This is a genomic window from Micromonospora sp. CPCC 205554 (assembly GCF_036902745.1).
In the GTDB taxonomy this organism is placed as follows: domain Bacteria; phylum Actinomycetota; class Actinomycetes; order Mycobacteriales; family Micromonosporaceae; genus Micromonospora; species Micromonospora tulbaghiae.
Map to the genome: position 1 here is coordinate 57,323 of NZ_JBAKHP010000010.1, position 113,034 is coordinate 170,356.

Here is a 113,034-nt window from a genome sequence, read left to right on the forward strand (position 1 = left end):
GGCCGGGTCAGCCGGCCGCGACCGGCACCGACCTCCAGCAGCAGGTCGTCCGGGCCGGACCGGACCGCGCGGACCATCCGCGCGACGGCGGCCGGGTCGGCGAGGAAGTTCTGGGACAGTACGCGACGGGACCGGTCGCGTGCGGTGGTTCGGCGGGGCGCCACGGGTTCGTCCTGTCTGTCGCCGGACGGCGACGGGTACGGACCGCTGCGCGGGTGTCGCCCCGCCGTCGAGGCGGCGTGGGGCGGATCGAGCGGGCGGTCCGAGCGGATCGGGACTCGGACGACCCTGGACAGTGGCCGGGACGCGGCGCATGCCGGAGACCGCCACCTCGGCGAGGTGGCGTGGTCGAACCACGGGTACCGCCACCTCGGCGAGGTGGCGCGACCGGCGCCCTTCGGGGCGGGTCGGGAACCGGGGGTCGGGTCAGACGCGGGCGGCGTACCGGCCGGCCAGGGCCGGGCGCCGGAACCGCGGACGGGCGTCCAGGAGGAGCCCACACGCGGCCGGCGCGGCGGCCACGCGGATCAGGGCATGCGTGAACATGCCGCCACGCTAACGACCGGGCCCGGCCCGGGCGACCGGTTTTCTACAGGTCGACGGTGCGTCCCTGCGCCCGGGCGGTCTGCGCGGCGTCCAGCACCGCGACCACCTCGCGGCCGAACCGCACGTCGCACCGGTGGTCGCGGGTGCCGGCGTCGACCTCCTCCAGAAGCTGGTCGAGCGCGGCGCCGAACGCCTGGAGCGCGCTGCCGTCGCCGGGCGGCACGGTCTCGGTGCCGTTCTCGCCGAAGAAGACGAAGTCCCGGGTGACCGCCTCGGACGGCGCGTCCAGGGTGAGCGAGAGCGAACTGGTCGCGCCGCCGTCGTGAGTGAGCAGCAGGTGCACCAGGCCGCTCGGACCGTCCATCGCGGCGACCCGGGTGACCCGGCCGAGCACCGGCAGGATCAGCGACAACGCGTGCGGCCCGATGTCCCAGAGCGCGCCGCGTTCCCGCCGCCAGGTCGAGTCGCCGTACGGGTTCCCGGGCTGGAAGATCGACGCGAACATGGTGGCGCGGGCGTGCTGCCAGCCGCCGGCCGCCGCGGTCGAGGCGAGGAAGCCGGTGACGTTCGGGTGGAAGCGCTGGGTGAAGAAGACCACCGACGCCACCCCGGACGCCTGCGCCGCGGCGACCACCCGGTCGGCGTCGGCGAGGTCGAGCGCCAGCGGCTTGTCCAGCAGCAGGTGCCGCCCGGCCGTGGCGGCCCGGACGGCGATGTCGGCCTGCACGTCCGGCGGGAGCGCCACGGCGACCGCGTCGCAGGCGTCGATCAGCGCGTCGACGTCGGTGAAGGCCGGTACGCCGTGCCGGGTGGCCAGCTCCTCAGCCTTCGCCGGGTTGCGCCCCCACACGCCGGCGAGCCGGGCCCGCGGGTGCGCCTCGATGGCCGCGGCGTGCGTCTCCGCCGCCCAGTAACCCGTGCCGAACAACCCGAACCGCACCCCGACCCCCCTGCCGTCGACGTCCGCCACCGGCGTACGCCGGGACCGTGATCCACGCTAGTCCCCCGGCCCGTCCGGCGCGCCCCGACCCGGCGGGCGAGCCGCTACTACACCGGTTAGTAGGCTGTGCCGGTGAACGACACCGTGTCGACGACCAGCGCGGCGGCCGCCTCCCCGGTGGACGGGCCGCTCGCCACGGTCGCGATCGTGATCTCGCTGGCGGTCGCCGTATGGGCCCTGGTGGCGGCGGTACGCCACCGGCCGCCGGACCGGATCCAGTTCATCGGCCTGGCCGTGCTGGAGGTGGCGCTGCTCGCGCTCACCGTGACGGCGCTCGTCGCGCTCGGCGGCGGGGACCGGCCGGGCGAGCCGGGCGCGTTCTTCGGCTACCTGGCGACGCTCGTCTGCCTGCCGCCGCTGGCCTGGGTGCTGGCCCGGATGGAGCCGACCCGCTGGGGCTCGGGCATCGTCTGCGCGATCTGCCTGGTCACGCCCGTGGTGGCGGTACGCCTCCAGCAGACCTGGGAGGCCCTCGGTGGCTGAGACCACGACCGAGCAACGCGCCACCAACCGCGGGCCGGGCCGGTTGCTGATCGCCGTCTACATCCTCTTCGCCATCGCCGCGACCTCGCGGGCCGGGTTGCAGATCGCCACCAAGTTCGACGAGGCACCGGTGGCGTACCTGCTCTCCGCGCTCGCCGCGCTGATCTACATCGTGGCGGCGGTCGGGCTGGCCCGGGCCGGGCACGCCGGCCGCCGGATCGCGCTCGCCTGCTGCACCGTCGAACTCGCCGGGGTGCTCGGGGTGGGCGTGCTGAGCATCGCCGACAAGGAGCTGTTCCCGGACGAGACGGTCTGGTCCGACTTCGGCAGCGGCTACGGCTACGTGCCGCTGGTGCTGCCGGTGCTCGGCCTGTTCTGGCTCTGGCGCACCCGGCGCGACCCCGCCTGAGCGAGCCCGCGCCGGGTGGGGCCGGTCAGTCCTTCGGACCGCCCGCGACGTAGATGACCTGGCCGGAGACGAAGGACGCGCCCTCGCTGGCCAGGAACGAGATGGTGTGCGCGACGTCCTCCGGGCGGCCGGGACGGCGTACCGGGATCTCGGCGGCGGCGTGCTTCTGCAGGTCGTCGAAGTCGACCTTCATCCGCGCCGCGGTCGCCGCGGTCATGTCGGTGACGATGAAGCCCGGCGCGACCGCGTTGACAGTCACGCCGAACGGCCCCAGCTCGATCGCCAGCGTCTTGGTGAAGCCCTGGAGGCCGGCCTTGGCGGCCGAGTAGTTCGCCTGGCCCCGGTTGCCGAGGGCGGAGGTGCTGGACAGGTTGACGATCCGGCCCCACTTCGCCTCGACCATGTGCTTCTGTGCGGCCTGGCTGAACAGGAACGCCCCGCGCAGGTGCACGCCCATGACCGTGTCCCAGTCGCCGTCGGTCATCTTGAACAGCAGGTTGTCGCGCAGCACACCCGCGTTGTTGACCAGCACGGTCGGCGCGCCCAGTTCGGCGGCGATCCGTTCCACGGCGGCCTCGACCTGGGCCCGGTCGGACACGTCGGCGCCGACGCCGAGCGCCCGGCCGCCGGCCGAGCCGATGGCGTCCACCGCCTCCTTGGTGGCGGACTCGTCGATGTCGACCACGGCGACGGCCATGCCGTCGGCCGCCAGCCGGCGGGCGGTCGCCGCCCCGATGCCGCGCGCGGCTCCGGTCACGATGGCGACGCGGGGCTCCTCCGACATGCTTACCTCCCGGTAACTTGTGGCTCGATCGAAGGAGCTTAACCCGCCGGTACGCCGCCCCCTACCGCTCGTGGCCCCGGCAGAGCCGGATCCACCGGTAGCCGTACCCGCCGAGCTTGAGCCGGTCGAGCTTGCCCACGTCCTCGTAGTTGCGGTCGCTCAGCACGTCGATCGGCAGGTCCGCCTCCGGCGCCAGCGTGCTCAGGTCGACCTCGACGTCCTCAGTGCCGAGGTTGTGCAGGAACACCATCGTCCCGGTACGCCCGTCGGCGCGGTGCGCGAGCACGCCCGGCGGCATCGGCACGTCGATGTGGGTGGTGCTGCCCGACCCGGTCTCCGGCGCCTCCCGCAGCGTCCGGATCATCCGCTCGAACCAGCCGAGCAGCGAACGCGGGTCCTTGCGCTGGGCGGTGACGTTGACGTTCTGGTAGCCGTACTCGCCCTTGTCGATCACCGGACGGACCAGCTTCTCCGGCTCCGCCGTGGAGAAGCCGGCGTTGTCCTGGTAGGACCACTGCATCGGGGTACGGATCGCGTCGCGCCCGTCCAGCGACAGGTCCTCCCCCATGCCGATCTCCTCGCCGTAGCGCAGCACCGGCGTGCCGCGCAGCGAGAACTGCAACGAGTACGCCAGCTCGATGTGCCGGCGGTCGTTGCCGAGCATGGGCGCGAGCCGCCGGCGGATGCCCCGGCCGTAGAGCTGCATGTTCTCGTCCGGACCGAACTTCGCCAGCACGTCGTTGCGCTGGTCGGCGGTGAGCCGGGACAGGTCGATCTCGTCGTGGTTGCGCAGGAACGTGGCCCACTGGCCGCCGGTGGGCAGCTTCGGGGTGTCGCGCAACGCCTCGATGATCACTTCCGGGTCCTCCCGGGCCAGAGCGAGCATCAGCCGGCCGTTGAGCATGAAGTCGAACAGCATGTGGATCCGGTTGCCCGAGCCGCTGCCGTCGCCGAAGTAGACCGGCAGCTCGTCCGGCTCGACGTTCGCCTCGGCCAGCAGGACCGAGTCGCCGCGCCGCCACTGCACGTGCTGGCGCAGGTCGGTGAGGAAGTCGAAGTCCTTCGGTGAGTTCGGGTTGCCCGGCTCGGTGCGCTCGATGATGAACGGCACCGCGTCCATCCGGAAACCGGAGACGCCGAGCTGGAGCCAGAACGAGGTGATCTTCTTGATCTCCGCCCGGACCCGCGGGTTCTCGATGTTCAGGTCCGGCTGGAACTTGTAGAAGCGGTGGTAGTACCACGCCTTGGCGGTCCGGTCGTAGGTCCAGGTCTCGTGCTGTTCCCCCGGGAAGACCATGCCCTGGTGGCGGTCGTCCGGCTCGTGCTCGGCCCAGACGTACCAGTCCCGGTACGGCGAGTCGGGCGACGACCGGGCGGACTGGAACCACGGGTGCTGGTCCGAGGTGTGGTTGACCACCAGGTCGATGATCACCCGGATGCCCCGGTTGCTCGCCTGGTGCAGCAGTTCGGCGAAGTCGCCGAGCGTGCCCAGCCGCGGGTCCACGTTGTAGAAGTCGGTCGCGTCGTACCCGTCGTCCTCGTTCGGCGAGGGGTGGATCGGGTTCAGCCACAGGCAGGTCACGCCGAGGCGGGCCAGGTAGTCGAGCCGGCCGATCAGCCCCTGGAAGTCACCCACCCCGTCGCCGTCGGAGTCCGCGTACGTGTCGACGTCGAGGCAGTAGACGACCGCCTCCTGATACCACCTGTCACCCATGCGGCTACTACTTCTCCGAACGCGCGCGGCGGCAAACCCGGTACGGTGCCGGAATGGAGGAGGAGGCGTACGACTGGTTCGCCGGCACCTGGCTGAACCCGCCCGAGCGGGCCGAGCCGGTCGGCGGCGGCCTGCTGGTCGAGCCGCGCGGCGGCAGCGACTTCTGGCGGCGCACCAGCTACGGCTTCGTGCACGACGACGGCTCGGCGCTGCTCGCTCCGTTTCCGGTGGGCAGCGCCGTGGAGGTGTCGTTCCGGCTCGACTACTCGGTCCAGTTCGACCAGGCCGGCGTGCTGGTGCGGGTGGACGAGCGGCGGTGGACCAAGGCCGGGGTCGAGGTGAGCGACGGTTCGCCGCAGGTGGGCGCCGTGGTCACCGACGAGTTCTCCGACTGGTCGGTGGCGCCGGTGCCGGACTGGTCGGGCCGGGAGGTGACGGTCCGGGTGAGCCGGGCCGGCGACGCGCTGACCGTGCGGGCCCGGTGCGAGGGCGAGCCGTGGCGGCTGGTCCGCGTCGCCCCGCTCGATCCGGCGGCGGCGGCTTCGGCCGGGCCGTACTGCTGTTCGCCCAGCCGGGGCGGCCTGCTGGTCCGCTTCACCGGCTGGCGGCGGGGTCCGGCGGACGCCGCGCTGCACCCGGAGGGCTGAGTCACAGGTGTGGCGGCCGCCGGTCCGGGTAACACCTTCGGATCTCCGGCTCTCGCGTGGAAGGACCGCCATGGCCCTGGCCCAGGACGTCGACCCGAACCAGTTCACCGGGCTGACCGGCTGGGTGGCGAGCGTGATCGACTCGTTCGGCGCGGTCGGTGTGGCGCTGCTGGTGGCGCTGGAGAGCATCATCCCGCCCATCCCGAGCGAGATCGTGCTGGCGATGGCCGGCTACCTGTCCGCCGAGGGCCGGTTCAACGTGGTGCTGATCGTGGTCGCCGCGACTGTCGGCTCGCTGCTCGGCGCGCTGGTGCTCTACTGGCTCGGCGCGGCGCTCGGCGAGGACCGGCTCAAGCGCTGGCTGGACCACATCCCGCTGGTCGACCTGGAGGACCTGGAGAAGGCCGACCGGTGGTTCGAGCGGCACGGCCGGTGGGCGGTGCTGATCGGCCGGGTGGTGCCGGTGGTGCGCAGCCTGGTCTCCATCCCGGCCGGCGCCAACCGGATGCCGCTCGGTGAGTTCATCCTGCTCACCACGCTCGGCAGCGGGGTCTGGAACGCCCTGATCGTCGGCGCCGGGTTCACCCTCGGGTCGCGGTGGGAGGACGTCGACAAGTACAGCCAGTGGTTCAACTACGCGATCTTCGCCGTCTTCGGTTTCATGATCGTGAGCTGGGCGGTGAAGAAGGTGCGCCGGCGGCGCGCCCGGCAGTCGGTGACCACCGGGCGCTGACCGCCGCGCGGGCTCAGAAGCCCGCGGTGATGCCGGTGAACTCCCAGGTGTTCTGCGCGATGCCGGAGCAGTTGGCGACCACGCCGCCGCCCGGGCAGGGCCGGTCCCGGTTGACCGACCAGAACGTGAACCGGGCCAGGCCGCGGGCCTTGGCCCAGTCGCGGATCTGCGTCCAGGTGGCCGGTGAGGTCAGTTCCTGCTGGTCGGAGAGGCCGTTCATGCCGGACAGGCCCATGTGCGCGTACGCGGTGGCGTCGGACCAGCCGAACGCGTTCTTCAGCGCGGTCTTCAGGCCCTCGGCCGCGTTCACGGTGTTCTGGTACATGTTCGCGCCGCCGCCGAAGTCGAACGGCATGATCGTGAACACGTCGATCCCGGCGCCCTTGGCCGCGGCCTGGTTGATCAGCCGAGTGCCGTAGTACGACGGCCCGGTGGTCGAGGTGCCGAACGTGATGATCGTCTTGATGCCCGGGTTGTTCTGCTTGACGATCTTCAGGGCGTCCAGGATGCGGTCCTGCACCACCTCGTTCTCGAACTCGTCGCTGTTCTCGATGTCGATGTCGATCGCCTTCAGCCCGTACGCGTTGATGACCTGCTGGTACGCGCCGGCCAGCGCGGCGGCGGTCGAGCAGTTCGGGCCGAGCTTGTTGCCGCTCCAGCCGCCGAAGGACGGGATGACGTCGCCACCGGCCGCCTTGATCGCGGCGATGGTGGCGGCGTGCGTGCCACCGGTCAGCGGGCCGGTGCCGTCCCAGGCCGGGGTGCAGCCGCCGCCGGAGAGCACGAACGCGATGGTGAACCACTTGATCCCGGTCGCGCCCATCACGGTGGACGGCGCGGGCGGGTCGCCCCAGCCCGGGTAGAGGTAGGGGGCGGCGGCCATCGCGCCACCGCCGCCGGTGCAGCCGCTGGTGGTGGCCGCGACCGCCGCCGACTTCGCCGACTCGCCGGTGCCGTTGTACGCGGTCACGGTGTAGCTGTGTCCGCTGCACGCGGCCAGCCCGGAGACGGTGGCCGAGGTGCCGGTGACGGTGGCCCTGACCGTGCTGCCCTCGTACACCCGGTAGCCGGTGACGGTGCCGGAGACCGCGTTCCAGGCGAGCGAGACCGACGACGCGGTGGTGCCGGTGACCCGCAGCCCGCCCGGCGTGGCCGGTGCGCCCGGGTTGCCGGGGTTGCCGCCGCCGGTGCAGGAGGCGCCGTTGACCGTGCAGTTCACCGGGTCGCCGGTGCCGCTGACGACGAAGCCGAAGCTGGTGCTGGCGCCCGGGGCGAGCGCGCCGTTCCAGGACTGGTTGACGGCGGTGACGTGCTGGCCGGAGGTGGTCAGCCGGGCGTCCCAGAACGAGCCGAGTGTGCTGCCGGCCGGCAGGTCGAACTGGACGTTCCACGAGGAGATCGCGGCGGAGCTGTCGTTGGTGACGGTGAACCGTGCCTCGTACCCGCTGCTCCAGCTGGAGGTGCGGACGAAGGCGGCGGTGGCGGCGGAGGCGGGCGGCGCGGCGAGCAGGGCACCGGCGACCACGGCTGTGGTCAGCGCGGCGGCGAGCGTCGCCAGGCGGGGGCGGAGTCTCACGGCGTCCTCCAGGGGACGGGCGGGGGCGGAGAGGAATTCACAACCGTCGACGTGCGCCTATTATTAGGAGTGTTAACTGTTTCTGTCCAGCACCGGTGCGGCCCGAACCCCGGAGGGGTCCGGGCCGCGTCTCGACCGGGCTCAGCGGCGGAAGGTGAACCAGTTGACGTTGACGAAGTCGGACGGCTGGCCGCTGCTGAACGTCAGGTAGACGGTGTGCCGGCCGGTCACCGCGCCGACGTTGCCCGGCACCGAGCGCCAGGTCTGCCAGCCGCCGGTGTTGCCGACCGCGAAACTGCCGATCGGCGGCGCGGTCGGGCTGTCCACCCGGACCTCCACCAGCCCGCTCACCCCGGACGCCGCGCCGGAGGCGACCCGGGCCACGAAGTCGCGCGGGGGCGTCGAGCCGAAGTCGACGTTGTCGTAGCGGGCCCAGTCGCCGTTGGCGAGCCAGCCGATGTCCTGGCCGCCCTCGGCACACGTCTCCACCTGCACGCCGTTCTGCGCGTTGAACGACTCGGCCTGGATCGTCGCGTACGCGTCCCGCACCCCGCCCGGCGGCGGCGTGGTCGGCGTGGGCGACGGGTTGCTCCCGCCACCCCGGGTGTAGACGGCCACGTAGTCGACGAGCATGGACCGGCCGGGCACGGTCGAGGCGGTCGGCGTCGCCGAGCCGGCCACGCCGTCCGGGAATCCGCCGCCCATCGCCACGTTGAGCAGCAGGAAGTAGCCGGCGTGGTTGGTCATCTGACTCCAGTACGGCTCACCGACCTGGTTCTGCCCGACGGTGTGGAAGAGCTGGCCGTCGACGTACCAGCGCAGCTGCTGCGGGCTGACCGAGGCGTCCCACTCGAACCGGTAGGTGTGGAAGGCCGACTGGCAGGTGCTGCCCGGGCAGGCCCGGGACGCGCCGATGCCGTTGAACTCCCCGCACGGGCCGCCCGGCGCGACGCCGCAGTGCAGCACACCCCAGACCGAGTTGATCCCGTTGACGTTCTCCATCACGTCGAACTCGCCGATGCCCGGCCAGTTCTGGTAGTTGCCCCGGTACGGCGAACCGAGCGCCCAGAACGCCGGCCAGTAGCCGGAGGCCGCCGCGCCGGTCACGTTCGGCATCTGGATCCGGCCCTCCAGGGCCAGCACGCCGCCCGACGGCGCCTTGAAGTTCGAACGCACCGTCTCGATCCGGGCCGAGGTCCAGCGACCGGCCGAGTCACGCAGCGGCGTGATGCGCAGGTTGCCCGAGCCGTCGTGAGCCAGGTTGGCGGTGCTGGACGTGTAGGTCTGGATCTCGCCGGTGCCCCAGTTGGCCGGGCCGCCCGGGTAGCTGGTGCCGGTGTCGATGATCCAGTTGGCGGACGAGGGCAGCGTGCCGGCCGAGCCGGTGAAGTCGTCGCTCCACACCAGGCTCCAGCCGGACGGCGTCGGGGGCACCGCCGCCTGGGCGGTCATCGAGACGCCCGCGAGGGCTGTGGTGAGCGCGAGGACGCCGGCGGCCAGGGCGAGCCGGCGGCGCGGTCGGGGCACGGTGACGGAGGCGGCCGGGGCCGCCGGGATCGGGTTCATTCGGGGTGCCTCTCTGCGGGGACGGGACCGGGAGAGCGCTCTCTGAGAGCGATTTCTACGCGCCCGCCCCCGCACTTGTCAACGCTTGTCGATGGCTGCCGCCGGTTGCGGCCGGCGCAGCACCACCTGCTCCAGCGCCGTCCACGCCGTGGTGGTGACCAGATAGAGCACCGCCGCCAGCGGCACCACGAGCGCGACGAGCACGGTGCCGTACGGCAGCAGGGGAAGCAGCCGCCCGAGCACCGCCGCGCCCGCACCCTCGGCCGGCGTCCCCGCCACGGTGCCGGTGGCGGCCGCTGCCCGGCGCATCCGCCGCGACGACCACCAGGCCAGCGCGAGCAGCGCGGCCAGCAGCACGCCGAACACCAGCGGCACCGGGCCGGCCAGGCCGTCGCCGAGGTGCCACCCCAGCGGTACGCCCGCGAGCCGCTCGCCCAGCAGCTCCGGCGCGCCGTCACCGGTGGCGAACACGCGGTACATGACCAGGAAGAACGGTGCCTGCAACAGGGCCGGCAGGCAGCCCGCGACCGGGCTGGCCCCGGCGTTGCGGTAGAGCGCGAACAGCTCGCTCTGGAGACGGGCCGGATCGTCGGCGTACCGGCGCTGGAGTTCCCGTACCTCGGGGGCGAGCGCGGTGCGGCGCCGCTCCCCGCGGACCTGGGCCACCGTCAGTGGCGAGATCAGCAGCCGGACGCCGACCGTGAACAGGACGATGGCGGCGGCCGTCGCGGCGCCGCCGGTGAGCCGGGCGAGCACGTCGGCGAGCCAGGTGACGACTGTGGCCGCGGCCGAGGCCGCGGAGTGCAACGGTGCGAAGGCGAGCATGGGTGGACCCCTCGACGGCGATTCCGGGTGTCCCGGGCGGCGACGTGCCGCGCGGCGGGACGGATGACGACGGAATCGGCCGCGAAGCCTGGAACGGAGGCCCGCCGACGCGGGCCGGGAGGTGGCTACGCGGCCGAGGGGTGCAGGCCGGGTGCGCGGGGGCGCGGACGCCCCGGCGCGTCCGGGTCGACCTGCCGGGGCACCCCGCGACGGCGGGCGCGGGCACGCAGAGCGGCGGCGAACCGGGTGCCGGGCGGCGTGGGCAGGGCGCGGACCCGCAGCGCGAGCAGGGTGGCGAACAGCAGCGCGGCCACGACCGCCGCACCGGCGAGCAGCCCGGCCGGCCGGTCGGCGAACAGGGCGAGGGCGTACGCCCACGCCCCCGTCAGCACCGCCAGCATCCCGGCCACGCGCCCACCCTAGCCCGCTGTGTCACGCCCGGGCCCTCACGCGCCCGCGCCGGTCCGGCGCTCGGCGGACCTGCGCCGGTCCAGCGCTCGGCGGTCCGGGTCCGGACGACCCGAACGGGCGAACCGGCGCCGACACGCCGCCCGGCGCGTTTCCGGGCACGGACACGGTGGGTAACAGTTCCTCGACCACGCGGCACGGTGCCGCGAGCGGTCCGGAGGAGACGGTGGTGACGATGAGTGGCTCAGTGGCGGAGCGGGAGCGGAGCGCCGCACCGGGCGGAACCGACCTGCTGACGGTCGGCGTCGAGGAGGAGTTCCTGCTCGCCGACCCGCACACCGGGACCGCCGTACCCGCCGTCGACCTCGTGATGGAGCAGGTGCCGGCCGAGCTGCGGGGTCAGGTGGAACGCGAGTTCCAGACCAGCCAGATCGAGATCGGCAGCCCGCCCGGGCTGGACCTGTCCTCGATCCGGCACTCCCTGTCGATGCTGCGCGCCGAACTGGCCGGCGCGGCCGAGCGGGCGGGCGTACGACTGCTCGCGATCGGCACCGGACCGGTCGACGGGCCGGTGCCGCCGGTGGTGGACAAGCCGCGCTTCGACCGGATGATCGAACGGTTCCGGCTGCTGGTGCCCGGTCCCGGCAACAACGGCATGCACGTGCACGTCGGCATCCCCGACCCGGACACCGGCGTGCAGGTGCTCAACCACGTCCGGCCGTGGCTGCCGATCCTGCAGGCGGTCACCGCGAACTCCCCGTTCTCCCGGGGCGAGGACACCGGGTACGCGAGCTGGCGCTCGGTGGAGTGGGAACGCTGGCCGTCGGTCGCGCCCACCCCGTTCCTGGAGTCGCACGAGCACTACGAGCGGCTGATCCGGCAGCTCATCGCCAGCGGCGTGATGCTGGACGAGGGGATGCTCTACTGGTACGCCCGGCTCTCCGCCAAGTACCCCACGGTGGAGATCCGCATCGGCGACGTCTGCCCCTCCGTGGACGACGCGGTGCTGGTGGCGGCGCTGGTCCGCGCGCTCGTCGCCACCGCGCTCACCGACATCGCCGCCGGCCGTCCGGCCGTCAACACCGACCACCACCTGCTGGTGGCGGCGCACTGGCGGGCGGCGCACGACGGGCTGGAGGGCGAGGGCGTCGACCTCACCGACGGTGAGCTGCGCCCGGCCTGGGAGCTGCTGGACCGGCTGGTGGACCGGCTGCGCCCGGAACTGGAGCGGCACGGCGACCTGGAGCGGGTGACCGACCTGCTGGGCGGGCTGCGCCGGCACGGCAGCGGCGCGGCGCGGCAGCGGGCGGTGTTCGCGCGTACCGGCAGCCTCGTCGACGTGGTCGCGGACGTGGCGCGGCAGACCCGTGGCTGAGCGGCCACGCGGCCGTGGCCCGGCGTGACAGGATGGGCGACGTGGCCGAGCGCATGATCGTCATCGGCGGCGACGCCGCCGGCATGTCGGCGGCGTCGCAGGCGCGGCGCCGCCGCCGCGACCGGTCCGACCTGGAGATCGTCGCGTTCGAGCGGGGGAACTTCACCTCCTACTCGGCCTGCGGCATCCCCTACTGGGTGAGCGGCCTGGTGGAGGACCGGGACGAGTTGATCAGTCGTGACCCGCGGACCTTCCGCGACGAGTTCGGCATCGAGGTCCGCACCCGGCACGAGGTCACCGCCATCGACCTGGACCGCCGCGAGGTGATCGCGCGGGACCTGGACGGCGGCGGCGAGGTCCGCGCCGGTTTCGACACCCTGGTGTACGCCACCGGCGCGTCCCCGGTGCAGCCGGAGTGGGCGCGCGACGACGTGTCGGGCGTGTTCGGCGTGCAGACGCTGGACGACGGCGCCGCGCTGATCGGCTGGCTGGAACGCGAGCCCCGGCCCCGGCACGCGGTGGTGGTCGGCGGCGGCTACGTCGGTGTCGAGATGGCCGAGGCGCTGGTGCAGCGCGGGCTCAAGGTCCAGTTGGTGGAGCAGGCCGACCAGCCGATGTCGACGGTGGATCCGGACATGGGCGAGCTGGTGGCCGAGGCGATGCGCGGCACCGGCATCGGCGTCCGTACCGGCCTCACCGTCACCGGACTGGCGGAACGGGACGGCCGGATCTCCGCGGTGGTCACCGACGAGGGGCCGATTCCGGCCGACGTCGTGGTGCTCGGCCTCGGGGTACGCCCCAACACCGCGCTCGCCGAGGCCGCCGGCCTGCCGATCGGCCCCTCCGGCGCGGTCCGGACCGACCGCCGGATGCGGGTGCCGGGCGTGCCCGGTGTCTGGGCGGCGGGCGACTGCGTGGAGTCCCTGCACCGGGTCAGCGGCATGCCGGTGCACATCCCGCTCGGCACGCACGCCAACAAGCAGGGCCGGGTGGCGGGCATCAACATCGGCGGCGGGTACGCCACCTTCCCCGGCGTCATCGGCACCGCCGTCACCAAGGTCTGCGAGCTGGAGGTGGGCCGCACCGGGCTGCGCGAACGGGACGCGCGGGAGGCCGGCTTCGAGTTCGTCACCGTGCTGGCCCAGTCGACGAACCGGGCCGGCTACTACCCCGGCTCCCGGCCGATGACCGTCAAGCTGATCGCCGAGCGGCCCAGCGGACGGTTGCTCGGGGCGCAGATCGTCGGCTGGTCCGAGGCGGCCAAGCGGGTCGACGCGCTGGCCGTGGCGCTGTGGAACGGCATGACCGTGGACGAGATGACAGCGCTCGACCTGGGCTACGCGCCGCCGTACGCCCCGGTCTGGGATCCGGTGCTCATCGCCGCCCGCAAGGCGGTCGACGCGCTCGCCGCGGGCGGCAGATGAGAAGTGTCGGTGGCCAGTGGACGGTGGAGCGCACAAGTTCTACGAGGTGGTGGTCGACGACACCGCGGCCGGTGCAGTTCCCCAAGGGCATCCGCGAGCCGGGTGCGCGCTACCTGGTCACCGAGGTCCGTGAGTCCGGCCGGGGCGGCTTCTACCGGGCGTACGGGGACATCCGCCGGCTGGGCTGACGAGACATCGGCCGGGCCGGGCCTGCGCATCGTCGCCGCACCGGTCAGGATGTCCCGATGCGGTGCGACATTCCCGAAGGGCTGCGCTGGGTCGAGCGGACCGAGGCCGGCCGGGCCTGGCTCGCGGAGCTGCCCGGCCGGCTGGCCCACTGCGTCACGCGGTGGGAGCTGACGGTCGGCCCGCCGTTCGCGTACGCGTTCGCCTCGCTGGCGCTGCCCGCGACGCTTCCGGACGGCACCCGGGCGGTGCTGAAGCTCCAGTACCCGGACGACGACAGCGTCCACGAGGCCACCGCGCTGGCGCACTGGGACGGGCGGGGCGCGATCCGGCTGCTCGCCCACGACGCCGATCGGCGCGCGCTGCTCGTCGAGCGGTGCGACCCCGGCACGCCGCTGTACTCCCTGACGGCCGACGCGGCGCTCGACGTCGCGGTCGGCCTGCTGCCGGGGCTCGCGGTCCCGGCCGGTGCGCCGTTCACGCCGCTGGCCGAGGAGGCCGCCGGCTGGGCGGAGCGGATGCCGGGCAACTGGCGGCGGGCCGGCCGCCCGTACGAGCGGCGCCTGCTCGACGCCGCGCTCGGGCTGCTCGCCGACCTGGCACCGAGCCAGGGCGAACAGGTGCTCGTCAACCAGGATCTGCACGCCGGCAACATCCTGGCGGCCGGGCGCGAGCCGTGGTTGGTGATCGACCCGAAGCCGCTGGTCGGCGAGCGGGAGTTCGCTGTGGTGCCGCTCGTGCGCGGCGCGGAGCTGGGTCACTCCCCGGCGGCGGTCCGGCACCGGCTCGACCGGCTCAGCACCGAGCTGGGCCTGGACCGGGAGCGGGTACGCGGCTGGGCGATCGGGCAGACGGTGGCCTGGAGCATCGGCGGCGACCAGGTCTTCCCCGGCAACGTCGAGGCGGCCCGCTGGCTGCTCGACGAGATGTGACTCAGCCGGCCTGGCAGGTGGGGCACCAGTAGAGGTTGCGCCCGGCCAGCGTGCCCCGGCTGACCGCGGTGCCGCAGACGTGGCAGGGCGCGCCGGGGCGGCCGTAGACGTACACCTCGCCGCCGTGCCGGTCCACCCGGGGCGCACGGCCGGTCACCTCCGGCAGGTCGGTGTCGCGCACGGTGTCGATCCGGCCCCGCTCGACCGCGCGGGTCATCAGCATCACCAGGTCCGCCCAGAGTTCGGCCCAGCCGGCCGGCGTCACCTCCCGCCCCGGCAGCAGCGGCGGCAGCCCGGCCCGGAACAGCGCCTCGGTCACGAAGATCAGGCCGGTGCCGGCCACCACCGACTGGTCGAGCAGCAGCGCGGCCAGCGGGGTGGGGCTGCGGCGGATCCGCGCGTACGCCCGGTCCGGGTCGGCGTCGGCGCGCAGCGGATCGGGCCCGAGCCGGTCGCGCAGCGCCGCCACCTCGGGCGGCGTCAGCAGCTCGCAGGCGGTCGGGCCGCGCAACTCCAGCCAGTGCCGGTCGCTGTGCAGCCGCAGCCGCACCTGCCCGACCGGGGCCGGCGGCTCCCCCGGCCCGTCGGCGAACTTTCCGTACAGACCCAGGTGTACGTGCAACGTCAGCTCGCCCGCGTAATGGTGCAGCAGGTGCTTGCCGTACGCCTCGGTGCCGTCCAGGACCGTGCCGCTCAGGCGGGCCGCGCCCTCGGCGAAGCGCCCCTGCGGGCTGTCGGCGTGCACCTTGTCGCCCGCGAACAGCTCGGCGTGCCGGGCGGCGAGGCGGTGGATGCTGTGTCCCTCTGGCACAACGGCCAAGCGTAGCCAGCAGACCGTGCCGTCGGCGACGTCGGGCCCTGGGACGACGTTGAATCGACGGTCGTCGACTGAAAGACTGGCGTCGGTAGCGCTCGGGAGCCAGTGCGAGCCGCTCGATCTCGCCGGAGGGACAAGCGCGGGGTGATGCGCCACCCCGGCGCCGGGCAGTCACCTCCGGTGCTCCGCCCTGCCGCTGCGGCGGCCACATCGCGGTCCACCACTCCGGCGCCGACCGCCCCCGGCGCCCTCAGCTCGGGAGAGACAGATGCTCCGTACGCTCGGCGCGGCACTGGCCGCCGCGCTCGCCGTCACCGGCCTGGCCGCCTCGGTCGGCGCCGACCGTTCACCCGCCACCACGACGACGACGCCCGCCACGGCGGCGACGCCGACCCCGACGCCCACGTTCGCGTGCCCGCCGGCGCTGCCGGTCACCGGTCAAGTGACCGGGGCCACCACGACCAGCGTCACCATCACCTACTGGATGGTGCTCAGCCCGCCGTGCGGCTACGACCCGCCGCTCCTCATCAGCCTCTTCACCAGCCGCGAGGACGCCACCGGGTGGCGGGATCCGGTGGCCGAGGCCGTCACCGGACCGGAACGGTCGGGGACGGTGACCATCGGCGGCCTGGCCCCGGGCACCGAGTACTGGTTCCGGTTCGGCGACACCAAGGGCACGCGGGATCCGTACGTGATCGGCGGACCGGCGCGCACGCTGTCGCTCTGCTCCGCGACCGCCACGATCGACAGCAGATGGGGCGGCGGCTTCGTCGCCACGGTGACGGTGCGCAACGGCGGCACCGAGCCGGTCCCGGGCTGGCTCGTCTCGTGGCGCTGGTCCGGTGACGAGCGCATCCAGTCGGTCTGGGGCGGGGTGGCCGAGGGCACCGGCCAGGACGTCGCGGTCCGCAACGCCTCCTGGAACGGGACGCTGGCGCCGGGCGCTTCGGCGACGTTCGGCCTGCTCGTGGCGGCGAGCGCGACGACCGCCACCATCACGCCGGAGTGCGGCAGGTGACCGGCGTACGGCGAACGGCGCGGCAGGGCGGTCGCCGTCTCCTGGCGGTGTGGTCGGCGCTCGCGGTGGCCCTGGCGGCGACCGTGGTGGGGCCGGCTGCGGGTGCGCTGGCGGCGCCGGTGACGGTCACCAACGGCACCCAGTTCACCGACACCACCGGCGCCGTGGTGCACGCCCACGGCGGCGGCGTGCTCAAGGTCGGCGACCACTACTACTGGTTCGGCGAGAACCGCAACCCGGACAACACGTTCCGGGCGGTCTCCGTCTACCGCTCCACGGACCTGCGCACCTGGGAGTTCCGCAACAACGTGCTCACCCAGTCGTCGGCGGCCGAACTGCGGGTCGCCAACATCGAGCGGCCGAAGGTCGTCTACAACGCCGCCACCGGCCGGTTCGTGATGTGGATGCACAAGGAGAACGGGTCCGACTACAACGAGGCGCGGGCGGCTGTCGCCTCCTCGGCCACTGTGGACGGCGACTACACCTACCACGGCAGCTTCCGGCCGCTCGGGCAGCACATGTCCCGCGACATCACGCTCTACAACGACAACGGCACCGCGTACATGATCTCGGCCGCCGACGACAACTACGACCTGCACATCTACCGGCTCACCTCGGACTACCTGAACGTCGCCGCGCTGGTGGGCAACTTCTGGGACGGCGCGCACCGCGAGGCGCCGGCGATGTTCAAGCGGGGCCCCACGTACTTCCTGCTGACCTCGGGGGCGACGGGCTGGAGCCCGAACCAGGCCCGGTACGCCACCGCGCCGAGCATCTCGGGACCGTGGAGCGGCTGGACCGACGTGGGCAACGGCACCACGTTCAACTCGCAGCCGGCGTTCGTGCTGCCGATCCAGGGCACCTCCGGCACCGGCTACCTCTATCTGGGTGACAGGTGGGCGGGCGCCTGGGGCGGCCCGGCGAACGACTCCCAGTACGTGTGGCTGCCGATCAGCTTCCCGACCACCACCAGCATGAGCCTGACCTGGTACCCGTCGGTCACCATCGACGCGGCGGCGGGCACGGTCACCGGCAACTCGCCCACGTACCACCGCGTCACGGCCCGGCACAGCGGCCGGGTGCTCGACGTGATCAACGGCTCCACGGCCAACAACGCCGAGGTCAAACAGTGGGGATGGAACGGCGGCGGCAACCAGCGGTGGGAGTTCCAGGACGCCGGCGGCGGCTGGTTCCGCCTCGTCAACGCGGCGAGCGGCAAGTGTCTCGACGTCGCGAACGCGTCCACCGCCGACGGCGCCAACATCATCCAGTACACCTGCGGCAGCGGCACCAACCAGCAGTGGCAGTGGGCCGCGCGCGACGGCTGGTTCCAGCTGCGGGCCCGGCACAGCGGCAAGTGCCTGGACGTGGTGAACGCCGGCACCGGCGACGGCGCGGACGTCCAGCAGTACGCCTGCGGTGCGGGCACCAACCAGCAGTGGTCACGCACGGTGTCCTGACCGGCGGCGATCTCCGCACGCTCCGGTGCCGGTCGCCGGAGCGTGCGGGGCGGACCGGTGGTGTCGGTTTCGGCACACCTGGGTACTTCCTGCATGTCATGCGCGGCCTCCGCGCCTGGATCAGGAGGTGCCACAGTGAAGATCCTGTCCCGCCGGAACTCTCCGGCGACCAGTAGCGATACCAACGGCGACGGTGTCGTCGACGAACGCGACCGGACCGCCGAGCAGCCGACCGGCCGCCCCGTGGTCACCGACCGCGACGAGGAGCGGACCACGTACCGCAGCGCCGCCACCGCGACCGACGACGAGCGCGCCCGGGACGCGGGGGCCGACCGGGACGCCCGCGACCCCGGCGCGGTGACGGCGAAGGACGGCCGGACGGCGGCCACGACGGCCGACGGCCGGACCGTGGCCGCCGGCGACGAGCGGGACGCGGAGGCCCGGCGACGGGCTGCGGACCGGGGTGCGGCGGCGCGCGCGGTCACCGGCCGGCGGGTCGACGCGGACACGCGAACCGCTCCGGTGACCGACGCGCGGACCGTCGGCGCGACGCCCGCCGCCGAGCGCACCGTAGACCTGGACCGCGACGGCCGTCCGGACCGCACCGGCCTCGACCGGGACGGCCGCACGGACCTGGACCGGGACGGCCGGCCCGACGGTACGGATGCAGACCGCGACGGCCGGGTGGACCGGCCGGAGCCGTACACGACCAAGCGTCCCCGGGCCAGCCTGCTCGCCACGCTCGGCTTGATCGTCTCGGTGGTCGGGGCGCTGTTCGTGCTCTCCGGCACGCTCGCCGGGTACGGCATCGGCGTCGGCGCGGCCGGTGCCGTGCTGGCCGTGCTGGGCCTGATCGCCACCCGTCGCCGGCACGTGGCGGGCAAGACCGACGCGCTCATCGGCATCGCGGTCGGCCTGGCCGCCGTGGTGCTCGGCATCGTGGCGATGACCGGCCAGTTCGACTGGCCGACCACGGACGGCGACTGGGTGGGCCGCTTCCGCGAGTGGCTTGACTCACAGTTTGGCAACTGGTTCTGACGGGCACTGTCCCGATCGCCGACGCAGGGCGTCGGCAGCCTGATCAGCTCCGGTGGTTCACCGGCCGGGCAACACCTCTTTCGGGGGCGGCGGTTCGCCGCCCCCGAAGTGTGTCCGGCGTCGACGCAATGATCGCCCGCCGCTGACCTGTTCAACGCAACGATTCGCTGCTCAACGCAACTTCTCGCGGTGGATGTCGTCCACCCGGGCCGCATAACGTTGGACCACGGCGCCAGCCCGTGGGCCGACCGTGGCCGGGCGCGCCCGATACTGGGAGCACGACATGACGATGGACGCCATCCGCCAGCGCTTTCTGATGTGCCGGCCGACGTACTTCGCCGTCGACTACGCGATCAACCCGTGGATGGACCCCACCGCCCCGGTCGACGCCGACCTGGCGATCCGGCAGTGGGAGCAGCTTCGGCGCACGTACCTCGACCTGGGCCACGAGGTCGACCTGATCGAGCCGGTCGCCGGCCTGCCGGACATGGTCTTCGCCGCGAACGGCGGCACCGTGATCGACGGCAAGGCCATGGCGGTGCAGTTCCGCGACCCGCAGCGCGCCGACGAGGCGCCCGCGTACCGGGCCTGGTTTGAGGGCGCCGGCTTCGAGATGTACGACCCGAAGCACGTCAACGAGGGCGAGGGCGACGTCCTGCTGGCCGGTGACCACCTGCTCGCCGGCACCGGGTTCCGCACCGCGCACGCGTCGCACGCGCAGCTCCAGGAGGTCTTCGGCTACCCGGTGATCACCATGCAGCTGGTGGACCCCCGCTTCTACCACCTGGACACCGCGCTGACGGTGCTCGACGAACGCACCGTGGCGTACCTGCCGGAGGCGTTCTCCCCCGGCAGCCGGGCGGTGCTGCGCCGGCTGTTCCCGGACGCGATCCACGCCACCATGGCCGACGCCGAGGTGCTGGGCCTGAACGCGGTGAGCGACGGCCGGCACGTGGTGCTGCCGGCGCAGGCCACCGACCTGGCCGCGAAGCTGCGCGACCGGGGCTACGAGACCATCGGGATCGACCTGTCCGAGCTGCGCAAGGCCGGCGGCGGACCGAAGTGCTGCACGTTGCGACTCCGTCAGGGAAAGGCGAGCAAGTGATCATCGACGACATGCTGCGGACTCCGTCCGCGGTCCGGGACGCGGAGCGTCACACGGCGCACAACTACCACCCGCTGCCCGTGGTGATCTCGTCGGCCGAGGGTGCCTGGCTGACCGACGTGGACGGCCGCCGCTACCTGGACTGCCTGGCGGGATACTCGGCGCTGAACTTCGGCCACCGGCACCCGAAGCTGATCGAGGCCGCGCACGCGCAGCTCGACCGGCTCACGCTGACCAGCCGCGCGTTCATCCACGACCAGTTCGCCGACTTCTGCCGCGAGCTGGCCGCGCTGTGCGGCAAGGACCTGGTGCTGCCGATGAACACCGGCGCCGAGGCGGTCGAGACCGGCATCAAGGTCGCCCGCAAGTGGGGCTACCAGGTCAAGGGCGTCACGCCGGGCCAGGCCAACATCGTGGTGGCGGAGGGCAACTTCCACGGCCGTACGACCACGATCGTCAGCTTCTCCACCGACGAGGACGCACGCGCCGACTTCGGGCCGTACACCCCGGGTTTCACTGTGGTCCCCTACGGCGACCTGGACGCGCTGACCGCGGCGATCGACGAGAACACGGTGGCCGTGCTGCTGGAGCCGATCCAGGGTGAGCAGGGCGTCGTGGTGCCGCCGGAGGGCTACCTGCCGGGCGTGCGCCGGGTCTGCACCGAGCGCAACGTGCTGTTCGTCGCCGACGAGATCCAGTCGGGCCTGGGGCGTACCGGCGCGACGTTCGCCTGCGAGCACGAGGGCGTCGAGCCGGACATGTACCTGCTGGGCAAGGCGCTCGGCGGCGGCATCGTGCCGGTGTCGGCGGTGGCCGCGAACCGTGACGTGCTGGGTGTGCTCCAGCCGGGCCAGCACGGCTCGACGTTCGGCGGCAACCCGCTGGCCTGCGCGGTCGCGACCGAGGTGGTCCGGCTGCTCGCCACCGGCGAGTTCCAGCGCCGCTCGGCCGAGCTGGGCGAGCGGCTGCACGCCGGGCTGCGCGGCCTGATCGGCAAGGGCCTGGTGGCGGTACGCGGTCGCGGGCTGTGGGCCGGGCTGGACATCGACCCGGCGCTGATGACCGGCCGGCAGGCGTGCGAGCGGCTGATGGAGCGGGGTGTGCTCGCCAAGGACACGCACGGCTCGACCATCCGGCTCGCCCCGCCGCTGGTGATCACCGAAGAGGAGATCGACCACGCGGTGGCGCAGCTCGCCGCCGTGCTGGCCGGCTGAGGCCGTACCTCCGTACGCGAGAAGGCGCCGGGACCGTCGCGGTCCCGGCGCCTTCGCACGTGCGGTCACTGACGCGGCAGCCGCATCGCCATGGTCGGCGCCTCGGCCATCACCGAGTTCGGCGTGTACTTCGCGTCGCTGCTCATGTCGTCGGCGCGGCCCACCTGCACGCCCGGGTACAGCTCGATCAGGTCACCCTCGGCGAGCACCCGGGACTGCTGCGGCGCCAGCGCGAGCCGCTCGTGCTCCGCCATCGAGCCACCGGGGCGTACGCCGGAGCCGTTGGTGCTGGTGTCGGTGACCACCACCTCGCCCACCCGCAGCTCCAGACGGATGTGGCTGCGGCTGATCCAGCGCCGGGCCTCGTCGTTGAGCCACTGGCCGAGCGTCACACCGCCCGGCCCGTCCGGTGCCCGGCCGACCGCCACCGGCTCGGTCTCGGTGAGCGCGAACCGCTTGCGGACCAGCCCGCCGATGCGCACGGCGAGCACAGCGGTACGCGGACGCGGGCCGGCGTCGGAGAGCCGTGCGCCGTGCCGGGGGCAGGTCGGCGCGCCGGTACGCAGCGTGGGCGGCGGCTGCTCGGCCGGCACCCGGTCCACGGCGGCCAGGTCGGCGAACGCGCCGCCGCCCCCGCCGCCACCGAACAGCGCGCAGCCCGGCTCGGGGCAGCGCCACTTCCGGGAGAGCACCTTGACCCCGGCCGGCGATCGGCTGCCGGTGGCCGGGTCCTGGCCGCCGCCGACGTGCGCGATGAAGACCGGCCCGCCGGCGCCGGGCACCGGGGCGAGCACCCGGCCCGCCTGCCCGATCCACGGGTACCGCCCGACGAGCCCGTCCAGCCGCGCCCGGGTGAGCACCGGAAGGCCGAGCAGGTCGGCCACCTCCAGCATCCGGTCACCGGGCTGGTCGAGCACCTCCACCAGGCCGTCGTCGGCCCACCGGCGCACCACCATCCGCTCGTTGGAGGTCAGGTCGGCGTCGGACAGCAGCGCCCGGTGCACGATCGCGTAGACCGGGACGCTGTCCTCGCCGATCTGCCGGGACAGCGCGTCGATCACCATGCCGAGCCGCAGCAGGCTGGCCGGACGGCCGCCGTCCAGGTTCTGCCAGCGGATGACCTCGGCCAGGTCGACCACGGCCCGGGCCAGCGACGGGTCGGTGCACACCCGGCCCTCGATGGCGTCGAGCACCTTGCTGATCTCGAATCTCATGCCGCAGCTCCGCACGATGTCGTCCCGTGACGCGGCCGGGTCGTCGGACCCGCCGCGCCGCGCGCCACCACCGTGGCGCGCCCTCCACCATGCGACGACCCTACCGGCCACCCCCACCGGCGGCCTCGCGGCGCACTCCGGAAAAGGGGCGCACGCCACCGGGCGGGTGCCGTTACATTGATCGTCCGGCCCCCGGTGGGGGCCTTTCTTGCGGAGGAACATCACTGATGACGAAACGACGGCTGGCGACCACGGGGGTCGCGCTCGTCGCGCTGCTCGGCCTCGGTCTGACCGGGTGCGGCGACCGGACCGGAGCGGATGCGCCAGCCGAACGGGCCGCCGCTACGGGTTCCGCGAGCCCAGCGACGACGCCGCGTGACGAACTGACCGCCGCCATCGAGAAGCTCAACGAGCAGACGCTGCGGGTCAAGCTGGACTCGGCCATGCTCAGCGCGCACGGTGTGACCGATCCGCGGGCCCGCACCATGCAGACCACCCTGACGATGGCCGCGTTCGGTGAGGTGCGCATGCTGGTCATCGGTGCCGACACCTGGGTCAAGTTCGACGGCGAGCTGGGCGAGCAGCTCGGCGGTTCCCGGAAGTGGCTGCGCATGGACACCGGCAACGGCGTGATGCCGGTGGACGACCCGGGCGGGGTGAAGAAGCTGCTCGCAGCAGTGGTCGACGTCCGCCGGTCAGGTGACCGGTCGTACGCCGGGACGCTCGACTACACGCGCAGCGGCGCCAACGGGAAGGCACTCATGGCGGCGGGCGACAAGGCGAAGGCCCTGCCGTTCACCGCAACGGTGGACGAGCAGGGACGCCTCAGCACCTTCACCATGGACATGACGCCCATCGACGCGTCGCTCGGCCAGATGTCGGTCACCTACTCCGAGTTCGGCACGCCGGTGCGGCTGAGCCCGCCCGCGCCCAGCGCGGCGGAGGAGGCGCCGGCGGAGATCGCCGCGGCCTTCTCGGGCACCCGGTCCTGACCTGACGCCGGGCGGAGGCGCCCCCACTCGCCCCCGCCCGGCTCAGGCCGCGCGCAGCGGGCGGCCCACGTCGTGCAGGTGCGCCAGAGCCTGCCGGTACGACTCGAACAGCCCGGTCTCCGCGTACGGGACGCCCTGCTCGGCGCAGTACGCCATGACGAGCGGCCGGGCCCGGCGGAGGTTGGCGCGCGGCATGTTCGGGAACAGGTGGTGCTCGATCTGGTAGTTGAGCCCGCCCAGCGCCAGGTCGACGAACCGGCCGCCGCGGACGTTGCGCGAGGTCAGCACCTGCTTGCGCAGGTAGTCCAGCTCGTCGTCGGCGGTCGGCATCGGCATGCCCTTGTGGTTCGGGGCGAACGAGCAGCCCATGTAGAGCCCCCACAGCCCCTGGTGCACGGCGACGAACAGCAGCGCCTTGGCCGGGGACATGACCGCGAACAGCAGCCCGAGGTAGCCGGCGGCGTGCGCGGCGAGCAGCAGCGCCTCCGCCGCCCGGTGCCGCATCGGCACCCGCCACCGCCCGTCCGGCTCCCGGCCGACGAGTGCCTGCACGCTCGCCACGTGCAGCGCCAGCCCTTCCAGCAGGAGCAGCGGGAAGAACAGCCACGCCTGGCGCCGGGCCATCCACCGGCTCAGGCCGCGCGTGGCCGTCGCCTGCTCGTACGTCCACACCAGCGCGCCCGCGCCGACGTCCGGATCCTCGTCGGTGTGGTTCGGGTTGGCGTGGTGCCGGTTGTGCTTGTCCACCCACCAGCCGTAGCTGAGCCCGACCGCGAGGTTGCCGGCGACCAGTCCGGCCGCCTCGCTCGGCCCGCGCCGGCGGAACATCTGCCGGTGCCCGGCGTCGTGGCCGAGGAACGCCACCTGCGTGGTGGCCACCGCCATCACCACCGCCAGCGGCACCTGCCACCACGAGTCACCGACGAGCGCCACCACCGCCCAGCCGGCCAGGAACGCGCCGAGCGTGAGCGCGATCCGCAGCGCGTACCGGCCGGGCCGCCGCTCGAACAGTCCCGCCTCGGCGATCCGGCGGGACAGCCGCGCGTAGTCGCTGCCCCGCCGTGCCGCGGGTTCTGTCGCCGTGGAAGTAGTCATGTCGCCCCCGATGCCGCGAGCCACGCTCCGTACGCGACTCTCCGTCACCGATTCTGGCGATGATCGTCGCCGTGGGTAATCCCGCAGACCCCCGGCTCCGGGGTGGTGCTGTCCCTACCCCTCCGGGCCGGAGCGGCGCAAACGATCTTCGTCACATCGCCGCGAACCCTCTCGCCGATGGGCGCACCCTCTCTGACCAGCTTATCTGTACATAAAGATGAGGGCCATTCATCCGAACGGCCGAGGGGCAGGCCGCATAGTCATCGACAGACGGGAGACAGCGCGGTGCGTGGATTGACGGACAAGGTGGTGCTGGTGACGGGCGGCGGCTTCAGCCCGGACCAGGTGGGCTCCGGACTCGGCATGTCCATGTGCGTCGAACTGGCCGCCGAGGGCGCGAAGGTCGTCGTCTCCGACCTCTCCCTGGAGCGCGCCGAGGCGACAGTCGCGCGCGTCAAGGAAGCCGGCGGCGACGCGGTGGCGGTGGCGGCCGACGTCACCGACGAGGACTCGGTGCGCGCCATGGTGAGCGCCGCCCTCGACGCGTACGGTCGCATCGACGTGCTGGTGAACAACGCGGGCGTGTTCGGCGCGTACGTGCCGCTGCTGGAGATCGAGAACAGCCAGTGGGACCGCGTCATGGAGGTCGACCTGAAGGGCGTCTTCCTCGCCACGAAGGCCACGCTGCCGCACATGCTGGAGCGCGGCCAGGGTGTCGTGATCAACGTGTCGTCGGCGTCCGGCGTGGTCGCCAGCGAGGTCGGCGCGGAGTACACCACCGCCAAGCACGGCGTCATCGGGCTCACCAAGCAGATCGCCTACGACTACGGGCACCAGGGCATCCGCGCGGTCGGCATCGGCCCGGGCGTGATCAAGACCGCCGCCTTCGAGGGTGCGGAGATCACCAGCGACTTCCCGTTCTACGACCTGACCATGCAGGCGCCCGCCGGCCGGTACGGCGAGCCGCACGAGATCGCCCGCGCGGTCTGCTTCCTCGCCAGCGACGACGCGTCCTTCATCCACGGCCACACCATCCCGGTCGACGGTGGTTCGCCGATCAGGTGAGACGTACCGGTGTCATCCGGGCCCGGTCGCGGAAGCCGGGTGGCGTCTCGTTCAGACGCCACCCGGCTTCCGCGCAATCATTCAGGCTTCGACGACACCAGGACGCGATCGCGTACGAGTCGGATCCGCAGATCCTCCCGAACACCCAACCTCGCAGCCACCTCGCCCGGTTCGAGGTGCGCCAGCAGGAATACGAAGTGAAGGGGGAACGGCGGACGGCTTCGCGGGAGACCGTCCGCGTCGAGCGAGAGGTTGGCCCGCTCGCCGGCTTCGCACAACAGCGCGATGAACAGGGGGAAGAAGTCCTTGCCCACCAGTTCGTCGGCACCGTCGACGACAACCACCACCGGCCGCTTCCCGTGCCAAGCACCGTGGAGATCATCGAGACAGTCCACGAGGGCGTACCAGTTGTGACCGAAGTAGGAAGGAAACTCCAACTTCTCCGCGAACTCGCGGAACAGGCCGGCCTCGTCAACCATGTTCCCCGGGTCCAGCCGTCGGACGACACCGTCGGGCATCAGCGCTTCGAGTTGGTGACGGACCTCGCGATCGTCGGCTCGCGCGAGCACCACCCACGGTTCCACCGGTGAGGCGAAATCACCGAACGCCGCTGAGTTGATCACGGGTATTCTCCGACGTAGTAGAAGGAGCCGTAGTGATCCGGGGTGTAGTAGGCCGGCCCTGAGCCCGACTTCGGCGTCAGCAGACGCTCACCACCACGGATTGGCCTACCGCAACCCGCGAAGGAACAGGTCGGCAGGTCAGCCGTCGGATTGACATCCCACTCCCGGTACGCACCGCCGGGAAGGTCGTTCGCCTTGTTGCCCCAGCTCCCGTTACCTTCATATCCCGGCACCTTGCCGATACCGCCGGTTCTGTTCTTGACCTTCTCCAGCATGTCGGCCGCCTTCGCAGGAGCGGGTCCTTCGAGGATCCCCGGCCCGGAAGGGCTGCCCGACGACCCCCCGTGCTTACCACACAACGGCCCGGTGTTGTGCACCAGCACCGGGATGATTCCGGCCAGCACATAGTACGTGTGGATGTCGTCGACGGTGAGGTTGTAGACGGCGGTGACCTGCGTCCAGTGCCGCGTCCGTACCACCGTCAGGGTTCCGCCGTCGGGCGTCGCCACCTGGTCACCGGCCACGAGTTGCCCGGCGTCGATCCACCGGCCCTCGTCGTCCACCCAGAACGGGTGACCGTCGATCGCCTTCGTGGTGCCGTCCGCGAGCAGCACCAGCGTGCCGGCTACGAAGCTGTTGGAGAAACAGTCCCGTGCGGCGGTGGACGCCCCACCGCCCTGTGAGGCCCGGCTGCCCGGCGAGGCCCCGCTGGCCTTGCCGGCGCGTGCCGCGCCGGCACCCCGGCCGGCGCCCTTTCCGGCGAGCGAGTCGGTTCAGCGCCCCCCGTGGGTGCCGGAAGGAATCTAACAACCTTCGATGTCGCGGAGCAATAATTGCCGTCGATCAATTTTGACGCGACGAAGCCCTCTCACCACTGTGGGTGAGAGGGCTTCGTCGCGCGGGTCAGCCGAGCCGGGCGACCGCGTCGCGCAGCCGGACCAGGTCGCGCCGGCGCCGCTCGTAGGTGGCGGCCAGCCCGATCAGCAGCAGCCCGCCCACTCCCAGGAAGGCCCAGCGGGGCAGCAGGTCCCAGCCCCGGACCAGTTCGTACAGCGCCAGCGGCACCAGCGTGGCCGCGCCCAGCACCACCGGCGCCTGCCAGCGCCGGGTCGCCCCGCCGAGCACGACGGCGAGCGCCGCCGCGCCGAGCGCCAGCCGCCGCCAGGGCTGCGGCTCACCGGAGAACAGCACCGACACGAGGCTCGGCAGGAACGCCGCGCCGAGTCCCGGGCCGAGCGCCAGCCAGCTGGTCAGCCCGGGCCGGCGCCGCAGCGCCAGCAGCCCGGCGCCCAGGGCGAGCGCCGCCGCCGGCAGTGTGTACGCCTCCAGCACGACGACGCCGCCCGCGGCGAGCAGCAGCCACCCGCCGACCAGCTCGCTGCCGGCGGCCACCGCGGCCAGCACGCGACGCCCGCCCGGCGACTCGCCCCGGCGCGGCACCCGGACCGCGACGGCCGCGCCCCAGAGCACGCAGACCGCCGCCGCGTGCCGCAACGAGCCGCCGGCGAGCAGCAGCGCGAGCAGCGCCACGGCCTGCGCCGCCCCCTCCAGCGCCCACACGCCCGGCCGCCCGGATCGGCCCGCGCGCAGCAGCGGCGCCGCGTGCAGCGTCACGGCCGCGACGCCCAGGGCGGCGAACGCCGCGGTACGCAGCGGCAGCCCGGCCGCGAGCGGAGCGGTGACCGCGAACCCGGTCGCCGCCGTGACGGCGCCCAGCCACCCCGCGATCCGGACCACCACCGGCCGCCCGGCCGCGCCGGTGACGGCACCGGTCACCACCAGCGCCCCGAGCGCCGCGAGCGTCCCTGCCCGGGTGGCGAGCAGGCCACCGAACCCGGGTACGGCCAGCACCGCACCCAGCGGCACGAGCACCACCGGCCGCGCACCGGTGAGCGCGGCGACCAGCAGCGCGCCCAGCCCGAGGCCGAACGCCACAGCCGGCACCACCGGCCACGGCGTACCGGCGGCCGCCGCCAGTACCGGCAGCGCCACCGCGCCGAACGGCAGCGCGGCGAGCCACCACGTGACGCGGCGATCCGTCGCGGCGTACGCTCCGGCGGCGGCGCCCAGGAGCAGCAGCACCAGCCCGGCGCGGGCGGTCCCGGCGGAGGCTTCCACGGCAGCCGGCACCCCGGACCAGGGCCGCACCGGCAGGTCCACCAGCACCGTCAGCACCGCCGGTGCGACCGCGAGCAGCGCCAGGACGGCCAGCCCGACGCCGACCGCGGGCAGCGCGACCGCCGGCCGGGAACCGGCCCCGGCGGCGAGCGCCAGCAGCACCCCCACCGCGGCGTACACCGCCACCGGTTCCCCGCCCGGCGCGACGAGCGGCCCGAGGCCGACCCCGGCGAGCGCAACGGCGAGCCCCGTCGAGGCGTACCCGCTCAGGTCGCTCCACCGGCGACGGACGGCGAGGACGGCGACCACCGGCACCACGACGGCGGCGGCCGCACCCCGCAGCTGCCACCAGGCCGGAGCGCCGAGGCCGAGCAGCGCGACCGCCACGCCCGCCGGTACGGCGAGCAGCGCCACCGCGAGCGCGACGCCGCCGACGACCGACTGCGCGCCCTGTCCGCGCCGGCCCAGCGTGGCGAGCGCCGCGCCGAGCCCCACCGTGACGGCGAGCACGGCGACGGCACCGGCCGGGGCGGCGCAGCCGACCAGCAGCGCGTGCCCGAGCAGCACCGCCCCGGCCGACGCGGTGACCGGCACGACGACCCGTCCACCGCGCGGCCGGGCCACCGCCGCCAGCAGCAGCGCGGTGGCCGTCGCGAGGTCCACGACCAGCACCAGCGGCCACGGCGTCACCGTCACGGCCGGCACCGCGAGGGCGACCAGCCCGGCGGCCGCCACGCCGGCGAGTGGCCGGACGGCCCGTGGCGTCAGCAGCGCGACCGCCCCGGCGGTCAGCAGCAGGGCCACCGGAAGCTGCCAGCCCCAGGACGGAACCGGCACGTCCCGGCCGCCCTGCCAGGCCGGGAAGCCGGCACTCGCGGTGGCCGCGCCGACCACGCCGGTGAGCACGACCGCGACCTGGCCCAGCGCGGCGGCCACCGCGAGCGCGCCCACGAGCGGGCCGGTCCGGACCGGCGCCGGCAGCGCCCGGACCGCACCGGCGAGCGCCGCCACCACGAGACCGGCGGCGAGCAGCAACAGCCCCGGGCGCAGTTCGCCGACCGGCCGGATCAGCGCGAGGGCGAGCACCGGCACCAGCAGCCCGGTGGTCGTCGCGCGCCAGAGGCGGCCACCGGCGGCGAGCGCGCCGGCGACCACTGCCAGCGCCACCACCAGCAGCGGGCCACCGGCCAGCAGCGGCACGCCCGCCGCGTGGCCGACCGCCAGCGGCACCAGCGCGCAGCCGGCCGCCAGGACCAGCGCCACGCCGTGCCCGGTCCAGCCCAGCACCCGCCCGGCCACCAGCGCCGTGCGGCTGCCGGAGGTACGGCGGCGCAGCACGACCACCACCGCGAGGTCGCCGAGCGCCACGGCGGTCAGCACCAGCGCCCAGCCGGCGGCGGTGGGCCGGAACGCGGACGCGGCCAGCGGCAGCACCGGCTGCGCGAGCAGCCACGCCGCGAACCAGGGTGCGGTGAGGCGGCTGACCAGTGCGTACCCGGCCGCCACCGCCGCGCCAGCGCCCGCGACGAGTGCCGCGTACCGGCTGCCGGGCAGGCCGGTCACCCCGAACAGGTCCACCGACCAGGCGGCGTACCCGTCCAGGACCACCAGCAGCAACGCCACCGAGGCGAGCGTCTCGGCGGTGCCGCGCAGCCCGCGCGCCCGGGCGACGAGCGGCGCGACCAGAGCGAGCGCGGTGACTGCGAGCAGGACCAGTGCCCGGCCGGTCACCCCGAACGTGGCCCACGCGACGGCGGTGAACACCACGGCGGCCGTGCCGAGCAGCAGTCCACCGAGGACGAACAGCAGGCCCTGGACCGCGCGGGTGGAGGTTTCCGCGCCGCCGGGGCGTACCGCGGGGGTGGGTGGAACCGGACGCGGCGGCATCGGCGCCGGGAGCGGCGCGGGACCGGCGGGGCGCGGCGCGGGGATCTCCTGGCGGATCCGGGCGGCCAGCGCCGCCCGTCGCTGCCGGGCCGTGACCAGCCGGCCGGACAGATCCTGGTACGCGTGCCGGGCCGCCTCGACGCGCGGCGTCAGCTCGGTGATCTCCCGGTCCAGCCGGACCACCTCGGCGGCGGGCGGGTAGGGCGGACGGCCGCAGGCGCGGCATCCGGCGACGAGGTCGGCCGGGGCGCCGCAACCGGGGCAGGGGTAGCCGGTGTTCTCCACCTCGCCAGCTTCGTCAGCGGCGGGGCGGGCGGACAGAGTAGGAGTACCTAGGGCCGGGTCTGCTCGTGTACCCAGGTCGTGTAGGCGGGGTTGCCGCTGTCCTCCCGGCTGACCAGGATCTCCGGCACCTCGTACGGGTGGTTGGCGCGGAGCTGGTCGACCAGGGCGTCCACCCGGTCCGGCGCGGTCTTGAACCGCACCTGCCACTCGGCGGTGGTCTGGATCGCCGACTGCCACCAGTAGGTGCTGTCCACCGGGCCGCCGACCTGGGCGCAGGCCGCCAGCCGACCGGCGACGGCCGCGGCCGCCAGCACGTCCGCGACCCCGCGGGCGTCCACCACAGTCGTCACCACGCAGATCTGGTCCACCAGGGCACCCTACGCGGCGGACCTGGCACCGCGCTGAACACGCGCGGCGATTCCACTCAGCCGTCGGCCGCGCCGTTGCGGTTGGCCGCGACCCAGGTGTCGATGCGGGCCCACCAGTCGAACAGCCAGTCGATGCGCTCCTGCTCGCCGGCCGGGATCTCCTCCGGCGGCACCGACCAGAACCGCATCACGATCCGCTTGTCCATCGGCAGCTCGCGCCACACGTCCGCGACGGTGAGCATCTGGTCCAGACCGGTGTGCGCCACGAAGATCACCCCGGCGTCCGGCGCGGCGTCGAGCGCGGCGAGCAGCCCGCCCGGCTGCGGGGCGAGCACGTGCTGCATCCGTTCGGCTCGCCGCGCCATCCGTTCCAGGCCGAGCGACCGCAGCCGGTCGATCGCGCGCAGCCGCCGCGACGGGGTGAAGTTGCCGCCCTCCGGAAAGATCACGAAGGCGTCGTCGTCGTCCAGGCCGGTCGCCAGGTGCGCGATCTGCCGCACCACCGACTCCCGCCCGTCCGGCCCGGCCGCGATGAACCGGCTGGGCAACCGGTTGAGCAGCACGTCGATGGCCGGATCCCACTGGAGGGTCTCCTTGAGCACGATCCGGGGTTCCCGGTTGAACCAGTTCACCAGCGCGTGGATGAGGATGAACGAGTCGCCCGGCCCGGCGTGCCGGCAGACGACCAGTTCGGGGCGGCCCGGCAGGGCGGTGTCCGGGTCGGTGCCGACCACGTCGATGCTCAGCCGCAGCGTCCACCGGGCCTGCCAGAACATGATCCGCAGGAACCAGCCGGCCAGCACGTAGTGGGCCCGCTGGAAGGCCGGCGCGCGCTTGTAGACGCCGAAGCCCGAGGCGAGCCAGAGCAGGAACAGCGCGAGCAGCGCGGCGGCGTCCCAGACCAGGTAGACGGTGCCGATCCAGAGCAGCCGCAGCGGGCGCAGCCGTCCCGGCACCAGCGGTGACGCGGCGAGCGCCAGCAGCGCCCAGCCGGGCAGCGTGGTCACCACGAAGAAGGCCAGCAGCACCACACCGGGGGCGAGCACCAGCCGGCGTAACCAGCGGGGTGGCAGCGGCATTCAGCGCTCCAGCGCGGTGTCCAGGTATCGGCGGGAGGCAGTGTACGCCCGGCTGATCCGCCGTCCCACCGCCGCCGTGTCCCGGTACGCCCACGGGCTGTCGTCGCGCGGCTCCAGCCCGCCGGTGGGCAGCACGTGCACCTCGACGTCCTCGGGCAGTGCCGCCATCTCGCGGGCGAACCGGTGCCGGCGGGCGATCTCGAACGCCACCTGGGCGATCTCCCAGGGGCGGCGCGGCGGGCTCAGCTCGCGTTCGATCCGGCCCACCTGGAGCACGAAGATCTGCTTCGCGCCGAGCGCCACCGCCTCGCCGACCGGGATCGAGTTGACCACCCCGCCGTCGATGTAGTGCTGGCCGTCGATCTGGGTCGGGGGCAGCAGCCCGGGCACCGAGGCGGAGGCGAGCACCGCCGGCACCAGCGGTCCGGTGTGGAACCAGTGCTCGGCGGCGCGCTCGATGTTCGCGGCGCAGCAGCGGAACGGCACGGCCAGGTCGGCGAAGGTGGTCTCCTCGCCCAGCGCGCTCTCCAGCAGGCGGTACAGCGGGCGGGGCGAGTGCAGGTGGGTACGGGCGGCGAACCGGCGCAGCTGCCGGGCGACCGAGTCGCCGTACACCTCGCTGGCCTCGGGCGACGCCCAGAGGCGGACCAGCCGGTCGGTGACCGCCTCGGTCGGGTCGGCGGCGACCAGGGCGCCGTTGACCGCGCCGATCGACGTGCCCAGCACCAGGTCGGGTTTGATCCGGGCGCGGAACAGGGCACGCAGCATGCCCACCTCGACCGCGCCGAGCACTCCCCCGCCGCCGAGCACGAACGCCACCGGACCTGCTGCCATGCCGTTCATCCTGGCACGCGGCCCACACCCGGCCGGGCGGGCCGTCCCCGCTGGTCCCGGCCGTCACCGGGAGGCGTCGCTGATGCGCGCCGCGCAATCGGCTCCGCGGGGACTGTTGACAGGTAAGACACATTCACGCAACCTGATAGCGCTCCCGAGCCCAGGCAGGTGCGAGCTGATGGCGACACTCCAGGCCGGCCGTCTGCTGGCCCGGCGGTACCGGCTCATCGACCGGATCGGTGCCGGTGGCATGTCGGTGATCTGGCGTGCCCGCGACGAGGTGCTCGACCGGGTGGTGGCGGTGAAGGTGCTCGCCCCCTCGCTCGCCGCCGACGCGCGGTTCCGCGACATGGTGCGCGAGGAGGCCCGCTCGGCCGCCCAGCTCGACCATCCGCACGTCACCGCCGTGCACGACTACGGCGAGACGGTGGCCCCGGACGGCTCGATCACCTCGTTCGTGGTGATGGAGCTGCTCAGCGGCGAGGAGCTCGAACACCTGCTGACCCAGGGGCCGCTGCCCTGGCCGGCGGCGGTGGAGACGGGTGCGCAGGTGGCCGAGGCGCTGGCCGCGGCACACCGGCTCGGCATCGTGCACCGCGACGTGACCCCGGCCAACGTGATGATGACCGGCACCGGCGCGAAGGTGCTCGACTTCGGCATCGCCACCCGGATCGGCACGCCGGACGACGACGAGGACGGCGGCACGTTCGGCACCCCGGCGTACGTGGCCCCGGAACGGCTCGACGGCGCGCCCGCCCAGCCGGCCACCGACGTGTACTCGCTCGGCGTGCTGCTGTTCGAGACGCTGACCGGGCAGCCGCCGTACCCGGCGGAGACCTGGGAGCAGCTGAGCGCGGCGCTGGCGGACAGCCCGGAGCCCACACTGGACGACGTGCCGGGGCTGCCCGGCCCGGTCGCGGAGATCTGCCTGCGCTGCCTGGCCCGCGACCCGCGTCGCCGGCCCACCGCGCGCCGGGTCGCCGCCGTGCTGCGCGACCAGATGCTGCCCGCCGACCCGCAGGCGGCCACCATGCTGGCGCCGACCGTGACGCTGCCCGCGCTGACGTCCCCGCCGCCGGCGGGCCCGGTCGATCCGGCCCCCGCGTCGGCCCCGGCCGCGCAGCCGGTTCAGGAGCCGGGGCAGGACACCGCCGCGCAGCCGGTTCCGGCCGCCGCGCCCGGCCGGCGCCGGACCCTCACGCTGGCGGCCGTCGGCGTGACAGTGGTCGCCGCGGCGGCGCTGCTGGTACCCGCGCTGACACCGGACCGGCCCGCCGGCCCCCGGGTGCTGCCGACCGCCGGGCCGGTACAGCCGTCGCCCGCCGAACCGCCGCTGACCGAGGCGCCGCCCACCACGCCGCCGGCCGCGCCGACGACTCCGCCGCCGACCGGCGGCGCCCGCCCGCCGGCCGCCGGGCAGGCCGACGCCGCCGAACGGGTGGACGGGCTGATCGAGGCCGGGCTGACCGAGGGCCAGATCCGCGAGGACGTCGGAGTGGACCTGCGCAACCTGCTGCGCAACGCGGTCGCCGCGAACGGCGAGACCGAGGTGATCACCGCCGTGGACCGGCTCCGCGGCAAGATCGACGAGCGTCGCCGCGAGGGCAGCATCAGCCCCGGGTACGCGCGGCGACTCGACGCCGCCGCCGCGGAACTCGTGGCCGGGCAGACCTGACGGGTCAGCCGGCGACGGCGGGCGCGACCGCCCGCGGTGCCCGTGCGGGTGCCCGCGCGGCCAGGAAGCCCCGGTAGACCGCCTCGTAGTCGGCGGCCATCCGCTCCACCGAGAAGTTCTCCGCCACATGCGTCACGCAGTCCGCCGGGTCCAGGTCCGCCGCCGCCCGCAACGCCGCCGGCAGCTCGCCCGGGTGGTCGCAGACGAAACCGGTGACCCCGTCACGGACCAGCTCCGGCACCGCGCCCCGACCCAGCGCCACCACCGGCGTACCCGTCGCCATCGCCTCCACCATCACCATGCCGAACGGCTCCGCCCACTGGATCGGCATGATCAGGCAGCGGGCGTCCAGCAGCAGCCGCAGCGCGGTCGCCCGGTCGGCGTTCACCACGGGCGTCACGTCGTCGCCGAGCAGCGGCCGGACCACCTGCTCCAGGTAGCGGCGCTCGGCCGGCTCGTTGCACTTGCCCGCGAGCGTGAGCGGCAGCCCGGCCGCCCGGCAGGCCGCGATCGCCACGTCCGGGCCCTTGTCCGGGCTGAACCGGGCCAGCCAGAGCACCGGTCCCGCGCCCGGGCTGCGCTTGCGCGGGATGTCCCGCAGCGGCATCGCGTTGTGCACGGTGCCGGCCCAGGGCAGCCCGGGATTGGCCCGGCGCTGGGCGTGCGAGATCGCGACCAGCCCCACCCCGCGGTCGGTGTTGCCGAGCACGGTGCCGTACTCGCCGACCGGGTTGCCGTGGACGGTGGCCACAGTGGGTACCCGGCGACGGCCGGCCACCATCGGACCGATCGTGGTGTGGTCGTGGATGAGGTCGAAGTCGGCCGGGTCGACCAGGCGGTCCACGTGGGCCAGGTGCGCCAGTTCGGGCAGCGACTCACCCATCCGTTCGTACTGGAGGTCGTCGCAGGTGGAGACGAAGTCGGCGGCGGTGCCGTGCTCGGTGCCGGCGCCGAAGAGCGTGACGCGGTGCCCCCGGTCGACGAGCGCGTCGACGAGGCCCGCCACCACCGTCTCCAGCCCGCCGTAGCCGGGCGGCGGCACGGTCAGCCACGGCGGCACCACCATCGCGATCCGCAACGGACCGCCGGCCCACGCGCGCTCCAAGGACTGCTGGTTCACGGCCACGAGTCCTCCCCGTCGGTCCCCGGCGTACCCCGCTGGGCGCGGGTTCCCGGCCCGGCCCGCGGTAAACGACAGCCGGTCAGCCGGCCACCACGATCCCGACGTGCACCTCCCGTACGCCGGGAAGCGCCCAGGCGGCCCGTTCCGCGTCCTCCCGCTGCCACCACGCGCTCACCACACCGTCGAGCACCACCGTGTCGCCGTCGACCCGGGCGTCGATCCGCTCGGTTCCGGTACGCCGCAGCAGCAGGCGGCGCAGGTCGAGCCGCTTCTGCTCGTCGCTCGGCGGGGTCGGTGGGCGCACCTCGACCAGGTTCGTCACCCCGCGTACGCCGCGCAGCCGGCGCAGCTCCCGTTCGGCGGTACGGCGCTGGAAGCCGAACTCGACCTCGCCGCGCAGCATCACCCAGCCGTCGGCCACCGTCACGTCCAGCCGCTCGGCGGGCACGAAGCTGTCCCACTCCAGCGCCCGGCTCGCCGCGATCGCGATGTCGGCGTCGGTACGCAGGTCCGTGGCGGGCAGGTCGACCGCCAGGTCACTGGCGACCGCCCGGACGCCGCGTACCCGGTGCGCGCAGCGCTCGACGGCCCACCGCCGGGCGTAGCTGTCCACCTGCCCGGTGAGGGTGACGACGCCCCGCGAGACCGTCACGCCGACCTCGGTGGCCCGGGTCTGCGCGTCCCAGTCCAGTTCGGCGAGGACGTCGCGCTGGATCTGCTGGTCGGTCACGGCGGACGTGGTGGTCATGCCCCGAGCCTGCCGCCGGTACGGGTGAGGTGCGCTCACCCGTACCGGGTGAGAAACGAGGAGGGGCGGCGGGTCCTCGGGACTATGACGTCTCGGCGAGCGTCACGGTTGCGTTCTCGGTGGATCCGTTTCGCTTGTACTGCACCTCGACCCGGTCACCGACCTTGCCGGCCTGCACGGCGCCGACCAGGTCGTTCGAGTCGTTGATCACCTTGTCGCCGAACTTGGTGATCACGTCGCCGCGCTGGAGCCCGGCCTTCTCGGCGGGGCTGCCGGGCGTGACGGCGGCGACCAGCGCCCCGCCGTCCTCGGCGCCGTTCACGCTCACCCCGAGCGAGGGGTGGCTGATCTTCTCGCCGCGCTGGAGCTTCTCGGCCACGTCCTTGGCCTTGTTGCTCGGGATGGCGAAACCCACGCCGATGTTTCCGGTGCTGCCCTGCCCGGCGGTGGCGATGGCGGTGTTGATGCCGATGACCTCGCCCCGGGTGTTGACGAGCGCGCCGCCGGAGTTGCCCGGGTTGATCGGGGCGTCGGTCTGGAGCAGGCCGGAGATCGAGCTGGCGCCCTGCTGCGGGTTCTGCTGGCCGCCCTCCCCCGCCTGGATGGTGCGGTCGCGGGCGCTCAGGATGCCGGCGGTGACCGAGCCCTGGAGGCCGAGCGGGCTGCCCAGGGCGAGCACCTGGTCACCGACCTGCATGGCGTCGCTGTCGCCGAACTTGGCCGCCTTCAGGTCGCTCACGCCACTGGCCTGGACCACCGCGAGGTCCGTCTTCGGGTCGGTGCCGACGATCTTCGCGGACGCGCTCTTGCCGTCGGCGAAGACCACCCGCACGGTGTCGCCACCGGCGCCGGCGACGACGTGGTTGTTGGTGAGCACGTACCCGTCGGCGCTGAGGATCACCCCGGAGCCCTCACCGCTGTTCGTCATGATCGTGACGATGCTGTCCTGGACCGAGGCCGCGATCTTGGGCAGGTCGGCGCTGTTGATCACCGGGGCGGCGGAGTAGGTGCGGGTGGGGCCGCCCTCGTCGAAGGCGAGGGCGAGCGCGCCACCGGCCGCGCCGGAGCCGAGCATCAGGACCAGTGCCAGCGCGCCCGCGCCGACGAACTTCCCGGCCCGGCTGGGGCGGGCCGGCTGCTGCGGGCCCCACTGCGGCATCGGCTGCCCGGGCTGGTACGACTGGTAACCCTGCTGCGTCTGGTACGGCTGCGCCTGGTACGACGGCACCGGCCCACCCTGCTGCGTGGCCGGGTAGCCGCCGGCGGCCTGCTGGTTCCAGCCGCCCTGCTGGTGCTGCTGCTGCCCGTACCAGGGGTGGGGCTGCTGCGGCTGCCCGGAGGCCGGGTACGGCGGCGCGGACGGCATCGCCGGCTGCGGCGGGTACGGCCCGGCGGGCGCGGTGTTCCCGGCGCTCTCCGCCGGGTTCGTGTGCCCGGCGGGCGTGCTGGTTCCGGCGGCCGGGGAGTCGGCCGGAACCGACGCCGCGGCCGGGGTGGTGGAGGAGTCCGACGTCCCGCTCTCGACGCGGGGCAGCTCGGCGGTGTGGTGCGACGGCTCGGCGTCGGCGGGGGCCGGCGACCGCTGCGGATCGGTCTCGTGGTCGGTCATGTCACCAGCTTTCCCTGTGGCACTGTCACCAGCCTGGAATCCGCCTGGAAGTTTTCTGAACGTCACTCGCCCGGCTCGGGCGCCTCGGGCAACAGCGGCAGCTTCACCCGGAACGTCGCCCCGCCGCCCGGCGTCTCCGCCACCTCGACCGTGCCGTGGTGCGCGGCGACGAGCGCGGCCACGATGGCCAGGCCGAGGCCGGTGCTGATCGGCCCGCCGGCCCGGCGGGTACGCGCGGCATCCACCCGGTAGAACCGCTCGAAGACCCGCTCGGCCTGCTCCGGCGTGAGCCCGGGGCCGGTGTCCGCCACCTCCACCACGGCGAGGTTGCCCGCCTCCGCCCGCAGCCGCAGCGTCACCGAGGCCTCCGGCGGGGTGTGGGTGAGCGCGTTCGTCATCAGGTTGCCGATCACCTGGCGCAGCCGGGCGTCGTCGCCGAGCACCACCAGGGGGCCGGCGCCCGGCTCCCGCTCCAGCTCGATCCGCCGGTTCGGGTCGACCACCCGGGCCGCCTCCACCGCGTCGGACGCCAGCACCGGCAGCTCGACCGGGCTCAACGCGATCGGCCGTTCCCGGTCCATCCGGGCCAGCAGCAGCAGGTCCTCCACCAGCAGCCCCATCCGGGACGCCTCGTCCTCGATGCGGCGCAGCAGGTCGGCGGTCTGCTCCGGCGCCCGCGCCGCGCCCTGCCGGTACAGCTCGGCGAAGCCCCTGATGGTGGTCAGGGGCGTGCGCAGCTCGTGCGAGGCGTCGGCGATGAACTGCCGCATCCGCTCCTCGGACCGGCGGGCCCGCGCCTCCGACGCCTGCGCGTACGCGGCCGCGTCCCGCGCGCCCATCTCGGCGCTGCGCGCCGCCGCCTCGGAGGCGGCCCGCGCGGTGAACGCGGCCTCGATCTGCGCCAGCATGGCGTTCAGCGCCCGGGACAGGCGGCCCAGCTCCGAGGTCGGGCACGACCGCCCCTCCTCCGGGTCGGGCACCCGCCGGGTCAGATCACCCCCGGCGATGGCCGCCGCCGTACGCTCTATCTCCACCAGCGGCTTCAGGCTGGTACGGACGATCCCGGCGCCCACGGACGCCAGCGAGATCAGCACCGCGCCCCCGACCAGGAGGTCTATCCACACCAGCCGCCCGACTGCGGAGTCGACGCCGGTGAGGTGCTGCCCGAGCGCGATGATCCGCCCGTCGGGCAGGGCGGTGTAGAGCATCCGCCACCGGCTGCGGCCGTCCTCGGAGCGCACGGTGAACGGGTCGCCCACCCGCTCCTGATAGCCCGCGTAGTCGGTGGGGAAGCGGGGCAGTTCCTCTTTGCGCAGGCCCTCGTAGCGCGTCGGCTCTTCCGGCAACTCACCGGGCGCCATGACGGACGCCACGTAGTCCGACGGAATGGTGATCTTGATCGGGCCGCCGCCGGCCTTGTCGAACGTGTTGGCCACCGTGTACGCGCCACCGCGGAGCTGGTCGTCCGCCTGCCCGATCAGATAGTTGCGCAGCAGGAACGCCGTCAGGCCGCTGATCACGACGAGCGCCGCGGCGACGAGCGCGAGGACCGCGGCGACGAGCTTCAGCCGGAGCGGGACGCTGCGCAGCCTGCCCTTCGCGTCGTCGACGACGTTCACGCCGCCGGCTTGCGTAGCACGTATCCCACTCCCCTGAGCGTGTGGATCAGCCGGGGCTGGGTGTTGTCCACCTTGCGCCGCAGGTACGAGATGTAGGACTCGACGATGTTGTCGTCACCGCGGAAGTCGTAGTTCCAGACGTGGTCGAGGATCTGCGCCTTGCTGAGCACCCGGTTGGCGTTGAGCATCAGGTAGCGCAGCAGCTTGAACTCGGTCGGCGACAGCTGCACCCGCTGGCCGGCCCGGTGCACCTCGTGCGTCTCCTCGTCCAGCTCCAGGTCGGCGAAGGTGAGCCGGGACGGGGCCTGCTCGCCGGTCGCGGTACGCCGCAGCACCGCCCGGATCCGCGCGGTCAGCTCCTCCAGGCTGAACGGCTTGGTGACGTAGTCGTCGCCGCCCAGGGTGAGCCCACGGATCTTGTCGTCGGTGGCGTCGCGCGCGGTCAGGAAGACCACGGGGGTACGGGTACCGCCCTCGCGCAGCATCCGGATGACCTCGAAGCCGTCGAGGTCGGGCAGCATCACGTCGAGCACCACCAGGTCGGGCCGGTGGTCCTTGGCGGCGTTCAGGGCGGCGCTGCCGCTGGTCGCGGTGGCCACGTCGAAGCCCGCGAAGCGCAGGCTCGCGGAGAGCAGTTCGAGGATGTTGGGATCGTCCTCGACGACGAGAAGCCGGGCCTCGGTCTGGGTAGCCGCCATGGCTCCCATCATCCGCGCTCCGGCTGCGGCCGCGCTGGGTGCCGGCTGGAAACAACCTGTGAGATCAGCGGAGCAGCCGCCGCAGTCCCTCCAGCGCGCCGTCGAGCAGCCGGATCGCGGTACGGAGCTGGTTGTCGCTGAGCCGCCGGGCCCGGACCAGCGCGCCGACCTCGACGGTGAACGCGGCCAGTCGCTGGTCGAAGTCGGCGAGCAGCGGCGACTCGTCCGGGCGGGCCGATCCCCCGTCGCCGGCCGGCCGGGCGGTGGCCGACGCCGTCCACCCGCCCTGCCGGGTCTGCCGGGCCACCTCGCGCAGCTCCCGCTTCAGGTCGCGCACCGATCCGCGTACCTCGGTGCGGATCTCCCCGGCCAGCGCGGAGAGATCCTCGACGGCGGCGCCGATGTCGCTCTCCAGCGTCGACAGCTCGTCGGCGCGCTGCCGCAGCTCGGCGCGGCCCGCCTCGGTGATCTCGTAGACCTTGCGCCCGCCCGCGGCGATGTGCGTGACCAGCCCCTCCGCCTCCAGGCGTTGCAGGCGCGGGTAGATGGTGCCGGCGCTGGGCGCGTACAGGCCGAGGAAGCGCTCCTCCAGCAGACGGATCAGCTCGTAGCCGTGCTTCGGGCCGTCGTCGAGCAGCTTCAGCAGGTAGAGCCGGAGCCGGCCGTGGCTGAACACGGCGGTCACGGCACGTCCTCCACATGGTCGGCGGGCGCGACCGGGCGGGCGAGCAGCGCGATGCTGCCGGAGGTCGCGGAGGCCCAGAGCCTACCCGTACCCCCACCGAGCACGCCGTGGCTGTCCTTGATCGAGCCGAGCCCGCGCCCACCGCCGTCCACCTGCGGGAAACCGCTGGTGATCTTGCCGGAGGTGGTGTGCAGGTGCACGGTGAGGTCGCTGTCCTCGCGGACCCGCACGGTGATGCTGCCGGAGATGGCGCTGAGCCGGATCTCGCTGCCGCGGGGGTTGTCCAGGTCGCAGGTGATCGAGCCGGAGACGGCGTGGGCGCGGACCCGCTCGGGCGCGCTGTCGGCCAGGATCAGCTCGCCGGACACCGCCTCCAGGTCCAGGTCGCCGCCGATGCCGAGCGCCTCGACCGGCCCGGAGATGACCTTCGCGCTGGTGCGCCCCCGCAGCCCGCGCAGCGTGACCTGCCCGGAGGTGACGTCGACCCGGGTCTCCCGGCGCAGCCCGGAGACGACGAGAGCGCCGCTGACCACCGACAGGGTGGCGAGCACGTCCGGCGGAACGGCGACCGACACCTCGGCCCGGATCCGGTTGCCGAACCAGGAGAAGATGCCGAACAGCCCGGGCTTGCGCTTGTGCCGGATCGTCAGCCGCCCGTCGCGCACCTCGACGAGGAGCGGCCGGTTGCTGACCCGGGTCACGTCGACCCGGGCCGGCCCGTCGGCGCCGACCACGTTGAGCCGGCCGCTGATCAGCTCGGCGTCGAGCCGCGTGATCGGCTCGTCCGGCGTGATGCGCTGCGGGTTCTCGACCGTCCAGCTGGCCATGACACGCTCCCCTCGTCGGCGCGCCGACCCACGGCGTGCCAGGTGTTGCGAGGAGCATAACGCGATACATCGCGACTGAACAAGACGCTATCGCGACTATGTCGCGTCCCTGACGGCTCGCAGGTCAGGCCGCCAGGTCGAGCTGTGTCGCGAGCAGGGGCCGAGGGGACGGATGGATGGCCGCCTCGGCGATCCGGGCCAGCGCCCGCCGGTCCGCGCCCTCGGCCGGGTGCAGCGCCGCGCTCACCGTCACCGACATGGTCAGATCCCGGGCGGCGAGCACCCGGCGTACCGAGGCCCAGAGCGTCTCCTCACCGAGGAAGGCGGGCAGCGTGCTCGGGTCGCCCGCGTACCGGTAGCCGAGGCTCAACGGCACCACGGGCGCGCCCGCCGCCACGGCGGCCTCGAACATCGCCGGGCGGAAGCCGCGGCTCGGGCGGCAGTCCGACGCGGCGCCGCACCAGGTCGTACCCTCCGGGAACACCGCCACCGACCGCCCGGAGCGCAGCGCGCCGGCCACCCGCGCGACGGTGGCCGGCAGGTCACGCGGCCGGGACCGGTCCACGAAGACGGTGCCCGCCGCGGCGGCCAGCGCACCCACCAGCGGCCAGCTCCGGACCTCGCTTTTCGCCAGCATCCGGGCCGGCGAGACGGCGAGCACCGCCAGGATGTCCAGCCAGGAGACGTGGTTGGCGACCAGCAGCGCGCGCCCGTACGGCGCCCGGCCCCGGACCAGCAGCCGGACCCCGAGGGTACGCAGCGTCCACCGCGACCAGCCGCGCAACGCGGCCCGGCCCCGGGCGGCGGGCAGCAGGGGCAGCAGCACGGCCAGGCCCGTCCCGGCCAGGAGCATGCCGAGTACGCCGAGCAGCCGCCCCGCCCGGCGCGGCAGCGACACGTCCGGGGTGGCGGGCGCCGGCAGACAGTCCGGCCCGCAGCCCGAGGCGGGCCGCCACAGGCCCGCCCTGTCGACACCGGCGCCGAGGTCCGCACCGAGCCCGGGGACAGCGGCGGTCACGACCCGGCCTCGCCGAGGAAGTGCCGCAGGTAGCGCGGGTTCATCCGGTCCAGCGAGAACAGCACGTAGAAGTCGGCGCAGCCGAAGTCCCTGTCGTACGCGGGCTCGCCGGCCACCCAGGCGCCGAGCCGCAGGTAGCCGCGCAGCAGCGGCGGCACGAGCGCCCGGCGTCGCGCCGGGGTGAGCGCGGCGAGGTCGGCGGCGGGCGCCTCGGCGAACCAGGGCCGGCGCGGGGTGACCCGCAGCAGCGGCGGGGCGAGGTGCCGGGCGGTGACCTCGGCCCACACCTGCGCGGCCGCGGTCCCGCCGTCGGCGACCGGCACCGAGGCGCAGCCACCGAGCCAGCGGGCGCCGCGCAGGTGCAGGTAGCGGCAGATCCCGGCCCACATGAGGTTGATCACGGCCCCGGTGCGGTGGTCCGGGTGGACGCAGGAGCGGCCCGCCTCGACCAGGTCGTCGCGCAGCGGGGCGAGCGGGCCCAGGTCGAACTCGGCGTCGGCGTACCGGCGGCCGGTGCGGCCGGGCGGCAGCAGCCGGTACGTGCCGACGACCTCGCCGGTGCCCTCGCGCAGCACCACCAGGTGGTCGCAGTACGCGTCGAACTCGTCGGTGTCGAGCCCGGTGGCGGCGGTCGGCACCGTGGCGCCGAGTTCGCCGGCGAACACCTCGTGGCGCAGGCGTTGCGCGGCCGCGACCAGCGTCGGGTCGTCGGCGATCAGAAGGGTGTAACCGCTGGTCGTGAGCGGTGCGCCAGCGGCGTGCAGAACGGCCATGACTCCTGTGTAGGTGCCCCGGGTTGCCACCGGACGGGATGAGGGGTGTCGATCCGGTGAACGCCGGTCGGCGGCGGCGTGCGAACCGGGACGGCCGGGGCGGGACCGGCGTGTGCGAGGCTGCCGGGCGGACCGCCCGCGACGGCGCCGGCGGAGGTGAACCGGGAGGTGCACATGCTGGTCGAGGCCCGCTTCCAGGGGCCGGACGGTTCCGGCAACGGCGGCTGGAGCGCCGGGATCTTCGCCGCGCTGATCGACGACCGGGGCCCGGTGGAGGTCACGTTGCGCCGGCCGCCGCCGCTGGACACCCCGCTGACCGCCGCCGACGGCGAGGTACGCGACCCGGACGGCAACCTGGTCGCCCAGGTGCGGCGGGTCGAGCCGGTCGACGCGATGGTGCCGCCGGTGGACCTCACAACGGCGGCCGAGGCCGCGCGGGCGTACCCGGGCCTGGTTGACCACCCGTTCCCCCGCTGCTACGTCTGCGGCCCGGCGAACCCGGACGGCCTGCGGATCTTCCCGGGACGGCTGCCGGACGGCCGCACCGCAGCGCCGTTCCGTGCGCCGGCCGCGGTGGTGCCCGCGACCGTGTGGGCGGCGCTTGACTGCCCGGGCGGCTGGGCGGTGCTGGCGCCCGGGCGGCCGTACGTGCTGGGGCGGATCGCCGCGCAGGTCACGGCGCTGCCACGGCCCGGCGACGAGTGCGTGGTGACCGGCCTCGCGGTCGGCGGCGAGGGACGCAAGGCCGAGGTGCACACCAGCCTGTACGGTGCGGACGGCGCGCTGCTCGGCCGCGCCCGGGCCACCTGGGTGGCGCTGCCGACGGCCTGATCTCCTCCCTGAGGAGGACGGCGCGTACGCGTCCCGCCTGATTGACCCCCTTGCGCCGGGTTGGAAGGCTGTTGCGGGGTGCCCCCGCAACGGCGCCCCCACCGGCGCGCGTCGAGCCCGCCGGGGCAGGAGAGGAGAATGATGTCCGACGGGCAGCCACGCCCCAGTGCCGGGACCGGCCAGATCATCGTGTCCGGCCTGACCAAGCAATACAAGACCGTCCGCGCGGTGGACAACCTGTCGTTCACGGTCGAGCCGGGCCGGGTCACCGGCTTCCTCGGCCCCAACGGCGCCGGTAAGACGACCACGCTGCGCATGCTGCTCAACCTGGTGACGCCGAGCGCCGGCACGGCCACCATCGGCGGCAGCCGGTACGCCGACCTGCCCGACCCGCTGCGTACGGTCGGTGCGGTGCTGGAGGCGTCCAGCGCGCACAAGGGCCGCACCGGCATCAACCACCTGCGGGTGATCTGCGCGGCGGCGGGCCTGCCGAAGGAGCGCGCCGACGAGGCGCTCGCCCTGGTCGGGCTCACGCCCGCGGCCAAGCGCAAGTTCAAGGGCTACTCGCTCGGCATGAAGCAGCGGCTCGGCATCGCCGCCGCGATGCTCGGCAACCCGCAGGTGCTGATCCTGGACGAGCCGGCCAACGGCCTGGACCCGGAGGGCATCCGCTGGATGCGCGGCTTCCTCAAGGGGCTGGCCGCCGAGGGGCGTACGGTGCTGGTCTCCAGCCACCTGCTCTCCGAGATGCAGCTGCTCGCCGACGACGTGGTGATCATCGCGGCCGGCAAGCTGGTCCGGCAGGGCCCGGTCGACCAGGTGATGGCCTCGATGACGCACGACGTCCGGGTACGGGTGCGTACCCCGCAGGCCGACGACCTGGCCGCGGCGCTGCGCGAGCAGTCGGCCACCGTCGACGCCGACCCGCACGGCGCGCTGCTGGTGACCGGCGTGGACGCGCCGGCAGTGGGCCGGATCGCGCTGGCCGCCAAGGTCGAGCTGCACGAGCTGACCACCGAGCGCCCCGACCTCGAAGGGGTCTTCCTGGAGCTGACGGCCGGAAAGGCGGAGATCCGATGACGCTGGTCCGATCCGAACTGCTCAAGATCCGTACCACCAGCACCTGGTGGATCTTCGGGCTGATCAGCCTGGCGCTGTGGGCGCTCACGCTGTTCTTCAACTGGTTGCAGACCGAGGCGCTGGCCGGCGGGGACTTCGGCGAGGTGCCGGCCGAACAGTCCGACCAGTTGCAGGCCATCTCGGCTGCCGACAACCTGGCGGCGAACCTCTACACGAACGGCCAGTTCTTCGGGCTGCTCATCGTGCTGCTGCTCGGCATCGTGGTGGTGACCAGCGAGTTCTTCCACCAGACGGTGACCACCACGTTCCTCACCGCGCCGCACCGCACCGCGGTGATGCTGGCCAAGCTGGCCGCGGCCGGCGTGCTGGCGCTGCTGTTCTGGCTCGTCACCACCGTGCTGAACCTGATCGTCTCGCCGCTGATCCTCAGCTCGGTGGACGTCGGCTCGCAGCTCGGCAGCGGGGCGATCTGGCGGGCGATCGCGCTCAACGGCCTGGCCTACCTGCTGTGGTCGGTGCTCGGCGTCGGGCTCGGCGTGCTGATCCGCAGCCAGATCGGCGCCACGGTGACCGGCATCCTGTTCTACCTGGGTGGCGCGATCGGCGCGGCGATCGTCCTCAGCCTCCTCGCGTCGCGGTACGGCGACTGGATCAACAAGCTCCAGCTGCTGGTCCCGTCGCTGGCCTCCGGGCTCATGGTGGGCGGTGACACGGACATCCCGGGCAACCCGCCGCAGTGGGCCGGCGCCCTCGTGCTGATCGGATACGCGGTGGTGGCCGGCGCGATCGGCGTGGCCACGATCCGCAAGCGCGACATCTCCTGACCTCGTGGTCGGGGCGGACCCCGGTCGATGACGGACGTCGTCGGCCGGGGTCCTGCTCGTCTAGCAGGAGTCGGCGGATCACGCAGCGTTTGCCGAACTTCTGGCATCTTCTGTGAAACGGACCACCAGCCGGAGGCGAGAATGCCTGCGCGTAGCGCACGGCGTAGCCTTGGCATCGGTTTACCCAGCGTCGGCAACCGGGGGTCACCGGGGGCCACCGTGACATTCACAACCGCGTGAAAGAGGCGATTAGCGGCCGTGTCGACCCAGCAGACTTCGCAGGAGAACCCACTGGCGGGTTTCGGCCCGAACGAGTGGATCGTCGAGGAGATGTACCAGCGCTACCTCGCCGACCCCTCGAGCGTCGATTCGGCCTGGCACGACTTCTTCGCCGACTACCGGCCGGCCCCGGGCGCCGCCACGCCGCGCCCGGACGGGCAGGCCAAGCCGGCCGCGAAGCCGGAGCCGGCCGAGCAGCAGGAAGCAGTGGCCACGGTCAAGGAGCAGCCCGCCAAGGCGGAGCCGAAGGCCGCCCCCAAGGCCGCGCCCGCCCCGGCCAAGCCCACCGCCAAGCCGGCGGCGAAGGCCCCTGAGCCGGCCAAGAAGTCCGCCCCGGCCAAGCCGGCCGCCAAGGCGCCGACGGCGAGCGCCGCGGGCACCACGCCGCTGCGCGGCGTCGCCGCCAAGATCGTGCAGAACATGGACGCGTCGCTCGCCGTGCCGACCGCCACGAGCGTGCGCGCCGTCCCGGCCAAGCTGCTCGTCGACAACCGCATCGTGATCAACAACCACCTGACCCGCGGTCGCGGCGGCAAGGTCAGCTTCACCCACCTGATCGGGTACGCGCTCGTCCGCGCGGTCGTCGAGCACCCGGAGATGAACAACTCCTTCGCCGAGGTCGACGGCAAGCCGGCGATGGTCCGCCCGGAGCACGTCAACCTGGGCATCGCGATCGACCTGGTCAAGCCGGACGGCTCGCGCAACCTGGTGGTGCCGTCCATCAAGGGCTGCGAGCAGATGGACTTCCGGCAGTTCTGGCAGGCGTACGAGGACGTGGTCCGGCGCGCCCGCCGCAACGAGCTGACCATGGAGGACTACTCCGGCACCACGATCTCGCTGACCAACCCGGGCGGCATCGGCACCGTGCACTCGATCCCGCGCCTGATGCAGGGGCAGAGCGCCATCATCGGCGTCGGCGCGATGGAGTACCCGGCCCCCTACCAGGGCATGAGCGAGGCCACCCTGGCCGAGAACGCGGTCAGCAAGGTCATCACGCTGACCAGCACGTACGACCACCGGATCATCCAGGGCGCGCAGTCCGGCGAGTTCCTGAAGGTCATGCACGAGCTGCTGCTCGGCGAGCGCGGCTTCTACGACGACATCTTCACCTCGCTGCGCATCCCGTACGAGCCGGTGCGCTGGATGCGCGACGTGGCCGTCGACAGCGAGGGCCAGATCAACAAGACCGCGCGGGTGCACGAGCTGATCCACGCGTACCGGGTCCGCGGCCACCTGATGGCCGACACCGACCCGCTGGAGTTCAAGATCCGCAAGCACCCGGACCTGGACGTGCTCCAGCACGGGCTCACGCTGTGGGATCTCGACCGCGTCTTCCCGGTCAACGGCTTCGCCGGTCAGCAGCGGATGAAGCTGCGCTCGATCCTCGGCGTGCTGCGCGACTCGTACTGCCGCCGGGTCGGCATCGAGTACATGCACATCCAGGACCCGGAGGAGCGGCGCTGGATCCAGGAGCGGGTCGAGCGCAAGTACGAGAAGCCCAGCTCCGACGAGCAGAAGCACGTGCTGAACCGGCTCAACGCGGCCGAGGCGTTCGAGACGTTCCTGCAGACCAAGTACGTCGGCCAGAAGCGCTTCTCGCTGGAGGGCGGCGAGTCGCTGATCCCGCTGCTCGGCGAGGTGCTGGAGTGCTCCGCCGAGGCCGGGCTGGACGAGGTCGTCATCGGCATGGCCCACCGCGGCCGGCTCAACGTGCTGGCGAACATCGTCGGCAAGCCGTACGAGAAGATCTTCTCCGAGTTCGAGGGGCACCTCGACCCGCGGTCCACGCAGGGCTCGGGCGACGTGAAGTACCACCTCGGCCAGAACGGCAAGTTCACCACCCCGGACGGCGAGCACGCGGTCAAGGTGTCGGTGGTGGCGAACCCGTCGCACCTGGAGGCCGTCGACCCGGTGCTGGAGGGCATCGTCCGGGCCAAGCAGGACCGGATCGACCTCAAGCTGGAGGGCTACACCGTGCTGCCGCTGGCGGTGCACGGTGACGCCGCCTTCGCCGGCCAGGGCGTGGTCGCCGAGACGCTCAACCTCTCCCAGCTGCGCGGCTACCGCACCGGCGGCACCGTGCACGTGGTCGTCAACAACCAGGTCGGCTTCACCACCGCCCCGGAGTACAGCCGGTCCAGCCTCTACAGCACCGACGTGGCCCGGATGATCCAGGCGCCGATCTTCCACGTGAACGGCGACGACCCGGAGGCCGTGGTCCGGGTGGCCCGGCTCGCGTTCGAGTACCGGCAGGCGTTCAACAAGGACGTCGTGATCGACATGGTCTGCTACCGCCGGCGCGGGCACAACGAGGGCGACGACCCGTCGATGTCCAACCCGCAGATGTACAAGATCATCGACTCGAAGCGTTCGGTCCGGAAGCTCTACACCGAGGAGCTGATCGGACGCGGCGACATCACCGTGGAGGACGCGGAGGAGCTGCTGCGCGACTACCAGTCGCAGCTGGAGCGGGTCTTCAAGGCCACCCGGGACGCCGCGACCACCCCGCGTCAGCTCAGCCGCCCGGCGCGGGAGGACGAGCCGGAGCCGCAGGTCGACACCGCCACCGACGCCGCCGTGGTCAAGGCGATCGGCGAGGCGCACGTCAACCTGCCGGAGGGCTTCACCCCGCACAAGCGGATCCAGCAGCTGCTGGAGCGGCGCCGCAAGATGTCCGTCGAGGGCGGCATCGACTGGGGCTTCGCCGAGATCATCGCGTTCGGCACGCTGCTGCACGACGGCGTCACCGTCCGGCTCGCCGGGCAGGACTCGCGTCGCGGCACGTTCGTCCAGCGGCACGCCTCGGTGGTCGACGCCAAGACCGGCGAGGACTATCTGCCGCTGAAGTCGCTCACCGCCGACGGCGAGCGGTCGCGCTTCTTCGTCCACGACTCGCTGCTCTCCGAGTACGCGGCCATGGGCTTCGAGTACGGCTACTCGGTGGAGAACATCAACGCGCTGGTGGCCTGGGAGGCCCAGTTCGGTGACTTCGTCAACGGCGCCCAGTCGGTGATCGACGAGTTCATCTCCTCCGGCGAGGTGAAGTGGGGTCAGCGCTCCGCGGTGACCCTGCTGCTGCCGCACGGCCACGAGGGCCAGGGCCCGGACCACACCTCCGGCCGCCCGGAGCGGTTCCTCCAGCTCTGCGCCGAGGACAACATGCGGGTGGCCATCCCGACCACCCCGGCGAACTACTTCCACCTGCTGCGCCGCCAGGCCCTGTCGCCCAAGCGCAAGCCGCTGGTGGTGTTCACGCCGAAGTCGCTGCTGCGGCACAAGCTCTGCGTGTCGCCGGTGGAGGACTTCACCACCGGGACGTTCCAGCCTGTGCTGGCCGACACCGCGGCTCCGGCGCCGGAGCAGGTCAAGCGGGTGCTGCTCTGCTCGGGCAAGGTCTACTACGACCTGTTCCAGGCCCGGCAGGAGCGGGGCGTGACCGACACCGCGATCCTCCGGATGGAGCAGCTCTACCCGCTGCCCGTCGAGGAGGTCCGGGCCGCGCTGGCGCAGTACCCGAACGCCGAGGACTTCGCCTGGGTCCAGGAGGAGCCGGCCAACCAGGGCGCCTGGTCGTTCGTCGCGCTCAACCTGCTGGAGCACCTGCCCGAGGTGCGGCTGCGCCGCATCTCCCGCCCCGCCGCCGCCGCTCCGGCGGTCGGCTCGGCGAAGATGCACGAGGTCGAGCAGAACGCGCTGATCGAGGCGGCTCTCCCCCGCCCGTGACACCACCGGCAGCGGCCCGTCCCGACCCGGGGCGGGCCGTTGCCGTACGACGACGAGAGGAACACCGTGTACTTCACCGACCGTGGCATCGAGGAGCTGGTCGAGCGCCGTGGCGACGAGCAGGTCAGCATGGAGTGGCTGGGCGAGCGGCTGCGGGACTTCATCGACCTGAACCCGGAGTTCGAAACCCCGATCGAGCGGTTCGCCACGTGGCTGGCCCGCCTCGACGACCCGGACGACGACTGACGCCGCTCCCCTCCATCCCCCGCGATCTTGTGGTTGCGGCCCTCCGCGTGTCCGGTCAGTGGCGTTTACCGGGGCGGCAACCGCAAGATCGGTGGTGGCGGAGGGCGTGGGGAGGGTCGAATGACCCGGGCGGGGGCCAGGGCGATCTTGTAGGTTGGGTGCCGTGGCGCGCAGCGTGTACCTGACCGGCGTTGGTTCGGGCGGGGGAAAATCGACGGTGGCGCTCGGGCTGGCCGAGCTGTTGTCCCGACAGGTGGAACGGATAGGCGCGTTCCGGCCGCTCGTCGCCGGTGACGGCACCGATCCGATCCTGGCCCTGCTCACCGAGCGCTACCGGATGGAACTGCCGGTCGGCGAGCTGTACGGCGCCACGTACGCCGAGGCGAGCGCGCTCGTCGCGGAAGGCCGCCGGGAGGAGCTGATCTCCCGGATCGTCACCCGCTACCGGGAGGTCGAGCGGCGCTGCCCGGCGATAGTGGTGGTCGGCAGCGACTTCGCCTACGGCGACGGCACCGGCCCGCGTGAGCTGGCCTTCAACGCCCGGCTGGCGACCGAGTTCGGCAGTGTCGTGGTGCCGGTGGTGGACGGGTTCGGGCAGGAGCCGGACGCGATCGCGGCGGCGCTGCGCGGCGCGTACCACGACCTGGTGGACCTCGGCGCGACGGTGATCGCGGCGCTGGCCAACCGCGTGCCGGAGCCGATGTCGCTGCCCGAGCTGCCGGTGCCCGCGTACGCGATCCCGGAGGTGCCGACCGTGTCGGCGCCGACGGTGGCCGAGGTGGCGGCGGCGCTGCGCGGCACCGTGCTCGTCGGCGACGAGACCGCGCTCGACCGCGACGTGCTCGACTACGTGGTGGGCGCGGCGCACGTGCCGACGCTGCTCGACCACCTCACCGACGGGGCGCTGGTGATCACGCCGGGCGACCGGGCCGACCTGCTGGTCGCCGCCGGCGCCGCACACGTGGCCGGGCAGGTGTCGCTGGCCGGGCTGGTGCTCACGCTCGGCGAGCAGCCCGACCCGCGCGCGATGCGCCTGGTCGAGCGGATGAACACCGGGCTGGCCGTGCTGTCGGTGCCGAGCGACAGCTACGACACGGTGGCCGCGTCCAGCCGGATCGAGGGCCGCCCCAGCACCGCCAACCCGCGCAAGGTCGAAGCCGCGCTCGGCGCGTTCGAGCGCTGTGTGGACACCGACGACCTGGCCCGCCGGCTGCGGGTCAGCCGGTCCGCGCGGGTGACCCCGCTGATGTTCGAGAACGACCTGATCGACCGGGCCCGCGCCCGGCGCCGCCGGCTGGTGCTGCCCGAGGGCGCGGACGAGCGGATCCTGCGCGCGACCGAGGTGCTGCTGCGCCGGGGCGTCGCCGAGATCACCCTGCTCGGCCGCCCGGACGAGATCGCCCGGCGGACCCGGGAACTGGGCGTCGACCTCGGTGACGCCCAGGTCGTCGACCCGGTGACCAGCCCGTGGCGGGACGAGTTCGCGCAGGCGTACGCGCAGTTGCGCGCCCACCGCGGAGTCACGCCGGAGCTGGCGCACGACATCGTGGCGCAGCCCAACTACTTCGGCACGATGATGGTGCAGACCGGCCACGCCGACGGCATGGTCTCCGGCGCCACCCACACCACAGCCGCCACCATCCGGCCCGCCTTCGAGATCATCCGGACCGTGCCCGGCGTCTCGGTCGCCTCCAGCGTCTTTTTCATGCTGCTCGCCGACCGGGTGCTGGTGTACGGCGACTGCGCCGTCAACCCCGACCCGGACGCCGACCAGCTCGCCGACATCGCCATCTCGTCGGCCGACACCGCGGCCCGGTTCGGCATCGAGCCGCGGGTGGCGATGCTGTCGTACTCCACCGGCAGCTCCGGCGCCGGCGCCGACGTGGAGAAGGTCGCGGCGGCCACCAAGCTGGTCCGGGAACGCCGGCCGGACCTGCTGGTCGAGGGCCCGATCCAGTACGACGCGGCGATCGACCCGCAGGTGGCGGCCACCAAGCTGCCGGACAGCCCGGTGGCCGGGCGGGCGACGGTGTTCATCTTCCCGGACCTGAACACGGGCAACAACACGTACAAGGCGGTGCAGCGGTCGGCCGGCGCGGTGGCGGTCGGGCCGGTCATGCAGGGCCTCCGGCGGCCGGTGAACGACCTGTCCCGGGGCGCCACCGTGCCGGACATCGTCAACACGGTGGCGATCACCGCCATCCAGGCCGCCGCGGAGGCGTCGGAATGAGCCGCATCCTGGTCCTCAACAGCGGATCCTCGTCGGTCAAGTACCGGCTGTACGACGGCGACGACGTCCTGGACAAGGGCACGGTCGAGCGGATCGGCGAACCCGGCGGCGGGCCGGCCGACCATGAGAGCGCCGTCCGGGAGATCATCGGCCGGCTCGACCTGACCGGGCTGTCCGGCGTCGGCCACCGGGTGGTGCACGGCGGGCGGAAGTTCAGCGCGCCGGTACGCATCGACGACGCGGTCGTCGCCGCGATCGAGGATCTGGTGCCGCTGGCCCCGCTGCACAACCCGGCCAACCTGGCCGGCATCCGGGTGGCCCGGGAGGCGCTGCCGGACACCCCGCAGGTGGCGGTCTTCGACACCGCGTTCCACCACACGCTGCCCGAGGCCGCCGCCACGTACGCGATCGACAAGGCCACCGCCGAGCGTTACGGCGTCCGCCGCTACGGCTTTCACGGCACCTCGCACGCGTACGTCTCGCGTCGCGTCGCCGACCTGCTCGACCGCCCGTACGACGAGCTGAACACGATCACCCTGCACCTGGGCAACGGGGCGAGCGCCTGCGCCGTACGGGGCGGGCGCAGCGTGGCCACCTCGATGGGCATGTCCCCGCTGGAGGGCCTGGTGATGGGCACCCGCAGCGGCGACCTCGACCCGACAGTCATCTTCCACCTGCGCCGCGAGGGCGGCATGGTCGTGGACGACATCGACGACCTGCTCAACCACCGCAGCGGCCTGCTCGGGCTGACCGGCGTCAACGACATGCGGGAGGTGCTGGCCCGCCGCGACGCCGGTGATCCGGACGCGACGCTGGCGTTCGACGTCTACTGCCGGCGGATCACCGGCTACGTGGGCGCGTACTACGCGCTGCTCGGCCGGGTCGACGCCATCGCGTTCACCGCCGGGGTCGGCGAGCACGCCGCTCCGGTCCGGGCGGCGTCGCTGGCCGGGCTGGCACGGCTCGGCGTCACGGTCGACCCGGCGCGCAACGACGGTCACGGCGACCGGCTCGTCTCCCCCGACGGCGCGGAGGTGGCAGTGCTCGTGGTCGGCACCGACGAGGAGCGGGAGATCGCCCGCGAGACCCGCGAGGTGCTGGGCGTCTGACCGCGTGTCACCTGCGCCGGATCCCCGGCGTGAGCCAGGGCCGGACCGGCCTGCTCGCCGCCGCACTTCCCCGCGCGGGCCGGGTCAGCCCAGCGCGATCCAGGCGACCAGGGCGACGACCACCACGGCGGCGACGGCCACACCGGCGATCAGCGGCAGGCGGGACGGCGCCGACGCCGACGCGGCCGGCTCGGGAGAATCGACGAATGCGCGGAACTGCGCGGTGTTGCCACTCGGGTCGGTGTAGTTCTCAGCCATGCGGCTGACCCTAGCGAAGCCGCCCGGCCCGGTCCGACCCGCCGGGCCGCCACCTGCGGATCCGGTCGGCCGGATCGGGCAAACCCGGCCACCCGGTTGAGGCGGGAGCCGCCCGGGTGGCGGCACCGACCGGCCCGGACGGCGGGCGCGGGCCGACCGCTCGGCTGCCTACCGTGCAGGTGTGAGGGGGCAGCGGCTGGTCGCCGCGCTGATGACGGCGCTGCTGGCCGGTTGCGGCCCGGCCGTGGCCACGTCCGACCCGGTTCCGGCAGCCGTCGGGCCCGCGCCGGAACGCCCGTACGCGGTCGGGATGCGGCAGTTCACGCTCGACCCGGACGGCAGGCGTCCGCTGCCGGTCACCGTCTGGTACCCGGCGCACCCATCGTCTCCCGCACGGTCGCACACCGCCGGCCCCGGCCCGGCTGATTCCGGCTCGGCCGATTCTCTTTCGACTGGTCCCGGCTCGGCCGGTGCCGATCACGCGCCGGTCCTGTCGGGCCCGCGTGGGCCCCGCGCTTCAGCCCTTCCGTCCCGGCCGTCCGTCGTCGCGACTCCCGCCGGGTCCGGACGCGCCACACCGGCGAGCCCCGGACCACGCGTCCGGCCGGGAGCGCCGTTCGCCGCCGGACGGTTCCCGGTGGTGCTCTACAGCCACGGGCTGCGCAGCCTGCCCGCCCTGCACGCGGCGCTGACCAGCCGCTGGGCCGCCGCCGGCTTCGTGGTGGTCGCGCCCACCTATCCGCGTACGAACCAGCGCGCCCGTGCCTTCACCCGCGAGGACGTCCGCAACCAGCCGGCCGACGCCTGGCGACTGATCCGTCACCTGGTCCGACTGGGCGCCCGCCCCGGGGATCCGCTCGGCGCGCACATGGCAGTGGACCGGTTCGCCGCCGCCGGGCACTCGGCCGGCGGTCACACCACGCTCGGCATGTTCGCCTCCGGGCAGCCGTCCCCGGTACGGGCCGGCATCGTGATCGCCGGTGGCCGGATGGTCGCCGGCCTGTCCCGGCCGCTCGCGCCGATGCTGTTCGTGCACGGGAGCGCCGACCGGATCGTGCCGGAGTCGATCGGCCGGGCCGCGTACGCCCGCTGTCTCGGGCCGGCCGCCTTCCTGAGCCTCACCGGTCAGGGCCACGGCGAGTACCTGACGCCCGGGCGACCCGGCTTCGCCCAGGTGCTCGCCACCACCACCGACTTCCTGCGCTGGACGCTCTACGCCGACCGCGCCGCCCTGCGGCGCCTCCCCGCCGACGCCACAGCGCCGGACACCACCACCTTCACCACCCGCTCCCTCCCCACCTGACCCCCACCCGCCCCAGCACCGTCGCCGACGCCGACGCCGACGCCGACGCCGACGCCGACGCCGACGATCATGAAGTTGGCGGCGACAAACCGGACGGCGATCGCCGCCAACTTCATGATCGACGCGTCCGGGGCGGGGTGGGTAGGGTGCCGGGGTGGACGGGCTGGAGGGGCGGCAGCTGGGGGCGATCCGGGAAGTGGTCGAGATCGCCGGCACCTGCGGGGTCGACGTGTGGCTGCGCGGGGGCTGGGCGATGGACCTCCACCTCGGCGAAGTCACCCGCCCGCACGTCGACGTCGACTGGTACTGCTGGCGGCGCGACGCCGACACGCTGGCCGACCGGCTCGGCGCGCTCGGCTGGCGCCCCGACCCCCGGATGCCCGCCACGACACAGCTCGGCCTGCTGCGCGACGACGTCGAGCTGAGCTTCGCGTACCTCGACCGGGACGCGGACGGCCGGGTCGTCGTCGGCGCCGGACCGTGGGCGGGAACGCTCCTGCCGGACGGCATGCTGGCCGGGCCGCCCGGCCGGATCGGCACGCTCACGGCACCGGTGATCAGCGTCGCGGCGGAGATCGAGTTCAAGGAGATGTTCCCGGTCTGGATGCCGGAGCGCCCCCGCCGGGCCAAGGACGCGGCCGACCTGGCTCGTCTCCGGGCGTCAGCGGGTGGTCACCCGGCGCGCTGACCGGGCCTGGTGGCCCCGATCGCGAGGCACAATCGAGTTCATGCGCCGTCGTCCCGTCGCCCTGCTCACCGCCGCCGTGCTCGGCGCCGCCCTCACCGGCTGCTCGGAGCAGCCCACCGCCCCGGCCGGGCGGCCCGCACCCGACGCCCCACCCACGACCACCACACCCGCTCCGCGCGTACCGGCGGGCAAGGCCCCCACGGAGAGCTTCGCGGTCGGCGTACGCCAGGTGAAGCTGAACCGCGACGGCGACCGGCCGTTGCCGGTGACGCTCTGGTACCCGGCGGCGGGCGCGGCCGGTGGTGCGGCCGAGCGTTCCGCCGCGGCGGCGGACGGGCGGTTCCCGGTGGTGCTGTTCAGCCACGGCCTGAGCGCGCGGCCGGAGGACTACCAGGCGCTGCTGACCCGCTGGGCGGCGGCCGGTTTCGTGGTCGCCGCGCCGCGTTTCCCGCACACCTCCCGGGGCACCGACGGCAACCCGCTGGACGTGCTCAACCAGCCGGCCGACGTGTCGTACGTGCTGACGCGGGTGCTCGCGCTGGGCGAGAAGGCCGGTGATCCGCTGCGCGGCCGGCTGGACCCGGAGCGGGTGGCCGCGACCGGGCACAGCGCCGGCGGCGTGACCACGATCGGGCTGTTCACCGCGGGCCGGGACGAGCGGCTGGACGCGGGCATCGTCTTCGCCGGCACCGCGCTCGGTGTGGGCACCGCGTTCGCCGGCGCCGCCGCGCCGCAGTTGTTCGTGCACGGCGAGGCCGACGAGGTGGTGTCGTACGCCGCCGGCAAGGCCGTGTACGACGCGGTGCCGTGGCCGAAGGCGATGCTCAGCCTGCCGAAGGGCGACCACGGCCGGGCGCTGCTCGGCGACGGCAAGGCGCTGGGCGTGGTCGCCGACACCACTGTCGAGTTCCTCCGCTGGACGCTCTACGGCGACCCGGCGGCGAAGAGGCGCCTCCCGGCCGACGCCGCCCGGGGCGGCCTGGCCACCCTGGACGACCGGCTCTGAGACGTCACGCGGTGTGGTCGACGACCACCTTGCCGAAGACCTCACCGGAGTGCAGCCGGGCGAACGCCTCGGAGATCTCGCTGAACGGCACCACCCGGTCGACCACCGGGCGCACCTCGTGCTCGGCGCAGAACGCGAGCAGCTCGGTCAGCTCGTCCGGGGTGCCCATCGAGGTGCCGAGGATCTCCAGCTGCATGGCGAAGACCCGCCGCAGGTTGACCTTGGGCTCGTGCCCGGCGGTGGCGCCGGAGACCACGATCCGGGCCAGCGGGGCGGCCGACTTCAGTGAGTGGTCGAACGTGGCCGCGCCGACCGTCTCGATCACCACGTCGACCCGCTCCGGCAGCCGCGCGCCGGGCTCCAGCGCGGTCGCGCCCAGCTCGGCGATCCGCTCCCGCTTGGCGGCGTCGCGGCTGGTCGCGTACACCCGCTTGCCGAGCGCGACGCCGAGCGCGACCGCCGCGGTGGCCACGCCGCCGCCTGCGCCCTGCACCAGCACCGACTCGCCGTCGGCGACCCGGCCCTTGGTGGTCAGCATCCGCCAGGCGGTGAGCCAGGCCGTGGGCAGGCACGCCGCGTCGGTGGCCGACAGGCCGTCGGGCAGCGGCAGCAGGTTCATCCGGGGTACGGCGACGAGCTCGGCGAACGTGCCCTGGTAGTGCTCGGAGAGGATGGAGACCCCGCGCGGGTCACCGGGGGTGGGCACCACCGGGTAGATGACCACCTCGTTGCCGTCCGGGTCGGTGCCGACCGCGTCGCAGCCCAGGATCATCGGGAGCTGGTCGGCGGTCAGGCCGACGCCGCGCAGCGACCAGAGGTCGTGGTGGTTGAGCGAGCTGGCCCGGACCCGCACGGTGACCCAGTCGTCCTGCGGGTGGGTCGGCTCGGGACGCTCACCGACGGCGAGCGCGGCGAGCGGGTTGTCGGCGTCGAAGGCCGAGGCGAAGGCAGCACGCATGATCGGCACCGTAACAAGCTGAGCAGCAGTTAAGAAGGGGCCCGTCCTATGCGAAACGCGACAGGACGGGCCCCTTCCCGTACGTCAGCGGCGGGCGACGCCGTCGCGGCGGGCGGCCTCCGCGACCGCCTCGGCCACCGCCGGGGCGACTCGCGGGTCCAGCGGTGACGGCACGATCGCGTCGGCGGTCAGCGACTCGGCCACCACTCCGGCGATGGCGTCGGCGGCGGCCACCTTCATCGAGTCGGTGATCCGGGTGGCCCCGGCGTCCAGCGCGCCCCGGAACACACCCGGGAACGCGAGCACGTTGTTGATCTGGTTCGGGTAGTCGCTGCGCCCGGTGGCGACCACCGCCACGTGCCGCGCGGCCACCTCGGGGTGCACCTCCGGGGTGGGGTTGGCCAGCGCGAACACGATGCCGCCGGGGGCCATGCCGGCCACCGCCGCCTCCGGGATCTGGCCGCCGGAGACGCCCACGAGCACGTCCGCGTCACGCAGCGCCTCGGTGATGTCGCCCTGCCGGCCCTCGGCGTTGGTGATCTCGGCCAGCTCGGCCTTGGTGCCGGTCAGCTCGCGGTGCCGGCCGATGATGCCGCGCGAGTCGCACACCACCACCCGGTCCGGGTCGACGCCTCCGGCGATCAGCATCTTGGTGACCGCCACCCCGGCCGCGCCCGCGCCGCTGACCGCCACCCGCAGGTCACCGAGCTTGCGGTTGAGCAGCGTCGCGGCGTTGCGCAACGCGGCGAGCACCACGATCGCGGTGCCGTGCTGGTCGTCGTGGAAGACCGGGATGTCCAGCGCCTCGTCCAGCCGGCGCTCCACCTCGAAGCAGCGCGGGGCGCTGATGTCCTCCAGGTTGATCCCGCCGAACGAGGGCGCGAGCGCCTTGACCGTCGCGACGATCTCGTCCACGTCCTGGGTGTCCAGGCAGACGGGCACCGCGTCCACGCCGGCGAACTGCTTGAACAGCACCGCCTTGCCCTCCATCACGGGCAGCGCGGCGCGCGGGCCGATGTTGCCGAGACCGAGTACGGCGGAACCGTCGGTGACCACGGCGACGGTGTGCGACACCCAGGTGTAGGTGTCGGCCAGCGCGGGGTCGGCGGCGATCGCCTCGCACACCCGGGCCACACCCGGGGTGTACGCGAGGGAGAGATCCTCGCGGCTGGTCAGCGGCACTGTGGAGGCGACTGCCATCTTGCCGCCGACGTGCAGGCGGAAGACGGGATCGGCGGGGTCCGGGGTGGACGAAGACATGGTGACTCCAGGATCTGTCGAGCAGACGGACCGGCCGGCGTGGTCAGCGGTGGTCAGCGACCGGCGGCGCGGCGGTGCGGGGGTCACCCGGGCACTTTTCGAGCATAGTCACGCTTCGGCACCCAGTATGTGAGCGGGGTCATATCCGCTCCGGTCGTTACCGGCGCCGGACCCGTCCCGGACGCGGCCACCAGCGGGCCACCACCCGGCCCCGGACGTCCGCCACCCCGTACGCCCGGGAGTCGTCGGCGACGAACTCGTTGTCGCCGCGCAACCACCAGCCGCCGTCGCGGGGTTCCACCGCCCGCTTGACCACGAGCAGGCCGGGACGGCTGCGGAACACCGCGACGACCACGTCCCCGGGACGTACCGGCCGGCCTCCGGTGCGGACCAGCACCGCGTCGCCGTGACGCAGCGTCGGGGCCATGGACGGGCCGGTCACCAGCACCGGCACCAGCGGGCCACGCAGAGCCGGGGGTTCGCCGGTGGGCGCCATGTCACCTCCCAGCCCCCGAGGGCGTCTCCAGGAGTAATGTCGTCTTGGATCATCGCAAACAACCCATGGAGGACCCTGATGCGCCTTCCCCGCATCCTCACGCCCCGGGTGACGGCCAGCGCTCACTGCGACCTGCCCTGCGGCGTATACGACCCGGCCCAGGCCCGGATCGAGGCCGAGTCGGTCAAAATGATCTGCGAGAAGTACCAGGCCAACACCGACCCGGAGTTCCGCACCCGCGCCATCCTGATCAAGGAGCAGCGGGCCGAGCTGGTCAAGCACCACCTGTGGGTGCTCTGGACCGACTACTTCAAGGCGCCGCACTTCGAGAAGTACCCGCACCTGCACCAGCTGTTCAACGAGGCCACCAAGCTGGCCGGCGCGGCCGGCGCCAAGGGCGCCACCGACCCGGCCAAGGCCGACGAGCTGCTGGCGAAGATCGACGAGATCTCGAAGATCTTCTGGGAGACCAAGCAGGCGTGACGTCGCCCGACGGCACTCCGACGATCCGGCCGGTACGTCCCGAGGACGTACCGGCCGTCGTCGCCATGGTGCACGAACTCGCCGAGTACGAGCGCGCTCCCGAGCAGTGCCACCTCACCACGGCACAGCTCGACGCGGCCCTGTTCGGCCCGTCCCCGGCGTTGTACGGCCACGTCGCGGTCGACGCGTCGGACCGGCCGGTCGGTTTCGCGCTCTGGTTCCTCAACTTCTCCACCTGGGCCGGCGTGCACGGCATCTACCTGGAGGATCTCTACGTCCGCCCGGAGGCACGGGGCACCGGCGCGGGCCGGAAGCTGCTCGCCACGCTCGCCGCGATCTGCGTGGAGCGCGGCTACCAGCGACTGGAGTGGTGGATGATCCACTGGAACCCGGCGGCCCGCTTCTACGCCGCGATCGGCGCCACGCCGATGGACGAGTGGACCCCGTACCGCCTGGCCGGGCCGGCGTTGCGCGAGCTCGCCACGCACGCGGCGGCCGTGCCCACGCGGCCCGCCCCCTGACCGGGTAGAGTCCCGCACCGGGGGGAGGAGCCGTGACTCAACTGACCGGGCACCCGACGACCGACGACGACGTCGTCCATCTCACCGTGCCCGCCGACGGTGGCTACCTCGGCGTGCTCCGCACCGCCACGGCCGGCCTCGCGGCCCGGCTCCAGTTCGCGCTCGACGAGATCGAGGATCTGCGCATCGCCGTCGACGAGGCGTGCGCCATGCTGCTCGCCATCGCCACCCGCGACGCCGAGCTGGAGTGCCGCTTCGCGGTCACCGAGGACGCGCTCACCGTCGAGGTGACGGTGCCGACGGTCCGGGGTGCCACGCTCCCGTCCGAGTCGTCGTTCGCGTGGAAGGTGCTCACCGCGCTGACCACCGGGGCGAACGCCCACGCGTCCGGCGGCCGGGCCACCATCTCGCTGCAGACCCGCCGCGCCGGCGGCTTCTGACCGGTCTTCACGACCACCGGCCCGGCGGCGCCCGCGCCGGGTCGCGCGCTCAGCGGGCCGACGGTGTCCGGGCCGGGCCTGCGCTCAGCGGGCCGGCTCGCCGAAGCCCAGCGCGCGGTTCGTCGGACCGCTCACCAGCAACCCGACCATGCCGATCCCGAGCGCCATCAGCGGCACCCCGAGCCACCCCATGCCGCCCTCGATCATGAACCAGCCGACCGGCAGCAGCATGAGCTGGAGGACGATGGCCGGCGCGCGGGCCCCGGCTCGGCGGCGGGACAGCGCGCCGCCGAGCGCCCAGAGCGCCACCGCGCCTCCGACGGCGAAGACGGTCACCAGGAGTGCCGAGGTCAGGTCCGTCGTGTCGGCGGTGAGGTCGGACCAGATGAGCCACACCGCGATCAGCCCCAGCGCCACCGCCTGGGCACGTAGCAGGAGCACCGCGGCGCGCAGCGTGCCGGGGAGCGGGTCGGAGTCGATCGTCACGGGCGCCACGATACCGGTGGGTAGTCGCGGTACAGTGCCGCCCATGCGGGCCGTCCTGGTGGTCAATCCGAAGGCCACCACCACCAGCGAGCGCAGCCGGGACGTGCTGGTCCGGGCGTTGCGCAGTGAAGTCGACCTGTCGGTGCGGTACACCCGCCGACGGGGCCACGCCATGGACCTGGCCCGGGAGGCCGCCCAGGAGGGCGTCGACCTGGTCGTCACGCTCGGCGGCGACGGCACCGTCAACGAGGTGGTGAACGGCCTGATGGCGGCGGAGCCGCCGACGTTCCGTACCGGACCGACCCCGGCCGAGCGGCTGCCCGCGCTGGCCACCGTGCCGGGCGGTTCGACGAACGTCTTCGCCCGCGCGCTCGGGCTGCCCCGGGAGTGGCCGGACGGCACCAGCATGATCCTCGAAGGGCTGCGGCTGGGCCGGTCCCGCACGATCGGGCTGGGCCGGGCCGACGACCGCTACTTCACGTTCTGCGCCGGCTTCGGGCTGGACGCGGCGGTGATCCGCCGGGTGGAACAGGCCCGTAAGAAGGGGCGCGTCTCCACCCCGGCGCTCTACTTCCGCTCCACCGCGAGTCAGTACTTCGTCGGCTCGGACCGCCGTCACCCGTCGATCACGTTGGAGCGCCCGGGTGAGACGCCCGAGGCGGAACTGGCCACCGCGATCATCCAGAACACCGCGCCGTGGACGTACCTGGGCGACCGGGAGATCAACCCGAACCCGGAGGCGTCGTTCGACCTCGGGCTCGACGTGCTCGCGCTGCGGCGGCTGCGGGTGGCCAGCACGGCCCGTACGGCGGTGCAGTTCTTCTCCCGGCAGCCGGATCCGCACGGCAAGCAGGTGCTGCGGCTGCACGACGTGGCGGAGTTCACGCTGGTCTCGGACCGGCCGCTGCCGTTCCAGCTGGACGGGGACTACCTCGGCGAGCGGGAGAAAGTCCGATTCACATCCGTTCCGGCCGCACTGAGAGTAATCTGCTAGGTCTCGGGTATCCCAGTCGGTTGACGCGGACCCCCCGCCGCGCGGGCGCGGTGGCCGCCACGCCGAGGAAGGGTGCCGGAAATGTCAGCAACATCACGCAGACCGTACTACATTGATTATCGACTGTGGCACGCCGGGTAACCAGGGCTCTGGCAAACCCGGACAAACGGGTGGTGAGCCCGCTCACTGTTCGGAGTTTTTCCGAGCGTCACCCTTGACATCGCTGTAGTTCGTGAAAGTATTCACAAGCGAACTCGTGTTGCCGGGACATTGCCTGGATATGCTCGTTCGGTTGAGCTGTTCCAGCAGGTCCGGGCACCCTACAGCCTGCTCACGCTGCGCCGAATTGATGGATGCTGACCGTCACCATTCGGCAATGCGGACGCATATAGAAATAGCAACGAAGCGTTATCTGGCCACCCACTAAGAATGAGGAGTGTTGCCGCCATGGACTGGCGCCACGATTCGGTCTGCCGCGACGAGGACCCGGAGCTGTTCTTCCCGATCGGGACGTCCGGCCCGGCCCTCCTGCAGGTGGAGCAGGCGAAGGCCGTCTGCCGGCGCTGCCCCGTGACCGACCAGTGCCTGCAGTGGGCGCTGGAGTCCGGTCAGGACGCCGGCGTCTGGGGTGGGATGAGCGAAGAGGAGCGTCGCGCGGTGAAGCGCCGCGGCGGCCTCCGGGTGCTGCGCGCTCACTCCGCCTGACCCGTACACGCTGACCGCCCCGGCCGGGATTCCGGCCGGGGCGTTCTGCTGTCCCGGACCGGGTCAGCCCGTCACCGCCTCCACCCGTCGCCGCACCAGGTCCGCCAGCTCCGGCAGGTCGGTCAGGGGATCCGCCACCGCCACCGCGCCGGCCGACCGGGCCGACGCGCGTACCCCGTCGTGGAACCGGCCCGGGGCGAGGAAGTAGGCGGCCACCGCGACCCGGCGGGCGCCCGCCGCGCGCAGTCGCGTCACCGCGCCGCCGACCTCCGGGGGCGCGGCCGAGGCGTACGAGACGCGGCAGGGAAGGCCCAGCCCGGCGCCGAACGCCGCGGCGACCCGGCCCACCGAGGCACGCGCCGCCGGATCCCGGGTACCGGCTGCCGCCAGCACCACCGCGTCCAGCCCGCCCGGCCCGTCGCCGGTCGCCTCCGCCAGGCGGCGGCGCAGCCCGTCCAGCAGCCCGCCGTCCACCCCGCCGCCGGTCGGCCCCAGCACGTCGGTCACCCGTACCTCGATGTCCGCGCCGGCCGCCGCGACCGCCGCCGGGATGTCCACCTTCCGGTGGTACGCGGCGGTCAGCAGCAGCGGCACCAGGACCGCCCGGGAGTGACCGGCGGCGGCCAGCCCGCGCAGCACCTCGGCCGGCCCGGGATCGGTGTGGTCGAGCCAGCTCGGCAGCACCGGACGACCGGGGCACGTGTCCGCCACGGCCCGGGCCAGCGCCCGGGTCGCCTCCGCCGCGCGCGGGTCACGACTGCCGTGGGCCACCAGCACCACCGGTGGCCCGGCGCTCAGGTGTGCAGGCCGCACTCGGTCTTCTCGAACATCGCCCAGCGGCCGGACCGGGGGTCCTCCCCCGCCTTCGTCCGCCGGGTGCACGGCCAGCAGCCGATCGAGCCGTAGCCGCGGGCGAACAGCTCGTTCACCGGGATGTCGTACCGGGCCACGTAGGCGTCCACCTCCCGCTGCGTCCACGCCGCGATCGGGTTCACCTTGACCTTGCCGCGCCGCGCGTCGAAGCCCACCACCGGCGTGTTCGCCCGGGTCGGCGACTCGTCCCGGCGCAGCCCGGCGGCCCAGGCGTCGTACCCGGACAGCGCCCGTTCCAGCGGCTCCACCTTGCGCAACTGGCAGCAGTCGTCCGGGGACCTGTTGAACAGGCGCGGACCGTACTGGCCGTCCTGCTGGCCCACGGTCATCCGGGGCCGGATGGAGCGCACCCGCACCGGCATCCGCCGGGCCACCTCGTCGCGGACCCTCAGCGTCTCCGGGAAGTGCAGCCCGGTGTCCAGGAACACCACGTCGACGCCGGGCGCGACCCGGGAGACCAGGTGCGCCAGCACACCGTCGGCCATCGAGCTGGTCACGCAGAACCGTTCGCCGAACGTCTCGGCCGCCCACCGCGCGATCTCCAGCGCGGGCGCGTCCGCCAGTTCCCGGCCGGCCTCCTCGGCCAGCGCACGCAGCTCCTCCGGGTCACGGCGGGCCGGCTCGGCCGCGCCGATCAGCCCGAGGCCGGCGGCGGAGACGAGGCCGGTCACCGGGTCACCGCCCGGCTCAGCAGGCCGGTGAACTTCACCGCGAAGACCCGCGCGCAGGCGTGGCACTCCCAGGCGCCGTGCCCGGCCTCGTGCGGTCGCAGGTCCTCCTCCCCGCAGTACGGGCAGTAGAGAGGCGCAGATCGGGCATCGCTCATCGCAACTCCTCCTCGTCGACTCTGATCACCCAGTTGGCGAACGTCTCGCCCTCGGTCCGGCCGGCCAGGTAGCGGCGGGCGAGCCGTTCCACGTACTCCGGAAGCTCCTCGGCGGTGGTCTTCAGACCGCGCAGCTTGCGGCCGAAGCCGGCGGTCTGCCCCTGCGCCATGCCGAGGCCGCCGCCGAGGTGCACCTGGAAGCCCTCGACCTGCCGGCCGTCCGGGCCCACCACGAGCTGGCCCTTGAGCCCGATGTCGGCGACCTGGGTGCGGGCGCAGGCGTTCGGGCAGCCGTTGAGGTGGATGGAGATGTCCGCGTCGAAGTCGCGCAGCCGCTCCTCCAGGCGCGCGACCAGCTCCTCGCCGCGCCGCTTGGTCTCCACGATCGCGAGCTTGCAGAACTCGATGCCGGTGCAGGCCATGGTGCCGCGCCGCCAGGCCGACGGCCGGGCCTCCAGGCCGATCCCGCGCAGCGCCGCCACGAGCGAGTCGGTCCGCTCCGGCGCCACGTCCAGCACGAGCAGCTTCTGGTACGGAGTGAGCCGCACCCGGTCGCTGCCGTGCGCCTCGACCACGTCGGCGAGCTGCGCGAGCTGGGTGCCGGACACCCGGCCCACCACCGGTGCCGCGCCCACGTAGTTCGCGCCGTCGCGCTGCGGGTGCACGCCGATGTGGTCGACCGGCTTCGCCGGCAGGTCCGCGGCCGGACCGTCGAGCAGCGTGCGGCCCAGGTATTCCTTTTCCAGCACCTCCCGGAAGCGCTCCACGCCCCAGTCGGCGACCAGGAACTTCAGCCGGGCCCGGTTGCGCAGCCGGCGGTAGCCGTAGTCGCGGAAGATGCCGACCACACCGGCCCACACGTCCGGCACCTCGTGCAGCGGCACCCAGACGCCGAGCCGCTTGGCCAGCATCGGGTTGGTGGAGAGTCCGCCGCCGACCCACACGTCGAACCCGGGCCCGTGCTCCGGGTGCTCCACGCCGAGGAACGCGATGTCGTTCGCCTCGTACGGCGTGTCGACCAGCCAGGAGATCGAGGTCTTGAACTTGCGGGGCAGGTTGGAGTACGCCTTGTCGCCGACGTACCGGCGGACGATCTCGTCGATCGCCGGGGTCGGGTCGAGCACCTCGTCCCGGGCCACCCCGGCGACCGGGCTGCCCAGCACGATCCGGGGGCAGTCGCCGCACGCCTCGGTGGTCTGGAGGCCGACCGCCTCCAGCCGGCGCCAGATCTCCGGCATGTTCTCGACCCGGATCCAGTGGTACTGGATGTTCTGCCGGTCGGTGATGTCGGCGGTGTCGCGGGCGAACTCGCGGGAGATGTCCGCGATCACGCGGAGCTGGGCCAGGTTGAGCTGGCCGCCGTCCACCCGCACCCGGAGCATGAAGAACTCGTCCTCCAGCTCGTGCGGCTCCAGCACGGCGGTACGCCCGCCGTCGATGCCGGCCCGGCGCTGGGTGTAGAGGCCCCACCAGCGGAACCGGCCGCGCAGGTCCTGCGGGTCGATCGAGGCGAACCCGCGGTGGGCGTAGATGTTCTCGATCCGGTCCCGCACGTTCAGCGGGTCGTCGTCCTTCTTGATCCGCTCGTTGGGGTTGAGCGGTTCCCGGTGCCCGAGCGCCCACTGCCCCTCGCCGCGTGGCCGGCGGGGCGCACGGGCGGCAGGCGCCGGGCTGTCGGGACGGGTCGGGGTGCTGCTGACCGCCATCGCGGCGTCCTCCATCGGTCTGCTGCGGTGCCTGGAGCGCGGACGCGGCGGCCGGCCCTGGAGAGGGCCGTGGACGGCGATGTCGATGACGGCCGGCGCGAGTACGCGCCCGAGACGGAAGGGTCGGGCGTCGTCAGTGGGCCGGACAGATCGCGCTGCGCACGCGGCCGTAATCGACGTGGCGACGTGCCACGAAGCGGCGGACGACAGCGGCGGTCATGTGCCTCATGCTGCCACACCCCGCCCCGCCCGACCACAGCTCCGCCCTGTGATCCCACATCACGGGCCCCACCCGAGATCGACCCCCATCCACCCTCACCCGCCCGCCTTCCTCCCCCACCCCTCCTCCTCCCCACCCCGTTGATCATGAAGTTGGCGGAGACAAAAGGGACGGTGAATGCCGTCAACTTCATGATCGGCCGGGTCGGGGCGTGGGGCCGGGTGGGTGGGAATCGGTGGAGCGGGCGGGTGGGAAGGGCTGGGCGTGTGACGCTGCGGGGGTGAGGAGGTTCGTGCCCGCGTCAGTGCGCGCCCGGTCGGGTCCGGTGGTATGGGTGGTTCCGGGACTGCTCACGCTCGCGGTGACACTGACCGGCATCGGGCACGCCCAGCCGTGGCGGGACGAGCTGGCCACCTGGAGCGCCGCCACTCGCCCGGTACCGGACCTGGCCCGGATGACCCGCACGATCGACGCCGCGACCGGGCCGTACTACCTGCTCATGCACGGCTGGACCGCGCTGGCCGGCACGTCGCCGACCGCGCTGCGACTGCCCTCCGAGCTCGCGATGGCAGTGGCTGCCGCGCTCACCGCCCGCCTCGGCGCGATGCTCATCGGCCGTCGCGCCGGGCTGCTGGCCGGACTGCTGTTCGCGGTGTTGCCGGTCACCTCGCGGTACGGCCAGGAGGCCCGCCCGTACGCCCTCGCCACGCTGCTCGCCGTGCTGGCCACGCTGCTGCTGGTCGAGGCGCTGCGCCGGCCGACCTGGCGACGCTGGGCCGGGTACGCCCTCGCCGTCGCCGCGCTCGCGCTGCTCCACCTGATCGCGCTCACCCTGCTCGCCGCGCACGCCGTGATGGTGCTGCTGACCGCCGCACGTGGCCCCGCGGCGGTCGTCGATCCGCCCGGCCAGTCCCGAGCCGAGATGCCCGACGCGGGCCGTCCACGCCGCAGACAACCGTGGCGTTCCACCCAGCCACGAGATCGAGCGCCGGTGGAACGCCACGGAGGTCACGGCGCCCCGCAGACACCCACGGCGTTCCACCCAGCCACGAGATCGAGCGCCGGTGGAACGCCACGGGTGTCACCGCATCCCGGGACCAGGGAGCACGGCACGGACGCGCCGGAAGCGGAACGGCAGGACGTGACCGGCGAGGCTCGGGAGGCGTCGGCGCCCGGCCGACGGGTGCCGGCCGGGTGGCTGCTGGCGCTGGTGCCGGTCGTCGTGCTCGTCGCCCCACTGGCGCTGGTCGCCCGGGGGCAGCGTGGACGGCAACTCGACTGGGTGGACCCGGCGCGCCTGCCCGACCTGGCGGCACTACCGGGCGCGCTGGCGCAGAGCGGCGTCGTCGGCGGGTTCGTGCTCGCGCTCGCGGCGCTCGGCGCGGCCCGGCTGGGTCGCCGGGCGCTGCTGCCCGCCGCCGCCGTGCTGCTGCCGGTGCTGCTGGTGTTCGCCGCCGGAACGACGGTGCCGCTCTGGGTGACCCGCTACCTCGTCTTCACCGTGCCGTTCGCCTGCGTACTGGCCGGCGCCGCGCTGGCTGCCGCGCGGGTCACTCCCGCACCGGCCCGGACGCCGGGAACAGCGACGCCCGCCGAACCCGAGCGCACGGCGACACCCGCCGCAGCCGGCCGCACTGCCGCGCCCGCGGAAGCAGAGCAAGGGCCGACGTCGCCGCGCGGACGGATCGCGACGGGAATCGCGGTGGTGGTTCTGGCCGGGCTGCTCGGGCTGCCCGATCAGGCGGCACTGCGCCGTACCCACGAGTGGCCGCGCAGCGCACCGGTCGACTACGCGGGGGCGGCCGGGATCATCCGCGCCGAGCAGCGACCCGGCGACGCGATCGTCTACTCGCCCCGGGACGGGTGGCTGTTCCCGGATCTCGGCATGGCGTACCACCTGGGGCCGAGGCTGCCGCGCGACGTGCTCGTGGTCCGCGACCAGCGTCAGGACGCGAGCCTGTGGGCCGTGGAGTGCGACGACCCGGCGCGCTGCCTGGCCCGGGTGGACCGGGTGTGGCTGGTGGTCACCGGTCGGCGCGCGGACCCGCCGGCGACGGTGCCTGGCGCGAAGGGCGACGCGCTGCGTGCGGGCTACACGGTGCGGCGGGTGTGGCCGCGGCCGGGGATCACGGTGGCCCTGCTCGTCCGGTGAGGCGGTCGGTGGTGCCGCGGGCCAGCGGTACGACGATGGCCGCCTCGGTGCCGCCGTCGGCGCCGTTACGCAGGTCGATGGTGCCGCGCAGCTCGCCGGTGACCAGCGCCCGGACGATCTGGAGGCCCAGGTTGCCGCCGCGCTCGGCGTCGAACTGCTCGGGCAGTCCCCGGCCGTTGTCGGTGACGGTGACGTGCAACTGCTTGCGGGCCCGGTGCGCGGTGACCACCACCTCGGGCCGGGGCGCGGTGACCTCGGCCTCGGGCCGGGGCGCGTCCGCGGGCGCGGGGGCAGCGGTCTCCTCGTCGGCCGGCGGGAAACCGTGTTCGACGGCGTTGAGCAGCAGCTCGTTGAGCACCATCACCAGCGAGGTGGCGATCTCGGCGGGCAGGATGCCGAAGGTGCCGCGGCGGCGCATGCCCACGCTCACCTCGGTGGCCGCGACCTCGGTGGCGGCGCTGGCGACGCGGTCGACGATGCCGTCGAACTCGACCGCCTCGTCGCTGGACAGGGAGAGCGTCTCGTGCACGAGCGCGATCGAGGCGACCCGGCGTACCGATTCCTCGAGTGCCACCCGCGCCTCGGGCATGGCGACGCGCCGGGCCTGGAGGCGCAGCAGCGCGGCGACGGTCTGGAGGTTGTTCTTCACCCGGTGGTGGATCTCCCGGATGGTGGCGTCCTTGGTGATCAGGGCGCGGTCGCGGCGGCGTACCTCGGTGATGTCGCGGACCAGCACCAGCGCGCCGATCGGCACTCCGGCGGGCATCAGCGGCAGCGCCCGGGTGAGCATGGTGGCGCCGCGGGCGTCGATCTCCCGGCGGGGCGGTGCCTCGCCGCGCAGCGCGGCGAGCACGGCGTTGCCCGCGTCGGTGCCTTCGAGGGGGTCGCCGGCGAGCCGGCGGTGCAGCTTGGCCAGGTCCTCCCCGACGAGGTGGGAGGCGTAGCCGAGGCGGCGGTACGCGGACTGCGCGTTCGGGCTGGCGTAGGTGACCTTGCCGTTGGCGTCGAGCCGCACCAGACCGTCGCCGACCCGGGGCGCCGAGGTGGTCTCGCCGGGGTGCCGGGGCGGCGGGAACGTGCCGTCGGCGATCATCTGGGCGAGGTCGTCGGCGGTGGTCAGGTAGTTCAGTTCGAGCTGGCTGGGGGTGCGGGCGGTGGACAGGTTGGTGTCCCGACCCACCACGGCGATCACCTCGCCGGCTTCACCGTCGCCGGTGCGCAGCCGGACCGGGATCGCCTCGTGGCGGGCCGGGACGTCGCCGTACCAGACCGGGTCGCCCTCGCGCCAGATCCGTCCCTGCCGGTGGGCCACCTCCAGGTGGGCCACCTCGGCCCCGCCGACGATGCGCCCGACCTGGTCGTCCAGGTAGGCGGTCGGCGCGGTGGTGGGACGGACCTGGGCCACGCAGAGGAACGTGCCGTCACCGTCCACCGGCACCCAGAGCAGCAGGTCGGCGAAGGACAGGTCGGACAGCAGCTGCCAGTCGCCGGCGATCCGGTGCAGGTGGTCGATGTCGGCCGGTCGGAGCGCGGTGTGCTCCTCGGCGAGGTCACGGAGGGTGGACACGCCCCACAGCGTGCCACGCCGGGCCTCACATCGTCGCCGTGACCTTCTTCAAGCCGCGCGGCGCGTCCGGGTCCTCGCCCCGGGCCAGCGCCAGGGACAGCGCGAGCCGTTGCAGCGGCAGGATGTCGAGCAGCGGCGCGTACCGCTCGTCGACCTCGGGCACCGCCATCCGGGTCTCGCCGACCTCGGCGGAGCCGACCACCACCACGTCGGCGCGGCGCTCGCCGAGCCGGGGCAGCACCTCGCGCATGGACGTGCCGCCGGGGCCGGAGCCGACCACGGCGAGCACCGGGACGTCCGGGTCGGTCATGGCGAGCGGGCCGTGCAGCAGGTCGGCGCCGGAGAAGGCGAGCGCCGGCAGGTACGAGGTCTCCATCAGCTTCAGCGCCGCCTCCCGGGCAGTCGGGTACGCGTAGCCCCGGCCGGTGGTGACGAGCTGGGCGGCGAACCGGTAGCGCGGGGCGAGCCGGGCCGGGGTGTCGTCGGCGAGCGTCTGCGCGGCCAGCTCGGGCAGGCGGCTCAGGGCGGCTCGCTCCTCGGCGGGCAGCACGCCGTCGCCGGCGCGTACCCCCTCGATGAGCATGAGCAGCGCGAGCAGCTCGGCGGTGTAGGTCTTGGTGGCGGCGACCGCGCGCTCGTGTCCGGCGGCGATGTCGACGCTCAGCTCGGCGGTCTCCACCAGCGGCGAGCCGGGGTTGTTGGTCACGGCGAGGGTGAGCGCGCCGGAGGCGCGGGCGACCCGCAGCACCTCGGCGAGGTCGGGCGAGCCGCCGCTCTGGCTGACGCCGACGACCAGCGCGTCGGACAGGTCGGGCCGGGCGCCGAAGACGGTGATCGCGCTGGGGGAGGCCAGCCCGGCGGGCAGTCCGAGGCGGATCTCGGTCAGGTAGGCCGCGTAGAGCGCGGCGTGGTCGGAGGTGCCCCGGGCGGTGAAGACGACGTGCCGGGGGCGGCGTTCGGCGACGACGGCCGCCACCTCGGCGATGGCCGCCGCGTGCTCGGTGGAGAGCAGGCGCTCGTAACCGGCCGGCTGCTCGTCGATGTCGGCGGCCATACCGGCCCCTGGACGCGTCACTCCAGAACCTCCTTCTGCGCGTTTCCCGCGCGTTCGATGCTCAGTCTTGCACGTTTGAGCGGCTCCAATCAACGCAACGAGCAGGAGTGCGCAGTGGATCACTAATCGACGGAAGATCCCCTAGGCTTGCCCGGCTGACCGACCGACCGGCGAGAGGACGACGTGCCCGAGGACGACGCCGCGCTCTCCGCGGAGGAGGAACTCGCGCTGGCCCGGCTGGCACTGGGCGAGGGCGACCTGCGGCACGCCGCCGACCACGTGGCCGCCGCGCTGGTCCGCTCCCCCACGCTTCCCGAGGCGCACGAGACGCTCGCCCGGCTCAACGCGGCGAGCGGCGGGGACCTGGACCTCTTCCCGCTCGGCCAGCAGGCGTTCGTCGGCGCCGTGGTGGCCCGCGCGCACCTGCTCGCCGCCGCCGGCCGCCCCGCCGAAGGGCTCGACCTGCTCGCCGCCGCCACCGGCTACGCGCCCGCCGCGCCCTGGGCCGCCGTACCCTGGGTGACCGCCGCCGACCTGCCGGAACGCCTCGATCCCGAGCGCACCGCCCGGATCCTCATGCAGGTCTGCGCGGCGGCGCCGGACCCCGCGCCGCGCCGGCTGCGCGAGCCGCTCGCGCCGTACCTCACGCTGGCCCGCAACGCGATCACCGTCCATCCGGCCCATCCGCTGCTGCTGGGCGCGGCGTCCGCGCTGGCCCGGCGCCTCGGCGAGGTCACCCTCGCCGTCACCTGGGCCACCCGGGGGGTACGCGCACAGCCCACCAAACTCGGCGAGGTGTGGCTCGGGTACGCGTACCGCAGCGCCGGCCGGACCGCCGAAGCGCTCGCCGCACTGGAACGCGCTGTCGCGCTCGACCCCGACGACCTCGCGGTCTACGCCGACATCGCCGGCACGCTGGCCGACCACGGCCGGCTCGACGCGGCGCTGGGCTGGGCCGACCGGGCGCTGGCGAAGGATCCGGCGTTCGACTGCGCCGTGCACACCGCGCACCGGCTGCGCTACCTGCGCGACGGGAACGTGGACCACCTGGTGGCGCTCGCCGACTTCGTCCGCGACCACCCGGACGACACGCACGAGCACGGTGACCTCGCCGAGTGCTGCCGGGGCCGCCCCTGGCTCGGGCAGGTGACCCCGGCGGGCGACGACGCCCCGGCCCCGGACGGTCCCGCCCCCTCGACCGAGGCGGTACGGCGGCTCCAGCAGCTCGCGCACCCGGCCTGGGCGCACCCGCCGGCCGCGTACGACGCCGCGGTCGGGCTGGCCACACTGGACCTCGCCGACCTGCTCGCCCTGCTGGCACACCCGCCGGAGGCGCCGGCGACCGCGCTGGGCCGGGTGCTCGGCGGGCAGGATCCGGCACTGTGGACGCGCTGCGCGCAGGTCTGGGCCTGCCTCGGCCTGCTGCACCACCGCACCGACGAGCCGTGGGAGCGGTCGACCCGGCGGCGGGTGCTCGGGGAACTTGCCGCCGGCGATCTCGGCCCGGCCGCCGAGGCGGCACTGTTCGCCCTGGTCACCGCCGCCTGGGTGCACCCGGACACCCGCGCCGACGTGGCCGCGCTGGTGGCCGGGCGGATCGCCGAGGTGGCGGCCGGGCCGATCCGGCGCACCCCGATCGCGGTGTCACTGGCGTACCTGGCGCGGGCCACCCCGGCGCTCGACGCGGCGACACGCGCCGCTGCCGGGCGGCTGGTCGCCGACGCCGAGGGCGGTCCGCTGCGGCGTCTCTGGCGACGCCTCACCGCCTTGTTCCGCCGCGGCTGACCGCGCAGCGGCGGACGCGGCGCGGCCCCGCGTACCCCTTCTGGGCGCCGGCGGGGCCGCGACGGTGCGTCAGGCGACGGGGGCCTTGCCGAGCGCGGCCTCGGCCTGGTCCTCCGGTGTGGCGCCGGCCGGCGGCACGTCGTTCGTCGCGCGCAGCGGCACCTCCTTGATGAACCAGGCGAGCACCGGTACGGCCACTGTGAACAGGACGGCCCAGAAGAAGACGTGCGAGATGGCGTCGGAGAGGCCGCCGAGCACCGCCTCGCGCATCGGGCCGGTGAGCTTCTTGAGGGCCTCCAGGTCCATCGCGCCGCCCTCGCCGCCGCCCGAGCCCGCGAACGCCGGACCGGCCGCCGAGTCGGCCAGACGGCTGGCGAAGATCGCCCCGAAGAGGGAGACGCCGAAGGAGCCGCCGATGGACCGGAAGAAGGTGGCCGCGCCGCTGGCCGCGCCGAGGTCCTTCTGTTCCACGCTGTTCTGCGCGATCAGCATCGAGGTCTGCATGAGGAAGCCCATGCCGACGCCGAGCACGATCATGTAGAGCGAGGACTGCGTCTTGCTGGTGTCCACGTCCAGCAGGCTGAGCAGGCCCATCCCGGCGGCCATCACCACGCCGCCGACGATCGGGAAGACGCGGTAGCGGCCGGTCTTGGTGATGGTCCGGCCGACCACGAGCGACACCACGAGCATGCCGAACATCAGCGGGAGCAGCAGCAGGCCGCTGTTGGTGGCCGACGCGCCCTGGACGGTCTGCTGGTAGAGCGGCAGGAAGTTCATCGCGCCGAACATGGCGAAGCCGAGCAGGAAACCTATCACCGAGATCAGCGCGAAGTTGCGGTTGGTGAACAGGCTCAGCGGCAGGATCGGCTCCGGCACGCGGCGCTCGACCAGCGCGAACGCGCCGAGCGCGAGCACCGCCAGCACGGCCAGGCCGAGGATCTGCGGCGAGACCCAGTCGTACTCGTTGCCGCCCCACGTGGTCACCAGCACGATCGCGGTGATGCCGACGGACAGCAGCGCCGCGCCCAGCCAGTCGATCTTGTGCTCGGTGCGGTACTTCGGCAGGTGCATGGTGGTGGCGAGGACCAGCAGCGCCGCGCCGCCCAGCGGCAGGTTGACGTAGAACGCCCAGCGCCAGGAGAGGTGGTCGGTGATGAAGCCGCCGACGAGCGGCCCGGCGACCATGGCGATGGCCATGATGCCGGCGATCATGCCCTGGTAGCGGCCCCGCTCACGCGGCGGGACCAGGTCACCGATGATCGCCATGACGCCGACCATCAGGCCACCCGCGCCGAGGCCCTGGACGGCCCGGAACGCGATCAGCTCGATCATGCCGGTGTCGGTGCCGCCGAAGACGCCGGAGCCGGACATGCCGCAGAGCGCGGAGCCGACCAGGAACACGACCACGGCGGTGAGGAAGACCGTCTTGCGGCCGTAGAGGTCGCCGAGCTTGCCCCAGATCGGCGTGGATACCGTCGTGCCGAGCACGTACGCGGTGACCACCCAGGTGAAGTGGTCGGCGCCGCCGAACTCGAAGACGATCCGCGGCAGCGCGGTGCTGACGATCATGTTGTCGAGCATCGCGAGCATCATCGCGATCATCAGGCCGAACAGGACGACCCGGACATTGGGTCTCGTGGTCACCTGGGCTGGTTGACTCATCGGTAGGCTCCCCCGCAGATCGGATGATCGACTTACTTGCCGCCCGGCTAGTTTGCTTACTAGCCGGACGGTAAGCTGATGACGGACGCACGTCAAGCGGATTGGAAGGATGTCGGCCGGTGAGGGAGACCACAGGTGGCACGCGGGAGCGGATCCAGGCCGTCGCCTTGGAACTCTTCACCGAGCAGGGCTACGAGAAGACGTCGCTGCGGGAGATCGCCGAGCGGCTGGGCGTGACCAAGGCGGCGCTCTACTACCACTTCAAGAGCAAGGACGAGATCGTCACCAGCCTGGTCGACGACCGGCTGCGCCGGATGGACGAGCTGATCGCCTGGGCCGCCGACCAGCCGCCCACCCTGGCGACCCGGCGCGCCCTGATCAGCCGGTACGCCGACAGCATGTTCGCCGGCGACCTGCCCCAGGTGATGCGCTTCTTCGAGCAGAACCAGACGGTGCTCAAGAGCCTGGTCGCCGGCCAGCAGATGCGGGAGCGGATGATGCGGCTGGCCCACGAGCTGTGCCGGGGAGACGACTCACCCGCCGCACAGCTCCGCGCCGCGCTCACGCTGTTCGCGGTGCACAGCAGCTGGTTCGCGGTACGCGCGCCGGGCATCACCGACGACGAGCGCAAGCGGATCGCACTTCAGGTGGCCGACGAGCTGCTCGCCAAGATCGGCGAGACCGAGCCGGGCTGAGGCGCACCGCCTCAGCCCGCCGCGACCGGACTCAGCCCGCCACGGTCAGATCCAGCCGCAGGCCGCGCAGGTCGATCCCGGGCAGCGGCGTCCAGTCCTTCTCCGGGTACCTGACGAAACCGAGCCGCTCGTACAGGCGGTGTGCGCTCGCCGCCATCCCGGCGCGTACGCAGATCACCACAGCCGTGCAGCCCAGCTCCGCCGCGCGCGCCACACACGCCGTCGCGAGCGCGGCGCCGGCGCCCCGGCCCTGGGCGGCCGGATCCACAGCGAGCATCCGGAACTCGGCCTCGCCCGGGCCGGCGAGTTCGGCGTACGGGGTGCCGGGCAACACGAACGTCACCGCGCCGAGCACCTGGCCCGTGACGTCGTCGACGGCCACCAGCACCTCGCCGGTCTCCGCGCGGGTGGCCACGTCGGCGAGCACCGGCGCGTACCCGGTCTCGTCCTTGAGCTGGCCGTCCGCCTCGTACGCGGCGACGGTCAGCCGGGCCACGACCGGGAAGTCCGCCGGCTCGGCGCGGCGTACCCGCAGGCCGGTCAACCGATCTCCGCGATCAGGTCGCCGTCCTGCACCACGTCACCCTCGTTGACCGCCAGCTTCTGCACCACGCCGTCGGACTCGGCGACCACCGGGATCTCCATCTTCATCGACTCCAGGATGACGAGGGTGTCGCCCTCGGACACCGTGTCGCCGGCCGACACGACGACCTTCCAGACGTTCGCCACCATCTCGGCGCGGATCTCCTCGGCCATCTCCGGCCCTCCCTCTCCCCGACAGCTCCCCGACAATCCTGCGAACGGTATCCAATCATGACGCCGGTCACGCCGGGCCGCGCACCACCGCCGCGCGATCCGCCCCACCGCACTCCGGCGGGCGGCGGCGGCACTAGCATCGTGCGGGTCGGCCACCGGCGAGCCGGGGAGCCACACCGCGACCTCCGCCGCGCCCAGCCGCGGACGGAACCGTGACCAGCACAAGGAGGCAGAGCATGGCGAAGAAGGCCCGCAAGAAGAAGGCCCGTAAGAAGAGCAGCGCCAACCACGGCAAGCGCCCCAACTCCTGATCATCCGATCAGCGCGGCGCAGGCGCCGGACAGCGAAACGGCCCGGGGTCCGTCATCGGACCCGGGCCGTTTCGTCGCTTGTCAGTCGGCCAGTTCGCGCGACTCGGTGCTCTCGAAGACCACCAGTTCGGTCAGCCGCAGGCGCAGCCGCTCCCGCAGCTTCTCCGGGGCCGCCTCGTTGCCGCAGCACCGGGCCACGAGCGCCTTGACCTCCTGCTCGATGCCGTACTCGCGCAGGCACGGCCCGCACTCGTCCAGGTGGTGCCGGATCAGCACCCGGCGCTCCTCGGCGCACTCCAGGTCGAGGTAGAGGTAGACCTCGGCGAGCACCTCGCGGCAGTCCGTCTCGTGCGGTTGTCCACAGCTCACGGTCACACCTCCCGGCCGGCGGCGGCGGTCGAACCCTTCTTCGACGAGGCGGCGCTGAAACCCCGCTCCGCCGCGTACTGCTCCAGCAGCTTCCGCAGATTACGTCGGCCACGGTGCAGACGGGACATCACGGTGCCGATCGGCGTGCCCATGATGTCGGCGACCTCCTTGTAGGAGAAGCCCTCGACGTCGGTCAGGTAGACGGCCAGGCGGAACTCCTCCGGCAACTGCTGGAGGGCCTCCTTGACGTCGCTGTCCGGCAGCCGGTCGAGCGCCTCCGTCTCGGCCGAGCGCAGGCCGCTGGACGTGTGCGACTCCGCCTCGGCGAGCTGCCAGTCGGTGATCTCCTCGGTCGGCGCCTGGATGGGCTGGCGCTGCCGCTTGCGGTAGGTGTTGATGTAGGTGTTGGTCAGGATCCGGTAGAGCCAGGCCTTCAGGTTGGTGCCCTGCTCGAACTGGTGGAAGGCGGCGTACGCCTTCAGGTACGTCTCCTGGACCAGGTCCTCCGCGTCCGCCGGGTTGCGGGTCATCCGCAGCCCGGCAGCGTAGAGCTGATCGACGAAGGGCATCGCGTCCCGCTCGAAGCGGGCCCTGCGCTCGTCCGTCTTCTCGGTGGTCAACCGCACATCCCCTCGCGTCGGATGCTTTCCCGCCGAGGATACGCGTACCCGCCTACCGGCAGATTCACTTCCGGAGTGTGTGCCGGTGCTCACGACCGACGCCGCCGCGGGCCACTCCGGCGCGTCGAGCAGCCGCCGGAGCCGGCGCTCGTCCCGTTCGTCCCGTTCCCGGCTCCGTGTCTCGATCGGCACCGGTCACCCCCCTCGCGATGGCTCTGTCGTCGTCCACAGGGAGACAACGCGAGTTGTGGGGCGTGGCATTCCTCCGGCCCCACCCGATCCTGGTCCCGGCCTCGGCCGCGACCGACGCTGGGACCAGGAAGGGCCTGGGAGGGTGGCCCCGGCGCGCCCGAACCGGGCGGCCGGCACCAACCGGTGCAACGACCCGCCGCGCCGGACGGTCACGGCGCGCGCCGACCGGTCAGGACGACCACCCGTGTACGCGCAGCCAGTCCCGCACCACGGCGGCCGTGCCGGCCGGATCGCCGCGCAGGTCGTGGCGCTCCCCCGGCCGGACCACCACCTCGATGCCGGGGCCGGGCTCGGGTACGCCGAACGGATCCCGGTCGCCGTTGACGACGAGCGTGGGCAGCCCGGTGAGCAGTTCCCCGGCCCGGGAGCGTTCCGGCCGTCCCGGCGGGTGCAGCGGGAACGCCAGCGCCACCACCCCGGCCGCCCCGACGGCGACGGCGGTACGGCAGGCGACCCGGGCGCCGCTCGACCGCCCACCGACCACCCAGTGGCGCACCCGTCGAGCGCGCCGGCGCAGTTCGGCCAGCACCGCCGTCCACGCCTCGTCGAGGTGCCCGGCGGGGGCGGGCGCGCGTCGCCCGGAGACCCGGTACGGCTGGGTCACCAGGGCCACCCCGGCCCCGGCGGCGAGCACCGCGTCCCGCACGGCGGTCAGGTCGGGCGCGTCCACGTCGCCGCCGGCGCCGTGACCGAGCACCAGCACCGCCGCGCCGCCGGCGGGTGGGTCGAACCGGAGCCGGGCAGGCCCCCGTGGTGTGTCGATCTCGTCGTCGTGCCGCACCGGCCCATTCTGCGCGGGCCGGCCGGCCCGCCGGTGCTCGGGCGCGGAAACGGACGTCGCCCGCGGCCTGCCGGAGCGGCCACGGGCGACGTCGGGATCAGCTCAGCGGGACCAGCGTGAGCAGGCGGTCGCGCACCGGCGGACCGGCGTCGTCGAGCGCGTCCGGATCCGGCTGCACCTCGCTGCGCCAGGCCACCAGCATGGCGCGCCGCTCACGCGGCGTGGTGCCGCCCCAGACGCCGTGGCAGTCGCCCACCTCCAGCGCCCAGGCCAGGCAGGAGCCCTGGACGTCGCAGGTGCGGCAGAGCGCCACCGCCGCGTCGGCCGGTTCGTTCGGTGCCGGAAAGAACGTCTCCGGATCGACGTTCTGACAGGTGCCCCTGGTGCGCCAGGCGTCGTCCTGGCGTCGTTCGCTCAGCGCCCGCAGCAGTCGCGGATCGCGCCGCGCGGCGGCTACCTCGTGCGGACGCGGCATACGTGCCCGTGTCAATACACCCACCTCCCCCGTGGGAACCGGCGTAGATCTTTACAAGATCGATGAGTGTCATCCGCCCCGTGCGAACAGACGCCCATCACCGGCGCTGTGTTCTATCGCATTCGCGTACGTCAGGACAAGGGTCTTCAATGAAACTGACTGAACGTCCGGGCGACTTTTCCGGCCCAACCCCGGCAAACGGGTACACGCAAATGTGGCGGAGCGTGATCAGAACAGCGTCGGTCCGGCGGCCGTCTCGGCACCCGCCGGGGCCACCGCGGCGATCAGCTCCGGGCCGTCGTTACGGACGTCGCCCACGGCCCGGGAGACCGGCCGGATCTCCAGCCCGGCGAGCAGGCCGGCGTCCGGCGGCGTGAGCAGCCCCGCCGGTTCCTCGGCCGGGCCGAGCCAAGCCGCCCAGCGCTCCGGCGACAGCAGCAGCGGCATCCGGTCGTGCACCTCGGCCAGCTCGCCCACCGCAGCGGTGGTGAGCACGCTGAACGTGAGCCGGGCCGCACCCGCCGACTCCCACACCGACCAGATGCCGGCGAACGCCAGGACCGAGCCGTCCCGCGGGGTCATGAAGTACGGCTGGCGTCCGCCGTCGGCGAGGCGGACCCACTCGTACCACCCGTCGGCGGGGACCAGGCAGCGGCGGCGGGCGAAGGACGGCGCGTACGCCCGGCTGGTGGCGACCGTCTCGGCCCGCGCGTTGATCATGCGGGCGGCCCCGGCGGCGCTGCGCGACCACTGCGGGAGCAGGCCCCAGCGGCCGAGGGAGAGCAGCCGGTGCCCCTCCGGGGCGAGCCGGACCAGCGGCACCGGGTCGGTCGGCGCGACGTTGTAGTCCGGCGCCGCCCCGCCGGTCTCGTCGGCCGACTCGAAGATCGCGCTCAGGTCGGCGGCGCTCCGCGTCGTGGCGTACCTCCCGCACATGGCGCCCACGCTAGCCGCATCCGGACGTTCCGGCTGTCCCGCCCAACGGGAGCAGCGGCGACGGACGGTTCCACCGGCCCGTGAGCTTGGCAGAATGTAACGGTGAGCAATCCGACCGCGACGCGTCCGCCGCAGCCGTGGACCGCGCCGACCGCGAGCGACCCGGTCGCCGCGACGCTGCGCCTGCCCGGTTCCAAGTCCATGACCGCCCGGGCCCTGGTGCTCGGCGCGCTCGCCGGGGGGCCGTCGACACTCGCCCGCCCGCTGCGCGCCCGGGACACCGAACTGATGGCCGGTGGCCTGCGCGCGCTGGGTGCCCACATGTCCGTCTCGGACGACGACCGCTGGCTGGTCCGTCCCCATCCGCTGGCCGGCCCGGCGCACGTCGACGTCGGCCTGGCCGGCACCGTGATGCGCTTCCTGCCCCCGGTGGCCGGGCTGGCCGCCGGGCGGGTCACGTTCGACGGCGACCCGCACGCCCGGACCCGCCCGCTCGGGCCGCTGATCGGCGCGCTGCGCACGCTCGGCGTCCGCATCGACGCGCCCCCGGCCGGCAGCCTGCCGCTCGTCGTGCTCGGCGCGGGCCGGGTCACCGGCGGCGACGTGGTGATCGACGCCTCCGCGTCCAGCCAGCTCGTCTCCGGGCTGCTGCTCGCCGCGCCGCGCTTCGACCGGGGCGTGGTGGTCCGGCACGAGGGGCCGCCGGTGCCGTCCGCGCCGCACCTGCGGATGACCGTGCAGATGCTGCGCGCGGCCGGTGCCGCCGTCGACGACACCACGCCCGACGTCTGGACGGTCGAGCCGGGCCCGCTGTCCGGGCGCGGCTGGGAGATCGAGCCGGACCTGTCCGGCGCCGCGCCGTTCTTCGCCGCCGCCCTGGTCACCGGCGGTGAGGTGACGCTGCAGGGCTGGCCGCGCAGCAGCCTCCAGCCGGTCGAGCGGCTCCGCGAGCTGCTGCACCGGATGGGCGGCGAGGTGAGCCTCGGCACGGACGGCCTGACCGTGCGGGGCACCGGCACGGTGCGCGGGCTCGACGCCGACCTCTCCGACGTCGGCGAGCTGACCCCGGTGCTGACCGCGCTCACGCTGCTCGCCGACGGGCCGTCCCGGCTCACCGGCATCGGCCACATCCGCGGCCACGAGACCGACCGGGTCACCGCGCTGGCGAAGGAGTTCACCGCGCTCGGCGCGGACATCACCGAGACCCGTGACGGGCTGGACATCCGGCCCCGCCCGCTGCGCGGCGGGACGTTCCGCACGTACGCCGACCACCGGATGGCGCACGCGGCGGCGGTGGCCGGGCTGGCCGTCCCCGGCATCGAGGTCGACGACGTGGCGTGCACCTCCAAGACCATGCCGGAGTTCCCGGCACTATGGTCGGGGATGGTGACCGGCAAGAACTGAGAGCGGGGGACGTCCTGGCGACGAAGCGGCGCGAGTACGACGAGGACGACGTCCGGGTCCGGCCGGGCCGGTCGTCGCGCCCACGAACGCGCACCCGGCCCCGCCACGCCGACGCCGTCGAGGGCTTCGTCATCGCCGTCGACCGGGGCCGCTACACCTGCGTGCTGTCCGGGGCCGGGCCGGACGCGCCGCTCGTGACCGCCATGCGCGCCCGCGAGCTGGGACGCAAGTCGGTGGTGGTGGGCGACCGGGTGGGGCTGGTCGGAGACACCTCCGGTGCGCCGGGCGCGCTGGCCCGCATCGTGCGCATCGCCGAGCGGACCTCGGTGCTGCGGCGTACCGCCGACGACGACGAGACCACCGCCGAGGGCCGGCTGGAGCGGGTCGTGGTGGCGAACGCCGACCAGCTGGTGATCGTCAGCGCGCTCGCCGACCCGCCGCCGCGTACCGGGTTCATCGACCGCTGCCTGGTGGCCGCGTACGACGCCGACATCGAGCCGCTGCTCTGCCTCACCAAGGCCGACCTGGCCGGCCCGGAGGCGGTGCTCGGCTACTACACCGAGCTGGAGCTGCCGTACGTGCTGATCCGCCCGGACTCCGACCTGGCCGCGCTGCGGGCGCTGCTCGCCGGCCGGGTCTCGGTGATGGTGGGTCACTCCGGGGTGGGCAAGTCGACGCTGGTCAACCGCCTCGTCCCGGACGCCGAACGGGCGGTGGGCACGGTCAGCGCGATCGGCCGGGGCCGGCACACCTCGACCAGCGCGGTGGCGCTGCGCCTGCCCGCCGAGCCCGGCGGCGACACCGGCTGGATCGTCGACACCCCCGGGGTACGCAGCTTCGGGCTGGCGCACGTGTCCGCCGAGAGCCTGCTGCACGGCTTCCCCGACCTGGTCGAGGCGACAGTCGACTGCCCGGCCAACTGCCCGCACACGGCCGACGAGGCGGACTGCGCGCTCGACGCCTGGGTGGCCGCCGGGAAGGCGGACGCGCGCCGGCTCGCCTCGTACCGCCGGTTGCTGGCCTCGCGCAGCGGCGAGGGCGACCCGCGCGAGCCGGAGCGCAACCCCGGCGACCCGCTCGCCGGTTCCTGACCGGCGGACCGGCGGCGACCCGCCGTCGCCGGCCGGGCCGCCGCAACTAGCGTGTCCGTCATGACCGGGTACGCCGACGACCTCGCCCTCGCCCACCTGCTCGCCGACGCCGCGGACGCCGTCTCCTCGGCCCGGTTCCGCGCGCTCGACCTGCGCGTCGAGTCGAAGCCGGACCTGACCCCGGTCTCCGACGCGGACACCGCTGTGGAGCGGGAGATCCGTGCGCTGCTGGCCGCGCATCGTCCCGGTGACGGCCTGCTCGGTGAGGAGTACGGCGAGCAGCCGCCCGCCGGCCCCGACGGGCGACGCTGGGTGATCGACCCGATCGACGCCACGAAGAACTTCGTCCGGGGCGTACCGGTCTGGGCCACGCTGGTCGCGCTGCTGGAGCACGACCGGCCGGTGCTCGGCCTGGTCTCCGCGCCGGCGCTGGGCCGCCGCTGGTGGGGCGCGCTCGGCGCGGGCGCGTTCGCCGGCACCGGCCCGGCGGACGGCACGCCGATCCGGGTCTCCGGCGTGACAGCGCTCGGCGACGCGAGCTTCTGCTACTCGTCGCTGACCGGATGGGAGCAGGCCGGCCGGCTGGACGCGGTGCTCCAGCTCATGCGCGACACCTGGCGCAGCCGCGCGTACGGCGACTTCTACGGCTACATGCTGCTGGCCGAGGGGGCGCTGGACGTGATGGTGGAGCCGGAGCTGTCGCTGTGGGACATCGCCGCGCTGGTGCCGATCGTCACCGAGGCGGGCGGCCGGATCACCGACCTGGCCGGGCGGCCCGCCCCGGCCGGCGCCGACTCCGCCGACATCAGCGCCGTGGCCAGCAACGGGGCGCTGCACGACGACATCCTGGCCCGGCTCGGCCGTCCAGCCGAGCGCTGACCCGGGAAGAGCCTCTATCCTCGCCAGGTGGTTTCCTCCGGTTGGTGCTTCCTGGCAGCGATGATCATCGCGTACGGCTTCGCCAACCTCCTCCAGTCGGTCGCGGCCGCGCGGACCACGGTGCACCACACGTTCGATCCCGGGCTGCTGCTGCGCCTCGCCGGGCACCGGACGTACCTGATCGGCCTGACCTGCCAGGTCGTCGGCTTCGTGCTGGCCTTCCTGGCCCGCCGTGACCTGCCGTTGTTCCTGGTCCAGGCCAGCGTGGCGGCCGGGCTCGGGGTGACCGCCGTCCTCGGCGTGCTGGTGCTCAAGTGGCGGCTGCCCGCCGCCGAGGTGGCCCTGCTGGTGCTGCTGTTCGCCGGCATCACCGCGCTCGTGCTCTCCGCCCAGCCGGCGCCGTCGCGACAGCTCGGCACCGCCGGGCTGGTCGGCCTGGCGGTGGCGGTGGTGGCGATAGCCGCCTCCGGCTTCTTCGCCGCCCGGTTGCACGGCGCGCTCGGGTCGGTGGTGCTCGGCTCACTGGCCGGGATGGCGTTCTCCGCCGCGGCGGTGGCGGCCCGGCCGCTCGCCTCGGCCGGATCGGTGGAGGCGTTCGTCCGCGACCCGCTGCTGTACCTGCTGATCGTCCACTCGGTGATCGGCCAGCTGCTGCTCGGGCTGGCCATGCAGCGCGGGTCGACCACGGCGGCGGTGGCCGCGATGGACGCCGCCGGCGCGGTACCCGCGGCGATCGTCGGCCTGCTGCTGCTCAACGACAAGATCTGGCCCGGCCGGGAGTGGCTGGCCGGGCTCGGCTTCCTGGTGACACTCGCGGCGGTGGTCGGCCTGACCCGGTACGCCGAACCGCAGCACCACCACGCGAGCGCCCGCCAGAAGGCGATCGTGGGCGCCGGGATGGTGCCGGTTCAGGCGGCCTCGACCGGCCCGCGTTCGGAGACGACCACCTCGACCGGCGGCGTCACCTCGACCGGCGTCGGCTCGATCGGGGTGGCCGGGCGGCGGCGTCCGATCACCCGCTCGTAGAGGCGCTCCAGGGCGGCGGCGGTACGTTCCCAGGTGTAGCTGCACCGGACCCGGTCCACAGCGGCGTGCCCGTACGCGAACCGCCCGGCGTTGTCCGACAGCAGCCGGCGCAGCGTGACCCCGAGCGTGCGCACGTCACCCGGCGGCACCAGTTTGCCGGTCACCTCGTCCACCACCGCGTCCGCGATGCCGCCCATGGCGTAGCCGACCACCGGCACGCCGCAGGCCATCGCCTCCAGCGACACCCGCCCGGCCGATGCGTAGTGCGGCGTGCAGGCCACCACGTCTGCGGAGCGGTACCAGGTGGCCATCTGGTCGTGCGGCACCGCGCCGACCAGTTTCACCTGCTCCGCCACGCCCGCGCGTTCGGCCAGCTCGCGCAGCCGGCGCGCCTCGGCGTGCCCGTCGAGCCGTTCGGCCGGCGGGCCGCCGGCGATCACCAGCTCCGCGTCACCGACCAGCCGCAACGCCCGGATCAGGTCGTCCTGGCCGTGGCCGGGCGCGAGCCCGCCGACGGAGAGGATCCGGGGCCGCTGGTCCCGGGGCGCCGCCTCGCCGTCCGGGTGGAACTGGCCGGTGTCCACGCCGGTCGGCACCATCGCCACCGAGGTGCGTTGCAGGCCCATCCGGGTCAGCTCGTCGACCTCGTCGTTGGACTGGGCCACCGCGACGTCCACCGCCCGGGTCAGTGCCCGCTCCAGCGGGATGCGCTCCCCCGGCCCGCCGTACTCACGGCCGAGGTGACGCAACTGCTCCACGCCGAGCGAGTGGAACGTCTGCACCACCGGGATGTCGGTGGCGCGTACCGCGTGGGCGGCGGCCAGGCCGCCGACCCAGTAGTGCCCGTGCACCACGTCGGGGGTCCAGTCCCCGGCCCACTGCCCGGCCAGCCAGCGGCCGTACTCGGCGACGAACGGCACCAGCTCGGCGGTGGAGAGCATGTCGGGCGGGCCGACCGGGACACGTTCCACCCGGTAGCCGTCGAGTTCGGTCAGGGCGGGCTGGGCGGACGCGGCACGGCGCTCGTAGACGCGGACGTCATGGCCCCGGGCGGCGAGTTCCGCCGCCACGCGCGCAATGTGCTCCTGCGTCCCGACGGTGGGACCGTCGGTGGACGAGCCGGCGTGCGCGCATACAAGGCCGACGCGCATGGTGCACCTCCATGCGTTCTCGCGAGCGGGGTCTCCGGTCAGAGCGTCCCATTAACCCAGCTCCGGTGCGCCCAAACCTGACAGATCGGGGTCACCCGGCCAGGGCGTCCCGCGGACGGGACAGCCGACCGAACCCGATCACCGTCGAAAACGGTCGGCATGACGGCCCGACGCCGGGGTACCGACGGGGAATGCCGCTGACCCGCAGCCTCTCCGACGCCACAGTCGTCATCACCGGCGCCTCCAGCGGGATCGGCGCGGCAACCGCGTACGCGCTGGCCCGCCGAGGTGCCGACGTGGTGCTGGCCGCCCGTACCGAGTCCGCGCTGCGCCGGGTCGCGGCGTACTGCCGGGAACTGGGCGGGCGGGCCCTGGTCGTACCCACCGACGTGACCGACCCGGAGGCGGTGGAGCAGCTCGCGGCGCGGGCGGTGGCCGAGTTCGGCCGGATCGACGCCTGGATCAACAACGCCGCCGTGGGCACCGTGGGGCTGTTCGACGAGATCCCGGTGGCCGAGTTCCGCCGGGTGGTGGACGTGAACCTGCTGGGGGCCGTGTACGGGACACGCGCGGCGCTGCCGTGGCTGACCGCTGCCGGCGGCGGCGTGCTGGTCAACAACGCCTCGGTGCTGGCCGAGGTGGCGATGCCGTACCAGTCGGCGTACAACGCGACCAAGCACGCGATCCGCGGGCTGGCCGACACGGTACGGCAGGAGCTGCGGGTGACCGGCCGGGAGAACATCTCGATCTGCACCGTGCTGCCCGCCACCATCGACACGCCGTTCTTCCGGCACGCGGCCAACCACTCCGGCCGGGAGCTGACCCCGCCGCCGCCGGTGTACCCGCCGGAGATGGTCGCCGAGACGATCGTCAAGCTGCTGCGGCGGCCCCGGCGCGAGGCGTACGCGGGCGGCGCGGCCCGGCTGATCGGGCTCCAGTGGCGGCTCGCCCCGGCGCTGGCCGAGCGGGTGCTGGGCTGGTACACGGCGCGCACCCAGTTCGGCCCCGGCGTACGCACCGACTCCACCGGCGCCGTGTTCACGCCGGACTCGGCGGCGGAGCGGACCGACGGGTGGTCCGGCCGGCGCGGCCAGGTGCTGCGGCTGACGGCGGCGGTCGGGCTGGCCGCCGGTACCGCTGTCGGCACGGTGGCGGCGATCAGCCGACGGTCCCGGGGTGCCCGGCCGTGAGTCCCGTCGACCGGACCGGTGCGCGGGCGCGGACCGACGTGCACAATGGGGCGATCATGCCGACGGATGCGCGTTGCCTGGTGGAGGCCGACGACTCGTCCCCGACGGTCCGGCTGACCGGGGTGCTCGACCGCTCCGAGGTGCAGGCCGTACGGGACGCCCTGCTCGCCCGGCTCTGGCAGCGCCCCGGGGTGCTGCTGGTGGACCTGTCCGGGGTGCGGATCCCCGATCCGCTGGCACGCGACGCGCTGGACGAGGTCCGCCGGGCGGTCGCCGACTGGCCGGCCGCCGAACTCCTGCTCGATCCGGACGGACCGCCGCCGGACGCGCCGCCCGAGCCGCTCGACGCCGAGCTGTCCCCGGTGGTCGAGGCGGCCCGCGAGGCACGGGTGCTGGTCACCGGCGGGTGCGTCAGGTGGGGGTTGCCGGAGCTGACCGAGCCGGCCTGCATCGCGGTCACCGAGATGGTCAACAACGTGGTCGCGCACGCCGTCACGCCGATGACGCTCCGGCTGGCCCCGCGCGGCGGCGCGCTGCACGTGGCCGTGCGGGACCACTCGACCGGGCGGCCCGCGTACGGCGGTCCGGCGCCGGTGGACTCGGTGGGCGGGCGAGGGCTGCTGCTCATCGACACGGTGGCCCGGCGCTGGGGCAGCACGGCGCTGCCCGATGGCAAGGTGGTGTGGTGCGTGCTGCACGCCGAGGACGAGGCGGCGTTCCGCAACTGAGGTGCCGTTTCGCACCGTTGCTCCCGATCCACCCGGCCGGTCGCGGTTAGGGCGGGGAGCGCAGTGGGTAGTTCCCGAGCATGCGCGACGACGAGTACCCCACCCCCGTGTCCGATCCCGAGGCGGAGGGTCTGCCCGACACCGCCGACGACGACTCCACCGCCAACGACGACGTGCTGACCGGGCGCGAGGCGGACGGCCCCGAGCCGGCCCAGCTCCCCGGTGACCGCACGCCGGTCGCCGTGGACCAGTTCGGCACCACGGCGGAGGAGCAGCTCGACGGCGAGTCGCTGGACTACAAGCTCCAGCGCGAGCAGTACGAGCGCCCCGCCGACGATCCGCTCGCCGGCCCGGTCGACCCGGACATCGCCGCCGAGGCGGACAGCGAGGAGGCCGCCGCGCAGGCCCAGCTCGACGCCGACGTGATCGACCCGGGCCCGGTCTCGGACCCGGACTCCCCGGTGTCGGTGTACGACCACGGCCAGCTCGGCACCGTCGCCGACCACCAGGTGGGCCGGCTGGTCGAGCCGGACGAGGGCGCGCACACCGACCAGGAGACCGACAACGTCGCCTACGACGCCGGCGCGGCCGGTGGCGGGGCCAGCGCGGAGGAGCTGGCGGTGCACGAGACCCGGCCGCCGGAGGCGCGCTGACCGCTCAGTCGTCCAGGCCCCGCTCGATGGCGTACCGGGTCAGCTCGACCCGGTTGTGCAACTGGAGCTTGCCCAGGGTGTTCTGCACGTGGTTCTGCACGGTCCGGTGGGACAGGCCCAGCCGGTCGGCGATCTGCTTGTAGGACAGCCCCTTGGCGACCAGACGCAGCACCTCGGTCTCCCGTTCGGTGAGCCGGGGTGCCTCGTCGTGCGGGGCGGGCGGCGTCGCGGCCAGCCGCCGGTACTCCCCCAGCACCAGCCCGGCCAGACCCGGCGTGAACACCGGCTCGCCGGCCGCCGTGCGGCGCACCGCGTCCAGGAACTCCGCCGGTGCGGCCGACTTGGTCAGGTAGCCGGTGGCGCCGGCCTTGACCGCGTCGAGCACGCCCTGCGGCTCGCCGCTGGCCGAGAGCATGAGCACCCGCACGTCGGGCAGCGCGGCGCGCAGCCCCCGGATCACCTCGACGCCGGAGATGTCCGGCAGCTGGAGGTCGAGCACGACCAGGTCGGGGCGGGCCGCCGCGGCCACCCGTACCGCCTGCCGTCCCTCCCCGCTGGTCGCCACCACCTGGTGACCGGCCTCGGTGAGGTCACGGGCCACGCCCTCACGCCACATCGGGTGGTCGTCGACCACCATCACCCGGATGCTCACCCGCGGCTCCTCGGCACGACCAGCTCGATCTCGGTGCCGGCGCCGGGCGCGGACACGATCCGCACCTCGCCGCCCAGGTCCGCCACCCGGCCCCGGATGGACTGCGCCACCCCGAGCCGCCCCTGCGCGGCGGCCTCCGCCAGCCGCCCCTCCGGGATGCCCGGTCCCTCGTCGCGTACCGAGACGGTCACCGTCTCCTCCTCGTCCTCGATCAGCACCCAGGCCCGCCCACCGGCGTGCCGGGCCACGTTGTCGAGCGCCGCGCCGACCGCCGCGCCCAGCTCACCGGCGGCCCGCGCCGGCAGCGGCACGGGTGTGGCGGGCGCGGACACCACGACGGTGGCCGAGGCGTACCTGTCGATCAGGTCGCGCAGGTCCTGCTCGCCACCGGCCGGATCCGGCGACGCGCCCGCCCGGCCGATCAGCGCCCGCAGCGCCGCCTCCTGCTCGCCGGCCAGCCGGGCCAGCTCGGCCGCCTCGCCGTCCAGGTCCGCGCCGCGCCGCCGGACCAGCGCGAGCACCTGGAGCACCGAGTCGTGGATGTCGCGGGCCAGCCGTTCCCGCTCCCGGGTGGCCGCCTCCAGCTCCACCGCCCGCTGCAACCGCTCCTCCGCCTCCACCGCCAGCCGCGCCACGTGCCCGACCACCACGCCCGCCAGCAGCATCAGGATCGCCCCGGTCAGCGCGGACGGGCTGATCCGCTCCCGGGTGGCGAGGTCGGCGCCGCCGAGCACCAGCGCGGCCACCGTGCCGCGCCGCCGCCCGCCGGAGACCGCCCAGGCGAGCACCGGCCCGGCCAGCCAGGCGGCGGTCAGCATCGGCACCCCGGCGGCGAGCGCCGCGCGGCCCACCACCCAGGGCGTGACCAGGATGATCGCCAGCACCACGCCGAGGTCGGCCAGGAGCAGTGGCCAGCGCCGCCCGGCCGGACGGCCGTAACCGGCCGCCGTCACGCCGCTCCACGCCAGCATCGCCAGCAGGACACCGCCCGCGGCGACCGGGTGCGCGTAGCGGTCCGCGTCGCGCAGCACGACCAGCCCGACGTACGCGAGCGCGGCGAAGCGGAACACCGCGATCGATCGCCAGAAGGGGCCCTCGAGGCCGGAGGACGACGGCATGTGCGTCACCTTGTCACAGCGGGTCCAGGGCACCCCGGGCGGTGCGGCTCGAGAAACCCTGACGTACGGTGGAAATGCCGCGAAAGTCGTCGAGAGCCATCGTCGGGACGGGGTCATGACAGATGCAGAGCTCCCCGCACCGCGTACGGTTGTGCCCATCGAACCTTCCCTGCTTCTCGCCACGGCCTTCGACCAGGCGCAGGTGACCGGGCTGCGGCACTCGGTCACCTCCTGCGCGCACGGGTCGGGCCTGTCCGGCCAACGGCTGGACGACTTCGTGCTGGCGGTCAACGAGCTGATCACCAACGCGGTCCGGCACGGCGGCGGGCAGGGCTGGCTCCGGCTCTGGGAGCGCAACGGCGAACTGGTCTGCGAGGTCGCCGACCACGGGCCCGGGATCAGCGAACGGCGGCTGCGCGACCGCGACCGGCCCGCGCCGGACACCGCCGGCGGCTGGGGCCTCTGGCTGGCCCGGGAGCTGAGCGACGCGATGGAGGTGGAGAGCGGCGACGCCGGCACCGTCGTCCGGATCACCGCCGCGCTCGCCACCCGCCAGCCCGCCACCGGCCCGCGGGACGGCTGACCCGCCCGGTCAGGCGAACAGGGCGCTCACCGACTCCCCGTTGTGGATCCGCCGCATCGCCTCGGCCAGCGCCGGCGCCACCGACAGCACCTCCAGCTTCGGCACCCGCTTCTCCGCCGGGATCGGCACCGTGTTCGTGCAGACGATCTCCAGGACGCCCTCCTGCGCGCTCAGCCGCTCCAGCGCCCCGCTGGAGAACAGGCCGTGCGTACAGGCCAGCCGGATCGAGCGGACCCGCCGCTCGCGCAGGTGCGAGATCAGCTCGATCACGGTGCTGCCCTTGGCGATCTCGTCGTCCAGCACGATCACGTCCCGGTCCGCCACGTCACCGATGATCGTGCTGATCTGCACCCGGTCGTCGCTGAAACGCTGCTTCGCGCCGGCCGCCACCGGCGTACCGAGCATCCGGGCGAACGCGGCGGCCTCCTTGGCGTTGCCCAGGTCCGGCGAGACCACCACCGCGTTGCTCAGGTCGTACCCCTTGAAGTGGGCGGCCAGCTCGCGCAGCGCGTGCAGGTGGTCCACCGGGACGCTGAAGAAGCCGTGCACCTGCGGCGAGTGCAGCGTCATGGCCAGCACCCGGTCCGCGCCCGCGGAGGTGAGCAGGTCGGCGACGAGCCGGCCACCGATGGAGATGCGCGGCGCGTCCTTCTTGTCCGACCGCGCGTACGCGTAGTGCGGCAGCACCACGGTGATCCGCGCGGCCGACGCACCCCGGGCCGCGTCGATCATGAGCAGCAGCTCGACCAGGTGCTCCTGCACCGGCGGCACCAGCGGCTGGATGAGGAAGACGTCGCGCTCCCGGCAGTTCGCCTGCAACTGCACCTCCAGGCAGTCGTTGGCGAACCGGGACACCCGTACCGGGTGCAGCGGGACGTGGAGGTGGGCGCAGATCTCGGCGGCGAGGTCGGGATGGGCCGACCCGCTGAACACGGCAATGTCACGCACGTCTGATGATCGTACGGGCCGCCGGAGGGAGACGGTGGACGCTCGCGGCGGGTACGGTGCTGCCGTGACCGCAGAGTTCGTCGCCGCCATCGACCAGGGCACCACGTCCTCGCGCTGCATCGTCTTCGACCGGGCCGGCGAGATCGTCGCCGTGGCCCAGCGCGAGCACCGGCAGGTCTTCCCCCGGCCCGGCTGGGTCGAGCACGACGCCGAGGAGATCTGGACGAACGTCGAGCACGTGGTGCGCGAGGCGCTGGCGAGCGCCGACATCGGCACCGAGATGCTCGCCGCGGTGGGCATCACCAACCAGCGCGAGACCACTGTGGTGTGGGACCGGGAGACCGGCCGCCCGGTGGCGAACGCGATCGTCTGGCAGGACACCCGCACCGGACCGCTGCTGCGCGAGCTGACCGGGACGTACGACGAGGAGCGGCTGCGGACCCGCACCGGCCTGACCCCGGCCACCTACTTCGCCGGCCCGAAGCTGCGCTGGCTGCTCGACCACGTCGACGGGCTGCGCGAGCGGGCCGAACGCGGCGAGGTGCTGTTCGGCACCATGGACAGCTGGCTGATCTGGAAGCTGACCGGCCGGCACGTCACCGACGTGACGAACGCCAGCCGCACCATGCTGATGGACCTGGAGACGCTCGACTGGGCCCCGGAGCTGCTCGACGCGCTGCGGATCCCGGCCGCCGTGCTGCCCGAGATCCGCAGCTCGGCCGAGGTGTACGGCACCGCCCAGGGGGTGCTGGCCGGGGTGCCGGTGGCGAGCGCGCTCGGCGACCAGCAGGCGGCCCTGTTCGGGCAGACCTGCTTCCAGCCCGGTGAGGCCAAGTGCACCTACGGCACCGGCAGCTTCCTGCTGCTCAACACCGGTGCCAGCCCGGTGCCGTCGCGGCACGGCCTGCTCACCACCGTGGCGTACCGGATCGAGGGCCAGCCCGCCGTGTACGCGCTGGAGGGCGCCATCGCGGTCACCGGTTCGCTGGTGCAGTGGCTGCGCGACAACCTCGGCCTGATCTCCACCGCCCCGGAGGTCGAGGAGCTGGCCCGCACCGTCGACGACAACGGTGGCTGCTACGTGGTGCCGGCCTTCTCCGGCCTGTTCGCCCCGCACTGGCGCAGCGACGCCCGGGGCGTGATCGCCGGGCTGACCGGCTACATCACGAAGGGGCACCTGGCCCGCGCGGTGCTGGAGGCGTCCGCGTTCCAGACCCGCGAGGTGGTGGACGCGATGAACGCCGACTCCGACGTGGCGCTGCGCCGGTTGCGGGTCGACGGCGGGATGACCGGCAACGAGCTGCTCATGCAGTTCCTCGCCGACGTGCTGGACGTGCCGGTCGTGCGGTCCCGGATCACCGAGACGACGTGCCTCGGCGCCGCGTACGCCGCCGGCCTGGCCGTCGGGTTCTGGCCCGACCTGGCCACGCTGCGCGAGAAGTGGCGCTCGGACGCGCAGTGGGAGTCGACGATGGATCCGGCGCACCGGGAGCGCGAGCTGCGCCAGTGGCACAAGGCCGTCCGGCGCACGCTCGACTGGGTCGACTGAGCGTCAGTCCCAGCTGTTGCCGGTGAGCTTCTCGTACACCTCGACGTAGCGGGCCCGGGTCGCCTCGATCACCTCGGCCGGCACCTCCGGCGCGGGCGGCTGCTTGTCCCAGCCGCTCGACGTGGCCCAGTCCCGCACGTACTGCTTGTCGTAGGAGAACTGCGCGCGGCCCGGCTGGTACGACTCGGCCGGCCAGAACCGGGACGAGTCGGAGGTGAGCACCTCGTCACCGAGGACCAGCGTGCCGTCCGCCGCCCAGCCCAGCTCCAGCTTCGTGTCCGCGATCAGGATGCCCCGCTCGGCGGCGATCTCCGCGCCGCGCCGGTAGACGTCGACTGTGATCTGCCGCAGCCGTTCGGCGGTCTCCGGCCCGACCTTGTCGACCACCTGCTCGTACGTGATCGGCTCGTCGTGCTCGCCCTTGGGCGCCTTGGTCGACGGCGTGAAGATCGGCTCGGGCAGGATCGACGCCTCGACCAGGCCGCGGGGCAGCGGCACCCCGGAGACCGAGCCGGTGCGCTGGTACTCCGCGAAGCCGCCGCCGGTCAGGTAGCCCCGGGCCACGCACTCGACCGGCACCATGTCCAGCCGCCGGCAGCGGATCGCCCGGCCGGCGAACTCCGCCGGCACGTCCGTCGCGGAGATCACATGGTTCGGCACCAGGTCGGACAGCTGGTCGAACCACCACAGCGACAGCGCCGTGAGCAGGCGGCCCTTGTCCGGGATCGGGGTCGGCAGCACCACGTCGTAGATGGAGACGCGGTCCGTGGCGACCAGGATCAGGTCCTCGCCGTCGGCGTAGACGTCCCGGACCTTGCCCGAGTGCAGAAGTTCCACGGCGCTAGTACACCATGACCGGCGCGCGCCGCCGGGCGCGCCCACCAGCCGTCCCGCCCGGCGTTGACACCCGGCCGGGGGCCGGTGAAATGATCCGTCCACCCCACCTTCGGAGAGAGACCCGTGCGCGCTCCGCAGTCCGTACCCCGTCCCGGCCTCGACCGGCGACGGTTCCTCGGCGCGCTCACCGGGCTGCCGCTCGCCGCCGGCGCGCTGCCGCTGCTCACCGGGTGCAGCCCGGAGGAGGTGGCCGCGGACGACGGGCCGATCGAGCTGTCCGTCTTCTGGTGGGGCGGCGCACGCCGGGCCGCGGCCACCGAACAGGCGCTGCGGCTGTACTCGCAGCAGAACCCCCGGGTCAGCTTCCGGGTCACCTGGCAGGGGCTGGGCGGCTACTACGACCGGATCGCCACCCAGGCCACCGGCGGGAACGCGCCGGACCTGTTCCAGATCGACGACACAGTGCTCGCCGAGTACGCCGGCCGGGACATCCTGCTCGACCTCACCCGGTACGTCGCCGACGAGCGGCTCGACCTGCGCGAGGTGCCGGAGCAGCTGGCCCGCTACGGCCGGGTGGACGAGCGCACGGTGGGCGTACCGGCCGCGCAGACGAGCGCGGCGCTGGTGTTCAACCGCCGGCTGCTGCGCCGGCTGGGCCAGCCCGAGCCGCGTACCGGGATGTCCTGGAAGGAGTACGTGACCTGGGCCGCCCGCGTCACGCGCGCCTCCGGCAACCGGGTGGCGGGCACCATGGACGCCTCCGGCGACTACCGGGCGTTCTGGCTCTGGCTGCGCGGCCAGGGCAGCGAGCTGTACCAGGGGCGGCAGCTCGGCTTCAGTTCCGCCGAACTGCTCGCCTGGTTCGAGTTCTGGGAGGTGGCGCGCTTCGACCGGGCCACACCGAGCGCCGCCCTGGTCGAGCAGGCCGACAGCGGCGAGCTGGCCCGCCAGCTCGTGGTCACCGGGCATACCGCGGCGTCCTTCGCCTGGTCGCACCAGCTGCCCGAGTTGCAGAGCCTGACCGACGACGAGCTGGGCGCGGTCGCCTTCCCGGGTACGCCCGCCGCCCAGTGGCCGCGCGCGTCGATGTACTGGGCCGGTTTCCGGGGCACCCGCCACCCGGAGGCGGTGGTGGACGTGCTCGACTTCCTGACCACGAACGTGGCCGCCGGCCGGCTCCTCGGCGTCGAGCGCGGCCTGAACGCCAGCAAGCAGGTGCGCTCGTTCGTGGCCGCGGAGGTGACCGGCCGGGCCGAGAAGCGCATCGCAGCGCTCGGCGCCGAGCTGGACGACCTGGCCGGCCCGTCACCCGCGCCGCCGCCCAAGGGGCACGCCGCGGTGCGCACGCTGCTGATCGAGGCGGCCGAGAGCATCCGCGGCAAGCGGGCCGGTGCCCGCACCGCGACCTCCCGCTTCATGGCCCAGGCCAACGCCGCCCTGGCCGGCTGACCCACCCCACCCGCTCGCCCTCTCGGCGTGGGCGGGGTGGGTGCGGGTGTCAGCGCGGGGGGCGGTTGCGGCGGTTGCGGGTGAGCAGCACCACCAGCAGCACGATGCCGCCGACCACCACGAGGCAGCAGAGCAGCCCGAGGATGCCGAACCCGCCACGGGAGCGCCGGCGCGCCGCCTCCACCACGATCTCGCCGGTGCCCGACGACGCCCAGGCCGCGACCGGCACGAAGACCGAGAGCACGACCGTACCGAGGACCGCGCCCAGGCGGCCCCACCACTTGTTCCATGCAGACATGCCTCCCATCCTCGCCGAGACCCGCAACCGGGGCACGGCGGACGGGAAGGATGTCGCCGGACACGACGAAGGCCCCGGAGAGAACTCCGGGGCCTTCGTCACGAGTAGCGGGGACAGGATTTGAACCTGCGACCTCTGGGTTATGAGCCCAGCGAGCTACCGAGCTGCTCCACCCCGCGTCGGCTCGTACAGCTTATCGCACCCCGATCCTGGAGATCAGCCGGGTACCCGATCCCGCCGCCGGCCGTTCCGGGGCGCCTCGGGCGGGAAAGGCGAAGGGCCCCGGAGAGAACTCCGGGGCCCTTCGTCACGAGTAGCGGGGACAGGATTTGAACCTGCGACCTCTGGGTTATGAGCCCAGCGAGCTACCGAGCTGCTCCACCCCGCGTCGGCTCGACAACCGTAGCGCACCGACCCGGGGAGGCGCAAAACGGGTACTCAGTCCAGCCACCGCCGGATCGCCTCGACCGCCCGGCGGCTGTCCGCGTCGAACTGGGCGCGCTGGGTCGAGGTGCTCTCCCAGCCCTGCTCCCACAGCACCGTCACCACGTCACCGGAGCGCACCGCGCGCACCAGGTGCACCTCGTCGCCGCCGCTCGGATCGCCGTTGGCGTCCCGGTACGGCGTCCGCGTCTCGAACAGCACCGACTCGTCGCCGTACCCGGTGTCGGGCAGCAGACGCTGCCGCACCGTCACCGGCGGCGTACCCCGGGCGGGCTGCTCGGGGCAGGCCCGGACCGCCGCGCGCAGCTCGGCCAGCGCCGCGCCGGCGCCCCCGGACCGGTAGATCGTGATGCTGTGCCGGTAGTTGCCGGACAGCACCTCGTCCGCCGGCGCGCCGGCCCGGCGGTACGGCAGCGACCGGGCCCGCTGCGCCACCACCCGCTCGTCACCGGGTGTCGCGCCGCACAGCGCCGGCAGCACCGGCCCCGGGCCGAAGTAGTTGCCGGTACCGGCGTCGTTCGCGGCCGGCAGCACGAAGAACGCCCGGTCCGGGATCGTGGTCGGGGTCACCGCGGCCGGAGCCGTGGTGGTCACGGCCGGGCTCCGCGAGCCGGAGGTACGGCCGACGGACGGCGACGGCGTGGCGGTCGACGGCGCGACCGAGGGCGCGGCGGACGACGGCCGCGGGGTGGGCGTACCCGCGGGGGGTGGAACCGGATCGGGGCCCGACCCGGCGGCGAGCACCAGTTGGCTCCCGGCCACCGTGCCCGCGACCAGCCCGGCGGCCGCCAGGACGGTGAGCGCGGCGCGGCGCCGGGCCCAGCGGTCGGCGCTACGGCGCAGCCGGTCCGGTGCCGGCAGCACCCGCTCGTCGGTGTCCGCGGCGAGGGACCGGTAGTAGCGGTGCAGTTCACGCGACATCGTTGACCTCCAGCTCCTCGGCGGCGACGCCGGGCAACAGCTCGGCCAGCCGGGCCCGTCCCCGGGACAACCAGGACTTCACCGTGCCGGCAGGCACGCCGGCCTCGCGGGCGATCTCCTCCACCGGCAGGTCGAACAGGTAGTGCAGGGCGAGCGCCTGCCGGTGCCGGGGCGGGAGCTGCCGCAGCGCCGCGACCAGCAGCACGGTGTCCTCGCCGGGCGGCCCGACGTCGGGTGGCGGGCCGGTGCGGCTGGCCGCGAGGCGCCATCCGCGCAGCCGCCGGAACCGGTCGGTCGCCAGCCGGCTGATCACCAGCCGCAGCCACGCCTCCGGCGCGGGATGGCCGGCGAGCCTCGCCCACTGCCGCCAGGCCCGGGCGTACGCCTCCTGCACGAGATCCTGGGCCTCGGCCGGGTCGCCCGCCACCGCGTACCCGTACCGGACGGCCCGTCGCGACGTGCTGCGGTAGAAGTCGTCGAAGCTGTCCGCGTCACGCATGTGCCCTCCCGCCCCCCCACATGTTCACCTGCACTGTTGACGGCGCGGCGGGGTGCGGGGTTGCGGCCGGGGAGTCCGCTTGACGACACAGAGCCCGTGGTCCGGGTGACCGTTGCGGTCCCGGACCACGGGCTCCTGGTGTCAGCTCGGCGTCAGCCGCCGGGTGTCGGCGCGGGCGACGTCGGCGCCGGTGGCGAGACGCTGCCCGACGGCGCCGGGTTGCCCGAGCCGCCGGCCGCGGCCTGCGCCTGCTGGAACGCGCTCATCGCCTCGTCCAGCGCCTTCAGCGCACGCCCGTACCGCTCGAAGTCGCCGGACGTCTGCGCGGCCTTGACCTCGGCGATCGCGGTCTGCACCCGGGCGGCGGCCTGGGCCAGCTCCCCGCTCATCGGCGGCGGCGTGTTGTTGTTGTCGCCCTCTGTCGGCGGCGGGGTGGGGTTGTCGTCGGTGCTGGGCGGCGGGTTGTTGTTCGGCGCCCGCTTGCCCTGCTCGACGAGCTGCTTGATGCCGTCGTTCAGGTTGTTCGCGAGCACCACGTACGAGCCGCCGTCACCGTAGGAGAGCAGCACCTTCTGCAACAGCGGGTACGCGTCCTGGCTGCTGCTCTTCACGTACACCGGCTCGACGTAGAGCATGCCGTCGGCGAACGGGAGCGAGAGCAGATTGCCGTACTGCACCTGCGCCTGGTTGGACGAGAGCAGGTTGAGCTGCTGCCGGATGTCGCCGTTGTTGGTCATCTGCTGGTGCACCTGCGTCGGCCCGGAGATCCGGGTCTGGTCCGGCAGCTCCAGCACCTCCAGCTTCGGCTGCCCGTCGACGTACGACCCGGAGACCAGCGCGGCGAGGTTCTGCCGCCCGTTCGGGGTGACCGCGGAGGTCAGCTGGAAGCGTGGCCCGTCCTGCCCGGGGAACTGGGTGAACAGGTAGTACGGCGGCTGCTTCTGCCCGCTGTCCGGCGCGTCCGGCACGTTCGGCACCTGCCAGAAGTCCTGGCCGGAGTAGAAGTCGCCGGGGTCCGTGACGTGGAACTTGGTCAGCAGGTTGCGCTGCACCTTGAACAGGTCGGCCGGGTAGCGGAAGTGCTCGGCCAGCTCGGCCGGGATGTCGCCCTTGGGCAGCACCACGTCGCCGCCGAACGCCTTGTTCCACGCCTTGAGCACCGGGTCGGTGTCGTCGTACGAGTAGAGCTTGACCGTGCCGTCGTACGCGTCGACTGTCGCCTTCACCGAGTTGCGGATGTAGTTGACGTTCTCCCGGGCGAGCTGGAACGTGCCCCGGCCGGTCAGCTCGTCGGCGGTCTCGGCCTGGAGGTTGACCCGCTCGGCGTACGGGTAGGTCGCCGCGGTGGTGTAGCCGTCGATGATCCACAGGACGCGCCCGTTGACCACCGCCGGGTACGGGTCGCCGTCGAGCGTGAGGAACGGCGCGACCTTCTCCACCCGGTCGCGCGGGTTGCGCACGTACAGCAGCTTCGAGTTCTCGTTGACCGCCTCGGAGAGCAGGAAGTTCGACTCCTGCTCCTTGATCGCGTAGAGCAGCCGGCGCGGGAACGAGCCGATCTTGACGCCGCCCTCGCCGGTGTAGGTGTAGTACTGCTCACCGCCGGTGGAGGTGGGCCGGTCGAACTCGACGTTGCGGTCGCCGTTCTGCCCGACGATCGCGTAGTCACTCGCCTCCATCCGCTCGCCGTAGTAGATCCGCGGCTGCTGGGCCGGGATCTCCTCGGTCGGCGAGGAGCACGCCTCCTGCGCCTTCTCGCCGAGGTAGCCGGAGACGAAGTACGGCTGGCCGCCGCAGACCACCTGGTTCGCCGGGGCGGCGACCAGGCCGTACCCGTGGGTGTAGACGGTGTGGCGGTTGATCCAGTTGCTCTGCTGGTCGGTCAGCTCGCCGTAGTTGATCTCACGGACGCCGACCACGTAGTCGGAGGTCTTGTCCTTGACCGAGTACCTGTCGATGTCCAGCTTCGAGCCGAAGTCGTAGAAGCCACGGACCTGCTGGAGCTGCGTGTACGTCTCGGAGACGAGCTGCGGGTCGAGCAGCCGGATGTTCGACACCACGGAGGTGTCGGTGGCGAGGCTGGCGGGTGGAACGAGGTTGCTGGCCGCGTACGGCGTGGTCTTCGTGCCGTCGAGACCGAACGCGGACCTGGTGGCCTTGATGCTGCGTTCGATGTACGGCGCCTCCTTGTCCCGGGCGCTCGGCTTGACCTCGAAGGTCTGCACGGCCCACGGGTAGATGCCGCCGATCGCGACCGCGGAGACGCCCAGCAGGGCGAGCGAGATGCCCGGCCAGACCAGGTTCCGCATGACCGCGTTGGAGAACACGATGATCGCCAGCGCCACCAGGACGGAGATCCAGGCGAGGATCTCCTTCGCCGGGAGCAGCGCGTTCACGTCGGCGTAGCCGGCGCCGTAGAGCTTGGCGCCCTCGTTGTACTCCAGCAGCATGGCCCGCCGGTCGAGCACGTAGGCGACGGCCTTGAGCAGCACGAACACGGCGACCAGCGAGCTGAGGTGGGCGCGGGCGGCGTTCGTCATCCGGTCGCCGACGCCCTGGAGGCGCACGCCGCCGAAGATGTAGTGCACCGCGAGCGCGCCGAGCAGCGACAGCACCACGGCGGTGAAGCCGACGCCGAGCACGTAGCGCCAGAACGGGAGCTGGAAGACGTAGAAGCCGACGTCGACGCCGAACTCCGGATCCTTCACGCCGAAGTCGCCGCCGTTGCGGAACAGCAGCCACTGGCCCCAGCGGCTCTGCGCGGAGAGGCCGGCGAACAGCCCGACGACGGCGGCGGCGAGCGCGATCCAGGTGCCGAGCCGCGGGCTCAGCAGCATCCGGTAGCGCTCCAGGGTGGCCTGCTCGGCCGAGTGCGGACGCATCTTGGGCCGCAACCGGTGGGCCAGCCAGAGGTTGCCGCCGACGAGCAGCGCCATGCCGGCGCCGACCACCAGGAACAACAGCAGCCGGGTGGCGAGCACGCCGGTGAAGACCTGGGTGTAGCGGACCTCGTCGAACCAGAGCCAGTCGGTCCAGGCGTTGACGCCCCACCCGAGGAGGGTGAACAAGATGAACACCCCGATCAGGACACCGATGGTGACGCGTCCGCGCCGGCTCATCCTCGGTAAGGGACTGCTACGCATGACCACTGTTGGCTCCGCACGCTCGATGTGATCGGCTCCGACCAGGCACCAAGAGTACGGGGTGTTCCTGAGCACGTCGGGTCAAGGTCACGTCACGATCCGCCCGCCGGCCGCCGCACGGCCCGCCTCAGCAGCGCGTCGGCTGTCCCCCGGCGCGCAGCGTCTCGAGTGCCGTCAATGCCTCGTCCAGCGTGGCGACCTTCAGCAGAGGCAGGCCCGGCTGCGGGTTGCGCACCGCCTCGGCGCAGTTGTCGGCGGGCACCAGGAACGCCTTCGCGCCCGCGTCCTTCGCGCCGACGAGCTTCTGCGCGATACCGCCGATCGGGCCGACGCGACCCTCGTCGTCGATGGTGCCGGTACCGGCGATGATCTTCCCGCCGGTGAGATCGGCCGGCTCCAGCTTGTCGATGATGCCGAGCGAGAACATCAGCCCGGCGCTCGGCCCGCCGATGTCACCCAGGTCGATCTTGAGGGTGAACGGGTGCGGCTGCTGCTGGTCGATCTCCACGCCGATCCGCGGCCGGCCGTCCTGCTCACGACTGGTCACGGTGGCCGTACCCGGGGTGTCGCCCCGGGTGTAGCCGATCGTCAGCGCGGTGCCCGCCGGCTTCGCCCGGATCAGCTCGGTGAGCTTCGCCGCGCTCGTCACCGGCACCCCGTCGACCGCTGTGACCACGTCGTCGGGCCGCAGCACGCCGGCCGACGGGCCGCCCGGCGTGACCGCCTTGACCAGCACCTTGATCGGGTAGCCCAGCTCGCGCAGCGCCGCCGTCTCGGCGCTGGTCTGCGAGTTCTGGAAGTCCTCCGCGTTGCGCTTCTCGACCTCCTCCTGCGACTCCCCCGGCGGGTAGACCAGCTCCCGCGGCACCACCGCCTCGTCCGAGGAGAACCAGCCGGCCAGTGCCGACCGCAGCCGCACCGTCGGCTGCACACCGACTGTGGTGAGCCGCAACTGACCGGCGGAGGTGGACGTCGCGCGGCCGGTCACCTGGATGACCTCCTTGCCGTCCTCGCTGCCCAGCGTGTTCACCGTCGGACCGGGGCCGAGCACCACGTACGGCAGCGGGACGCTCAGCACGCCGACGCTGAGCAGGGCGGTGAGCAGGGCACCGAGCAGGACGGTCACGCCGCGACGTCTCATGGGCCAGAGCGTACCGATCCGCACCCGGCCGTCCGGCGCGGTGACCGGCGGACTTCGCCCTCAGCGCAACGCCGAGTGGCGCGACCTGCGGCGGGGCCCGCGTACCGTAGAGGTCGTGCCTGATATTCCGTTCGGCTTCGCGCTCCCGGGTGGTCAACCACCAGACCCCAACGATCCCGCGGCGATGCAGCAGTTCATGTCGCAGTTGCAGCACCTGCTCTCGGCGCCGGGCAGCGGGCCGGTCAACTGGGACCTCGCCCGGCAGGTAGCCGCCAGCCAGCTCGCCGCCGCCGGCGACCCGGCGGTGTCGCCGTTCGAACGCAACGCGGTCGAGGAGGCGCTGCGCATCGCCGACCTCTGGCTGGAGCCGGCGACCTCGTGGCCCTCCGGCATCCGCACCTCGGTCGCCTGGAACCGCAACGAGTGGATCTTCAAGACGCTCGACGTGTGGCGCAAGCTCTGCGACCCGGTGGCCAGCCGGATGGTCGGCGCGATGGGCGACCTGGTGCCGCCGGAGGCCCGCGCCCAGCTCGGCCCGATGCAGTCGATGGTCGCCACGCTCGGCGGCGCCCTCTTCGGCGGCCAGCTCGGCCAGGCGCTCGGCTCACTCGCCGCCGAGGTGCTCTCCGCCGGTGACATCGGCCTGCCGCTCGGCCCCGCCGGCACCGCCGCGCTCGTCCCCGCCAACATCAAGGTGTACGGCGAGGGCCTGGAGCTGCCCGAGGACGAGGTACGCCTCTACGTGGCCCTGCGCGAGGCCGCCCACCAGCGGCTGTTCCAGCACGTGCCGTGGCTGCGCGGGCACGTCCTGACCGCTGTGGAGAACTACGCCGCGGGCATCCGGGTCAACCGGGAGGCGATCGAGGAGGCGATGGGCCGGGTCGACCCGACCGACCCGGAGTCGATGCAGGCGATCGCGCTGGAGGGCATCTTCACGCCCGAGGACACGCCCGCGCAGAAGGCGTCACTGGCCCGGCTGGAGACCGTACTCGCCCTGGTCGAGGGCTGGGTCTGCCACGTCGTCGACAGCGCCGCCGGTGACCGCCTGCCCAACGTCGTACGCCTCGGCGAGGCGTTCCGCCGCCGCCGCGCCGCCGGTGGCCCGGCGGAGCAGACGTTCGCCGCGCTCGTCGGACTCGAACTGCGGCCCCGCCGCCTGCGTGAGGCGACGGTGCTGTGGGCGGCGCTGACCGAGCACCGCGGCATCGCCGGGCGGGACGCGGTCTGGGGCCACCCGGACCTGCTGCCCTCCGACGACGACTTCGCGGCACCCGAGGCGTTCGCCACGACGAGCACCGATCTCGACGACGAGCTGGCGAACTTCGACTTCTCCGCCCCGGGCGCACCCGAGGAGAAGTCCCCCGGCGAGGACGACGACAAGCGCTGACACCCACGCCGGACGGGGCCCGCACGTTGAACCGTGCGGGCCCCGTCCGCGTTCTCCCGGCTCCCGCCACGCCGCCCTGCCTCGCCGCCCCGCCTCAACCCGTCGATCTTGGAGTTGTGGCACCTCGCGGAAGCCGCAGTCGGGACATCCTGGGCGCCACAACTCCAAGATCGGCGAGTCGGGCGGCAGAGCGCGGGCGTCCGGCGCGGAGGCGGCGAGGGTCAGACGGGGCGGCCGGAGAGTAGGGCTCGGGTGGCCTCCCAGCCTTCGACGGCGGGATCGAGCGCGGCCAGGTCGGCCGGGCCGCGCATGCGGTGCCAGCCGGCGGTGACCGCCACGTCGCCCGGGCTCGGTGCCGCCCGCCGCACCTCGGCCGGCGCTGTCGTGTCCAGGTCCAACGCCGGCAGCCAGGCCGGTACGGGCAGCCGCGCCGCCACCCCCAGCAGCCCGGTTCCGCTCCCCTCGACCGGGGCCACCGCCACCGGCCGGGTGGTGAGCGGGCGAAGCAGCTTGCCGAGCGTCAGCCCGGGCACGTCCGGCGCGTCGGCCACCACCACCGCCACCTGGTCGTAGCGGGCCGCCCGGTCACCGGTGACCGCCGCCCGGCCCGGAGTCGCCGCGGGCTCCTGCCCTGACGACTCACCGGCCAGCGCCGCGAACACCGCGTTCGGCGTCGGCTCGGGCACCTCGTACACCTGGGTGCCGGGCCAGACCACCGCGTCGGCCAGCCACCGGTCCCGGGCGGTGACCGCCACCGCGGTCTCCACCTCCTTCAGCGTGGCCAGCAGGTCGACCACGTCCTCGGCGAGCGCGGTACGCCATCGCGCCGGATCGATTCCGGGCGGCGACCAGGTCACCGGGCCGAGCAGCGCCACCACCACACGTCGCGACATTCGCCGACCCTAACCCCACCCCCGCGCGGGCCCGCGGTCGATCATGAAGTTGGCGGTGACGAAGTGGACGAAACGCCGGGCCAACTTCATGATCGACCGCGACGGGCGGCGCGCGGTGGGCGGCGCGCGGTGGGCGACGGGCGGCGGGGGGGTCAGGGGATGGCGGCGGTGGCCGCGACGCCCTCCAGGTAGCCGCGGGCACGTTCCGACCTCGGGTAGCGGGCGACCAGCGCCCAGAACTCCGCGTTGTGGCTGGGCACGATGAGGTGCGCCAGCTCGTGCAGCAACACGTAGTCGATCACCCAGTCGGGCATGTCCTGGACCCGGTGCGAGATCCGGATGGTGCGGTCGGCGGGCGTGCAGGAGCCCCAGCGGCCGTTCTGGTTGGTCACCCAGCGGACGCTCGCAGGCGCGGCGGCCGACCCGTATTCGGTCAGGTAGAGGTCGATCAGGCGGGCGGCACGGGCGAGCAGTTCGGCGTCCGAGCGGGCCAGCCGGCCCTCGCGGGCGGCGAGCCGGGCGAGCATCCGGTCGACCCACTCGCTCTCCTCGGCCCGGGAGAACTGGTCGGGGATCAGCACGACGACGCGCTCCCCGTCCCGGTACGCGGACACCGTGCGCCGCCGACGCTGGCTGCGCCGCACCTCGACGACGGGCTTCCGCGTCACGGCCATTACCGGTCCGCGCAGCCTCGGTTGACTGTCACGATGGAAAGCTAATGCGTACTGACCAGGACTCCGCAAGAGTCAACACGACGACACGCGCCCGGAAAGTGGCGGTTGGTTGTCAGGAGTCCGGAAAAAATTCTTTGCGACGGTAGCTGACCATCACCTGACCGCCCCTGTTCACGTTAAGTGATCTACGACGAGTGACAGTCGGCGGGGCCGCGCGAAGCGGATCTGGGTGCATTCATCCGGCGTGTCCGCGCGAAACTGACTTATCCGACGTTACTCGGCATGCACACTCTCGACGTCGACTTGCTCACAGAGTCGGCGTACAGCTGACATGGAACCGCCCAGACCTGGGTAGGGTCCGCCAACCACGGTCAGGTGACTGACCGTGGAGAACCCCCCGGCGCCGGGCCACGTGTGGGCCGCCGCAGGGAGACCCGCCGGGACACCTCCGGCGGACGAGACGAGGAGGCTACCGTGGCCGACCAGGCCCAGACCTACAACGGTTACTGCGTGAAGTGCAAGGAGAAGCGGGACTTCGAGGGACACGTGGAGGTCTCGAAGACCGGCATGAACATGGCCAAGGGCAAGTGCCCGGTGTGCGGCACAACAGTGAACCGCATCCTGGGCAAGGCCAAGGTCTGACCCGTACGGCGGACACGGGGGAGGACGGCCGGTGGCCGTCCTCCCCCGTCGTGTAGCCGACACAGTTACCGGCTAGTTGTGGAAAACCGGCGAGATCCTGTGGACAACGCTGGCCACGGCACACCGCACCTGTGGACAACGAGCGACGGAGCGCTTGGAGACGGTCACGATCAGTGGTGTGACCGATCCGATGCCGCTCGTCCGTCCCGTCCTGCTGCCCGGCCTGACCCGGCTCTGGCGCGACCGGCACACGCTCCAGCTCGGCGAGCCGCCCGGCCGTGCGGTGCTGCTGGAGATGTCCTCGCCGGGGACGGCCCGCCTGCTCGACCTGCTCGACGGCACCCGCAGCGAACGCGCCGTGCTGGCCGAGGCGGGCGCCGCCCGGGTTCCGCCCGACGAGGCGCGCGCCCTGCTCGACACGCTCCGGGACGCCGGGCTGGTGGTGCCGGCCCAGGCCCTGCTCCCCCGTGACCTCGCCGGAACGGTCCGGGCCCGGCTGGCCGCCGAGGCCGCCGCGCTGGCGCTCGCGTCGCCCGACCTGCCCGGCACACCGGCCCGGCTGCTGCGCCGCCGCCGTGCCGCCCGGGTGCTGGTCACCGGTACGGGACGGTTCGGCGCAGCGGTCGCCGTCGCGCTGGCCCAGGCCGGGGTCGGGCACGTCGTACCCGATCTGGCCGGCCCGGTCGGCGCCGGTGACCTGGTCGGGACCGGCCTGACCGCCGCGGAGCTGGGCCGGCCGCTGGCCCCTGCGGTACGCGCGGCGCTCGGGCGGTGCGCGCCCGGAACGGCGACCGGCCCGTCCCGGGCGACCCGGCCGGACCTGGTGGTGCAGCTCGGCGTCGACCGTCCGGCCGAGCTGCTCGCCACCGGGTACGCCCGCCGGCGTCAGCCCCACCTGCTGCTCGACCTGCGCGGCGGCGTACCGGTGGTCGGTCCGCTGGTCCGCCCGCCCGCCGGTCCCTGCCTGCGCTGCCTCGACCTGCACCGCGGCGACCGGGATCCGGACTGGCCCGCGCTCGCCGCCCAGCTCGCCGCCGACCGGGGCGAACGTGCCTGCACCGCCGCCACCGGGCTCGCCGCGACGGCGTTCGCGACGGCGGAGGTGCTGGCCCAGCTCGACGGCGCCCAGCCGGAGACGCTCGGCGGTGCGGTGGAGATCCGCGGTCCGGGCCGGGTCCGCTACCGACGGTGGCCGCCACACCCCTCCTGCGGTTGCTGCCGGCGTCGCCCGATCCGGTCGGCCCCGGCCGCTACCCGCCGCACGGCAGCAGCGGAGGCCCCGAGTCGGTAACAATGGCCGGGTGACCGACATCCCGCGCCGGGCCGTGTCCCGCACCGCCAAACTCGCCGCCCTGCCGCTCGGGTTCGCCGGTCGAACCGTCCTCGGCATGGGCAAGCGGGTGACCGGCCTCGCGTCCGACGTCATCTCCGCCGAGATCCAGCAGCGCACCGCCGAGCAGTTGTTCAGCGTGCTCGGGCAGCTCAAGGGCGGGGCGATGAAGTTCGGCCAGGCCCTGTCGGTGTTCGAGGCGGCGCTGCCCGAGGAGGTCGCCGCGCCCTACCGGCAGGCGCTGACCAAGCTCCAGGAGGCCGCGCCCCCGCTGCCGGCGGCGACGGTGCACAAGGTGCTCGCCGAGCAGCTCGGCCCGGACTGGCGCGACCGGTTCGTCGAGTTCGACGACACCCCGGCCGCCGCGGCGAGCATCGGCCAGGTGCACCGGGCGGTCTGGCGCGACCCGGGGTACGGGCCGAACGGCGGCCCCCGGCACCGGGACGTGGCTGTGAAGATCCAGTACCCGGGTGCCGGTGACGCCCTGCTGGCCGACCTCAAGCAGCTCTCCCGGCTCGGCGGCATGTTCCGGGCCATCCAGCCGGGGCTGGACGTGAAGCCGCTCCTGGCCGAGCTGCGCGAGCGCATCACCGAGGAGCTGGACTACGAGCTGGAGGCGGAGTCGCAGCGGGCGTTCGCGGCCGCGTACGCCGACGACCCGGACATCTTCATCCCGGAGGTGCTCGACGCCGCGCCGCGGGTGCTGATCACCGAGTGGGTGGAGGGCATCCCGCTGTCCCAGATCATCCGGGAGGGCACCGAGGAGCAGCGCGACGAGGCCGGCCGGCTGATGGCCGAGCTGCACCTGTCCGCGCCGGAGCGGGCCGGGCTGCTGCACGCCGACCCGCACCCGGGCAACTTCCGGCTGCTGCCGGACGGCCGGCTCGGCGTGATCGACTTCGGGGCGGTGGCCCGGATGCCGCAGGGCACGCCCGAGCCGATCGGCCGGATCGCGGCGCTGGCGCTGCGCGGGGACGCCGACGCGGTGGTGGAGGGGCTGCGCGCCGAGGGCTTCGTCAGCCGCACCGAGTCGATCGACGCCCCGGCGGTGCTGGACTTCCTGCGTCCGATGCTGGAGCCGATCGCCGCTGACGAGTTCCGCTTCACCCGGGCCTGGCTGCGGGGCGAGGCGACCCGGCTGGCCAGCCCACGTTCCCCCGCCTACCAGCTCAGCCGGCAGCTCAACCTGCCCCCGTCGTACCTGATGATCCACCGGGTCACGCTGGGGTCGATCGGGGTGCTCTGCCAGTTGGAGGCGAAGGCGTCCTACCGGTCGATCCTGGAACGCTGGCTACCGGGCTTCGCGCCGGTGGCCTGAGCGCGGCGGGCCGGCGAGCGGGCAGGGCCGGCGACGAGCACGGCGAAGGGGCGGTGACCTGTCGGTCACCGCCCCTTCCTCACGCGATCGTTCTACAGAACGCCCAGGTCGCGGGCCGACTGGCTGCGACCCCGCATGGCGACGGTACGGGCGGAACGGGTTGCCTCAGTGCTCGTGGTGGTGCGACCGGCCTGAGGCCGGCGCATTCGGGCCCTGGACAACGCTTCGTGGAGTAGTTGCATCTCGAATCCGTTCGGCAGGTTCAGCATCAGAATTTCTCTCTCAGGTCGGCCGGTGGAGGGACACCGGCATCGGTCGTGGTTCGGAACGTAGGTGTGTCAGGCTGCCAGCCGGACGGAGCTTCGCGACTCGGACAGCCCGCTGGCCGCCAGTCGCGCCTCCGCCTCGACCCGGAGCTGCGCGTCACGGGCGAGGTCCTCCTTGCGCGGACGGCCACGGGGCCGCTTGCGCGGGACGACCGCGCCACGCTCGAAGATCTCGCCGCCCCAGACGCCCCAGGGCTCGGCTCGCTCCACCGCCCCGGCCAGGCACTCGACGCGCAGCGGGCAGTCCCCGCAGAGCGACTTGGCCAGCTCGAGCTCGGCGGGCGAGTCGGAGAACCACAGGTCGGGGTCGAACTTCCGGCAGGGCAGGTTCGCCTCCACGTCGACGCTCACGTCGAGCGGGGCCAACGCCAGACTCATCCTCCGGTCACCTCTCTCTCACTTCGATCTCGTGGATCGCATTCCGACGTACTTCGGCGGGACAAAAAACTGAGGCCGCGGATCCCGGTATGCGGGTTCCGCGGCCTCGAGGTGAGCCGGTGGTCTGATGGATCAGACCGGTCTACCTCGAGGTGGAACGCCGCGGACATCCGTGCGCTTCTTGGCGCCATCGATGCCCTTGCCCGCGAAGCCACTGGTCCCCTCGACTCCGGCCATCGGCGCAACGGTCAGGTTCAGCTCGGCCTGAACCGGGACCTGGTGCACCTGCGGAGCCGACGGTCGAGCGGCGAGGGCCACCCGGACAGCCGACAGCGGAGCGACGGCAGACGGCATCGCCGCAAGACGCTCATAAGTGAAGATCTTCATTGGTGCCACCTCCCTACTCTCCTCGTGCCGACCGTGGACTCATCCCTTTGAGCAGCCAGAACGGCGCCGCTCGCGAGGTGTGTCATGAGGCTATTCCTCGCCCTCGGGCGAGGGCAAACGATTTACGGCTAGTTTTCAGAAGTTTTCTGTGGGCAGACCTCGTCCACCGTGGCGCCCGACACCAGGGCGAGCACGGTATCCCCATAAAGCCCGACTTTTCGGGGCCCGATCCCGGCGATCGCCACCAGTTCCTCGGTGCGGCCGGGCTTCCGCTCGGCCAGCGCGGTGAGCGTGGCGTCGGTGAAGACCACGTACGCCGGCACCTTCTGCGTGCCCGCCACCCGCTGCCGCCACTCGCGCAGCCGCTCGTACAGCTCCTCGTCGATGTCCGACGGGCAGGTCGGGCAGCGGCCCAGTTTGCGGTCCGCGCCGGCGAGCAGCGTGGCGCCGCAGATCCGGCACGAGACCACCTGCGGCCGGCGCCGCTCGGCCCGCCGCGCCGGTCCGGTGCCGCCGGCCCGCTCACCGCCGCCGGACCGGTCGAGCTGGGGCAGGAACCGGGAGGGCCGCCGGGCCCGCCCACCCGGCGAGCGCGCGGTGGCGTAAGACAGCCAGAGCCACTCCCGGGCCCGGGTGATCCCGACGTAGAGCAGCCGCCGCTCCTCCTCGACCTGCTCCATGGTCTTCGCGTACGTGGTGGGCAGCGTGCCCTCGGCCAGCCCGACCAGGAACACCGCGTCCCACTCCAGCCCCTTCGCCGAGTGCAGCGACGCGAGCGTCACGCCCTCGACAGTGGGCACGTGCTGCTGGGCGGCCCGCCGGGCGAGCTCCTCGGTGAACCCGGTCAGGCCGGGTTCCGCCTCGGGCTGCGCCGCGTACTCCTCGGCGAGCTGCACCAGCGCGGCGAGCGCCTCCCACCGCTCGCGCGCGGCGCCACCGGGCGGGGGCGCGTCGGGCGCCCAGCCGACGGCGGTGAGGGCCTCGACCACGGCGGCCGGCAACGGGGTGCCCGCGTCGGCCGACCGGGTGGCGGCGCGCAGCGCGATCATCGCCTGGCGCACCTCGGGCCGTTCGAAGAACCGCTCCGCGCCCTGGAGCACGTACGGCACGCCGGCCTCGGAGAGCGCCTTCTCGTACGCCTCGGACTGCGCGTTGGTGCGGAACAACACCGCGATCTCCCGGGCCGGGGTGCCGCCCGCCACCAGCGCCCGGCAGCGCGCGGCGACCGCGTTCGCCTCGGCCGGCTCGTCGGTGAAGATCCGCAGTTCCGGCTCCGGGCCGGGGCGGCGCTGGCCGTGCAGCTCCAGCCGCAGCCGCGCCTCGGTGCCCCGGGCCTGCGAGATCACCGCGTTGGCGAGCCCGACCACCTGCGGGGTGGAGCGGTAGTCGCGGACCAGCCGGACCACAGTCGCGCCCCGGTGCAGGCGGGGGAAGTCGACCAGGTACGACGAGGTGGCACCGGTGAACGAGTAGATCGTCTGGCTGGCGTCGCCGACCACCGTCAGGTCGTCCCGGCCGCCCAGCCACGCCTCCAGCAGCCGCTGCTGGAGCGGGTTGACGTCCTGGTACTCGTCGACCACGAAGTGCCGGTACTGGTTGCGCACCTGCTCGGCCACGTCCGGGTGCTCCTCGATGCCCCAGACCGCGGCGCGCAGCATGTCCTCGAAGTCGATCACCCCGTTGCCGCGCTTGAGCCGCTCGTACGCGTCGAACACGTCGGCCACCCGGGCCGGGTCGTACGGCGTCTCGCGCAGCGCCTTGGCCGCGGCCACGACGTACTCCCCGGGCTCGACCAGTGACGACTTGGCCCACTCGATCTCGGCGGCCAGGTCGCGGGCGGCGGCCCGGTCGGCGCGCAGGCCGACCTTGGCGGCGGCGAGTGTGACCACCCGCACCTTGCTGTCCAGCAGTTCCGGCATGGCCCGCCCGGCCAGCAGCCGGGGCGCGAAGTAGCGGACCTGCCGCAGCGCCGCGGCGTGGAACGTGCGCGCCTGCACGCCCTGCACCCCGAGCACGCCGAGACGGCTGCGCATCTCGGCGGCGGCGCGGGCGGTGAACGTGACCGCCAGCACGTGCCGGCCGGCGATGTCGCCGGTCAGCGCCCGGTACGCGATCCGCGAGGTCACCGCCCGGGTCTTGCCGGTGCCGGCGCCGGCCAGGATGCAGACCGGGCCGGCCGGGGCGGTCACCGCTGAGCGCTGCTCCGGATCCAGCCCGGCCAGCACCCGTTCCGCCGCTGAGTGAACGCCCACAGCAGGGAATCATCCAGCATCGTGTGACGTTGCAGCGGTTAGCCTGGCCTGATCGGACCGGGCGCGAGCCACCCCTTGGAGGACCAGACCATGCTGACGATGTATTCCACCCCGTGGTGCGGCTACTGCCACCGGCTGAAGTCGCAGCTCGACCGGGAGGGCATCGCGTACGAGGTGGTCGACATCGAGCAGGACCCGACGGCCGCGGACTTCGTGATGAGCGTCAACGGCGGTAACCAGACCGTCCCGACGCTGCGCTTCGCCGACGGCAGCGCCCTGACCAACCCTTCGATCACGCAGGTCAAGCAGCACCTGGCCGCGCTGCCCGGCTGATCCGCCGCGACGCCACGAGCGGCCGCACCCGATCCGGGTGCGGCCGCTCGCCGTTCGTCAGGACCCGCCGCGGCTGAGCACCCCGTCGTCGGCGGGTTTGCGGGGCGACGGGATCCGGACCGGTCCGGCGACCGGGGTGGTCAGCCCGCGGCCCCGCCACAGGTAGAGGCCGGCCGCCGTGGTGACGGCCCCCACCAGGGCGAACAGCAGCCGGTAGTCGAACATGCCGACGAGCAGCGCGCCGGTGCCGATGGAGAGCGCCTGCGGCCCGCTGACCAGGGCCTCCGACGCGGCGGTCACCCGGCCGAGCAGCCGCGGCGGGGTCCGCCGCTGGATCAGCGTGTTCAACCCCACCATGGTCAGCGGCAGCGAGAGGCCGGCCAGCAGCAGCGCCACCACCCCGAGCCACAACCGGGGGTACGCCAGCGCCAGCGCGGCCGGTCCGAAGAACGTCACGCCCGCGGCGAGCGCGCCGACCTCGCCGAACCGGCGGACCACGGCGGCCGAGAACAGGCCGCCGACCAGCCCGCCGACGCCCTGCACCATGACCAGCACGCCGACGAACGCGGCGTCGCGGTGCAGGCCCAGATCGACGTACGCGAAGATCAGCGACTCGGTGAAGCCCATCACCAGCGAGCCGAGCCCGTACCCGAGCAGCGCCCGGCGCAGCGCCGGCTCGCCGGTCAGGTGGCGCAGGCCCGCGCCCAGCTCGGACGGCCCGCGACGACCGGATCGCGACGGTGTGCCCTCCTCCACGCGCAGCCGCGCGACCACCGCCGCCGCGGTGAGGAAGCCGGTCATGGCCAGCAGGACCAGCAGCCAGCCGCCCACTGCGGCGTACACGCCCGCCCCGGC

The 113,034-nt window shown here is 73.6% G+C and carries 109 protein-coding genes, 2 tRNA genes and 1 pseudogene (2 of these 112 only partly in view); 49 read left to right on the forward strand and 63 right to left on the reverse strand.

Annotated elements, in window-relative coordinates; all coding sequences use genetic code 11:
* Both erm and V6U82_RS15865 read right to left on the reverse strand, forming a co-directional pair.
* On the reverse strand, positions 1–164 hold the 5' end (the start) of the coding sequence (gene erm, locus V6U82_RS15860) for an ErmE/ErmH/ErmO/ErmR family 23S rRNA (adenine(2058)-N(6))-methyltransferase (RefSeq protein ID WP_334461927.1). 643 nt of this gene lie to the left of the window's left edge; 164 of the gene's 807 nt are visible here — the first part of the coding sequence; its start codon is at positions 162–164; the stop codon falls past the left edge of the window.
* A 425-nt stretch (positions 165–589) separates the two neighbouring features.
* A complete protein-coding gene (locus V6U82_RS15865; RefSeq protein WP_334462155.1) occupies positions 590–1,486 on the reverse strand; it encodes a Gfo/Idh/MocA family protein in 897 nt (298 codons plus the stop codon).
* Between the two features lie 132 nt (positions 1,487–1,618).
* Here V6U82_RS15865 and V6U82_RS15870 point away from each other — a divergent pair, with 132 nt between their 5' ends.
* Together V6U82_RS15870 and V6U82_RS15875 are read left to right on the forward strand one after the other, a co-directional pair.
* Positions 1,619–2,029 (forward strand): hypothetical protein, encoded by a 411-nt coding sequence (locus V6U82_RS15870; protein WP_121683832.1) that lies wholly within the window; start codon positions 1,619–1,621, stop codon positions 2,027–2,029.
* Positions 2,022–2,491: pseudogene (locus V6U82_RS15875) on the forward strand (hypothetical protein). Before V6U82_RS15870 ends, V6U82_RS15875 begins: the two are co-directional and overlap by 8 nt.
* Here V6U82_RS15875 and fabG read toward each other — a convergent pair.
* Both fabG and V6U82_RS15885 read right to left on the reverse strand, forming a co-directional pair.
* The gene (fabG, locus tag V6U82_RS15880) at positions 2,464–3,222 is read right to left on the reverse strand and encodes a 3-oxoacyl-ACP reductase FabG (protein ID WP_128136557.1); all 759 of its coding nucleotides are present in this window, start codon (positions 3,220–3,222) and stop codon (positions 2,464–2,466) included. The pseudogene V6U82_RS15875 and the gene fabG overlap by 28 nt on opposite strands.
* Before the next feature lie 61 nt (positions 3,223–3,283).
* The gene (locus V6U82_RS15885; RefSeq protein WP_128136558.1) at positions 3,284–4,936 is read right to left on the reverse strand and encodes an alpha-amylase family protein; all 1,653 of its coding nucleotides are present in this window, start codon (positions 4,934–4,936) and stop codon (positions 3,284–3,286) included.
* 53 nt (positions 4,937–4,989) lie between these two features.
* Here V6U82_RS15885 and V6U82_RS15890 point away from each other — a divergent pair, with 53 nt between their 5' ends.
* Both V6U82_RS15890 and V6U82_RS15895 read left to right on the forward strand, forming a co-directional pair.
* Entirely contained in the window at positions 4,990–5,583 is a 594-nt protein-coding gene (locus V6U82_RS15890; RefSeq protein ID WP_334461930.1) for a DUF1349 domain-containing protein, read from the forward strand.
* Positions 5,584–5,653: 70 nt separating this feature from the next.
* On the forward strand, positions 5,654–6,316 hold the full coding sequence (locus tag V6U82_RS15895) for a DedA family protein (RefSeq protein ID WP_334461932.1): 663 nt from the start codon (positions 5,654–5,656) through the stop codon (positions 6,314–6,316).
* Between the two features lie 13 nt (positions 6,317–6,329).
* On the opposite strand, the gene V6U82_RS15900 is transcribed toward V6U82_RS15895, so the two are convergent.
* The 4 genes from V6U82_RS15900 to V6U82_RS15915 all read right to left on the reverse strand — a co-directional run bounded on the left by V6U82_RS15900 (position 6,330) and on the right by V6U82_RS15915 (position 10,684).
* The gene (locus V6U82_RS15900) at positions 6,330–7,892 is read right to left on the reverse strand and encodes a cellulose binding domain-containing protein (protein WP_128136560.1); all 1,563 of its coding nucleotides are present in this window, start codon (positions 7,890–7,892) and stop codon (positions 6,330–6,332) included.
* Between the two features lie 141 nt (positions 7,893–8,033).
* Entirely contained in the window at positions 8,034–9,458 is a 1,425-nt protein-coding gene (locus V6U82_RS15905; RefSeq protein ID WP_334461933.1) for a carbohydrate-binding protein, read from the reverse strand.
* Positions 9,459–9,536: 78 nt separating this feature from the next.
* The gene (locus V6U82_RS15910) at positions 9,537–10,283 is read right to left on the reverse strand and encodes a YidC/Oxa1 family membrane protein insertase (RefSeq protein WP_334461935.1); all 747 of its coding nucleotides are present in this window, start codon (positions 10,281–10,283) and stop codon (positions 9,537–9,539) included.
* Positions 10,284–10,408: 125 nt separating this feature from the next.
* Positions 10,409–10,684, reverse strand: a complete 276-nt coding sequence (locus V6U82_RS15915) for a DUF6412 domain-containing protein (RefSeq protein WP_334462157.1) — start codon at positions 10,682–10,684, stop codon at positions 10,409–10,411.
* Positions 10,685–10,917: 233 nt separating this feature from the next.
* On the opposite strand from V6U82_RS15915, the gene V6U82_RS15920 reads away from it, so the two are divergent.
* The 3 genes from V6U82_RS15920 (at position 10,918) to V6U82_RS15930 (ending at position 14,608) form a co-directional block, all read left to right on the forward strand.
* Positions 10,918–12,066, forward strand: coding sequence for a carboxylate-amine ligase (locus V6U82_RS15920; protein ID WP_128138891.1), 1,149 nt, complete (start codon positions 10,918–10,920; stop codon positions 12,064–12,066).
* A gap of 41 nt (positions 12,067–12,107) precedes the next feature.
* Positions 12,108–13,490 carry an FAD-dependent oxidoreductase gene (locus tag V6U82_RS15925; RefSeq protein WP_334461938.1) on the forward strand — a complete coding sequence of 461 codons (1,383 nt, stop codon included), beginning with the start codon at positions 12,108–12,110 and terminating at the stop codon, positions 13,488–13,490.
* Between the two features lie 245 nt (positions 13,491–13,735).
* A complete protein-coding gene (locus V6U82_RS15930) occupies positions 13,736–14,608 on the forward strand; it encodes an aminoglycoside phosphotransferase family protein (protein WP_334461940.1) in 873 nt (290 codons plus the stop codon).
* Between the two features lies 1 nt (position 14,609).
* Here V6U82_RS15930 and V6U82_RS15935 read toward each other — a convergent pair whose 3' ends face one another.
* Positions 14,610–15,419: an Fpg/Nei family DNA glycosylase gene (locus V6U82_RS15935; RefSeq protein WP_334461942.1), complete on the reverse strand. Its 810-nt coding sequence runs from the start codon at positions 15,417–15,419 to the stop codon at positions 14,610–14,612.
* Between the two features lie 274 nt (positions 15,420–15,693).
* Between V6U82_RS15935 and V6U82_RS15940 the strand changes: the two genes are divergently transcribed.
* The 5 genes from V6U82_RS15940 to rocD all read left to right on the forward strand — a co-directional run bounded on the left by V6U82_RS15940 (position 15,694) and on the right by rocD (position 21,260).
* Positions 15,694–16,443 carry a cellulose binding domain-containing protein gene (locus tag V6U82_RS15940; protein WP_128138716.1) on the forward strand — a complete coding sequence of 250 codons (750 nt, stop codon included), beginning with the start codon at positions 15,694–15,696 and terminating at the stop codon, positions 16,441–16,443.
* Positions 16,431–17,903 (forward strand): RICIN domain-containing protein, encoded by a 1,473-nt coding sequence (locus V6U82_RS15945; RefSeq protein WP_334461945.1) that lies wholly within the window; start codon positions 16,431–16,433, stop codon positions 17,901–17,903. The genes V6U82_RS15940 and V6U82_RS15945 overlap by 13 nt, the downstream gene beginning before the upstream one ends.
* A gap of 135 nt (positions 17,904–18,038) precedes the next feature.
* The gene (locus tag V6U82_RS15950) at positions 18,039–18,941 is read left to right on the forward strand and encodes a thrombospondin (protein WP_334461947.1); all 903 of its coding nucleotides are present in this window, start codon (positions 18,039–18,041) and stop codon (positions 18,939–18,941) included.
* A 289-nt stretch (positions 18,942–19,230) separates the two neighbouring features.
* Positions 19,231–20,046: a dimethylargininase gene (ddaH, locus tag V6U82_RS15955; RefSeq protein WP_030271835.1), complete on the forward strand. Its 816-nt coding sequence runs from the start codon at positions 19,231–19,233 to the stop codon at positions 20,044–20,046.
* Entirely contained in the window at positions 20,046–21,260 is a 1,215-nt protein-coding gene (rocD, locus tag V6U82_RS15960) for an ornithine--oxo-acid transaminase (protein ID WP_181726754.1), read from the forward strand. Before ddaH ends, rocD begins: the two co-directional genes overlap by 1 nt.
* Before the next feature lie 65 nt (positions 21,261–21,325).
* On the opposite strand, the gene V6U82_RS15965 is transcribed toward rocD, so the two are convergent.
* Positions 21,326–22,474: an FHA domain-containing protein gene (locus V6U82_RS15965; RefSeq protein ID WP_091423270.1), complete on the reverse strand. Its 1,149-nt coding sequence runs from the start codon at positions 22,472–22,474 to the stop codon at positions 21,326–21,328.
* 227 nt (positions 22,475–22,701) lie between these two features.
* Between V6U82_RS15965 and V6U82_RS15970 the strand changes: the two genes are divergently transcribed.
* Positions 22,702–23,466, forward strand: a complete 765-nt coding sequence (locus V6U82_RS15970; protein WP_334461951.1) for a hypothetical protein — start codon at positions 22,702–22,704, stop codon at positions 23,464–23,466.
* A gap of 42 nt (positions 23,467–23,508) precedes the next feature.
* Here the strand turns inward: V6U82_RS15970 and V6U82_RS15975 are convergent, their stop codons facing one another.
* On the reverse strand, positions 23,509–24,561 hold the full coding sequence (locus V6U82_RS15975; protein ID WP_128136684.1) for a fatty acid desaturase family protein: 1,053 nt from the start codon (positions 24,559–24,561) through the stop codon (positions 23,509–23,511).
* Between the two features lie 285 nt (positions 24,562–24,846).
* Between V6U82_RS15975 and V6U82_RS15980 the strand changes: the two genes are divergently transcribed.
* Positions 24,847–25,626, forward strand: a complete 780-nt coding sequence (locus V6U82_RS15980; protein ID WP_128136685.1) for an SDR family NAD(P)-dependent oxidoreductase — start codon at positions 24,847–24,849, stop codon at positions 25,624–25,626.
* 77 nt (positions 25,627–25,703) lie between these two features.
* Here V6U82_RS15980 and V6U82_RS15985 read toward each other — a convergent pair whose 3' ends face one another.
* The 6 genes from V6U82_RS15985 to V6U82_RS16010 form a co-directional block, all read right to left on the reverse strand.
* Positions 25,704–26,249 carry a barstar family protein gene (locus tag V6U82_RS15985; protein WP_128136686.1) on the reverse strand — a complete coding sequence of 182 codons (546 nt, stop codon included), beginning with the start codon at positions 26,247–26,249 and terminating at the stop codon, positions 25,704–25,706.
* Entirely contained in the window at positions 26,246–26,863 is a 618-nt protein-coding gene (locus V6U82_RS15990; protein ID WP_334461953.1) for a polymorphic toxin-type HINT domain-containing protein, read from the reverse strand. Before V6U82_RS15990 ends, V6U82_RS15985 begins: the two co-directional genes overlap by 4 nt.
* Before the next feature lie 289 nt (positions 26,864–27,152).
* On the reverse strand, positions 27,153–30,539 hold the full coding sequence (locus V6U82_RS15995) for an SCO7613 C-terminal domain-containing membrane protein (protein WP_334461955.1): 3,387 nt from the start codon (positions 30,537–30,539) through the stop codon (positions 27,153–27,155).
* Positions 30,540–30,586: 47 nt separating this feature from the next.
* Complete coding sequence (cutA, locus tag V6U82_RS16000; protein ID WP_104114519.1) at positions 30,587–30,907, reverse strand: divalent-cation tolerance protein CutA; 321 nt, start codon at positions 30,905–30,907, stop codon at positions 30,587–30,589.
* A gap of 56 nt (positions 30,908–30,963) precedes the next feature.
* The gene (locus V6U82_RS16005) at positions 30,964–31,986 is read right to left on the reverse strand and encodes a 1-acyl-sn-glycerol-3-phosphate acyltransferase (RefSeq protein ID WP_334461961.1); all 1,023 of its coding nucleotides are present in this window, start codon (positions 31,984–31,986) and stop codon (positions 30,964–30,966) included.
* Positions 31,987–32,820, reverse strand: a complete 834-nt coding sequence (locus tag V6U82_RS16010; protein WP_128138846.1) for a patatin-like phospholipase family protein — start codon at positions 32,818–32,820, stop codon at positions 31,987–31,989.
* 178 nt (positions 32,821–32,998) lie between these two features.
* On the opposite strand from V6U82_RS16010, the gene V6U82_RS16015 reads away from it, so the two are divergent.
* A complete protein-coding gene (locus V6U82_RS16015; RefSeq protein ID WP_334461966.1) occupies positions 32,999–34,495 on the forward strand; it encodes a serine/threonine-protein kinase in 1,497 nt (498 codons plus the stop codon).
* Positions 34,496–34,499: 4 nt separating this feature from the next.
* Here V6U82_RS16015 and V6U82_RS16020 read toward each other — a convergent pair whose 3' ends face one another.
* The 9 genes from V6U82_RS16020 to V6U82_RS16060 all read right to left on the reverse strand — a co-directional run bounded on the left by V6U82_RS16020 (position 34,500) and on the right by V6U82_RS16060 (position 43,595).
* Positions 34,500–35,561, reverse strand: a complete 1,062-nt coding sequence (locus tag V6U82_RS16020; RefSeq protein ID WP_334462161.1) for a glycosyltransferase family 4 protein — start codon at positions 35,559–35,561, stop codon at positions 34,500–34,502.
* A 136-nt stretch (positions 35,562–35,697) separates the two neighbouring features.
* On the reverse strand, positions 35,698–36,366 hold the full coding sequence (locus V6U82_RS16025) for a BON domain-containing protein (RefSeq protein WP_334461968.1): 669 nt from the start codon (positions 36,364–36,366) through the stop codon (positions 35,698–35,700).
* A gap of 82 nt (positions 36,367–36,448) precedes the next feature.
* The gene (locus tag V6U82_RS16030) at positions 36,449–37,975 is read right to left on the reverse strand and encodes a S1C family serine protease (RefSeq protein ID WP_334461971.1); all 1,527 of its coding nucleotides are present in this window, start codon (positions 37,973–37,975) and stop codon (positions 36,449–36,451) included.
* A 62-nt stretch (positions 37,976–38,037) separates the two neighbouring features.
* Complete coding sequence (locus V6U82_RS16035) at positions 38,038–39,594, reverse strand: sensor histidine kinase (RefSeq protein WP_334461975.1); 1,557 nt, start codon at positions 39,592–39,594, stop codon at positions 38,038–38,040.
* Positions 39,591–40,292, reverse strand: a complete 702-nt coding sequence (locus tag V6U82_RS16040) for a response regulator transcription factor (RefSeq protein WP_030271847.1) — start codon at positions 40,290–40,292, stop codon at positions 39,591–39,593. The genes V6U82_RS16035 and V6U82_RS16040 overlap by 4 nt, the downstream gene beginning before the upstream one ends.
* A 64-nt stretch (positions 40,293–40,356) precedes the next feature.
* A complete protein-coding gene (locus V6U82_RS16045; protein WP_334461980.1) occupies positions 40,357–40,977 on the reverse strand; it encodes a PadR family transcriptional regulator in 621 nt (206 codons plus the stop codon).
* The gene (locus V6U82_RS16050; protein WP_334461982.1) at positions 40,974–41,804 is read right to left on the reverse strand and encodes a DUF4097 family beta strand repeat-containing protein; all 831 of its coding nucleotides are present in this window, start codon (positions 41,802–41,804) and stop codon (positions 40,974–40,976) included. The genes V6U82_RS16045 and V6U82_RS16050 overlap by 4 nt, the downstream gene beginning before the upstream one ends.
* Before the next feature lie 124 nt (positions 41,805–41,928).
* A complete protein-coding gene (locus tag V6U82_RS16055; RefSeq protein WP_334461984.1) occupies positions 41,929–42,822 on the reverse strand; it encodes a lysophospholipid acyltransferase family protein in 894 nt (297 codons plus the stop codon).
* Positions 42,819–43,595, reverse strand: a complete 777-nt coding sequence (locus tag V6U82_RS16060) for a GNAT family N-acetyltransferase (RefSeq protein WP_334461985.1) — start codon at positions 43,593–43,595, stop codon at positions 42,819–42,821. Before V6U82_RS16060 ends, V6U82_RS16055 begins: the two co-directional genes overlap by 4 nt.
* 174 nt (positions 43,596–43,769) lie before the next feature.
* Between V6U82_RS16060 and V6U82_RS16065 the strand changes: the two genes are divergently transcribed.
* From V6U82_RS16065 to V6U82_RS16095, 7 genes are all read left to right on the forward strand, one after another.
* The gene (locus V6U82_RS16065; RefSeq protein ID WP_334461988.1) at positions 43,770–44,426 is read left to right on the forward strand and encodes a hypothetical protein; all 657 of its coding nucleotides are present in this window, start codon (positions 43,770–43,772) and stop codon (positions 44,424–44,426) included.
* A gap of 138 nt (positions 44,427–44,564) precedes the next feature.
* Complete coding sequence (locus V6U82_RS16070) at positions 44,565–45,506, forward strand: ABC transporter ATP-binding protein (protein ID WP_435121506.1); 942 nt, start codon at positions 44,565–44,567, stop codon at positions 45,504–45,506.
* Complete coding sequence (locus tag V6U82_RS16075) at positions 45,503–46,330, forward strand: ABC transporter permease (RefSeq protein WP_128137317.1); 828 nt, start codon at positions 45,503–45,505, stop codon at positions 46,328–46,330. Before V6U82_RS16070 ends, V6U82_RS16075 begins: the two co-directional genes overlap by 4 nt.
* Positions 46,331–46,588: 258 nt before the next feature.
* A complete protein-coding gene (locus tag V6U82_RS16080; RefSeq protein WP_334461991.1) occupies positions 46,589–50,332 on the forward strand; it encodes a multifunctional oxoglutarate decarboxylase/oxoglutarate dehydrogenase thiamine pyrophosphate-binding subunit/dihydrolipoyllysine-residue succinyltransferase subunit in 3,744 nt (1,247 codons plus the stop codon).
* A gap of 66 nt (positions 50,333–50,398) precedes the next feature.
* Complete coding sequence (locus V6U82_RS16085) at positions 50,399–50,578, forward strand: DUF6104 family protein (RefSeq protein ID WP_013288341.1); 180 nt, start codon at positions 50,399–50,401, stop codon at positions 50,576–50,578.
* Between the two features lie 154 nt (positions 50,579–50,732).
* Positions 50,733–52,808, forward strand: a complete 2,076-nt coding sequence (gene pta / locus V6U82_RS16090; RefSeq protein ID WP_334461993.1) for a phosphate acetyltransferase — start codon at positions 50,733–50,735, stop codon at positions 52,806–52,808.
* Positions 52,805–53,917, forward strand: a complete 1,113-nt coding sequence (locus tag V6U82_RS16095) for an acetate/propionate family kinase (RefSeq protein WP_334461995.1) — start codon at positions 52,805–52,807, stop codon at positions 53,915–53,917. The genes pta and V6U82_RS16095 overlap by 4 nt, the downstream gene beginning before the upstream one ends.
* 84 nt (positions 53,918–54,001) lie before the next feature.
* Here V6U82_RS16095 and V6U82_RS16100 read toward each other — a convergent pair whose 3' ends face one another.
* Positions 54,002–54,175 (reverse strand): hypothetical protein, encoded by a 174-nt coding sequence (locus tag V6U82_RS16100; RefSeq protein ID WP_013288346.1) that lies wholly within the window; start codon positions 54,173–54,175, stop codon positions 54,002–54,004.
* A 181-nt stretch (positions 54,176–54,356) separates the two neighbouring features.
* Here V6U82_RS16100 and V6U82_RS16105 point away from each other — a divergent pair, with 181 nt between their 5' ends.
* The 3 genes from V6U82_RS16105 to V6U82_RS16115 all read left to right on the forward strand — a co-directional run bounded on the left by V6U82_RS16105 (position 54,357) and on the right by V6U82_RS16115 (position 57,172).
* Positions 54,357–55,478, forward strand: a complete 1,122-nt coding sequence (locus tag V6U82_RS16105) for an alpha/beta hydrolase family protein (RefSeq protein ID WP_334462000.1) — start codon at positions 54,357–54,359, stop codon at positions 55,476–55,478.
* Positions 55,479–55,632: 154 nt separating this feature from the next.
* Positions 55,633–56,166 (forward strand): nucleotidyltransferase domain-containing protein, encoded by a 534-nt coding sequence (locus V6U82_RS16110; protein WP_334462002.1) that lies wholly within the window; start codon positions 55,633–55,635, stop codon positions 56,164–56,166.
* A gap of 40 nt (positions 56,167–56,206) precedes the next feature.
* Positions 56,207–57,172: an alpha/beta hydrolase family protein gene (locus V6U82_RS16115; RefSeq protein WP_334462003.1), complete on the forward strand. Its 966-nt coding sequence runs from the start codon at positions 56,207–56,209 to the stop codon at positions 57,170–57,172.
* A 4-nt stretch (positions 57,173–57,176) separates the two neighbouring features.
* Here the strand turns inward: V6U82_RS16115 and V6U82_RS16120 are convergent, their stop codons facing one another.
* The 3 genes from V6U82_RS16120 to V6U82_RS16130 all read right to left on the reverse strand — a co-directional run bounded on the left by V6U82_RS16120 (position 57,177) and on the right by V6U82_RS16130 (position 59,886).
* Positions 57,177–58,130, reverse strand: coding sequence for a zinc-binding dehydrogenase (locus V6U82_RS16120; RefSeq protein ID WP_334462005.1), 954 nt, complete (start codon positions 58,128–58,130; stop codon positions 57,177–57,179).
* Positions 58,131–58,214: 84 nt separating this feature from the next.
* Complete coding sequence (locus tag V6U82_RS16125) at positions 58,215–59,390, reverse strand: NAD(P)-dependent malic enzyme (protein WP_120573292.1); 1,176 nt, start codon at positions 59,388–59,390, stop codon at positions 58,215–58,217.
* Between the two features lie 157 nt (positions 59,391–59,547).
* Positions 59,548–59,886, reverse strand: a complete 339-nt coding sequence (locus tag V6U82_RS16130; RefSeq protein WP_128138299.1) for a S24/S26 family peptidase — start codon at positions 59,884–59,886, stop codon at positions 59,548–59,550.
* Between the two features lie 78 nt (positions 59,887–59,964).
* Here V6U82_RS16130 and sodN point away from each other — a divergent pair, with 78 nt between their 5' ends.
* From sodN to V6U82_RS16145, 3 genes are read left to right on the forward strand one after another with little or no spacing between them, the layout of a single operon-like run.
* The gene (gene sodN, locus V6U82_RS16135; protein WP_128138300.1) at positions 59,965–60,369 is read left to right on the forward strand and encodes a superoxide dismutase, Ni; all 405 of its coding nucleotides are present in this window, start codon (positions 59,965–59,967) and stop codon (positions 60,367–60,369) included.
* On the forward strand, positions 60,366–60,890 hold the full coding sequence (locus tag V6U82_RS16140; RefSeq protein ID WP_128138301.1) for a GNAT family N-acetyltransferase: 525 nt from the start codon (positions 60,366–60,368) through the stop codon (positions 60,888–60,890). Before sodN ends, V6U82_RS16140 begins: the two co-directional genes overlap by 4 nt.
* A 32-nt stretch (positions 60,891–60,922) precedes the next feature.
* Positions 60,923–61,330 carry an ATP-binding protein gene (locus V6U82_RS16145; protein WP_334462009.1) on the forward strand — a complete coding sequence of 136 codons (408 nt, stop codon included), beginning with the start codon at positions 60,923–60,925 and terminating at the stop codon, positions 61,328–61,330.
* An 84-nt stretch (positions 61,331–61,414) separates the two neighbouring features.
* On the opposite strand, the gene V6U82_RS16150 is transcribed toward V6U82_RS16145, so the two are convergent.
* Positions 61,415–61,816 (reverse strand): hypothetical protein, encoded by a 402-nt coding sequence (locus V6U82_RS16150; protein ID WP_334462010.1) that lies wholly within the window; start codon positions 61,814–61,816, stop codon positions 61,415–61,417.
* 43 nt (positions 61,817–61,859) lie between these two features.
* Here V6U82_RS16150 and V6U82_RS16155 point away from each other — a divergent pair, with 43 nt between their 5' ends.
* Both V6U82_RS16155 and V6U82_RS16160 read left to right on the forward strand, forming a co-directional pair.
* Complete coding sequence (locus V6U82_RS16155) at positions 61,860–62,810, forward strand: diacylglycerol/lipid kinase family protein (RefSeq protein ID WP_334462011.1); 951 nt, start codon at positions 61,860–61,862, stop codon at positions 62,808–62,810.
* A gap of 447 nt (positions 62,811–63,257) precedes the next feature.
* Positions 63,258–63,515 (forward strand): WhiB family transcriptional regulator, encoded by a 258-nt coding sequence (locus V6U82_RS16160; RefSeq protein ID WP_013288358.1) that lies wholly within the window; start codon positions 63,258–63,260, stop codon positions 63,513–63,515.
* A 63-nt stretch (positions 63,516–63,578) separates the two neighbouring features.
* Here the strand turns inward: V6U82_RS16160 and V6U82_RS16165 are convergent, their stop codons facing one another.
* From V6U82_RS16165 to V6U82_RS16180, 4 genes are read right to left on the reverse strand one after another with little or no spacing between them, the layout of a single operon-like run.
* Positions 63,579–64,328: a sirohydrochlorin chelatase gene (locus V6U82_RS16165; protein ID WP_334462015.1), complete on the reverse strand. Its 750-nt coding sequence runs from the start codon at positions 64,326–64,328 to the stop codon at positions 63,579–63,581.
* A complete protein-coding gene (locus V6U82_RS16170) occupies positions 64,310–65,059 on the reverse strand; it encodes a phosphoadenylyl-sulfate reductase (RefSeq protein WP_334462017.1) in 750 nt (249 codons plus the stop codon). The genes V6U82_RS16165 and V6U82_RS16170 overlap by 19 nt, the downstream gene beginning before the upstream one ends.
* Positions 65,056–65,214 (reverse strand): hypothetical protein, encoded by a 159-nt coding sequence (locus tag V6U82_RS16175; protein ID WP_013288361.1) that lies wholly within the window; start codon positions 65,212–65,214, stop codon positions 65,056–65,058. The genes V6U82_RS16170 and V6U82_RS16175 overlap by 4 nt, the downstream gene beginning before the upstream one ends.
* A complete protein-coding gene (locus tag V6U82_RS16180) occupies positions 65,211–66,920 on the reverse strand; it encodes a nitrite/sulfite reductase (RefSeq protein WP_334462022.1) in 1,710 nt (569 codons plus the stop codon). The genes V6U82_RS16175 and V6U82_RS16180 overlap by 4 nt, the downstream gene beginning before the upstream one ends.
* Positions 66,921–67,432: 512 nt before the next feature.
* Between V6U82_RS16180 and V6U82_RS16185 the strand changes: the two genes are divergently transcribed.
* Positions 67,433–69,292: a glycosyltransferase family 39 protein gene (locus tag V6U82_RS16185; protein ID WP_334462024.1), complete on the forward strand. Its 1,860-nt coding sequence runs from the start codon at positions 67,433–67,435 to the stop codon at positions 69,290–69,292.
* Here the strand turns inward: V6U82_RS16185 and V6U82_RS16190 are convergent.
* Both V6U82_RS16190 and V6U82_RS16195 read right to left on the reverse strand, forming a co-directional pair.
* Positions 69,267–70,859, reverse strand: coding sequence for a histidine kinase N-terminal domain-containing protein (locus V6U82_RS16190; protein WP_334462026.1), 1,593 nt, complete (start codon positions 70,857–70,859; stop codon positions 69,267–69,269). The genes V6U82_RS16185 and V6U82_RS16190 overlap by 26 nt on opposite strands.
* 25 nt (positions 70,860–70,884) lie before the next feature.
* Positions 70,885–71,913: an SIS domain-containing protein gene (locus V6U82_RS16195; protein ID WP_091422314.1), complete on the reverse strand. Its 1,029-nt coding sequence runs from the start codon at positions 71,911–71,913 to the stop codon at positions 70,885–70,887.
* Between the two features lie 183 nt (positions 71,914–72,096).
* On the opposite strand from V6U82_RS16195, the gene V6U82_RS16200 reads away from it, so the two are divergent.
* The gene (locus tag V6U82_RS16200) at positions 72,097–73,698 is read left to right on the forward strand and encodes a tetratricopeptide repeat protein (protein ID WP_334462028.1); all 1,602 of its coding nucleotides are present in this window, start codon (positions 72,097–72,099) and stop codon (positions 73,696–73,698) included.
* A 69-nt stretch (positions 73,699–73,767) separates the two neighbouring features.
* On the opposite strand, the gene V6U82_RS16205 is transcribed toward V6U82_RS16200, so the two are convergent.
* Positions 73,768–75,360 carry an MDR family MFS transporter gene (locus tag V6U82_RS16205; RefSeq protein WP_334462030.1) on the reverse strand — a complete coding sequence of 531 codons (1,593 nt, stop codon included), beginning with the start codon at positions 75,358–75,360 and terminating at the stop codon, positions 73,768–73,770.
* Positions 75,361–75,479: 119 nt separating this feature from the next.
* On the opposite strand from V6U82_RS16205, the gene V6U82_RS16210 reads away from it, so the two are divergent.
* Positions 75,480–76,055, forward strand: a complete 576-nt coding sequence (locus tag V6U82_RS16210; protein ID WP_334462032.1) for a TetR/AcrR family transcriptional regulator — start codon at positions 75,480–75,482, stop codon at positions 76,053–76,055.
* Positions 76,056–76,086: 31 nt separating this feature from the next.
* Here V6U82_RS16210 and V6U82_RS16215 read toward each other — a convergent pair whose 3' ends face one another.
* Both V6U82_RS16215 and V6U82_RS16220 read right to left on the reverse strand, forming a co-directional pair.
* Positions 76,087–76,599 (reverse strand): GNAT family N-acetyltransferase, encoded by a 513-nt coding sequence (locus V6U82_RS16215; protein ID WP_334462034.1) that lies wholly within the window; start codon positions 76,597–76,599, stop codon positions 76,087–76,089.
* Complete coding sequence (locus V6U82_RS16220) at positions 76,596–76,811, reverse strand: biotin/lipoyl-binding carrier protein (protein WP_013288370.1); 216 nt, start codon at positions 76,809–76,811, stop codon at positions 76,596–76,598. The genes V6U82_RS16215 and V6U82_RS16220 overlap by 4 nt, the downstream gene beginning before the upstream one ends.
* 236 nt (positions 76,812–77,047) lie before the next feature.
* Here V6U82_RS16220 and V6U82_RS31560 point away from each other — a divergent pair, with 236 nt between their 5' ends.
* Entirely contained in the window at positions 77,048–77,122 is a 75-nt protein-coding gene (locus tag V6U82_RS31560) for a 50S ribosomal protein bL37 (RefSeq protein WP_369752275.1), read from the forward strand.
* Between the two features lie 81 nt (positions 77,123–77,203).
* Here the strand turns inward: V6U82_RS31560 and rsrA are convergent, their stop codons facing one another.
* From rsrA to V6U82_RS16245, 5 genes are all read right to left on the reverse strand, one after another.
* On the reverse strand, positions 77,204–77,491 hold the full coding sequence (rsrA, locus tag V6U82_RS16225; RefSeq protein ID WP_013288372.1) for a mycothiol system anti-sigma-R factor: 288 nt from the start codon (positions 77,489–77,491) through the stop codon (positions 77,204–77,206).
* A gap of 2 nt (positions 77,492–77,493) precedes the next feature.
* Positions 77,494–78,303 carry a sigma-70 family RNA polymerase sigma factor gene (locus tag V6U82_RS16230; RefSeq protein ID WP_128138239.1) on the reverse strand — a complete coding sequence of 270 codons (810 nt, stop codon included), beginning with the start codon at positions 78,301–78,303 and terminating at the stop codon, positions 77,494–77,496.
* Between the two features lie 229 nt (positions 78,304–78,532).
* Positions 78,533–79,144: an alpha/beta hydrolase family protein gene (locus V6U82_RS16235; protein WP_334462040.1), complete on the reverse strand. Its 612-nt coding sequence runs from the start codon at positions 79,142–79,144 to the stop codon at positions 78,533–78,535.
* Positions 79,145–79,241: 97 nt separating this feature from the next.
* The gene (locus V6U82_RS16240) at positions 79,242–79,634 is read right to left on the reverse strand and encodes a WhiB family transcriptional regulator (RefSeq protein ID WP_013288375.1); all 393 of its coding nucleotides are present in this window, start codon (positions 79,632–79,634) and stop codon (positions 79,242–79,244) included.
* Between the two features lie 213 nt (positions 79,635–79,847).
* Positions 79,848–80,555, reverse strand: a complete 708-nt coding sequence (locus V6U82_RS16245; RefSeq protein WP_334462042.1) for an SOS response-associated peptidase — start codon at positions 80,553–80,555, stop codon at positions 79,848–79,850.
* A gap of 102 nt (positions 80,556–80,657) precedes the next feature.
* Between V6U82_RS16245 and aroA the strand changes: the two genes are divergently transcribed.
* The 4 genes from aroA to V6U82_RS16265 are packed head-to-tail and all read left to right on the forward strand — an operon-like array spanning position 80,658 to position 84,955.
* Positions 80,658–81,959 (forward strand): 3-phosphoshikimate 1-carboxyvinyltransferase, encoded by a 1,302-nt coding sequence (gene aroA, locus V6U82_RS16250; RefSeq protein ID WP_334462043.1) that lies wholly within the window; start codon positions 80,658–80,660, stop codon positions 81,957–81,959.
* On the forward strand, positions 81,929–83,050 hold the full coding sequence (gene rsgA, locus V6U82_RS16255) for a ribosome small subunit-dependent GTPase A (protein WP_334462044.1): 1,122 nt from the start codon (positions 81,929–81,931) through the stop codon (positions 83,048–83,050). The genes aroA and rsgA overlap by 31 nt, the downstream gene beginning before the upstream one ends.
* 60 nt (positions 83,051–83,110) lie before the next feature.
* The gene (gene hisN / locus V6U82_RS16260) at positions 83,111–83,929 is read left to right on the forward strand and encodes a histidinol-phosphatase (RefSeq protein WP_334462046.1); all 819 of its coding nucleotides are present in this window, start codon (positions 83,111–83,113) and stop codon (positions 83,927–83,929) included.
* A gap of 60 nt (positions 83,930–83,989) precedes the next feature.
* Positions 83,990–84,955: a hypothetical protein gene (locus tag V6U82_RS16265; RefSeq protein ID WP_334462167.1), complete on the forward strand. Its 966-nt coding sequence runs from the start codon at positions 83,990–83,992 to the stop codon at positions 84,953–84,955.
* Here the strand turns inward: V6U82_RS16265 and V6U82_RS16270 are convergent.
* Positions 84,838–86,106, reverse strand: a complete 1,269-nt coding sequence (locus V6U82_RS16270; RefSeq protein ID WP_334462049.1) for a glycosyltransferase — start codon at positions 86,104–86,106, stop codon at positions 84,838–84,840. The genes V6U82_RS16265 and V6U82_RS16270 overlap by 118 nt on opposite strands.
* A gap of 191 nt (positions 86,107–86,297) precedes the next feature.
* On the opposite strand from V6U82_RS16270, the gene V6U82_RS16275 reads away from it, so the two are divergent.
* From V6U82_RS16275 to V6U82_RS16285, 3 genes are all read left to right on the forward strand, one after another.
* Positions 86,298–87,296 carry an SDR family oxidoreductase gene (locus tag V6U82_RS16275; RefSeq protein ID WP_334462051.1) on the forward strand — a complete coding sequence of 333 codons (999 nt, stop codon included), beginning with the start codon at positions 86,298–86,300 and terminating at the stop codon, positions 87,294–87,296.
* A gap of 56 nt (positions 87,297–87,352) precedes the next feature.
* On the forward strand, positions 87,353–88,024 hold the full coding sequence (locus V6U82_RS16280; RefSeq protein WP_334462053.1) for an ATP-binding protein: 672 nt from the start codon (positions 87,353–87,355) through the stop codon (positions 88,022–88,024).
* Positions 88,025–88,104: 80 nt separating this feature from the next.
* On the forward strand, positions 88,105–88,677 hold the full coding sequence (locus V6U82_RS16285; RefSeq protein WP_334462055.1) for a DUF5709 domain-containing protein: 573 nt from the start codon (positions 88,105–88,107) through the stop codon (positions 88,675–88,677).
* A gap of 4 nt (positions 88,678–88,681) precedes the next feature.
* Here V6U82_RS16285 and V6U82_RS16290 read toward each other — a convergent pair whose 3' ends face one another.
* Together V6U82_RS16290 and macS are read right to left on the reverse strand one after the other, a co-directional pair.
* Entirely contained in the window at positions 88,682–89,314 is a 633-nt protein-coding gene (locus tag V6U82_RS16290; RefSeq protein ID WP_181726793.1) for a response regulator, read from the reverse strand.
* 11 nt (positions 89,315–89,325) lie between these two features.
* Positions 89,326–90,447: a MacS family sensor histidine kinase gene (macS, locus tag V6U82_RS16295; RefSeq protein WP_334462057.1), complete on the reverse strand. Its 1,122-nt coding sequence runs from the start codon at positions 90,445–90,447 to the stop codon at positions 89,326–89,328.
* 115 nt (positions 90,448–90,562) lie between these two features.
* Here macS and V6U82_RS16300 point away from each other — a divergent pair, with 115 nt between their 5' ends.
* Positions 90,563–91,030, forward strand: a complete 468-nt coding sequence (locus tag V6U82_RS16300) for an ATP-binding protein (RefSeq protein WP_334462060.1) — start codon at positions 90,563–90,565, stop codon at positions 91,028–91,030.
* A gap of 9 nt (positions 91,031–91,039) precedes the next feature.
* On the opposite strand, the gene V6U82_RS16305 is transcribed toward V6U82_RS16300, so the two are convergent.
* Positions 91,040–91,978: a ribose-phosphate diphosphokinase gene (locus V6U82_RS16305; RefSeq protein WP_334462062.1), complete on the reverse strand. Its 939-nt coding sequence runs from the start codon at positions 91,976–91,978 to the stop codon at positions 91,040–91,042.
* 64 nt (positions 91,979–92,042) lie between these two features.
* Here V6U82_RS16305 and glpK point away from each other — a divergent pair, with 64 nt between their 5' ends.
* Complete coding sequence (glpK, locus tag V6U82_RS16310; protein WP_334462064.1) at positions 92,043–93,527, forward strand: glycerol kinase GlpK; 1,485 nt, start codon at positions 92,043–92,045, stop codon at positions 93,525–93,527.
* Positions 93,528–93,530: 3 nt separating this feature from the next.
* Here glpK and V6U82_RS16315 read toward each other — a convergent pair whose 3' ends face one another.
* The gene (locus tag V6U82_RS16315; RefSeq protein WP_128138101.1) at positions 93,531–94,364 is read right to left on the reverse strand and encodes a phosphoribosylaminoimidazolesuccinocarboxamide synthase; all 834 of its coding nucleotides are present in this window, start codon (positions 94,362–94,364) and stop codon (positions 93,531–93,533) included.
* A gap of 123 nt (positions 94,365–94,487) precedes the next feature.
* Between V6U82_RS16315 and V6U82_RS16320 the strand changes: the two genes are divergently transcribed.
* On the forward strand, positions 94,488–95,813 hold the full coding sequence (locus V6U82_RS16320) for an ABC transporter substrate-binding protein (RefSeq protein WP_128138102.1): 1,326 nt from the start codon (positions 94,488–94,490) through the stop codon (positions 95,811–95,813).
* A gap of 49 nt (positions 95,814–95,862) precedes the next feature.
* On the opposite strand, the gene V6U82_RS16325 is transcribed toward V6U82_RS16320, so the two are convergent.
* From V6U82_RS16325 to V6U82_RS16355, 7 genes are all read right to left on the reverse strand, one after another.
* A complete protein-coding gene (locus tag V6U82_RS16325; protein ID WP_128138103.1) occupies positions 95,863–96,111 on the reverse strand; it encodes a hypothetical protein in 249 nt (82 codons plus the stop codon).
* Positions 96,112–96,216: 105 nt separating this feature from the next.
* Positions 96,217–96,290: transfer RNA gene (locus tag V6U82_RS16330), tRNA-Met, on the reverse strand.
* Between the two features lie 135 nt (positions 96,291–96,425).
* A tRNA-Met gene (locus V6U82_RS16335) sits at positions 96,426–96,499 on the reverse strand.
* A gap of 50 nt (positions 96,500–96,549) precedes the next feature.
* Positions 96,550–97,476, reverse strand: a complete 927-nt coding sequence (locus V6U82_RS16340; protein WP_334462069.1) for a hypothetical protein — start codon at positions 97,474–97,476, stop codon at positions 96,550–96,552.
* A complete protein-coding gene (locus tag V6U82_RS16345) occupies positions 97,466–97,975 on the reverse strand; it encodes an RNA polymerase sigma factor (protein WP_184974920.1) in 510 nt (169 codons plus the stop codon). Before V6U82_RS16345 ends, V6U82_RS16340 begins: the two co-directional genes overlap by 11 nt.
* Positions 97,976–98,127: 152 nt before the next feature.
* Positions 98,128–101,118: a UPF0182 family membrane protein gene (locus tag V6U82_RS16350; RefSeq protein ID WP_334462076.1), complete on the reverse strand. Its 2,991-nt coding sequence runs from the start codon at positions 101,116–101,118 to the stop codon at positions 98,128–98,130.
* A gap of 127 nt (positions 101,119–101,245) precedes the next feature.
* Positions 101,246–102,259 (reverse strand): YlbL family protein, encoded by a 1,014-nt coding sequence (locus V6U82_RS16355; protein ID WP_334462078.1) that lies wholly within the window; start codon positions 102,257–102,259, stop codon positions 101,246–101,248.
* A gap of 115 nt (positions 102,260–102,374) precedes the next feature.
* Here V6U82_RS16355 and V6U82_RS16360 point away from each other — a divergent pair, with 115 nt between their 5' ends.
* Positions 102,375–103,646 (forward strand): zinc-dependent metalloprotease, encoded by a 1,272-nt coding sequence (locus V6U82_RS16360; protein ID WP_091423230.1) that lies wholly within the window; start codon positions 102,375–102,377, stop codon positions 103,644–103,646.
* Positions 103,647–103,867: 221 nt separating this feature from the next.
* Here the strand turns inward: V6U82_RS16360 and V6U82_RS16365 are convergent, their stop codons facing one another.
* Both V6U82_RS16365 and V6U82_RS16370 read right to left on the reverse strand, forming a co-directional pair.
* On the reverse strand, positions 103,868–104,539 hold the full coding sequence (locus V6U82_RS16365; RefSeq protein WP_334462080.1) for a hypothetical protein: 672 nt from the start codon (positions 104,537–104,539) through the stop codon (positions 103,868–103,870).
* Positions 104,540–104,691: 152 nt separating this feature from the next.
* Entirely contained in the window at positions 104,692–105,213 is a 522-nt protein-coding gene (locus tag V6U82_RS16370; protein WP_120573257.1) for a M48 metallopeptidase family protein, read from the reverse strand.
* A gap of 474 nt (positions 105,214–105,687) precedes the next feature.
* On the opposite strand from V6U82_RS16370, the gene V6U82_RS16375 reads away from it, so the two are divergent.
* From V6U82_RS16375 to V6U82_RS16385, 3 genes are all read left to right on the forward strand, one after another.
* Positions 105,688–105,855: a DUF5679 domain-containing protein gene (locus tag V6U82_RS16375; protein WP_007464795.1), complete on the forward strand. Its 168-nt coding sequence runs from the start codon at positions 105,688–105,690 to the stop codon at positions 105,853–105,855.
* Positions 105,856–106,045: 190 nt separating this feature from the next.
* Positions 106,046–107,146, forward strand: a complete 1,101-nt coding sequence (locus V6U82_RS16380; RefSeq protein WP_334462171.1) for a TOMM precursor leader peptide-binding protein — start codon at positions 106,046–106,048, stop codon at positions 107,144–107,146.
* 10 nt (positions 107,147–107,156) lie between these two features.
* Positions 107,157–108,503 carry an ABC1 kinase family protein gene (locus tag V6U82_RS16385; RefSeq protein ID WP_128138763.1) on the forward strand — a complete coding sequence of 449 codons (1,347 nt, stop codon included), beginning with the start codon at positions 107,157–107,159 and terminating at the stop codon, positions 108,501–108,503.
* Between the two features lie 338 nt (positions 108,504–108,841).
* Here the strand turns inward: V6U82_RS16385 and V6U82_RS16390 are convergent, their stop codons facing one another.
* The 3 genes from V6U82_RS16390 to V6U82_RS16400 all read right to left on the reverse strand — a co-directional run bounded on the left by V6U82_RS16390 (position 108,842) and on the right by V6U82_RS16400 (position 111,846).
* A complete protein-coding gene (locus tag V6U82_RS16390; protein ID WP_013288404.1) occupies positions 108,842–109,207 on the reverse strand; it encodes a WhiB family transcriptional regulator in 366 nt (121 codons plus the stop codon).
* Between the two features lie 132 nt (positions 109,208–109,339).
* Entirely contained in the window at positions 109,340–109,594 is a 255-nt protein-coding gene (locus tag V6U82_RS16395; RefSeq protein WP_128138762.1) for a hypothetical protein, read from the reverse strand.
* A gap of 128 nt (positions 109,595–109,722) precedes the next feature.
* Positions 109,723–111,846, reverse strand: coding sequence for an ATP-dependent DNA helicase UvrD2 (locus V6U82_RS16400; RefSeq protein WP_334462098.1), 2,124 nt, complete (start codon positions 111,844–111,846; stop codon positions 109,723–109,725).
* A gap of 90 nt (positions 111,847–111,936) precedes the next feature.
* Between V6U82_RS16400 and V6U82_RS16405 the strand changes: the two genes are divergently transcribed.
* Entirely contained in the window at positions 111,937–112,179 is a 243-nt protein-coding gene (locus V6U82_RS16405; protein ID WP_018784736.1) for a mycoredoxin, read from the forward strand.
* Positions 112,180–112,236: 57 nt separating this feature from the next.
* Here the strand turns inward: V6U82_RS16405 and V6U82_RS16410 are convergent, their stop codons facing one another.
* Positions 112,237–113,034 carry the 3' portion of an MFS transporter gene (locus V6U82_RS16410; protein ID WP_334462102.1) on the reverse strand. It continues 456 nt past the right edge of the window, so the window shows 798 of its 1,254 coding nt (coding positions 457–1,254); the start codon falls outside the window, past its right edge; it ends in the stop codon at positions 112,237–112,239.

Coding starts and splice junctions, on each gene's coding strand:
- V6U82_RS16205 (WP_334462030.1), bottom strand. CDS start 75,360: ATGAGTCAACCAGCCCAGGTGACCACGAGACCCAATGTCCGGGTCGTC.
- V6U82_RS16160 (WP_013288358.1), top strand. CDS start 63,258: ATGGACTGGCGCCACGATTCGGTCTGCCGCGACGAGGACCCGGAGCTG.
- V6U82_RS16060 (WP_334461985.1), bottom strand. CDS start 43,595: ATGGCCGTTCTGCACGCCGCTGGCGCACCGCTCACGACCAGCGGTTAC.
- V6U82_RS15940 (WP_128138716.1), top strand. CDS start 15,694: ATGCTCCGTACGCTCGGCGCGGCACTGGCCGCCGCGCTCGCCGTCACC.
- V6U82_RS16290 (WP_181726793.1), bottom strand. CDS start 89,314: ATGGTGGTCGACGACCACCCGATGTGGCGTGAGGGCGTGGCCCGTGAC.
- V6U82_RS16390 (WP_013288404.1), bottom strand. CDS start 109,207: ATGAGTCTGGCGTTGGCCCCGCTCGACGTGAGCGTCGACGTGGAGGCG.
- V6U82_RS16340 (WP_334462069.1), bottom strand. CDS start 97,476: ATGTCGCGTGAACTGCACCGCTACTACCGGTCCCTCGCCGCGGACACC.
- V6U82_RS16195 (WP_091422314.1), bottom strand. CDS start 71,913: ATGGCCGCCGACATCGACGAGCAGCCGGCCGGTTACGAGCGCCTGCTC.
- ddaH (WP_030271835.1), top strand. CDS start 19,231: ATGGACGCCATCCGCCAGCGCTTTCTGATGTGCCGGCCGACGTACTTC.
- V6U82_RS15915 (WP_334462157.1), bottom strand. CDS start 10,684: ATGCTGGCGGTGCTGACGGGGGCGTGGGCGTACGCCCTCGCCCTGTTC.
- V6U82_RS16115 (WP_334462003.1), top strand. CDS start 56,207: ATGCGCCGTCGTCCCGTCGCCCTGCTCACCGCCGCCGTGCTCGGCGCC.
- V6U82_RS16175 (WP_013288361.1), bottom strand. CDS start 65,214: ATGAGCGATGCCCGATCTGCGCCTCTCTACTGCCCGTACTGCGGGGAG.
- V6U82_RS16130 (WP_128138299.1), bottom strand. CDS start 59,886: ATGGCGCCCACCGGCGAACCCCCGGCTCTGCGTGGCCCGCTGGTGCCG.
- V6U82_RS16070 (WP_435121506.1), top strand. CDS start 44,565: ATGATGTCCGACGGGCAGCCACGCCCCAGTGCCGGGACCGGCCAGATC.
- V6U82_RS15905 (WP_334461933.1), bottom strand. CDS start 9,458: ATGAACCCGATCCCGGCGGCCCCGGCCGCCTCCGTCACCGTGCCCCGA.
- V6U82_RS16355 (WP_334462078.1), bottom strand. CDS start 102,259: ATGAGACGTCGCGGCGTGACCGTCCTGCTCGGTGCCCTGCTCACCGCC.
- V6U82_RS16120 (WP_334462005.1), bottom strand. CDS start 58,130: ATGCGTGCTGCCTTCGCCTCGGCCTTCGACGCCGACAACCCGCTCGCC.
- V6U82_RS16395 (WP_128138762.1), bottom strand. CDS start 109,594: ATGAAGATCTTCACTTATGAGCGTCTTGCGGCGATGCCGTCTGCCGTC.
- V6U82_RS15965 (WP_091423270.1), bottom strand. CDS start 22,474: ATGAGATTCGAGATCAGCAAGGTGCTCGACGCCATCGAGGGCCGGGTG.
- V6U82_RS16345 (WP_184974920.1), bottom strand. CDS start 97,975: ATGCGTGACGCGGACAGCTTCGACGACTTCTACCGCAGCACGTCGCGA.
- V6U82_RS16270 (WP_334462049.1), bottom strand. CDS start 86,106: ATGCGCGTCGGCCTTGTATGCGCGCACGCCGGCTCGTCCACCGACGGT.
- V6U82_RS16030 (WP_334461971.1), bottom strand. CDS start 37,975: ATGACCGACCACGAGACCGATCCGCAGCGGTCGCCGGCCCCCGCCGAC.
- rsgA (WP_334462044.1), top strand. CDS start 81,929: ATGGTCGGGGATGGTGACCGGCAAGAACTGAGAGCGGGGGACGTCCTG.
- V6U82_RS16370 (WP_120573257.1), bottom strand. CDS start 105,213: ATGGCCGTGACGCGGAAGCCCGTCGTCGAGGTGCGGCGCAGCCAGCGT.
- V6U82_RS16155 (WP_334462011.1), top strand. CDS start 61,860: ATGCGGGCCGTCCTGGTGGTCAATCCGAAGGCCACCACCACCAGCGAG.
- V6U82_RS16095 (WP_334461995.1), top strand. CDS start 52,805: ATGAGCCGCATCCTGGTCCTCAACAGCGGATCCTCGTCGGTCAAGTAC.
- V6U82_RS16125 (WP_120573292.1), bottom strand. CDS start 59,390: ATGTCTTCGTCCACCCCGGACCCCGCCGATCCCGTCTTCCGCCTGCAC.
- V6U82_RS16025 (WP_334461968.1), bottom strand. CDS start 36,366: ATGACCACCACGTCCGCCGTGACCGACCAGCAGATCCAGCGCGACGTC.
- V6U82_RS16405 (WP_018784736.1), top strand. CDS start 111,937: ATGCTGACGATGTATTCCACCCCGTGGTGCGGCTACTGCCACCGGCTG.
- V6U82_RS16020 (WP_334462161.1), bottom strand. CDS start 35,561: ATGGTGGTGCCGCCGTGGCTGACCGTGCCGCCGCCCGGCTACGGCGGG.
- hisN (WP_334462046.1), top strand. CDS start 83,111: ATGACCGGGTACGCCGACGACCTCGCCCTCGCCCACCTGCTCGCCGAC.
- V6U82_RS16050 (WP_334461982.1), bottom strand. CDS start 41,804: ATGGCCAGCTGGACGGTCGAGAACCCGCAGCGCATCACGCCGGACGAG.
- V6U82_RS16100 (WP_013288346.1), bottom strand. CDS start 54,175: ATGGCTGAGAACTACACCGACCCGAGTGGCAACACCGCGCAGTTCCGC.
- V6U82_RS15970 (WP_334461951.1), top strand. CDS start 22,702: ATGACGAAACGACGGCTGGCGACCACGGGGGTCGCGCTCGTCGCGCTG.
- V6U82_RS16275 (WP_334462051.1), top strand. CDS start 86,298: ATGCCGCTGACCCGCAGCCTCTCCGACGCCACAGTCGTCATCACCGGC.
- V6U82_RS16010 (WP_128138846.1), bottom strand. CDS start 32,820: ATGGCAGCAGGTCCGGTGGCGTTCGTGCTCGGCGGCGGGGGAGTGCTC.
- V6U82_RS16350 (WP_334462076.1), bottom strand. CDS start 101,118: ATGCGTAGCAGTCCCTTACCGAGGATGAGCCGGCGCGGACGCGTCACC.
- V6U82_RS16040 (WP_030271847.1), bottom strand. CDS start 40,292: ATGGCGGCTACCCAGACCGAGGCCCGGCTTCTCGTCGTCGAGGACGAT.
- V6U82_RS16380 (WP_334462171.1), top strand. CDS start 106,046: ATGCCGCTCGTCCGTCCCGTCCTGCTGCCCGGCCTGACCCGGCTCTGG.
- fabG (WP_128136557.1), bottom strand. CDS start 3,222: ATGTCGGAGGAGCCCCGCGTCGCCATCGTGACCGGAGCCGCGCGCGGC.
- V6U82_RS16280 (WP_334462053.1), top strand. CDS start 87,353: ATGCCGACGGATGCGCGTTGCCTGGTGGAGGCCGACGACTCGTCCCCG.
- V6U82_RS15910 (WP_334461935.1), bottom strand. CDS start 10,283: ATGCTCGCCTTCGCACCGTTGCACTCCGCGGCCTCGGCCGCGGCCACA.
- V6U82_RS16065 (WP_334461988.1), top strand. CDS start 43,770: ATGCTGGTCGAGGCCCGCTTCCAGGGGCCGGACGGTTCCGGCAACGGC.
- V6U82_RS15890 (WP_334461930.1), top strand. CDS start 4,990: ATGGAGGAGGAGGCGTACGACTGGTTCGCCGGCACCTGGCTGAACCCG.
- V6U82_RS16300 (WP_334462060.1), top strand. CDS start 90,563: ATGACAGATGCAGAGCTCCCCGCACCGCGTACGGTTGTGCCCATCGAA.
- V6U82_RS16265 (WP_334462167.1), top strand. CDS start 83,990: ATGATCATCGCGTACGGCTTCGCCAACCTCCTCCAGTCGGTCGCGGCC.
- V6U82_RS16325 (WP_128138103.1), bottom strand. CDS start 96,111: ATGTCTGCATGGAACAAGTGGTGGGGCCGCCTGGGCGCGGTCCTCGGT.
- V6U82_RS16245 (WP_334462042.1), bottom strand. CDS start 80,555: ATGTGCGGGAGGTACGCCACGACGCGGAGCGCCGCCGACCTGAGCGCG.
- macS (WP_334462057.1), bottom strand. CDS start 90,447: ATGCCGTCGTCCTCCGGCCTCGAGGGCCCCTTCTGGCGATCGATCGCG.
- V6U82_RS15885 (WP_128136558.1), bottom strand. CDS start 4,936: ATGGGTGACAGGTGGTATCAGGAGGCGGTCGTCTACTGCCTCGACGTC.
- sodN (WP_128138300.1), top strand. CDS start 59,965: ATGCGCCTTCCCCGCATCCTCACGCCCCGGGTGACGGCCAGCGCTCAC.
- V6U82_RS15975 (WP_128136684.1), bottom strand. CDS start 24,561: ATGACTACTTCCACGGCGACAGAACCCGCGGCACGGCGGGGCAGCGAC.
- V6U82_RS16075 (WP_128137317.1), top strand. CDS start 45,503: ATGACGCTGGTCCGATCCGAACTGCTCAAGATCCGTACCACCAGCACC.
- V6U82_RS16365 (WP_334462080.1), bottom strand. CDS start 104,539: ATGTCGCGACGTGTGGTGGTGGCGCTGCTCGGCCCGGTGACCTGGTCG.
- V6U82_RS16285 (WP_334462055.1), top strand. CDS start 88,105: ATGCGCGACGACGAGTACCCCACCCCCGTGTCCGATCCCGAGGCGGAG.
- V6U82_RS16180 (WP_334462022.1), bottom strand. CDS start 66,920: ATGGCGGTCAGCAGCACCCCGACCCGTCCCGACAGCCCGGCGCCTGCC.
- V6U82_RS16005 (WP_334461961.1), bottom strand. CDS start 31,986: ATGCCGCTGCCACCCCGCTGGTTACGCCGGCTGGTGCTCGCCCCCGGT.
- V6U82_RS16015 (WP_334461966.1), top strand. CDS start 32,999: ATGGCGACACTCCAGGCCGGCCGTCTGCTGGCCCGGCGGTACCGGCTC.
- V6U82_RS15930 (WP_334461940.1), top strand. CDS start 13,736: ATGCGGTGCGACATTCCCGAAGGGCTGCGCTGGGTCGAGCGGACCGAG.
- V6U82_RS16220 (WP_013288370.1), bottom strand. CDS start 76,811: ATGGCCGAGGAGATCCGCGCCGAGATGGTGGCGAACGTCTGGAAGGTC.
- V6U82_RS15895 (WP_334461932.1), top strand. CDS start 5,654: ATGGCCCTGGCCCAGGACGTCGACCCGAACCAGTTCACCGGGCTGACC.